The sequence below is a fragment of the Saccharothrix sabaoui genome (assembly GCF_051756985.1).
GTDB lineage: Bacteria > Actinomycetota > Actinomycetes > Mycobacteriales > Pseudonocardiaceae > Actinosynnema.
The window spans coordinates 114,258-195,787 of record NZ_JBPKJK010000002.1 but is presented as its reverse complement, the minus strand read 5'-3'; the positions used below and the strand labels follow the sequence as shown (position 1 = coordinate 195,787).

Sequence of the window (81,530 nt, the reverse complement as noted above, 5' to 3'; positions counted from 1 at the left end):
AACCCGTGCCTCAGCTCGTCAGAGCCGGTTCGGCGGTCGTACCGGCGGCGCTGCCGGGCGTCCCGACGTGCTCGCCGTACAGCCGCTGGCCGACCAGGCGTGCACCGTCGAACAGGAAGAACGCGGTGGTGCGCACCCGGAACGGCCGCCCGGTGGGCCCCTCGTCGCACGAGTCGCACGGGTCGCCCGGTCGGGTGCCCGCCAGCTCCAGCTCCGCGATGACCGCGTCGTCCGCGTGGTGCAGCTCCACGAGCGTGCTGCGCCGGTCGGGGCACGCCCGCCGGACCCGCGCGTAGTACCCGGCCAGCTCGTCGCGCCCCTCGAACACCTGGCCGGTCGCGACGACCTCGCACCGCGGGTGGTCGAAGGCGCCCACGGCGGCGTCGAACTCGTGTTCGTTCTCGCATTCGAGCAGTTCGAGCACGATCGCCTCGCGCAGCGCGCGCAGTGCCTTGGACGCGGTCACGGCCCCGTGACCCCCTCTCGAACCGGTAGGAAGCGACCAAACACCGCTTTCGCCCGACCAGTCAAGACGCAGGGGCGCCGCCCGACCGCGGCGCGGGCCCGCCTCGTCCGGTCGGACCGGCCGTCGCTGCGGCACACGTCGGCACGCCCGGCGGCCGATCGGACGCACGCGTCGCCCGACCGGCCCGGTGTTCACGGACGCATCTCGTACGCCCCGGACAACGCGGCCACCGCCTGCCACACCCGGTCGAACCGCCCGCCGTCCGCGACCGGCTTGCGCACCACGCCCAGCGCCCACTCCTGCTGGGCCGGGGTGGACGACGCCTTGCCGTGCAGGGCGACGGCGTAGGCGGAGAAGTCGCGCACCAGCACGTCGAACACCTGGTCCAGCAGGTCGTCGTCCACGCCCGCGGTCGCCGCCCGCTCCAGCACCAGCTGCCCGTACACGACGAGCGTGAACAGGTGGCCGAGGTTGAGCAGGAAGTCCAGGTCCCGCTGCTGGGCCTCGTCCGGCGCGGCGTCGGTGAGCAGGTCCCGCAGGGCCCGCGCCTGCTCGTGGAACAGCGCCGCGTTCGGCACCCGCGCGTGCTCGCGGTAGGGGGCCTCCCAGTCCTGGAACCGGACCTGCCCGAGGCCGCGGGCCGGGCCCTGGCGCCAGAAGAACGCGTCGTCGGCCGGGTCGTGCCGGGTCGGCACCGCGTCGTGCTCGACCGGGTTGAACAGGTAGTTGGGCATGAACTTCAGCACCAGGGCGAGGTTGACGTGGACCGTGCCCTCCAGCTTCGGCAGCGCGCGGATGTCGCGGGCCGCCATCGCGAAGTAGGTGTCCTTCTCGAAGCCCTTGGCCGCGATCACGTCCCACAGCAGGTCGATGACGCGTTCGCCCTCGCTGGTGACCTTCATCTTGGTGATGGGGTTGAACAGCAGGTAGCGGCGGTCCTCGGGGGAGGCACCGCGGAAGTAGTCGACCGCGCGGTCGGAGAACAGCTTCATCGCGGCCAGGCGGGCGTAGGCGTCGACGAAGTTCTGCCGCACGTGCGGGAAGTCGGTGACGCGCTTGCCGTAGAGCACCCGGTTGTGGGCGTGGGTGATCGCCTCGTGGAACGCGTGCTCGTCGATGCCGATGGACGCCGTGCACAGGTTGAACTTGCCGACGTTCACCGTGTTCAGGGCGGCGCTGAACGCGTCCGCGCCGGTGTGCAGCACGTCGTCCGCGCCCACCGGGTAGTCCTCCAGCCGGAACTCGCTGACGAACATCTGCGAGTCGACGACGTTCTTGACCAGGTGGAACGCCTCGTGCTGCGAGTCGACGGCGAAGAACACGTACCCGTCGGGGCCCTCGACGTCGGCGCGGCGGCCGAAGACCGAGACCATGCCCGCGACGTTGCCGTTGCCGATGTAGTACTTGCCGCCGTTGGCGACGAAGCCGTCGCCGGTCGGGGTGAGCACCATGTCGGTGGAGTAGACGTCCGCGCCGTGCTCCTTCTCGGACAGGCCGAACGCGAACACCGCGCCGTCGTCCAGCAGCTCGGCGGCCTTCGCGCGGGCGGCGGCGTTGTCGCTCATCCAGATCGGGCCGAGGCCGAGGACGGTGACCTGCCAGGCGTACCAGTACTGGAGGCCGTAGAAGCCGAGCACCTCGCTCAGGGCGGCGTTGCGGGCGGCGTCCCAGCGCTTGTCGGGGTGCCCGCCCGCCTCGGCGGCCGGCGTGCAGAAGGTCGCGAACAGCTTCTCGCGCGCGACGAAGTCGAGGAACTCGGAGTACCAGACCTTGGCCTGGTCGTCGGCGATCAGCCGGCGCTTGCCGCGCTCCTCGAACCAGTCGATGACCGCGCGCAGCAGGCGGCGGCTCTCGGGGTCCAGGTGGCCGGCGTCGTAGGTGTCGGGGTTGAACAGCACCGGGGGTTCTCCCTTCGTCGTCGCCGCACGTTACCAGTGGGTAACTTGACCGGCCGTCGCGTCGGGGGCCGGGGTCGCCGGACTCCGCGTGCGGTGTGTCGACCGTCACGCCGGAAGGGGTGTCGCCCGCGCTACGGCTCGGCCCGGCGCGGGGACCTCGCGATCCGCCGGTAGAGGGGGCGGAGGTCGTCGGTGAGCGATCTGCCGTCCACCACGAGCGGGTCGAGCTGGTCGAGCAGGGCGTCCGGCCGCGCGGTCCCCGGTTCGGCGGCCTCGGGCACCGCCTCCGCCGCCTTCCGGCGCACCCAGAACCCGGCGAACGCGTCGGCCTCCGGCTCGACCTCCACCTCCGGCGCGGGTGCGGCGGGAGGCGGCGGCTCCTCGTGCGGCAGGGGCGCGCGCAGCTCCCGCAGCCGGTCCAGCAGGTCCTCCCGCGACCGGCCGCGCCAGGCGAGGATCTCGAACGGGTCGGTGTCGAACGACTCGGCGAGCAGGTAGCAGGTCGCGGCGAGGTGCTTGCACGGCACCTCCCAGTCCGGGCACGTGCAGTCCATCGACATCTCGCGCAGCGTGCCCGGGAACAGCGTGAGCCCCAGGTCGGCGAACACCTCCTCGATCTCCGGCGGCATCTCGCCCGCCAGCAGCTTCGCCGCGAAGATCGCCCGGTCGGCCAGCGCGTGCTCGATGCGCGACCACTCCTCGTCGCTGAACTTCCGCACCCCGACCCGCGCCCGGTACGGCTCGCGCCGCGTCCCCGTGACCAGCGCCACGACCAGGCTCGTCGACAGCGACAGGCTCATCACCTGCCCGGTCCGCGCGTACCCGCGCCCGCGCGCCAGCCGCCCGCCCATGCCGAACGACTCCAGCACCTCCACGAACCGCCGCGACCACCACGTCCGCGCCACGTCACCGCGCCTGCTGCGCAGCGTCAGCCCGCCCTCGACGCGCACCGCCCGGCGCGCGCCCGGCCGTTCGCCGTGCCAGTCGTCCCGGTCGGCCCAGTCGTCCCGGTCGGTCCGGTCACCCACTGACGGCCTCCCCGGACAGCGCGAACAGCTCGCGCAGCTCGTTCGTGGACAACTCGGTCAACCAGTCCTCGCCCGCGCCGACCACGAGCTGCGACAGCCCCCGCTTCTCCTCGATCATCCGGTCGATGCGCTCCTCCAACGTCCCTACGGTGACGAACTTGCGCACCTGCACGTGGTTGCGCTGCCCGATCCGGAACGCCCGGTCGGTCGCCTGGTCCTCCACCGCCGGGTTCCACCACCGGTCGAGGTGCACGACGTGGTTGGCCGCCGTCAGGTTCAGGCCGATGCCGCCCGCCTTGAGCGACAGCACGAAGATCGACGGCCCGTCCCGCTCCTGGAACCGCCGCACCATCGCGTCCCGCCTGCCCTTCGGCGTGCCGCCGTGCAGGAACAGCACCTCGGTGTCGAACCGCGCGGCCAGGTGCGGCACGACCAGCGCGCCGAACCCGGTGAACTGGGTGAAGCACAGCGCCTTGTCGCCGTCGGCCAGCGCCTCCTCCAGGATCTCCTCCAGCCGCGCCACCTTGCCCGAGCGCCCGGCGACGCGCGACCCGTCGCCGAGCAGCTGCGCCGGGTGGTTGCACACCTGCTTGAGCCGCGACATCGTGGCCAGCACCAGGCCCTTGCGCTTGACGCCCTCCGCCTCCGCGATCCGGCCGAGCATGTCGTCCACCACGGCCCGGTACAGCGACGCCTGCTCGGCCGTCAACGTGCACAGCTGCTTGACCTCGATCTTGTCCGGCAGGTCGGTGATCACCCGCGGGTCGGTCTTGAGGCGGCGCAGCACGAACGGCCCGGTGACGCGCCGCAGCCGCACCGCCGCCTCCTCGTCGTGGTGGCGTTCGATCGGCACCGCGAAGCGGGCGCGGAAGGTGCTGACCGTGCCCAGCACGCCGGGGTTGACGAAGTCCATGATCGACCACAGCTCGGCCAGCCGGTTCTCCACCGGCGTGCCCGTCAGCGCCACCCGGTGCCGCGCGGGCAGCGACCGCACCACCCGCGACTGCCGCGTCGAGCTGTTCTTGACGTTCTGCGCCTCGTCGAGCACGACCCGGTCCCACTGGACCCCGGCGAGCCGGCCGGCGTCGCGCGACACCACCGCGTACGTCGTGATCACCAGGTCGCAGTCGACGTCGAGCATCCGGTCCGCGCCGTGGTAGACCCGGACCTCCAGGCCGGGCGTGAACCGCGCGGCCTCGCGCTGCCAGTTCCCGACCACCGACATCGGGCACACCAGCAGCGTCGGCGCCCGCGTGCCGTGCTGCCGGTTGTGCGCCTCCAGGGCCAGCAGCTGCACCGTCTTGCCGAGACCCATGTCGTCGGCCAGGCACGCGCCCAGCCCCAGCCGGTCGAGGAACGCGAGCCACGCCAGCCCGCGCCGCTGGTAGGGGCGCAGGTCGGCGACCAGCCCGCGCGGCTGCTCCACCGGCTCCAGCCGGTGCTCGACCCGGCCCGACAGCAGGTCGCCCAGCCAGCCCGTGGCGCCGACGCCGTTGAGCGGCAACGGCAGCTCGGCGTCGTCGGCGTTCATCAGCAGCACCTGCGCGGCCGTCATCCGCCCGCCGCCCCGCCCGAGGAACGCGAGCCCGGCGGCCAACCGCTCCCGGTCGACGTGCACCCACTGCCCGCGCACCCGCACCAGCGGCACCTTGGCGGCGGCCAGTGCGGTCAGCTCGGACTCGCTCAGCACCTCGTCCCCGAGCGCCAGCTCCCAGCGGTAGTCGACGAGGACCTTGAGCCCCAGCTCGCTCTCCTTGGCGACCACACCGGCCGTGCCGCGGCTCTCGGCCTCCAACCGCAGCCCGAGCCGGCGGGGCTGCCGCCACCACGAGGGCAGCAGCACCCCGAACCCGGCCTGCGCCAGCAGCGCGGCGTGGTCGAGGAACTCGTGGGCGCCCTCGACGTCCAGCTCCACCACGGCCGGCCGCTTGGCGCGCAGGGCGCGGTCGAGCGCCGGGTACAACCGGCTCGCCCGGCCCAGGTCGCCGAGCAGCACGTCCTCGGCGCGGTCCACCCACCGACGCAGCACGGCCGCCTTGCCCCGCCACACCTGTTCGGCGTGCACCAGCACGCTCGGTTCGTCCACGGCCTGGAGCAGGAACTCCAGCCGCCACCCGTCCTCCAGGTGACCGCCGTGGTCGGGCGAGCTGAGCCGGAAGCACGTCCGGACAGGACTCTCCCGCAGCCCGCGTGAGCGCCACCGGTCGAGCACCTCGCGCAGCCGGCCGACCTCCGCGTCCGAGCCCTCGACCCGGGGCGGACCGGTCAACGCGCGCACGAACGCCCCGATCGCGCCGTCCCGCCCGGCCGCGCCGCTCTGCCCGGCCACACCGTCCCGCCCGGCCCCGCCCTCGGGCAGGGAGGCGCGCACCTCCCGGTCGACGACCGAGTCGAGCACCGCGAGGACGACCTCGTCCCCGCCGCCCGCGGCCAGGAACGCCGGCGGCGCCTCCGCCACCAGCGCCGAGCACCGGGCCGAGTCCGCGCCGGACAGCGCGGCACGCCACCGGGCCGATCCCTTGTCGTCGATCGCGGGCAGCACCCGACCCCGCCGGACGAGGTCGCGCCCGAACCGCACCACGTCGTTCAGGAAGCGCGCGGACGCGCCCAGGCGGCAGTCGGCGAGGTCGTCGGCGACCTCGTCCTCCCACCGGACGACGGCGACCTCCCACTCCCGCCACCGCACCGCGCCCCGCCCGACGCCCTCGCGCACCAGCTCGGGCGAGGGCACCGGTCCGGACGCGAAGGACGGCAGCCGAACCGCCACCACCTCGCCCGCGCCGGGCCCGGGGCCGTGGCCGACCAGCGACCGCAGCTCCTCCGCGCCGACCGCGAAGGGGTGGGCGACCACCCGCCGCCCCAACCGCCCGTCGACCCGGACGGGCAACAGCGACCCCTCCGCCCACAGGACCACTCGCCCACCACCCACGCCCAAGGCGTGCAGCACGAACACGGCGCCACTCTAGGCACCACGTCCGACAGCCGGTCCGGCCCACCGCACCCCGGGCCCCGGGGTGCCGTGGATCGGCGGTGATCGTCGTCGGTCTCCTTCCCGTGTTCCGGCGTCGCGCCGACCACCCGGGCAGGGCCGGGCGGGCGACACGGGCGCCGCGATGTCGTTACCGGTGTTGCGGGGTCCTCGTGCGCGCCAGGGTGGTGACGCCCACCCCGGCCAGGCCGACCTGGAGGGCCAGCTCGATCCAGTCGACGCCGTCCGTCTCGGACACGCCCAGCACCGACGCCGCGAACGTGCCCAGCAGGGCTGCCGCTATGCCCACGAGCAGCGTCATCAACAGCGAGACCCTCTGCCTGCCCGGCACGACCAGTCGCCCCGCACCGCCGATGAGCACGCCGAAGACGAGCGCCGAGATGAGCCCGGTGATCTCCATGGGACGTCCTTTCCCCGATACTCGAAGTCCACCCCGAGCATCACCCCGCCCCCGCCCCGCGCGGATCGGGCGTGCCCCTGACCCGCCCCTGATCCCGACCCTGAACGCCGAACACCTCGGCGGCCGGTCCCGACAGCGCCCGCCCCGGGACGTCCGGGTCGCACCCGGCCTTCGCCAGCCGCGACCTGATCGACGTGGGCGTGCGTTCCAGCCGCCTGGCCAGGGCGCGGATCAGCTCCGCGGCACCGGTGCCGGGCTCCGCGCCCAGCCACGACGTGCGCAGCGCCTCCTCCAGCTCCTCCGTCCACGGCTGGTTGGCGTTGGCCGGCCTCCCGCGCGCCGACACCGGCGGCGGGGCGCCCAGCGTGCCCAGGGCGTCGAGGACCTGGCCCAGCAGCCTGCCGATCCTCGCCCCGGCGTCCGCGGGCAGGCGCAGGACGCCCTCGGCCACCAGCGCGCCCGCCGTGTCGGTGCCGGCCAGTTCCAGGGACAGCTCCGGGTCCGCGCTCGCCACCAGGCGGTAGGTGGTGGAGCCGATGCGGACCGAGTTCTCGTACGTGGTTGTCGTCATGCCGACGACGTTACGGACGGGGTCCGACAATTCCGGTGCGGTCGCAGAGGACGCAGGACGGATCGGGGGAGGATTCACCCGTTAGGTACGGCCTGAGGTGCTCGGCGATGGCCTTCGCCAGCATCGGCGGCACGGCGTTGCCGATCTGGCGGGCCACCTCGATCTTCGACCCGCACCACTCGAAGGAGTCCGGGAACGACTGGAGCCGCGCCGCCTCCAGGTGCGTGATCGGCCGGTCCACGCGGTGCCCGGCCGGCCCCGGCTCCCACTGCGGGTGCAGGTAGCGGCCCTTCTCCGGCTTGTAGAACTCGGTGCGGATGGTCAGCGACGGCTCGTCCCACCGCATCCGGCCCATCACGTCCGTCGTGCCGGTCTTCTTCTCCCGCCAGCACCGGGGCAGCAGCTCGTCCGGCAGGTCGAACCGGCCGCCGCCGGGCGGGACGTGCCGGTAGCGCTCGCGCGACAGCGGCGTGGGGTTGCGCCCGATGTGCAGCTCGGCGCTCTTGAACGACCCGGGCAGCCGGCGGCCGAAGAACTCCACCTGCGACGTCGGCAGCGACGTCGTCACGGGCCTCTCCGGCAGGCCGCGCAGCACGTCGCCCACGGTGTGCCAGCGCCCGCGCGGGTGGGTCGGCGCGGGCAGCGGGATGCGGCCGACCCGCGACCCGATCACGATGGCCCGCCGCCGCCGCTGGGGCACGCCGAAGTCCGCCGCCAGCAGCACGCCCGCGGACAGCTCGTAGTCCTCGGTCTCGGCCTGGAGCAGCGCGAACTCGGTCGAGGTGAGGAACCGGTCCACGTTCTCGATCACGAACACCGCGGGCTCGGCCCGCCGCACGAACCGCAGGTACTCGCGCCACAGCGAGTTGCGCGGGTCGTTCACGTCGCGCGACCCGAGGTTCGAGAAGCCCTGGCACGGCGGCCCGCCGACGACCACGTCCACCTCGGGGACCGCGTCGTCGGGGATGGACGCGATGTCGGACCACCGCATGTGGTCCTCGCCGAAGTTCGCCGCGTACGTCGCCGCCGCGTGCAGGTCCCACTCCACCGCCATGACCGGCGCGTAACCACCGGCCGCGGCGAACCCGGAGGTCATGCCGCCACAGCCGGCGAACAGGTCGATCATGGACAGCACGGACCTCACGGTAGCCGACCGCGCCGCCGCTCCAGAACCGCCGCCCGCACCCGGTCCGCCGCACCCACCGGGTCCTCGTGCTCCCACACCCGCACCGACAGCCAGCCCTCCTCGGCCAGCCGCCGGTCGGTGTTCGCGTCGCGCGCCCGGTTCGCCTCGATCTTGGCGCGCCAGAACTCGCCGTTGCGCTTGGGCCACGTGCCGTGCTCCGGGCAGCCGTGCCAGAAGCAGCCGTCGACGAACACGGCCACGCGGGCGGGCCCGAACACCACGTCCGCCTCCCGCCGCACGGCGCGCACCGGCCGCCGGTGCACCCGGTAGCGCAGGCCGAGGCGGTGCAGCTCGCGCCGCAGCGCCACCTCGATCCCCGTGTCGCGCGAGCGCTGCTTGCTCATCCGGGCGCGGACGTCGTCCGTCGTCTCCAGGTTCGGCACCGGGCCATGATGGCTCACCCGGGGTGCGGCACCTCCCGCAGCCTCCGCGCCGCGCGGCCCGCCGCGCGGGGTGAGCGGCAGCCGGTCCACCCACGCGTCCACCCCGAACACCAACTCCGCCAACGGGTGCGCGCGCACCTCACACCCCGTGCCCGCGCAGCACCGCGCGCTGCGGCACGCGGCCTCGACCTCGGTCACCCGCTCGACGGCCGCGCACTCGTGCGCCACCACGCGCTCCACGACGCCGGTCCGCGCGCGGAACCAGCCGTGGAAGCGCAGGCGCGGGTCAGTCGAGCGACAGGGTCGCGCGGTCGGCGGCCGAGCGGCCCGCGTCCCACCCGGCGGCGCTGCGCACGGGGGTCGTCTTCGCCACCGTGCGCGTGAACATCGCCCCGAAGTACTCGTCCACCTCCCTGCGCCGCGCGGCCAGCACGGGCAGCAGCCGGTCGTCCTCGGGCACCGCGTTGGCCGCCTTCAGCCGCTCGCCCACCCGGTGCGCGTAGGACAGCAGGAACGACTTGCGGTAGGCCGAGGACCGCGACTCGTCGCCCTTGCGCGCCCGGTCGCCCGCCGCGACCATCGCGCGCGTCGCCTGCACCAGCAGCGACGCCGACAGCAGCTCCACGATCTCCAGGTCCATCTCCTCGCCGACCAGCGCGACGAACCCCAGGTCGTACACCACGGCACGGCACCGGTTGGCCTCCGCGACGACGTGCACGACCTGCGCCTTGCCGTCGAAGTACTTGCGGTCGAGCCACAGCCGCCGCGACGTCGTGGTCCCCGCCTCCACCGGCATCCGCTCCAGGGCGTGCCGCGTCACCAGCTCCTGCGCCTTGGCCGACAGCGCCTCCGCCTCCTCGGGGAACGCCGTCGACTCCGCCTTCGCCAGCAGCCCGCGCACCCGGTTGAGCACCTTCGGGTCCACGCCGTGGTGGTCGAACGCCGCCATCGGCGTGCCCGGCCGCGGCACGATCACCGGCAGGGCGGGCAGCGCGAGCAGCACGCCGAGCGCGTCCACCGCCGCGGCCACCGCGTCGTCGCGCAGCTCGATGTGCCGCCGCGCCCACTGCTCCAGGTGCGGTTCGCCGGTGTCCCACCAGACCTCGGCGCCGATGCCCTCCACCTGCGCCCGCCAGCGCGGGTGCACGGCGGTGTGCCGCGCGGTGTCCGCCGCGATGGCGTCCACGAGGAACGACAGCGCGCGCTCGTCCGCGTCGCGCCGCACCGCCTCGTACACGTCGCCGGGCAGCCACCCGTGCTCCCACAGGTGGTCGAGGGCGCGGCGCAGCACACCGCCCACCGCGGCGTCCACGTCGGCGGCCGGCAGTCCGGAGGTGCGCGGCAGCCTGGCCCGGCGGTTCGCCGCGGCCCGCCACAACGCCTCGTGCAGGGAGTCCACGACCGCCGATTGTCCTCTTTCGGGTGCGCTGTCGACGAACCTGCTGCGTGCCGCTCCCCACACCCGGTCCCACGTGCCAGCCTCGCGCCGTGAGCCGGAACACGCAGCGCCCGAAGCGCCGATCGATCGTGGTGGTGAACCGTCCACTGGGGACGCCGCTGACCCCGGCCCAGCACCGAGTCGTCCTCCGCTGCCGCACCCTGCCGCAGCTGACCGACCCCCTCGAGGCCGAGCTGACCGTCAGCACCGCCGTGGCGGACGCCCGCCCGGACGAGGAGTTCTGGGCGGGCCTCATCGAGCACGCCGTGTCCTACCCGAGCCTCCGCAACCACGCCCTGCTGCGCGTCCTGGCCGCCACCCTCACCGGCCGCCCGCGCGACTGGGCCGCCGGCGCGGTCCTCCCGGCCACCCCGCCCCTGACCGCCGGGGGCGCCTGGATCTGCGACCGGTCGCTGGATGCGGGCTACCTGGCGCTGGTGTGCGACTACGCGTTCGCAGGGGACGAGCACGCGATGGTGTTCCTGATCGACGAGCTGTCGGGCGGTGTCGTGCGCAAGGCGTTCGTGACGCGGAACCACCTGGCCGCCCGGACCGACCTGGCCTCGAGGGGCGAGCTGACGGCGATCGGGACGGAGGCCGCGCACTGGCTCCTGGCCAGGTCCTACCACCGCCTCGACCGCGACACCCGGATGGCGGTCGACGTCGACGTGCAACGCACCAGACTGCTGGTCGACCGACGAATAGCGCTCGCTTTCAGGTGAGAATGCGGCGGATTGTGACGGTTCTCATCGCCCCGCTGGTCCGGTTGAATGTCGAGTTCGTTCGTTCAGGTCTTTATCGGGGTGTGTCCCGCGTCGTACGGTCGTGGTGGTCGGCAAGACACGCCACGGGGGTGCGTATGTCGCGATCGGGTGAGGCGCGGGACGGTCGCGACTGTGCCTACAACCTGCTGTCGGGCGAGGTCCGCGGCGGTGTCGTCCAAGCGGGTGAGGTGCACGGCGACATCGTGTTCCACACCGCACCGTCCACTCCGGTCCCGGTGCCGCGCCAATTGCTGGCCGCTCCGGCGCATTTCACCGATCGCCGTGACGAATTGACTCGATTGGGTGACTTCCTGGGGGAGAGCAGGAAGCGCGGGACGCGCATGCTCACGGTGCTCAGCGGTCCCGGTGGCATCGGCAAGACGGCGCTCGCGCTCCAGTGGGCGCACGAGGTGGGGGACCTGTTCGGCGACGGCCAGCTCTACGTGGACCTCGCCGGGTTCAGCGGCGCGCGGCCGGTCCTCCCGGAGGAGGCCCTGGGCCTGTTCCTGCGCGGTCTCGGCGTGTCGTCCCGCGAGGTGCCGGCGGACCTCGCCGAACAGGCCGCGCTGTACCGCTCGCTCACCGCGGACAAGAAGCTCCTCGTGCTGCTCGACAACGCCTACTCCGCGGCGCAGGTCAGGCCGCTCGCGCCGAACTCGCCCTCCAGCGCCGTCCTGGTGACCAGCCGCAGCCGGTTGACGGGCCTGGTCGCGGAGGGCGCGCGGCTGCTCGACGTCGGACCGCTGGCCGCGGCGTCGGCGCTGCGGTTGCTCGCCGAGGTCGTGGGCAGGCGCGTCGTCGACGAGCCCGACCCGGCCGAGGCCCTGGTGGACATGTGCGGCGGCCTGCCGATCGCGGTGCGGGTGGCCGCCGCGCGCCTCGCGACCAGGCCGCAGTGGTCCGTGCGGAAGGTGCTCGCCGAACTGGGCGACGAGCGCCGCCGGCTGTCGGTGCTGTCCGCGCCCGAGCTGTCCGTGCAGACGACGTTCGACCTCTCCTACCGGGCGCTCCGGTCGTCCGCGGCGGCCCTCTACCGCAGGCTCGCGCTGCACCCCGGTCGGGAGTTCGGCGCCCCGGTCGCCGCGTCGGTGCTGGACGGCGACGACGACCCGATGGCCTCCCTGGAGGAACTGGTGGACGGCAACCTCGTGGAACCGGTGGGGGAGGGCCGCTACCGGTACCACGACCTGCTGCGGCTGCACGCCCGGAACACGGCCGACGCCGAGGACGGCGCCGCCGCGCTGGAGCGGGTCGTGCGGCGGGTGGTCGAGTGGTACCTGGTGGGCGCCATGGCGGCCGACCGCGTCGTCACCCCGCACCGCAGGCGGCTGGAGTACGGGTTCACCACCGAGCCGCAGGACGTGCCGGGGTTCGCCGACCGGGAGTCCGCGCTGGCCTGGCTGGAGGAGGAACGGCCGAACCTGGTCGAGTGCGGTCGCGTCGCCTCGGAGAGGGGGTGGTGGGAACTCTCGTGGCAGCTCGCGGACGTCATGTGGCCGCTGCTGCTGCACAAGAAGCACTACCGGGACCGGCTGGAGATCGACGAACGGGGCGTCGAGGCCGGGCGGCGCTGGGGCAACGCGTTCGCGGAGTGGGAGATGCTCAAACGGCTCGGCATGGCGTGCACGACGCTGGGCCGCTACGACGAGGCGCGGGCGCACCTGGAGGCGTCCGCCGACCTCGCCCGGTCGATGGCGGACCCGTGGGCCACCGCCGCCGTGCGGGAGGCCTCCGCCCTGCTCGAGACCGAGCGCGGCAACCTCGCCGACGCGACCGCGCTGTTCGCCGGGCTGGCCGAGGACTACCGCGGGCTGTCCGCCGACCGGGCCCTCGGCCTCACGCTGGTCAACCTCGGCGCGGTGCTGTCCCGGCTCGGCAGGAGCGACGAGGCGACGGCCGCGCTCGACGAGGCCGAGGTCCTGCTGGGCGGACTGCCCGAGCCCGATCCCTACAACGCGGCGCGCGTCGTGGTGGCCCGGGCCGAGGCGCACCTGAGGGCGGACCGGCCGGCGCAGGCCGAACGTGCGGCACTCGACGCCGTGGAGGCGATGAACGCCCTCGGCTCGCCGAGGGGGGCGGCCGACGCGCACCGGTTGGCGGCGCAGGCGCTGGAGCGGTCGGGGAGGCCCGAGGAGGCCGCAGAGCACTGGGCACGGGCTCTGCGGCTCTACCGCGGCATCGGCTCCTCACGGGCGGCCGAGATCGCCCAGCGGCTCGACCGCCCCGACGGTGACCCCGAGCCACCCGCACGCGACGGTTGACCGCGCCGAGCGGTGCCGACCGCACCACACGGGCAGCCCTCGCCGCGACAGCGCGCGCAGGTCCAGGCGCGACACGTGCCAGGCGTAGAGCGACCGGGCGGCGGAGAGCACGGCCGCCTCGGCGTCGAGGCAGCGCGCCGCGACCCCGACCGGCCTCAACCCGACCACGTCGTCGAACTCGGTGCGCACGACCACCAGCGCGGGCGACACCGCGACGAGCAGGGCGGCGAACGGGTTGGCCTCCCGGAGCGACGCGGTCACCGCGCGCCCGTCCACCTCGGTCGCCGCGCACAGGACGACGTCGGCCAGGCCGTCCGACCCGGTCGACCAGCGCACGACGGGGTCGCTCACCGCATCCCTCCCAGCGGTGCCGGGACCGGGGGCACGGCGCGGTGGCGACCCGGTTCGGGGATGTCGAGCAGCCGGTACATGACCCGGCGCAGCTCGGCCGACGACCGGCCGGGCTGCGAGGTCAGCCGCTCGCGGACCGCCTCGCCCAGGGCCGCGGCCCGCGGTGCCGCCGCCTCGAACTGCTCGCGCACCGGGACCCCGGGCCGGAACCTCGGCGCGGTCCGGCGCAGCAGCTCGTGCGGCGACCCGCCGCTGGTCGCGCTCTGCACCGGCGGGGCCACCAGCACCACCGGCCGGTCGACGGCCGCCGCGTAGACGCCGACCGAGCCGTGGTCCGCGACGACCTGGTCCGAGGCGATGAGCGCGACCCGCCAGTCCACCTCCGGCCCCAGCACGACCAGGCCCGCCTCCCGGCACTCCGCGAGCCACGCGTCGACCTGGCGCCTGCCGTGGCCGAACCACGCGGCCGGGTGCACCAGCGCCATCACCCGAACCCCCCGCGGCGTCAGTTCCTCCAGCAGGCTGGGCAGCAGGTCCTCGAACCGCGCGAACAGCGAGTGCAGCCCCCACGTCGAACTGACCACGACGACCTCCTCCCCGGGCCGCACGCCCAGCGCGGCGCGGTACTCGTCCCGGCGCGGCAGGCTCGCCACCAGCCGGTCGTAGCACGGGTCCCCCGCCACCACCGCCACGTCGACCGCCTGCGGGCACTGCCGCCGCAGCACCTCCCGCTCGTCGTCGTGCGCGAGCACCACCGCGCTCGGCAGCACGCGGCCGTTGTGCACCAGGCGCTGCGCGTCCAAGCCGTAGACGACCTGCCCCTCGCCGGTGGCGAACGCCTTGCCGTAGCCCGCGCCGTGCGGCATCACCACCAACGGCGCGTGCACCTCGTGCAGCCCGCCGTAGGCCGCCGCGACGGCGAGGTCGAACCGCTCCCGGACCGCCATCTCCCACGGCAGCACCAGCCCGCCCTCGGCGTGCAGGAAGTCGGTGACCCCGTTGCCGAACGCGTCGGGCGCCTGCGTGAACACCACCTGCACCCTCGTGTCGCTCTCGATCAACTGCACGGCCTCCAACAGCCGCTGCCCGCTGGTGACCGTGTGCACCACCGCCAGCACCGACGAGCAGCCGGCGCGGCTCACCCACTGCGGCGCGTCGAGCCCTATCGGCACCCGCGGCCACTCCTGTCCTGTCATGCGCTCCCCCTCGCGTAGCAACCCTGGGGGAGAGGTTGACAGCCGGTTTTGCCGCGAACTTGCAGTTCGCTTGCACCCCGCCGATCGCCCCGGTCCGTGTCGCCGATTCGGACGAATAATGGTAGAAGTCCTACGGGAGATCTCAACCGTGAAGCACACTGGAGGCACAGGAACATCGGGCCAGCGAAAGGTGGCGCTGGTGGATCTCAAGATCATGGGCAAGACGCGATTACACATCGGCGGGAAAGATCACGACTTGGGGCCCGCCAAGCACCGCAGGATCCTCACAATGCTGCTCTACTACTTCCCCCGGTCCGTGCAGATCGACCGGATGGCGCAGGTCTTCTGGCCGGGGAGCACGCCTGAACAGGTGCGGAGCAGTCTCCAGCCGATCATCAGCAAGCTGCGGGCAATTCTGGCCAAATCCGGGACAGGTGCTTCCATATTGAAGGAGGGGCACGCGTACCGGCTTGTCGTCGAGCCGGCCGAGGCGGTGGACTACTATCGTTTCCGCAAATTGGCGGACCGAGGGCGAATGGCCGCACAGGCAGGTGACCACCGCGCCGCGAAGGAGTTGCTCCGCGAGGCGCTGGCGCTGTGGGACGGGCGCCCCCTGCAGGAAGTGGAAGGCGCCTGGGCCGATCGTTGCCGTGACCAGATGGAGACGTTCGACCGATTGCCCGCCTTCTACGCGCTGCTGGACTGCCAGCACCAGTTGGGCGAGCACCTGGAGGTCATGGCGGAGGCCGGGAGGCTGACCGCCACGCTCGCGCCCGACGAGGCGTTCGCCGGGTTGTACATGCGTTCCCTGGACGCGCTGGGCCGCTACTCGGCGGCGCTCGACTTCTACGCCGCGTTCTGCCGCAGGCTCTTCGAGCACATCGGTGCGGAACCGGGCCCGCAACTGCGCGACCTCTACCGCTCGATCCTGCGCAAGCAGGAGAGCACGGCGTCCGCGAGCGCCACACCGCCGCACCAGATCCCGCCCCCCGCGCGCAACTTCATCGGCCGCGAGGACCTGCTGGCCGAACTCGACGCGCTGCTCGACGGTGACGGCGGCGGTGGCCGCGTGGTCGCCCTCCACGGGATGCCGAGCGTCGGCAAGAGCCAACTGGCGCTCAAGTGGGCGGCGCGCCGCCTCGGCAGCTTCCCGGACGGCAACCTGTACGTCGAACTGCGGGGGTACAGCGCCGGCACGCCGGTCGCGGCCGACGACGTGCTCGCCTTCCTGCTCCGCTCGCTCGGCGCCGAGCGGATACCGGCCACCGGCGACGAGCGCAGGCTCGAACTGCGCCGGATCATCGGCGGTCGTCGGCTGCTGATCCTGCTCGACGACGCGCACGAGAGCACGCAGGTGCGACCGGTGCTCGCCGCGACACCGAACTGCGTCACGATCATCACCAGCCGCACGCGCCTGTTCGGACTGGGCGTCCTCGACCACGTCGACCTGAAGTCCGTGCCGCCGCTGTCCGCGTCCGAGTCGGTCTCGTTGCTGCGCAAGGAGATCGGCCGCACCCGCGCCGACGAGGACCCCTCGGCGGTGCGCGACCTGGCGGGCCTCGTCGGCGGCCTGCCCCTGGGACTGCGGATCATCGCGCAGCAGGTCGTCCACCGCCCCGGCACGTCGATCGCCGACCTGGCCGAGGAGTTCCGCGGCCACGACGGCCTGGGCGTCCTGGGCGACGTGCACGACAGCGACGACGAGAGCGCCACGCTGCCCGTCGCGTTCTCGTGGTCCTTCCGCTACCTTCCCGCCGACACCGCGCACGTCTTCCGCCTCCTGGGGCTGAACCCGACGACCGAGTTCGGCGTCGACGTGGTGAGCGCGCTGCTCGGGGAGCCCGCGGAGGTCGTGGCCGCCCACCTCGGCGTGCTGGTCCGGCACAACCTGCTCGACCACGGCACCGCGCCGCGGCGCTTCCGGCTGCACGACACCCTGCACGGCTTCGCGCTGCTCCTGGTGCGCAGGGACGAACCCACGCAGGTCCGCACGAGCGCGTTGAAGAGGATGCTGGACTGGTTCCTGGCGTCCTCGGGTGTCGCGGCTCACGAACTCGACCCGCAGACCTCACCGGTGCCCCCACTGGCCGGGATGTCCGCCACCGCGGTCTCGCTGAACGGTCAGGCCGAGGCGTTGAAGTGGTTGAGCGACGAGCGGGCGAACCTGGTCGCGGCCGTGTCCCTCGCCGTGCGGCACGGCTTCCACGACCACGCCTGGCGGATTTCCGCGAACTTCCACGAGGCGTACGACCGCTCCGGTTACTACGAGGACTTCCTCATCAGTCACCGGGTGGCGTTGAAAGCCGCGACCGCGCTGGGCGACCTCGAAGCGATCAGCGGCACCCACAGCAACCTCGGAATGGTCCTGTACCGCCTGGAGAGGTACGTCGAGGCGCGGGACCACTTCCACGCGGGTGTGGAGATCGCGGAGCGGATCGGCGCCCAGGAAATACAACTCATCTGCAACCACAACCTCGCGGGAATCCACCTCGCGCTGGGCGAGATCGCCTCGGCCATCGCGCTCTACCGGAGCACCCTCGAAGCGGTGCGGAAATCCGGGTACCGCGACGGCGAGGCGTACGCGCTCAACGAGTTGGCGAACGCCTACCGCAAAGCGGAGCAGGACGACCTGGCGTTGGGGCATTACTACGAGGCGCTGGAGATAAGGCGTTCCATAAGGCACCTGCGCGGCGTCGCGACCACGCTCACGAACCTCGGGACGCTGCACCTCAGCCGCGGGGAACTGGACCTGGCCCTGCTCCGCCTGGGCGAGGCGCTGGCGCTGCACCCCGTCGGGGGCGATCGGATCCGGACGGGGGAAGCGCTGGTCGCGATCACCGAGGTGGAGTACAACCTCGGCAGGCTGGACGAGGTCGTGGCCCACGCCGAGCAGGCGGTCGCGGTCTGCGACGCCATCGGCGCGCACGCGGGGCGCGGCCACGCCCTCCACCTGTGGGGCGACGCGCTGGCGGCCCTCGGCGGGGACGAGGACGAGGTCGAGGAGCTGTGGCGCCGGGCCGACGACGCCCTGCGCCAGAGCGGGAGCGTCGGTGCCCACGGTGTCGGTGCCCACGGCGTCGGCGAGCACCTGGCAGTGCGCGCCCGTGCCCGTGCGCCGATTCCGCTCCCGCGCTCGACCGACCCCCGTCCGGCCGCATCCCCATCACAGGAGGTGACAAGGCACGTGCCATGACTGGGTGTAGTTCACACTAAATAGTGAACTTCAAACCCTAAAGTGCATAATTAATTGACGCCGACTTGTTGTTGAGCAGTGCGGCTACGGGGTCCGTCCCTCTGATGGGGGACCCCTGCTTGAGGTCGCCCCAGTGGTCCGTGATCGAATGCGCCGTGCGCGAAATGACCAGCCGCCTTATGCGGAACGCTCGTGTTCTGATTGCCGGCGCCTTGACGAACCGCCACGTGCTCATGGTGGCCGGGGCGGTCTTGATGTGCTGGCCCGGCCGCATCGGCTGAAACCGCGGGAACCTCTGAGAGGGGAAGCAGTGGACATCCACTTACGCAAGACCCGAAGAACCTGCGTCGGAACGCCTGTGGCGCCGACGTGACCGGAGGGGCGGAGGCATTGCCTTCGCCCCCTGGGGGTGAAGTGCGGTTCACCGGATCGACATGCCGACAAAGCAATGAGGACCACCGGTGAACGGTGGCCCTCTTCGCTGTGCTGTGCGCCGCCAGGGACTCGAACCCCGAACCCGCTGATTAAGAGTCAGCTGCTCTGCCAGTTGAGCTAGCGGCGCTCGGACCTTGTTGCTCCGTCCGACGTGGAGAACATTAGCACAGCGTCTCTCCCGGCTCCCAATCGCCTGGTCAGAGCGGGTGTGCCCGCCTTCGTCCAGGGGGAACTTCGCCTTGGTAACGATCCAGTATCACGGGCAACACCGTCAACCCTCGGGGCGTCACCTTGTCAGGGGACACCGAAGTGCCCGCCTACGGGCAGTGCCGGTGTTCTGGGGACTTGAGCGGAGGACGTGTGATGGCTCGTAGCCGGGGGGCGCGCGGAGCGCTGGGGATCGTCGCGGTGGGGTTGGTCGCGATGTTGGTCACAAGTTGCTCGTCGGGGTCGGCGAGCACGGAGAGCGCCGGGGGCGGGACCTCGACCTCCGCGTCGACCTCGTCCGCGCCGCCGCCCAAGCCCGTGGCGCTGAGCACCGGGCCCGCGGACGCGGCGGTCGACGTGCCGCCCGGGCAGCCGGTCGTCGTCACGGCGACGGACGGCAAGCTGACCTCCGTCACGCTGACCAACCCGGAGGGCAAGGCGGTCGCCGGGCAGGTGAGCCCGGACGGTCTCCAGTGGACCAACACCGAACCGCTGGGCTACCAGAAGACCTACACCCTCTCGGTGACGGGCCAGGGCTCGGACGGCGCGCCGGTCACGAAGAACTCGACGTTCACCACCGTCAAGCCGCGCACGCTGACCTACCTGTCGGTCACGCCGCTCGACGGCGCGGTGGTCGGCATCGGCCAGCCGCTGGCGTTCTCCTTCGACGAGCCGATCGCCGACAAGGCGGCGGCCGAGGCGATGATCTCCATCACCACGGAGCCCAAGGTCGAGGGCGCCTTCTACTGGTTCGACGAGAAGACCGTCCACTGGCGCCCGCGGGACTACTGGACGCCCGGCACCAAGATCACCGTCAACGCGAAGGTCTACGGCAAGCACGTGGGCAACGGCGTGTACGGCGAGGAGGACCGGCTCGTCACGGCGACCATCGGCGACGCGGTGGTCCACGAGGCGGACGGCGCCGCGCACCAGGTCGTCACCAAGGTCAACGGCCAGGTCGTGCGCACCATGCCCACCTCGATGGGCGACGCGCAGAACCCGACGCCGACCGGCACGTACGTGCTGATGGAGAAGCACGCCGACATGACCATGGACTCCCGCACGTACGGCCTGTCGCTGGAGGCGGGCGGGTACGTGACGCCGGTGAAGTGGGCGTTCCGGATGTCCAACAGCGGCATCTTCTTCCACGGCGCGCCGTGGTCCGTCGGCGACCAGGGGCACCGCAACGTCAGCCACGGCTGCCTGAACCTGTCGCTGGAGAACGCCCGGTGGGTGTTCGAGAACTCCAAGCAGGGCGACGTCGTCGTGGTGACCAACAGCGGCGGGCCGGCGCTGCAGTCGTGGGACGGGTTCGGCGACTGGCAGATCCCGTGGGAGCAGTGGGTCAAGGGCAACCGCTAGCCCCCGGCGGGGAGCGCTAGAGCACCAGGTCGGTCACGCGGCCCGCCGCCACTTCCAGGCGGCGGGTCGTGCGCACCGCGGTGAGCATCCGCCGGTCGTGGGTGACCAGCAGCAGCGTGCCGGTGTAGGACTCCAGGGCCGCTTCGAGCTGCTCGATCGCGGGCAGGTCGAGGTGGTTCGTCGGCTCGTCCAGCACGAGCAGGTTCACGCCGCGCGCCTGGAGCAGGGCCAGCGCGGCCCGGGTGCGCTCACCGGGCGACAGGGACGCGGCGGGCCGCAGCACGTGCGCCGCCCGCAGCCCGAACTTCGCCAGCAGCGTGCGCACGTCGGCGGGCACGAGGTCGGGCACGGCCGCGCCGAACGCGTCCAGCAGCCCCTCGGGGCCCAGGAACAGCCCGCGCGCCTGGTCGACCTCGCCCACGACCACCCCGGAGCCCAGGGACGCCGACCCGGACGTCACCGGCACCCGCCCCAGCAGGGCACCGAGCAGGGTGGACTTGCCCGCGCCGTTCGCGCCGGTGATGGCGACCCGGTCGGCCCAGTCCACCTGGAGGTCGACGGGGCCGAGGGTGAAGTCGCCCCGGGTCACCACGGCCGACCGCAGCACCGCCACCACCGAGCCGGAGCGGGGCGCGGCGGCGATCTCCATCCGCAGCTCCCACTCCTTGCGGGGTTCCTCCACGACGTCCAGCCGCTCGATGAGCCGCTCGGTCTGCCGGGCCTTGGCGGCCTGCTTCTCGGTGGCCTCGGTGCGGAACTTGCGGCCGATCTTGTCGTTGTCGGGGGCCTTGCGGCGGGCGTTCTTGACGCCCTTCTCCATCCAGGACCGCTGCGTGCGGGCGCGGTCCTCCAGCCCGGAGCGGGTGTTCGCGTACTCCTCGTACTCCTCGCGGGCGTGCCGGCGGGCCACCTCGCGCTCCTCCAGGTACGCCTCGTACCCGCCGCCGTAGGTGCGCACCTGCTGCTGGGCCAGGTCCAGCTCCACGACCCGGGTGACGGTGCGCGCCAGGAACTCGCGGTCGTGCGACACCAGCACGGCACCCGCCCGCAGCCCGGTGACGAACGCCTCCAGCCGGGCCAGGCCGTCGAGGTCCAGGTCGTTCGTCGGCTCGTCGAGCAGGAACACGTCGTACCGGCTGAGCAGCAACGACGCCATGCCGGCGCGGGCCGCCTGGCCGCCGGAGAGCGCCGTCATCGGCTGGTCGAGCGACACGCCGAGCCGGAGCGACGCGGCGATCTCCTCGGCCCGCTCGTCGAGGTCCGCGCCGCCGAGGGCCAGCCACCGCTCCAGCGCCGCCGAGTAGGTGTCGTCGTGGTCCTCGCCCGCGGTGAGCAGCTCGGTGGCCCGGTCGAGGGCGACCTGCGCGTCGGCGACGCCGGTGCGGCGGGCCAGGAACGCGCGGACCGTCTCGCCGGGACGCCGTTCGGGCTCCTGCGGCAGGTGGCCGACGGTGGCCGTGGTGGGGGAGAGGCGGACCACGCCCTCCTCGGCGGGCAGCAGCCCGGCCAGGGTGCGCAGGAGGGTGGACTTCCCCGCGCCGTTCGCCCCGACGAGACCCACCACGTCGCCAGGGGCGACCACGAGGTCGAGACCGGAGAACAGCACGCGGTCGCCGTGCCCGGCGGCCAGGTCCTTCGCGACGAGCGTGGCGCTCACGACAACTCCTTGCACAAGGAAGACGCCCCCCGACGAGGCGTCGGGGGGCGTTCCGCTTGGGGTGAGTGACGGGACTTGAACCCGCGACACCTGGGATCACAACCCAGTGCTCTACCGACTGAGCTACACCCACCAAGGCCGGTCGACCCGGCGGGGAGAAGCATACAGTGCCCTCCCACCGAGTTCGAAATCGGCCCTACCCGAGACCGTCGGCGGCCAGGAGTTCGCTGGCCACGGCCTGTGCCTGCTCCGAGGTCGGGCCCGGCTGGGGCACGAACGCGGTGCGCCGGTAGTACGCCAGCTCCCGGATGGACTCCCGGACGTCGGCGAGCGCCCGGTGCGCGAGGCCCTTGCCCGGCTGCGCGTAGTAGATGCGCGGGTACCAGCGCCGGCACAGCTCCTTGATCGACGACACGTCGACCATCCGGTAGTGCAGGTGGGCGTCCAGCTCCGGCATGTCGCGGGCGATGAAACCGCGGTCGGTGGCGATCGAGTTGCCCGCCAGCGGCGCGGTGCGCGGGTCGGGGACCCACTCCTTGACGTAGGCGAGCACCAGGGCCTCGGCCTCGGCGAGCGACACGGTCGACCGCCGCACCTCCTCGGTCAGGCCCGACTTGGCGTGCATCTGCACCACGACGTCCGGCATCGAGTCGAGCGCGGTGTCGTCGGCGTGGATCACCACGTCGACCCCCTCGCCGAGCACGTTCAGCTCGGCGTCGGTCACCAGCGCCGCGATCTCGATCAGGGCGTCCTTGCCGAGGTCGAGGCCGGTCATCTCGCAGTCGATCCACACCAGTCGATCCATCACCCGCGCGAGCCTAGTCGCCCGGTGGGCGCGGGTCCGTGCCGCTCGGGGTGGAGGTCGCTACCGATCTCATCACGCCCGCACCGGGTCGACCTCGGGCTCGACCGGCCGCTGCCGCCGGCCCCGGACCTTCATCGACAGGAACGCGGCGGCGATGCTGAGCAGTCCGGCCACGTACCAGGCGGGCGCGTAGTTCCCGAAGTGGTCGCGGGTGAGGCCGGCGGCGGTGGCGGCGATCGCGGCGCCGATCTGGTGCGAGGCGAACACCCAGCCGAACACGACGGGCGCGGACAGGCCGAACACCTCGCGGCACAGGGCCACGGTCGGCGGCACGGTGGCCACCCAGTCGAGGCCGTAGAAGATGATGAACACGAGCATCGACGGGTGCACCGAGTCGTGGAACAGCTGCGGCAGCACGAGCAGCGACGCGCCGCGCAGGGCGTAGTACACGGCCAGCAGGACGCGGCTGTCGACGCGGTCGGTGAGCCAGCCGGACAGCACGGTGCCGGCGATGTCGAACACGCCGACGAGCGCGAGCAGGCCTGCGGCCGTCGTGGTGGGCATCCCGTGGTCGTGCGCGGCGGGGATGAAGTGGGTGCCGACCAGCCCGTTGGTGGTGGCGCCGCAGATGGCGAACCCGGCGGCGAGGAACCAGAACGGGCCGGTGCGCGCGGCGGAGGTCAGCGCGCCGATCGCGCGGCGGGCGGCCCCCGGCCCGGTCGCCGGGACGGGCACGACCTCGGTGCCGCCGTAGGGCGGGACGCCGACGTCGGCGGGGTGCTCGCGCAGGAACAGCAGCACCAGCGGCACGACCGCGAGGGCCGCCACCGACACCACCAGGGACGCCGAGCGCCAGCCCGACGTCTCCGACAGCGCGGCCACGACGGGCAGGAACACGAGCTGGCCCGTCGCGCCGCCCGCGGTGAGGACGCCGGTGACCAGCCCGCGGTGCTTGACGAACCAGCGGCCGGTGATGGTCGCGACGAACGCGAGCGCCATCGAGCCGGTGCCCAGGCCGACCAGCACGCCCCAGAACAGCACGAGCTGCCACGCGGTGGTCATGAACACGGTCAGGCCGCTGCCCACGGCGACGAGCGTCAGCGCGAACGCCACGACCCGGCGGACGCCGAAGCGCTCCATCAGGGCGGCGGCGAACGGCGCGGTGAGGCCGAAGAGCAGCAGGTTGACCGACACGGCGAGGCCGATGGTGCCGGTGGACCAGCCGAACTCCTCCTTGAGCGGTTCGATCAACGCGCCCGGCGTGGCGCGGAAGGCCGCCGCGCCGACGAGTGCGACGAACGCGACCCCCGCGACCACCCACGCCCAGTTCTGCTTGCTGCTGACACCACCAGGAAGGCTCACGCCGAGAAGGGTGCGTGACCGGGCCGCCCGAGGAAAGTGGCCTGATGGCCATCATGTGCAAGAATCGGGCCATGGAGCGCCGTCACCTGATCGCCGTGCTCGCCCTGGACCAGGTCGTCGGCTTCGACCTGGGCACGCCGACGCAGGTCTTCAACGCCGCCCGCGACGAGGACGGCCGGCGGTTCTACGACGTGCGGGTGTGCACGCCGGGCAGCGCCCCGGTGCGCAGCTCGGCCGGGTTCACGATCACCCCGGACCACGGCCTGGAGCTGCTCGCCGAGGCGGACACGGTGGTCGTCTCGGGCATCAGCCACGGCTCCTCGGTGCTGGCCGAGGGCGTGCTCGACCCCGGGGTGCGCGACGCCCTGCGCTCCGCCGCCGCACGGGGCGCGCGGGTGATGTCCATCTGCACGGGCGCGTTCGTGCTCGCCGCCGCCGGCCTGCTCGACGGCAGGCGGGCCACCACGCACTGGGCGCACGCGGACAACTTCCGCCGGCTGTTCCCGCACGTCGACCTCGACCCGGACGTGCTGTTCGTCGACGGGGGCGACGTGCTCACCTCGGCGGGCGTCGGCGCGGGCGTGGACCTGTGCCTGCACCTGATCCGCGGTGACCACGGCAGCGAGGTCGCGAACATGGCGGCCCGCCGCTGCGTCGTCCCGCCGTGGCGGCCGGGCGGCCAGTCCCAGTACATCGTGCGCCCGGTCCCGGAGGTCACCGACACCTCCACGGCGGCGGCCCGCGCGTGGGCGCTGGAGCACCTGGCGGAACCGCTCGACCTGCGCGCCCTGGCCGACCGGGCGCGGATGAGCGTGCGCACCTTCACCCGCCGGTTCCGCGAGGAGACCGGCGTGAGCCCCGGCAAGTGGATCACCCAGCAGCGCGTGGAGCGGGCCCGCCACCTGCTGGAGACCACGGACCTGGCGATCGACCAGGTGGCGCGGCACGCCGGGTTCGGCACGGGCGCGGCCCTGCGCCAGCAGATGAGCGCGACGCTGGGCGTGGCGCCGAGCGTGTACCGCACCACGTTCCGCTCGGCCGGCTAACGCCCACCGCCACCGGCCGTTCCGTCCACATCGGACGGGACGTGGCTCACCGCCGAGGCGCTCCCCGCTCCAGGAAGGGGCGCAGGAGGTCGGGCACGGCGGCGTCGGCCAGGGCCAGGCCGTCGACCTCCCCGATGTCGACCGCGTGGTACGCGCCGTCGCCCGCCGCCGTGGTGGCCGAGACGGTGAGGAGGTTCGCGCGGCGCTGGAAGAACGAGCGGGAGAAGCGCCAGCCGATGATGCCGGTGCGCTGGAGCGCGACGGTCTCGCGGATCGCGGAACCCTGGCGGACGACCAGGTGGCGGTCGGTGAGCGCGTGGCCGAGGGAGCGGTAGCGGTCCCAGCCCAGCAGCGCGGAGAACGGGACGAGCGCCAGCACCACCTGCCACGTCCAGGCGGGCGCGAACCAGGCCAGGGCGGCGGCGAGCACGAGCAGCGGCACGACGGCGCGCACGAGCCGCCTGCGCAGGGCGGCGAACGGGTGCCGGCGCAGCGGGGCCAGCGTCGGCGGCGGGTCCTGCCGCAGGACGGTCGCCGACACGCGATGAGCTTCGGCGACCGGGGCGGCGGGCAGCAGCAGGCTGCTCTCCCCCTTGCGCCCCAGGCCGGTGGTGACGGTCCGGGCGTGCGCGCCGCGACCGGCGCGCAGCAGCAGCGGTTCCACGAGCTCCACGCCGCGCAGCCGCTGCTCGGCCACGGACACCGAGCGCGTGGTGAGCAGCCCGCGCTGGACGCGCACGGTGTCGTCGGGCTCGCGGGTCAGCCGGTAGCCCCAGAACTGCACGACGTAGACGAGGACCGAGCCGAGGGTGGCGATCAGCGCCACGACCCCGGTGACGAGCGCGACGGTGAGCAGCACGGGCTGGTCGACCACCCAGTGCGCGGCGTCGGTCAGCGGGCCGAGGACCTCGACCTCCAGCTCCCGCGCGAAGTTCATCGCGAACCCGAACAGCGCGCCCGCCGCGACCAGCCCGGACAGCGTCAGCGGGGCGTAGCGCAGCCAGCGGTTGTCCCACGTGGACAGGACGACGCCGGGGCGCGCTTCCTCCTGCGGCGCCGCGCTTTCCGGGCGGGCGACGGTGAGCAGCAGCACGCGCAGCCGCTCGGCCTCGGCCGAGGACACCGCGTCCAGCGTCAGCCCGTCCTCGCCCGGCTGGTCGCGCTGCCCGGTGCCGACGCGGACGGCGGACAGCCCGAACAGCCGGTGGCCCAGCTTCGCGGTCAGGTCGACGGTGCGGATGCGGTCGCGCGGCACGGCGAGGCGCTTGCGCACGAACAGGCCGGTGCGCAGCTCCACCTGCTCGGCGGTGATGCGGTACCGGGTGGTGACCCAGCGCAGCAGGCCGAACAGCACGATCGCCACGACCAGGCCGACGCTGGTCAGGATGCGCCACGCCTCACCGGTGCCGAGCACCAGCAGGCCGACGAGCAGCGGCACGAGGCCCAGCAGCTCGTTGAGGGGCCGCACGATGAGCATCCGCACGTCGAGGCGGTGCCAGTCGACGACCGGCTCGACGTACTCGGGGGCGGCGGGCAGGTCGACGGGTGGCAGGCCGGTGGGGGACAGGCCGGTGGGTGGCAAGCCGGTGGGTGGCAAGCCGGCGGACGGGGCGGGTGGCGGACCCGGGGGCACGTCGGCGGTCACGTGGCGTCACCGGGCGTGGCCTGCGTCGTGGTGGTCAGCTCGTCGGCCAACCGGACCGCGTCGTCGCGGTCGAGGCCCTCGATGTGCACGGGACCGGCGGCCGACGCGGTGGTGACCGTGACCGTGGAGAGCCCCAGCAGCTGCTGGAGCGGCCCGCGCTTGGTGTCCACGGTCTGGATGCGGGACACCGGGGCGATGCGCCACTCCTGGTTGAGCCAGCCGGCCAGGGTGTAGACGGCGTCCGGGGTGGCCTCCCAGCGGTGCACCCGGTACCGCCAGCGCGGCATGACCAGGGTGTGCGCGGTGCCCAGGACCAGGGTCGCGACCGCGGCGGCGACCTGCCACGGCGACCGGGTGAACACCAGGGCGACCACCTGGGGGACCAGCAGCACCAGCCAGCCGATCAGCGCGTGGAGGGTCCAGAGGGTGATCGACTTGCGGCTCACCTGGTGCCGCGGCGCACGCAGGCGCAGGACTTCGCTGCTCACACCGTCCACTGTGCCTCAAGGCCGGGCCCGCGCGTGCGCGAACCCGGCCCTGAGGGGGTCACGGCTGTGCCGAGTAGGGCGGCTGGAAGACCTTCGAGGCATCCGCCGTCGAGGTGTCCACGGCGGCCGCGGTGGGCGCGCCGACGACGACCGCGAGGCCGGCGCAGAGTGCCAGCGCCGCCAGGAACTTGCGCAGGGAGGGCACGACCATCGTCGAACTCCGTTCGATAGGGCGCGGTGCGTCACGGGCGAGGGGGCGCGCCGCGGGACACCCGCCGGTGGTGGCGCGTCCGAACCTCATCGCACCACCGCCGCTTCGTCGGGGAACGCAGGGGGAAGCGTCCAAGCGGAGCATGGCACACCGGGTCAGCGCGGTCATCACCCACTTTCGTCGTTGTCCGCCGGGAATACCCGGGAATACCTTCGGGGTGACCACCGGGCGGCGGACGGCGCTTCGGCACGGCGCAGCTCGCGCGGGGACCGCCACCGGCCGCCCCCGTCGACGGGGGTGCTCACCCCAGCTCGCGCTTCAGGACCTTCCCGGTGGCGTTGCGGGGCAGCGCGTCGAGGAACACGACCTCGCGCGGCACGGAGAACCTGGCCAGGTTGTCGCGCACGTGCCCGCGCACCGCGTCGGCGTCGAGCGACCCGGGTTCCTCGGGCACCACGTACGCGGCCAGGCGCTGCCCGAACTCCTCGTCGGGCACGCCGACGACGGCGACCTCGCGCACCCCGGTGAGGGCGGCCAGCAGGTCCTCGACCTCGCGCGGGTACACGTTCTCGCCGCCGGAGACGATCATCTCGTCGTCGCGGCCCACCACGAACAGCAGGCCGTCGTCGTCGCGGTGGCCGAGGTCGCCGGTGGCCATGAGGCCGTCCCGCACCTCCTTGCCGCCGCCGTGGGTGTAGCCGTCGAACAGCATCCCGTTGGCCACGAAGATGCGGCCGGTGGTGCCCGGCGGCACGGCGGCGCCGTCCTCGTCGAGGATCGCCAGGCGGGTGCCGCGCGGCGGCAGGCCCGCCGTGCCGGGTCGGCGGGCCAGCTCGTCGGGGCGGGCGATGCTCACCCACGACACCTCGGTGGAGCCGTAGAGGTTGTAGAGCACGGGGCCCAGCTCGGCCAGGCAGCGGCGGGCCACCGGCGGCGGCAGCGCCGAGCCGCTGGAGGCGACGACCCGCAGCGACGGCACGTGCGGTCGCTCCGGCTGCTCCAGGACCCGTTGGAGCATCACGGGCACGACGAACAGCGCGTCGGCGTCGTGGTCGCGCACGTCGGCGAGGACGAGCGCGGGGTCGAACCTCCGGCGCAGCACGAGCGTCGCGCCCAGCACCAGGGCGATCTGGAACGCGGCGAGGCCCCAGGTGTGGAACAGCGGCGCGGGCACGGCGAACCGGTCGCCCGCCCTCAGCGGGATGCGCGAGAGCAGCGCGGCGGCCGGGGTGAGGCTCGCCGGCTCGGGCCGCCTGGCCCCCTTGGGCGCGCCGGTCGTGCCGGAGGTCAGCACGACCAGCCGGCCGCGCGGCGGGCGCGCGGGCAGGCGGGTGGCGGGGGAGGAGGCGATGAGCTGCTCCAGGGTCGTGCCCCCGGAGGTGCCCTCGACCCACGCCACGACCCGGCGCACCTCGCCCGGCGCGTCCGCCAGCAGGTCGTGGAACTCGGTGTCGGCGACGACGACCGCCGCGTCCTGCTCGCGCAGCACGGTGGCGACCTGGCCCGCGCTCAGGCCGGTGTTGAGCAGCACCACGTGCGCGCCGAGCTTCACCGACGCGGTCACGGTCTCCACGAACCCGCGGTGGTTGCGGCACAGCACCGCGACCTTGGAGCCCGCGCGCACGCCCAGGCCGCGCAGGCCGTGGGCGAGGCGGGTGGTGCGCTCGTCGACCTCGGCGAAGGTCAGCGCGCCCAGGTCGTCGACGACCGCGGGCCGGTCGGGGTGCCGGGCCGCGCCGTGGGCGTAGCCGAAGGCGATCGTCAGGTCCCACCGGAGGTAGGCGCGCAGCACGCCGAGCAGCCGGCGCGGCGCCACGGGCCGCACGACCCCGGCGCGCACCAGCGTGACCAGGGCGCGCAGGGCTCCCGCGACGCGGTTCACCGCACGGCCCGGTGGTCGGGGCGCGCGAGCGGGCGCCCGCCGGTGGGACCTGTCGTTCCGGTGACGGGGTAGGTGCTCACGGTTCCGATACTGACACTACCTACCCGCGAGTAGGAAGAGTGCGGCGGAAAATCGGAACGGGCGGGATCAGTTTTCGGGGGTGCCGGACGCGTTCACCACCGCGTCGCGCAGGGCGGCCCGCAGGCGGCCCACCTCCAGCGGCGTGAGGACGGCGGCCTCGCCCGGCGGCACGGTCACCACCACGTGGCCCTGGCTCACGAAGACCGTCATGTCACGGCGCCGGGACGCGATGTCGCGGCAGGTGATCTGCCACTCCTTGCTCATGCTCACGTTCCCTCTACCTCCCACTGTCCCGACACGGGTGCTCGGACCGCCCGGGCGCTCGCGGAGAGGAGACGCACGCGGGTCGGTGCCATGACGGTGAAACCGCCGGGCAGTTGTGCCGAGCTGGTCACAGCGTTGCACGGGGTGACCGATCCAGTCACCTGAGCGGGTGAAAAATGGCTGAACCGCAACGGATCGTGATAATTCGTCCGCCGCTGGACTAGAGGCAGGACCCCTGATCGGGGTGCCGGGCCGAGGCGATGAGCCGGTGCAGCAAGGTCCGCAGCACGTGCAGCTCGCCCGGGTCGAGGTCGGCGGTGAACCCCGCCTCGGCCTCGGCGTGCAGGCGCTCGACCTCGACCTGCACGGCCCGGCCGCGCTCGGTGAGCGAGGGCACCCGCACGCGCCGGTCGTTCGGGTCGGGCTTGCGCACGATCAGCCCCGCCCGCTCCAGGCGGTCCAGCTCGGCGGTCAGCGTCGTCTTGTCCACCGCGAGGGCGTGGCCGAGGGCGAGCTGGGTGCGCGGGAACTCGTCGTTGGACAGCGCGCTGAGCACCAGTTGCCCGCGCGCGGTGACGCCGTGCCGGGCCGCCGCCTCCTGCGCCACCGCACCCAGCTTCTGCGCCGCGCGGTGCAGGAGCCAGTTGAGGTCGGCCTGCCTGGCGCAGGCGGACTCGGTGACGGGTTCGGCCATGACCGGAATCATACGCCGCAGGTCAGACGTTCTCGCTTGAGAACATCTTGACTCGGAACTACTCAAGCCATATGTTCTCAACCAAGAACTTCTTGGGAGGAACCATGACCGAGCTGCTGCACATCGACACGAGCCTGCGCACGGGGGGATCGGTGTCCCGCGAGGTCACGGCGGCGTTCGCGCAGGCGTGGCTGGCCGCGAACCCGGACGGCGGCCACACCTACCGCGACCTGGCGGCCGACCCGCTGCCGCACATCGACGCCACGACGCTGGCCGCCCGCGCGGGGGCGGGGGACCGGACGCTGGAGGAGCGCGTGCGCGGCGAGCTGCTGGCGGCGGACACGCTGCTGATCGGCGCACCCATGTACAACTTCGGGGTGCCGTCGACGCTCAAGGCGTGGCTGGACTGGGTGATCGTGCCGGACCTGATCGTCGACCAGCGGACCGGCGAGGGGCCGTTGGTCGGCAAGAGGGTCGTCGTGGTCACCGCCCGCGGCGGCGCCTACTCGGCGGGCACGCCGCTGCACCGCTTCGACTTCCAGGAGCCCTACCTGCGGGCGGTGTTCGCGATGGTCGGGCTCGACCGGGACCTGGAGTTCGTGCACGCCGAGATGACCAAGGCGCACGACGCGCCGGAGTTCGCCGAGCACCGCGGCCACGCCGACGCCTCCCGCGAGGACGCCCACCGCGCGGTGCGCAAGCTCGCCGCCGCCTGACCCCGGCCGGCGGGAACCGCCCGGGGGTCGGTTCCCGCCACCGGTTCCGCATCACCCGGACGTGGGGGCTTTTCCGCGCTGTCATGCTGGGGGACATGCCGGAGCCGATCGCCGCGGCCGTGGTCCGCGCCGCCGAGCTCACCGCCCGCGGCCTGCCCCGGCAGGCGATCGACGTCCTCCGCCCCGTGCTGGCCGCGAACCCGCTGCACGCCGAGGCGTGGTGCCGGCTCGCCGCCGCGCACCTCGACGCGGGCGAACCCGACCCCGCGCTGACCGCCGCGAAGCGGGCCCTCGTGCTCGGCGGCGACCACGCGTGGGCGCAGCGCCTCGCCGCCCTGGCGCTGAGCGAACTCGGCAGGCACCCCGAGGCGACCGCGTCGGCCCGCGAGTGCGTGCGCCGCGAACCCGACGACTGGCGCTGCCGGGTCGTGCTCGCCGAGGTCCTGGCCGCCGACCCGGGCGGGCGGGCCGAGGCCGTCGAGGTCGCCCGGCGGGCCGCGCACCTCGCGCCCGGCGAGGCCCGCGCCCACCAGGTCCTCGGCGACGCGGCGCTGCGCGTGCGCGACTGGGGCACCGCCGAGCGCGCCTACCGCACCGCGCTGCGGCTCGACCCGCACGCCGACGACGTGCGCGCCAACCTCGCCACCGTGCGCCGCCGGCGCGGCGGCCGATCCGTCGAGACCCCCGGCGACGCGTTGAGCGCCGCGCACGCCCTCGTGTGGCCCGCGCTGTCGCGGCTGGCCGTGCTGCTGGTGGCGGGCGGCCTGCTGTTGCTGCTCGCGGGGATGCCCAGGCCGACGCCGGTGCTGGCCTGGTTCTCCGCCGCGCTGCCGCTCGGGGTCGTCGCGGTGGTGGGCGGGCTGCTGCTGCGGGCGCGCCGGGGCGTGCGGCGGGCACTGGCCCACCTGCCCCGGCACCGGCCGCGGGTCGCCGTCGTGGTGGTGCTGTTCGGCGCGGCGACCCTCGTGCTGGCCGGCTGGACGATCGCGCTGTTCCTGGGCGCCACCACGGTGCAGCCGCTGGTCATCGCCTGGCTGTGCGCGCTGCTCGGCGGGGCCGTCGTCGTCCTGGGCGGTGCCCGCCCGGACCGCTAGCCTGGGTGGCGTGACCCGGCGCGCCCTCCTCGCGGTCCTCGCGATGATCGCGGGCTTCGTCGTGTCCGGACCCGTGACCACCGCCCCGGCCGACCCGGTCGCCGTGTCGGCCGCGGTGGACGCCGCGCACCTGCCCGGCACCACCACCCGGTCGACCGCCGTGCACCCGGTGCAGCAGGTCGCGGGCCACCTCGGCCAGCCGCTGGACGGCGTCCAGCCGCCCGTGCACGCCACCCCCGCCCCGGTGCCGCGGGTGGACGTCGTCGACCCGACCCACCGCACCCCCGAGCGCGCCGGCCGCACCCCGCTCGGCGAACGAGCGCCGCCACCCACCTCCGGAACCTGAACCCCTCACCCGTTCACCTCGTCCGGAGGTCCCCCAGCCATGCCGCGCCCCAGCGCGCGGCGAGAACTCCTCGTCCGAGGGCTGCTGTCCCTCGGCGTGCTCGCCGCGTCCGCGTTCACCCTGCTCACCGTCCAACCGCGCCTCGGCCTCGACCTGCGCGGTGGAACTCAGATCGTTCTCGAAACCCCTCCCGAGGCCACGTCCGACGCCACCGACCGGGCCATGGAGGTGCTGCGCCGCCGCGTCGACGAACTCGGCGTCGCCGAACCCGTCCTCGCCCGCTCCGGCGACCACCGCATCGTCGTGGAGCTGCCCGGCGTGCAGGACCCGACCGAGGCCATCGAGGTCCTCGGCCGCACCGCCCAGCTGCGCGTGCAGCCCGTCACCGGGCCCGGCGACAAGCCGACGCCCGACGGCGACTCGGTCGCGCTCGGCGACGTCGTGATGACCGGCGAGGGCATCGAGGACGCCCGGGCCACCCCCAACCAGCAGGGCGTCGGCTACCTCGTCGGCGTCGACTTCCAGGGCGACGCCCCCGGCGCGTGGCAGCGGGTCACCGCCGACGCCGCGTGCGCCCGGCCCGGCGCGTACGAGCGGCGCGTCGCGTTCGTGCTCGACGACGAGGTGGTGTCCGCGCCGCAGGTCGACCCGTCCGTCGGCTGCGGCACCGGCATGATCGGCGGCAGCACGCAGATCACCGGCCGGTTCGCCCAAGCCGAGGCCGAGGAGCTGGCCCTGGTGATCCGCTCCGGCGCGCTGCCCGTGCCGGTCGAGGTCGTGGAGCAGCGCACCGTCGGCCCGACGCTCGGCGCGGACGCCATCGAGGCCAGCGCGCGTGCCGCCGTCATCGGCGTCGCCCTCACCGGCCTGTTCCTCGTGTTCACCTACCGGCTCGCCGGGCTCGTCGCGGTGCTCGCGCTCGTCGCCTACGCCGGCCTGTCCTACGCGGCGCTGCTCGCGATCGGCGCGACCCTCACCCTGCCGGGGCTCGCCGGGTTCGTGCTGGCGATCGGCATGGCGGTCGACGCGAACGTGCTGGTGTTCGAGCGGTCGCGGGAGGAGTACGCGCGCCGCAAACGCTTGCCCCGTTCGGTGGACCAGGGGTTCCGGGGCGCGCTGAGCGCCGTCGCCGACTCCAACACCACCACGCTGCTCGCCGCCGGCCTGCTGTTCTGGCTGGCCACCGGCCCGGTGAAGGGCTTCGGCGTCACGCTGTCCATCGGTGTCCTCGCGTCGCTGTTCAGCGCCCTGGTGCTGACCCGCGTGCTGCTCGGCCTCGTCGTGCCGCTGCTGGAGGAGCGGCCGTCCTGGTCCGGCCTGCACACCCTCGGCCGCGTCCGCACCTGGCTGACCACGCACGGCTTCGCCCTGTTCCGCCGCCCGGACCGCTGGCTGCTCACCGCCGGCGGCGTGCTGCTCGTCGCGGCGGCCGGCCTGCTCGCGCGCGGCCTCCAGCTGGGCGTCGAGTTCACCGGCGGCCGGGTGCTGGAGTTCACCGCGCCCGCGGCGGACGTCGGCCGGGTGCGCGCCGAGCTGTCCGCCGCCGGGTTCGGCGACGCCCAGGTCGTCACCTCCGGCACCGACGGCCTGTCCGTGCGCACGGGCCCGATCGACTCACCCGCCGCCGCCCGCGTGGGCGAGGCCGTCGACCGCGCCACCGGCGGGGCCGAGCAGCTCAGCAACGACCTCATCGGCCCCAGCCTCGGCTCCGAGCTGCGGCGCAACGCCCTGGTCGCGCTGGCCATCGCGGTCGCCGCGCAGCTCGCCTACCTGGCCGTGCGCTTCGACTGGCGGCTCGGCGTGGCCACCGTGGTCGCCCTGGTGACCGACGTCGTCGTCCTCGTGGGCGCCTTCGCCTGGCTGGGCAAGACCGCGGACGCCGTCTTCCTGGCCGCCCTGCTCACCGTCATCGGCTACTCGGTCAACGACTCGGTCGTGGTCTTCGACCGCGTCCGCGAACTCCGCACCCGCGGCGGCCCGTTCCGCGACGTGGTGAGCGACGCGGTGCTGCAAACCCTGCCCCGCACCGTGAACACGGGCATCGGCGTCCTGTTCGTCCTCGCCGCACTGCTCGTCCTGGGCGACGGCTCACTGGCCGACTTCGCCACGGCCCTGCTCATCGGCCTGGTGGCCGGCACCGCCTCCACCGTCCTCACCGCCGCGCCGGTGGCGATCCTCCTGAACCCCCGCGTCCCGGCCAGGACCAAGGCGTGATCCCCCGAGCCACCGCCCTGCCGAAGGGGGCGACCGTGTAGCAAGGTGTCCGCATGACGTCATTCGCCGCGTACCAGAACGAGATCTACCTCCAGGGCCTGGCGGGCACCGTGCCGCCGTTCACGACCGACCCCGAGGCGCTGGAGGCGTCCGCCCGGGAACGGCTCGGGCCCGGGCCGTTCTGGTACGTGGCGGGGGCGGCCGGGGGTGGGGGTACCGCTCGGGCCAACCGGGAGGCGTTCGACGACTGGCGGATCGTGCCGCGGATGTTGACGGACGCCACCGTGCGGCACCTCGGAACGACCGTCCTCGGCACCGAGATGCCCGCGCCGGTGATGTTGGCGCCGGTGGGGGTGCAGTCGATCCTGCACCCGGACGGCGAGTTGGCGACCGCGCGGGCCGCCGCCGGGCTGGGGGTGCCGTTCGTGCTGTCCACGGCGTCCTCGCACACGATCGAGGAGGTCGCGGAGGCGGCGCCCGACGCGGCGCGCTGGTTCCAGCTCTACTGGCCCAACGACCCGGACGTGGCCGTCAGCATCCTCGGCCGGGCGCGTGCCGCCGGGTACCGCGTCCTCGTCGTCACGCTCGACACGTGGACGCTCGCGTGGCGCCCGCACGACCTGGACCGGTCCTACCTGCCGTTCATCCGCGGCATCGGGACGGCGATCCCGTTCTCCGACCCGGCGTTCCGGGCGGGGCTCGCCGCGGCGCCCGAAGAGGACAAGCCGATGGCGATCCTGCGCTGGGTGCAGATGTTCACCGGCACGGACAAGTCGTGGGACCAGCTGTCCTTCCTGCGCGAGCACTGGGACGGCCCGATCGTCCTCAAGGGCATCCAGCACGTGGACGACGCGCGCAAGGCCGTCGACGCGGGGGTGGACGGCATCGTCGTGTCGAACCACGGCGGGCGGCAGGTGGACGGCGCGGTCGCCTCGCTGCACGTGCTGCCGGAGATCGCGGACGCCGTGGGCGAGCGGGTCGAGGTGCTGTTCGACTCCGGTGTCCGCTCCGGGGCCGACGTGGTGAAGGCGCTGGCCCTGGGGGCGAAGGCGGTGCTGGTCGGCCGGCCGTTCGCCTACGGCCTCGCGCACGGCGGCGAGGCCGGCGTGCGGCACGTGCTGCGCGGCCTGCTCGCCGACTTCGACCTCACGCTGGGCCTGTCCGGGCACCGCAGCCCGGCCGAGCTGAACCGCGAGGTGCTCCGGAAGCGGTGAGGGGAGGGGCGCGCGTCCGATCCGTTCAAGACGGCGGACCGCGCCCCCGCCTACCGTCGTCGGCATGATCGAAGCAGCACGCACCTTCCTCTGGCGGCACGCGCGCGTCCTCGAACAGCGCAGGTTCGCGTTCCTCTTCGACGGCGGCCCGGCCGAGCCGGTCGTGCACGCGGTCCTGTCGTACCGCAACGACGACGGCGGGTTCGGGCACGCCCTGGAGCCCGACGGCCGCGGCCCGTCCAGCCAGCCGCTGCACACCTTCACCGCGCTGTCGCTGCTGCACGAGGTCGGCGCGGCCGGCGAGCACGCCCGTGCCGCGTGCGACTTCCTCGCCGGGGTCACCGCCGCAGACGGCGGCGTGCCGAACAGCCTCGCCACCGCCGGCGACCACCCCAGGGCGCCGTGGTGGCAGGTCGGCGCGGACGGCGACCTGCTGATGACCGCGCTGCTGGCGGGCGTCCTGCACCGCGTGGGCGTCGAGCACCCGTGGCTCGACGGGGCCACCGACTTCTGCTGGTCACGCGTCGAGGGCCTGGACCGGTCGCACCCCTACGAGGCCGCCGCGTGCGCGCACTTCCTCGACGCCGTCCCGGACCGGTCGCGCGCGGAGGCCGCCTCGGAGCGGCTCGGGGCGCTCGTCCGCGAGCAGGGCCTGGTGGACCTCGGCGAGGGCCGGGCGCACGAGGGCTACGCCGCCGGCGAGACGCACAAGCCCCGCCAGTACGCGCCGACCCCGGACCACCTGGCCCGCCGCTGGTTCACCGACCGGGAGGTGGCCGAGGACCTCGACGCGCTCGTCGCGGCCCGGCAGGACGACGGCGGGTGGACGTTCGCGTGGCCGGCCTGGACCCCGATCACCACCTACGAGTGGCGTGCCGTCGTCACGATCGAGGCGCTGCTCACGCTGCGCGCCTACGGCCGGATCAGCTGACCCAGCGTCACGCCGGCCAGCTCGCGCACCTCCCGCGACAGGTGCGCCTGGTCGGCGTACCCGGCGCGCTGGGCGACCTCGGCGAACGCCACCCCGCGCCGCGCCGCCCGCACGGCCCGGTCGAACCGCAGCACCCGCTGGAGCACCTTCGGCCCGTACCCGAACGCCGCCAGGCACCGCCGGTGCAGCTGCCGCGTCGACAACCCCAGGTCGTCGGCCAGGCCGGCCGTCGTCGCGCCGCCCACGAGGGCCGCCACGACCGGGGCGACCAGGGGGTCGGCGGGGGACTCGCGGGCCCGGCGCACCGCCTCGGCCGCCAGCACCGCGCCGGGGTCGGCCGCCCGGGACAGCGCGTCCTCCAGCCGGTCGGTCGGGCCCCACAGCTCGGCCAGCGGCACCCGCCGGTCGCGCAGCACGTGCCCCGGCACGCCGAACACCGTGGGTCCCGCGCCCGGCCCGAACCGCACCCCGTGCAGCACGTGCGGCGCCGACGACGACATCACGTGCGCCACCGTGTCCGGTCCGGCGACGAACAGCTCGCCGGTGGACGAGAACATCACGTCCGTGCAGCCGTCCGGCACGACCCGGCCTACCTCGGGCACCGCCGACACCCGCTCCCACACGCAGGCGAGACCGGCGAACGGCCGTTCGACGTACACCCCGTCAACCTAACGCGGGGGTGGCGGGCCGTCGACGAGGACGACCGTCGACGAGGACGGCCCGCCACGCCGTCACGTGCCGAACCGGACCCAGTTGACGCTCACGAACGCGCTCGGCTGGCCGCTGGTGAACGTGACGTACACGTCCTGCGTACCGCCCACCCCGGCGATGTTGGCCGGGATCGTCCGCCAGCTCTGCCAGCCGCCGGTGTTGCCGACGGCGAAGCTGCCGATCGGCGCGGCGGTCGGGCTGCCCAGCCTGACCTCGACGAGCCCGCTCACGCCGCCCGCCGCGCCGGACGCCACGCGCGCCACGAACTGCGTGGCCGTGCGCGTCCCGAACCGCGTGCCGGAGAACCGCAGCGAGTCGCCGTTGCGCAGCTGCGCCACCGCCTGGCCGCCCTCGGCCGCCTCGACCGAGCCGCCGCTGCGGGAGGTCGCCGACTCGGCCTGCATGTCGGCGAACGCGTCCCACCCGCTGCCGCCCGGCGTGGTCGTGGTCGTCGTAGTGGTCGGCTGGGTGCCGCCGCCGGCCGACCACACGGCCACGTAGTCCACCACCATCGAGTGACCGGGGACGGTGGCCGCGGTGGGCGTGCCGAAGCCCGCGACGCCGTTCGGGAACGCGCCGCCCATCGCCAGGTTCAGCAGCAGGAAGTAGCCCGCGTGGCCGGTCATGTTGTTCCACGTCGTCGCGTCGAACTGGTTCTGGTTGACGCTGTGGAACTGCTGGCCGTCCACGTACCAGCGCAACGCCTTCGGGCTCACGCTCTCGTCCCACTCGAACCGGTACGTGTGGAACGCCGACTGGCACGAGGAGCCGGGGCACGCGCGGCTCGCGCCGAGGCCGTTCGTCTCGTTGCACGGCCCGCCCGGGTTGACGCCGCAGTGCAGCACGCCCCACACCGAGTTGATGCCGTTGACGTTCTCCATGATGTCGAACTCGCCGATGGCGGGCCAGTTCCAGTAGTTGCCGCGGTAGGGCTGGCCGAGCGCCCAGAACGCGGGCCAGTAGCCGAGCGCCGCGTCGCCGGTGACGTTCGGCATCTGGATGCGGCCCTCGATGGCGAGCTTGCCGCCGGCCGGCGGCTTGAAGTTCGCGCGCTGCGTCTCGACGCGCGCGGAGGTCCAGTTGCCGGCCCCGTCGCGCAGCGCCGTGATCCGCAGGTTGCCGGCGCCGTCGAGCTTGATGTTGTTGGTGGAGTTCGTGTAGTCCTGGATCTCCCCGGTGCCCCAGTTGCCCGGACCGCCCGGGTAGCCGTGGCCGAGGTCGAAGATCCAGTTCGAGGACGACGGCAGGGTGTTCGCGGCCCCGGTGAAGTCGTCGCTCCACTGGAGCGTCCAGCCGGGTGGGGTGGGCGGCACGGACGCGTCGGCCGACATCGTGGCGACGACGGCGAGCGGCACGGCCGTGATCACGGCGGCGGCGGTCGCGAGTGCGCGCCGTCGGCGGCTCATGCTGAGCACCATGCGCGGTGACCTCCTTGTCACTGTGTCCTGCTCGTGGGTGCTGCGCGCGACGGACCTTCATGAGAGCGCTCTCACAATGATCGTTCAAGGGGCTGATCGGCCGAACACGCGCGCATCCGCCGTGCCGGACCCCGAATCCCGGTCCCCCCGTTCCGGACCCGGGCGCCGGGCCGCGCGCCTACCATCCCGCTCGTGATCACCGAGCCGCCGCTGCCCGAGGACCTGAGGGCGTTGTTCGCCGACGACGCCGCCGGCCGGACCCTGTCCGTGCCGCTGCCGCCCGGCCGCGCCGTGCGCCCGGAGGACGGCGGCCGGCCCGCGTTCTGGCTCGGCGACGGCCCCGCGCCGGCCGGCCGGTGGGGCGCCCTGCGCGCCGGGCACGCCCGCTCCGGCCTGTGGCCGCTGCTCCTCGACGCCCTCGACGACGAGGACGAGGAGTACCGCCCGTGGGGCAACGGCGAGGTGGAGCCGGGCGCGATGTCGTCACCCGGCGCGCACGACCCGGCCGAGCTGCTCGCGACCTGGTGGGCCGAGCACGCGGCCGACGAGGACCCCGCCACCACCGCGCCCCACGACCGCTGGCCCGGCCGGGCGACCGCGCCCCGGGGCACCGCCGACCCGGGCCGCGTCGCCGACGACCTGGCCGAGGCGCTGCTCGCCGGCCACCCGTCGCTGCGCCTGGGCCTGGTCGCCGCGGACCGGGGCGCCGACGCGCTCGCCGTCGCCGGCTGGACCGGCCCGGCCAACCACGTCGGCGACACGGCGCAGGTCTCCGCCGTGCTGCGCGACTGGGAGGACCGGTTCGGCGCGCGCGTCGTCAGCGCCGGGTTCGACACCCTCCTGCTCGGCGTCGCCGCGCCGCCCACCACCCGGGAGGAGGCGCTGGCCGTCGCCGCCGAGCACTTCGCGCTCTGCCCGGACAACGTCCGGCAGGGCGGGGCCCCGAACACCCTCGCCGCCTACGCCGACCGCCTCGTCGGCGACCACTCGTGGGTGTTCTGGTGGGACTGAGCCCTCACTTGGCGTCCGCGTAGGTGTCCACCGGCACCGCCTTGAGCGGGAACTTGACCGGCGTGCCGGGGAAGACCAGGTCCGACGCCTCCTCGCCCGCCGCGACGACGTTCGCCGCCACCCGGTCCGCCTGCTCCGCCGGGCAGTGCACCAGCACCTCGTCGTGCTGGAAGAAGACGAGGTGCGCCTCCGGCGTGTCCTGGTGCAGCCGCCGGCGCAGCGCGCCCAGCAGCGCCGCCGTCCAGTCCGCCGCGCTGGCCTGGACCACGAAGTTGCGCGTGAAGCGGCCCCAGTCCCGGGCCGCCCGGCGGGAGCGGCGCAGCGAGTCCTCGTCGTCGTCCGCGCTGCCGGTGGTCTCGCGCCAGGCCGCCGACGGGGACGGGCTGGTCCGGCCCAGGCGGGAGCGGACGATCCGGCCCTGCTCGCCCGCCAGGGCCGCCGCCTCCACGTACCCGACGGCCTTCGGGAACCTGCGCCGGAGCACGGCCATCGCGGGCGCGCCGTCACCGCCCGTGCCGCCGTACATGGCGGACAGCATCGCGAGCTTCGCCCGGCCGCGGTCGCCGTCGAACGCCTCGGCGGCCAGCGTCGTGTAGAGGTCGTCGTCGGCGGACACGGCGGCGAAGTCGGCGTCCTCGGCCAGCGCCGCCAGCACGCGCGGCTCCAGCTGGGCCGCGTCGGCGGCGACCAGCTTCCACCCCGGGTCGGCGCGGACGGCGGTGCGCAGGACGCGCGGGATCTGGAGCGCCGCGCCGCCCCGGGTGGCCCACCGGCCGGACACCACGCCGCCCACCACGTAGTCGGGGCGGAAGCGGCCGTCGGCGACCCAGGTGTCCAACCAGGACCAGCCGTGCGCCACCCACAGCCGCGCCAGTTCCTTGTAGGCCAGCAGGGGTTCCACCGCCGGGTGGTCGACCTTCCGGAGCGTCCACGCGCGGGCGGACGGGACGTCGATGCCCTCGCGGGCGAACGCGCGCACGATGCCGGGCGGGTGGTCCGGGTTGACGGGCTTCCCGCCGAACGCGGCCGTGACGCGGTCCGCCAGCTCGGCCAGCACGCGGGGCCGCGCGCCCGGCGCGGGGCGGGGGCCGAGGGTGTCGGCGAGCAGCCGCAGGTGGACGTCCTCGCGCCACGGCAGGCCGTGGTGGGTCATCTCGGCGGCGGCGAGGGCGCTGGCGGACTCGGCGGCGAACAGCAGGCGCAGGCCGGGGTGCCCCAGCTCGGCGGCCCTGGCCCGCTGCGCCGCCCAGACCTCGACCACCGCGCCCAGCGGGTCCGCGTCGCCCGGCAGGGCCTCCCGCTCGGGCTCGAAGAGGGTGGGCTGGCTGGTGCGCTTGCGCGGCCCGTGGTCCTCCGGGACGGGCAGGCCGCGCAGCCGGGCGACGGCGGCGGCCAGCCCGCGCGGCTCGTGGTGGCGGTCCTGGTGGGCCAGCAGCAGGTGCTCGGTGTGCGCGAGGTCGTGGCAGCGCTCGACGCGGGCGCCGCGCGCCAGCAGCGCCGGGTACACCTCGGCGGTGGCGGGCCACACCCACCGGGGGCGGTGGCGCGCTTCGAGGTCGCGGACGGTGGCGGCCAGGTCGGTCGTGCGCACGACGGGGCCCGAGGGCGTGCCCGCGTCGGAGAGCGGGCGCACCTCGCCCGCGTTCTCCGCGTGGGACACCAGGGCCATGAGCACGTCCGGATTGTGCAGGGCGGGACCGACAGTCACCCGGCGGAGCGGCCGGTCACGGGCGGTCACCCGATCGTGCAGCACATCGCCGGGCACTATGTGCGGGTGGACCGCACCCTGTCGCCCGGCGAGCTGCTCGACCCGCGGCACGAGGTGGTGCCCTTCCTCGGGCGCGCCCGGGAGGTGGCGGCGCTCACGCGGTGGCGGGACGGCGGCGGCGCGCGGTCCGTGCTGCTGCTGCACGGGCCGGCGGGGGTGGGCAAGACCCGGCTGGCGGCGCGCGTCGACGGGGTCCGGGTGGTCGACGACGCGGACCTCGTGCCGTGGCGCGACCTGCACGACCTGCTGCTGGAGGGCCGGGACCGGGTGCTGCTGGCGGCCCGCACGACGGGCTGGTGGTGGTCGGCGGTGCGGCAGCGCGCGGCCGACCTGGGCTACGCCGCCGAGGAGCTGGCGCTGGACGGGGGACCGGGGCCGCACGACTTCGCCGCGGTGTGCGCGCACGTCGCGGACGCCCTCGGCCTGCCGCCCGCCGCCGACGTGCCCGCGTTACCGGGGGCGACGTTCCACGACCTGCACGTGGCGGCGGTCGCGGCGGTGCACGGCGCGGCCCCCGACGACGACCCGGCCGAGCTGGTGCGGCGGGTCATGAGCGCGGACCCGGTCCCGGCGCGCGGCCGGTTCGCCGAGGACGTGCTGGCCGTCGCGCTGCTGGACGACCGCATCGCGCCCGAGCCGACCGCCGACGCCCTGGGGACGCTGCTGCGCGCCGCCGACCGCTGGCCGCACGTGCTGCGGCGCGCCGACGAGCTGTTCACCGCGGACCCCGGCCTGGTGGCGGTCGCGCCGAGCGCCGCCCTGCGCGCCCTCGTGGAGCTGGGGTCGCCGACGTCGGCGCGGGCGGTCGCGCGGCACGTGTTCCACGACCCCCGCTTCCACCGCGACCCGCTGCCCGCCGTGCTGACGCGCGCCCTGGTGGACGACCTGGCCCCGGTCGTGGGGCCGCTGGAGCTGGCCGAGCTGCACGGCGCGCTGGCCGCGCGGGCCGCGCTCGCCGGGTTGCGCGAGGAGGCGCTGGAGGCGTCGCGGCACGAGGTGGAGCTGTACCGGCGCGCGGCGGAGGACGACCCGGAGCACCGGTCGTCGCTGGCCGACGCGCTGGGCGACCTGGGGTTGCGGCTCGTCGCGCTGGGCCGGGCCGGGGAGGCGCTGGCGGCGGCGGAGGAGGCGGTGCGGCTGCTGCGGGCCGTGGTGGCGGGGGACGCCGACTACGCGCCGCGCCTGGCGGCGGCCCTCGACCAGCTGGGGGTGCGGCACGCGGCCCTCGGGCACCGGGAGGAGGCGCTGGCGGCGGTGGCCGAGGCGGTGGCGCGGTGCGGCGAGCTGGTCGGGCTCAACCCGGCGCTGTTCGGGTCGGAGCTGGCGAAGGTCACGCACCACCACGCCGTGCGGCTGCTCGACGTGGGGCGGCGGGAGGAGGCCGTGCGGACCGCGCGGCTGGCCGTCGTGCGCTGGCGGGAGGCGGCGGAGGGCGATCCCCGGTTCGAGCCCGAGTCGGCGCGGGCGCTGCGCTCGATCGCGTCCCTGCTCGCGGTTGCCGCGGGGGCCGACGACGAGGTGGACGGCACGCCCGGCGGGTCGCTGTTCGGCGGGGCGGCGTTGGGCGGGGCGGGAGCGGATGGAGCGGCGGCCGGCGGGGCGGCGTTCGGTGGAGCGGCGGCCGGTGGAGCGGGAGCTGCTGGGGCGGCGGCCGGTGAGGTGGCGTTCGGCGGGGTGGCGGCCGGCGGCGACGGGGTGGCGGTCGACGGGGCGGGTGTCGTCGCGGCCGGCGGGGCGGGTACCGGGCTGGACGAGGCGTTGGCCGCGGTGGGGGAGTCGGTGGCGCTGCTGCGCAGGCTGGCCCGCGCCAACCCGGCCGACTTCGAGCCCGAGCTGGCGTCCGCGCTCGGCGAGGCCGCCGCGCTGCTGCGCCGCCGGGGCCGGTCCGCCGAGGCGCTGACCGCGTCCGAGGAGGCCGTCCTGGTGCGGCGGCACGTCGCGCGGCACGGCGAACCCGAGGCGGTGGCGCGGCTGGCGGCGGCCCTCGTCGAGCAGGTCGACCTGCTGGTCGGCCCGGAGCGGTCGGCGGTGGCGGAGGAGGCGGCTGAGCTGCCGCGGCCCCTGGCGGCGCGGTCGCCGGCGTGCCGGGTGGCGTTCGCGGTGGCGCGGGCGCGGGTGGCGCGGCTGCTGCTGGAGGCCGGCCGCGACCACGAGGCGCGGCGCGTCGTGGACGAGGTGGTCGCGCTCGACCCGCGGCTGCCGCGACCGGTGCTGGTGGCGCGGGGGCCGGGGCTCGCGTCCGCGCTGCACGCCCTGGCCGGGGCGCTCGCCGGACGCCGGGACGGCGAACGGGCGCGGCGGGTCGCGGAGCGGGCGGCCGGGGTGTGGCGCGACCTGCTGGGCCACCACCGCGCCGCGCCGGCCGCGTACGCGGCGGCCGTGCACCGGGCCGCCGAGCACGCCGGCGACGACGGCCCGGCCCGGGCGCGGATGGCGGTGCTGGTGCGGCACCTGGCGCACGCGCCCGAGGAGCTGGCCGCCGACATCGGGTACGCGGAGGCGTTGTCGCGCTACGCGCACCGGTGCGCCGAGGCGGGTGCCGAGGTCCACCGGGCGCTGCTGCCCGCGCACCGCGCGGTGGTGGTGCTGCGGGCGGCGGGCGCACCGGCGGAGGTGGTCCTGCGCGCGGTCGCGGTGGTGGACGACGTGGTCCGGGCGCACGCCGACCCGGAGGCGGCGCGCGCCCGGCTGCGCGACGAGGTGGAGCGGGTCAGCCCGTGGTGACCAGGGACCGCAGGAAGAACGCCACGTTCGCCGGGCGCTCGGCCAGCCGCCGCATGAAGTAGCCGTACCACTCGTCGCCGTAGGGCACGTACACGCGCATCCGGTTGCCCGCCGCGGCGATGCGGTGCTGCTCGTCGGGCCGGATGCCGTAGAGCATCTGGAACTCGTAGGTGTCGGCCGACCGGTGCGCGGCCAGGTCGTGCGCGATGGCGATGAGCCGCGGGTCGTGCGAGGCGACCATCGGGTAGCCCTCGCCCGCCATCAGCACCTTCAGGCAGCGCACGTACGACAGGTCGACGTCCGCCTTGTCCTGGAACGCCACCGACTCGGGCTCCTTGTAGGCGCCCTTGCACAGCCGCACGCGCGACCCGGCGTGCGCCAGGTCCCGGCAGTCCTGCTCGGTGCGCCGCAGGTACGCCTGGAGCACCGCGCCGACCCACGGGAAGTCGACGCGCAGCTCGCTCAGGATGCCGAGCGTGGAGTCCGTGGTGGTGTGGTCCTCCATGTCCAGGGTGACCGTGGTGCCCACCGCGCCCGCCGCCGCGCAGATGCGGCGGGCGTTCTCCAGGGCGATCTTCTCGCCGTCCGAGGGCAGGAACTGGCCCACCGCGGACAGCTTCACGGACACCTCGGCGCGGTCGGTGTGCCCGGCGGCCTCCAGGCGGCGCAGCAGGTCGAGGTACGCCTCGACGGTGGCCGCGGCCTGGTCGGCGTCGCGGGTGTCCTCGCCGAGGTGGTCGAGGGTCACGTAGCGGCCGTCGGCGAGCACCTCGCCGGTGGTGGCCACGGCGGCGTCCACGTCGTCGCCGGAGATGAAGCGCCTGACGACGGGCTTGGTCAGCGGCGTGCGCTCGACGAGGCCGCGGATCGACGAGGAGCCAGCGGCGGCGAGCAGTGCGGAGCGGAGCACGGCGTCACCCCTGGTGCGGGTAGCGGGACGACGTGGGGGCCACGAACGTCTCCTTGATGGAACGGGGGCTGACCCAGCGCAGCAGGTTGTGGATCGAGCCCGCCTTGTCGTTGGTGCCCGACGCCCGGCCGCCGCCGAAGGGCTGCTGGCCGACGACCGCGCCGGTCGGCTTGTCGTTGACGTAGAAGTTGCCCGCGGCGAACCGCAGGTCCTCCTGCGCCTTCACGACGGCCTGCCGGTCGCGGGCGATGACCGCGCCGGTCAGGGCGTAGGGGGCCGCGTTCTCCATCTGCTTCACGACGGTGTCGTAGTCGGCGTCGTCGTAGACGTGCACGGCCAGCACCGGGCCGAAGTACTCGGTGGTGAACACCTCGTGGCCGGGGTCGGTGCCGAGCAGCACGGTCGGCCGCACGAAGTAGCCCTCGGAGTCGTCGGCGGTGCCGCCGGCCGCGATCTCCAGCTTGTCGTCGTCACGGGCTGCGGTCAGCACGCCGGAGAGCTTGTCGAACGAGCGCTTGTCGATCACCGCGCCCATGAAGTTCGAGAAGTCGGTGACGTCGCCCGTCGTCAGCGACTCGACCTCGGAGATCAAGTCGTCCTTGACCCGGTTCCACACCGAGCGCGGCACGTAGGCGCGCGACGCGGCGGAGCACTTCTGGCCCTGGTACTCGAACGCGCCGCGGACCAGCGCGGTGCGCAGCACGTCGACGTCGGCCGAGGGGTGCGCGAGCACGAAGTCCTTGCCGCCGGTCTCGCCGACGACGCGCGGGTACGAGCGGTAGCCGGCGATGTTCGCGCCGACCTGGCCCCACAGGTGCTGGAACGTCTTCGTGGAGCCGGTGAAGTGGATGCCCGCGAGGTCCGGGTCGGCCAGCGCCACCTCGGACACGGCCAGGCCGTCGCCGGGCAGCAGGTTGATCACGCCCGGCGGCAGGCCGGCCTCTTCGAGCAGGCGCAGGGTGAGGTGCGCGGCGAAGCTCTGCGTGGGCGACGGCTTCCACAGCACCACGTTGCCCATCAGGGCCGGGGCGGTCGGCAGGTTGCCCGCGATGGCGGTGAAGTTGAACGGCGTGATCGCGTAGACGAAGCCCTCCAGCGGGCGGTGGTCCGTGCGGTTCCACACACCGGGCGAGGACTGCGGCTGCTCGGCCAGCAGCTGCCGGCCGAACGAGACGTTGAAGCGCCAGAAGTCGATCAGCTCGCAGGCGGCGTCGATCTCGGCCTGGATCGCGGTCTTGGACTGGCCGAGCATGGTGGCCGCGTTGAGGGTGGCGCGCCACGGGCCGGCCAGCAGCTCGGCGGCGCGCAGCAGGATCGCGGCGCGGTCGTCGTAGGACATCGCGCGCCACGCCGGGGCGGCCTCCTTGGCGGCGGCGATGGCGTCGCGGGTGTCCTGCCGGGTGGCCCCGTGCAGGGTGCCGAGGACGGCGCGGTGGTTGTGCGGCTGCACGACGTCGAAGCGCTCGCCGCCGCCGACGCGCTGCTCACCCCCGATCGTCAGCGTCAGGTCGAGGGGCTCCTTGGCCAGCTCGGCCAGCTTCGCCTGCAGCTGCGCGCGCTCGGGGGAGCCGGGCGCGTAGCTGAGGACGGGCTCGTTCACCGGTGCGGGCACCCTGGTCACGGCATCCACGAGCAGCTCCTTCGGACGAAAAACAGGGGGTACCCCACGGTAGGACCGCCGACACGGCCCCCCGTTGTCCAAGCATCTAGGCTTGGCCCTCCGCAGTTGTGGGATCGGACAAACGGGGTTGGCGGCGATGAGCCTGCGCCAGGTGTTGATCGCGGTGGGCGACCCGCTCGTCGAGGTGCAGGCCGCGCCGCGCGGGCTGGAGGGCGACGTCCTCGACGTGGTGATCCTCGACCCCGACGACACGCCCGACGTGCGGCCGGGGGACCTGGTGCTCGTCGTCGGCGCACGGGGGCGCGCGGCGCTGCCGCTGGTCAGGGCGGCCGGGGTCGGAGGAGCGGTGGCCGTGGCGGTCAAGGTCGACGCGCCCTCGCCGGTGCTGCGCCAGGCCGCCGCCGACGCCGGGGTGGCCCTGCTCGCGGTGCGCCCCGAGGTGCGGTGGGAACAGCTCGAAGCGCTGGTCAGGGGCGTCGTGCAGAACGCGAGGCTGACCGCGGACGCGGGTGCCGCGGAGGTGCTCGGCGACCTGTTCGGGCTCGCCCAGACCATCGCGTCGCTGACCGGCGGCATCGTGAGCATCGAGGACACCGCGAGCCGCGTGCTGGCCTACTCGCGGTCCTCCGACGAGGTCGACGAGCTGCGCCGGCTGTCGATCCTCGGCCGCCAGGGGCCCGAGCCGTACCTGACGATGCTCCGCGAGTGGGGCGTCTACCAGCGGTTGCGCTCCGGCGAGGAGGTCGTGCGCATCGACGAGCGCCCCGAGCTGGGCATCCGCCGCCGCATCGCGGTGGGCGTCCACGCCGGGCCCCAGCCGCTCGGCACGATCTGGGTGCAGGAGGGCGACACGCCGCTGACCGAGCAGTCCGAGCGGGCGCTGCTCGGCGCGGCCCGCGTCACCGCCCTGCACCTCGTGCAGCAGCGGGAACCCGCAGCCGCGTTCCGGGAGAACCTGCTGGCCTCGCTGCTCGACGGCCGGATGGACGCCGGGTCGATCGCCGAGCAGATCGGCGCCGACCCCGGCAAGCCCGCCGCCGTGGTGGTGTTCGCGCTGCGCGGGCAGGAGCACGCCGACCGCACCCAGCACGAGCTGCGCCGCGCCGAGATGACGAGCCTGATCTCCGTGCACGCCGCCGCCTACCGCCGCACGGCCCTGGTGAGCAGGCAGAACGGCCGCACCTACGCCCTGCTGCCGGACCTGCCGCCGAAGGCCCCGCTGCTGGCGCTGACCCGGGAGGTGGTGACCGCCGCGCGCCGGCACATGGGGCTGGTGGTGCAGGCCGCCGTCGGCTGCACGGTGCCCGCCGTCGACGAGGTCATGGTCTCCCGGGAGGAGGCCGACCGGGTGCTGGACGCCATGGCGCGCGACCTCGACGCCGACGTGGCGACCCTGGCCGACGTGCGCTCGCGGGTGCTGGTCGGCGAGACCCTGGCGCTGCTCGCCGAGCACCCGCGCGTCCGCGACCCGCGCCTGGACCTGCTCGACCCCGACCTGGCCAGGTCCCTGCTGGTCTACCTCGACGAGTTCGGCGACGTGAAGGCCGCGGCGGCCCGGCTGCACGTCCACCCGAACACGCTGCGCTACCGGATCAGGCGGGCCGCGGAGGTCGGCGGGTTCGACCTGGGCGACCCGCTGCTCCGGCTGTTCGCGCAGCTGCAACTCAGGCTGACCTGAGGCGGGTGCCCTCCGCGCCGTACCCTCCGGGAGTGAGCACCCAAGCCCGCGGCAGCGACTTCGCTGAATTGTCCAGGTTGGTCAAGCAGCAGGGTCTGCTGGACCGGCGCATCGGTTTCTACGTCCTGTACCTGGTCGCCGCGGTCGGCGCACTGGCGCTGTCCGTGGCGGCCATGGTGCTGATCGGTGACTCGTGGTGGCAGCTCGTCGTCGCCGCCGTCCTCGCCGTCGTCTTCACCCAGATCGCGTTCCTGGGGCACGACGCGGGCCACCGGCAGGTCTTCGCCGACGGCCGCGCGAACCACACCACCGGCCTGCTGCTGGGCAACCTGCTCGTCGGCGTGGGCTTCGGCTGGTGGATGGGCAAGCACAGCCGCCACCACGCCAACCCCAACCACGAGGACGAGGACCCCGACGTCGACATCGCCGTCCTCGCGTTCAGCGCCGAGCAGGCCGCGCGCAAGCGCGGGTTCTTCCGCTGGGTCGTCAAGCGCCAGGCGTGGCTGTTCTTCCCCCTGCTCCTGCTGGAGGGCTTCAGCCTGCACATCATCAGCACCGCCGCCGCCGCGCGCCGCGAGGTCAAGGGCTGGCGGCTGGAGCTGGTGCTGCTGGCCGCGCACGTCGTCGGCTACCTGTCGCTGGTGTTCCTGACCATGTCGCCCGGCAAGGCCCTGGCGTTCATCGCGATCCACCAGGGCCTCTTCGGCGTCTACATGGGCATCTCGTTCGCGCCGAACCACAAGGGCATGCCGGTGCTCCAGGCCGGCCACCAGCTGGACTTCCTGCGCAAGCAGGTGCTGACCTCCCGCAACGTCACGGGCGGCTGGTTCACCGACTTCCTGCTGGGCGGCCTGAACTACCAGATCGAGCACCACCTGTTCCCGAGCATGCCGCGCCCGAGCCTGCGCCACGCGCAGGCCCTGGTCCGCGAGTTCTGCGAGCGGCACTCGGTGTCCTACGCCGAGTGCGGCCTGTTCAGGTCCTACGGGTACGTGCTGAGCTACCTGCACGAGGCGGGAGCTGAACTGCGCGGTACGGGAAAGCTCGCTCCAGCAGGGTCCAGGTAGTGCTGGTCGCCAGGTAGACCCCGGCGGCAGCACGGCGGCGACCAGCACCGTGCCGAACGGCAGGAGCCGCAGCAGCCCGGCGAAGGGCGGCTGCGGCCCTCCCGACCTCGCGGCCACCGCGGCTCCACCCCGTCGTCGCCGTACTTCTCGGACAACGCCCGGCCCTCGGGCGCGAGGGCGGCGCGGGCCTTCTCGCCGCGCACGGCGGCGCGGCTCAGCGGGTGGGTCGGCAGCCGGACGGCCGGCCGAGTCCCGGTGCCCTGGGACGGGGACGCCCGGCGGCGTCGGGGTCGCGCAGCCGCAGGAACGCGGCGCGCAGCGACTTCTCGCGGATCGACAGCGACCGCACCCACGCGGACGCGGCGCGCACCACCGGTGCGGCGGTGAGCAGCAGCACGACCAGGGCCACCGCCGTCACGGCGGCGACCAGCCCGGTCGGCGAGCGGACGAGGGTGAGGGCGTAGAGCGCGGGCAGGTACAGCGCCGACAGCAGCCGCAACCGGTCCACGTCCACCTCCCCCCGTTCACACCACACCGACGAGCGCGGGCCGCGCGGGGTGGTCGTAGCGCACCGTCACGTCGGCGCGCGGCTCGTACCCGGCGTACGCGGGCAGCGTCCACCGCCACTCGTCCGGCACCTGCCGCTCCAGCGCGCCCGCCGACAGCCACAGGTGCACGGCCAGCTCCGCGGGCAGCCACTTGTCCAGCAGCATCGTGCCGTCGAGCAGCAGCACGCCGCCCGCGCCGAGCGTCACGTAGTCGGCGCGGCTGGCCCGGTCGGTCTCCGCGTTCCACAGCGACGGCAGCACCCGCCCCGACCCGCCGGGTTCCAGCGGGTCGAGCACCTCGCGGGTCAGGCCGCCCACGTCGAGCCACGAGTCGCGGAACGAGTCCGGGTCGTGCCGGCCGAACTCCAGGCGCACGGACGCGGGCCGCAGGAAGTCGCCGGCGGACACCCGCAGCACGGGCCTGCCGAGCGCGCGCAGCGGCTCGACCAGCGCGTCCGCCAGCTCACCCGGCCTGGTGGGCGCGGCCCCGTCGACGAGCACCCGGGACCAGGTGCCGCGCGGCAGCGCGTCGACGCGGGCGACCAGCTCGTCCACCAGGCCGCCCGGGGACAGGGGCGTGACCTTCAGCGGTCCCACCCCCCGGGCAGCGCGGGCACCGGCCAGGCCGGGTCGGGGGCCCAGTCGCCCCACGCCGGGTCCCACCACGTCGTGCCGGCCGTCAGCATGGCCGTCACCTCCTCGGCGGTGCGGCCGATGCCCTCGGCCTCCGCCGCGTCGTACTTGCCCTCGGCCGCGTACCGCTCGAACTCGTCGCGGTCCAGCTCGCACCAGTCCCCGTCGACCGGCAGCCAGAAGTCCAGCGCGTGGTCGAGCGTGTCGAAGCCCCGCGCGGTGCGGCGGAACGGGGCCTGGAGGTTGAGGTAGAACCCGGCGAACCGGCGTTCCGCGCCCTGCCAGTACAGGTCGACCGAGTAGGCGTCGCCGGGCCGGTGCAGCTGGAGCTTGCCGTGGCCGCGCCAGTGCGTGCGGCCGAGCGCCCGCCAGTGGTGCGGCCACGGGTGCGGCGGGTAGCCGATCTCGGTGTCCGGCACCGTGAAGACCACGAGCAGGTCCGGTCCGTCGAGCACGACGCGCGTCGGCGTCACCGACCACGGCCTGCCGTGCAGCACCTCGCGGCGCAGCGCCACGTCCCCCGGTGCGAAGTACCCCATGCCGTCCAGCGTAGGACGCCGCTACACCGCGATCACGGGCAGCACGGGGCGCTCCGACGGCCCCGCGGCGTACGCCTCCCACGCCGAGGCGAGGCGCGCGACGGCGTCGTCCAGCACGGCGGGTCCCGCGGTGAACGCGATCCGCAGCCGGTCGCGGCTGCCGCCCGACGGGTCCAGGGAGCCGCCCGGCAGCACGGCCACCCCGTGCCGCAGCGCGACCTGCGCGTAGGAGGCCGCGTCGCCGCCGGGCAGCCGCACCCACAGCGTCTGGCCGCCCGGGGCCGGGTCGAACGCCCAGTCGGGCAGCGCCCGGCGCAGCCCGGCCGCGAGGTGGTCGTGCCGCTCCCGCAGCAGCGCCACCCGGCGGTCGCGCACCGCGTCGAACCCGGCCAGCAGCTCGACCGCCGCGAGCTGGTCGAGCACCGAGCCGCCCAGGTCGTGCACGGCGCGGAACCGGGCCAGGCGCTCCACCAGCGCGGGTCGCGCGCGCACCCAGCCGGTGCGCAGCCCGCCCCACACCACCTTGCTCAGCGAGCCGACCGCGATCACCTCCGGCGCGTGCGCGGCGGTGGGTCCCACCGGCTCGGTGAAGGCCAGTTCGGCGAGCACGTCGTCCACGACGAGCGGCACCCCGGCGTCCACCGCGGCGCGCACCAGCCGCCGCCGCTCCAGCGCGGGCATCGTCGTGCCGAGCGGGTTCTGCACGGCGGGCATCACGTAGGCGAGCGCGGGCCGGTGCCGCGAGACCGCCGCCGCGAACGCCGCGCCGTCGCCGGCGGGGGAGTGCCGGACGACCGCGGCGGCCTCCCGGAACAGGTCGAGCGCGCCGGGGTACGTCGGGGCCTCCACCAGCACCTCGTCACCCGGCGCGAGCAGGGCCCGGACCAGCAGCGCCAGCGCCTGCTGCGCGCCCGTGGTGACCAGGACGTGCGCCGGCGTCGTCGGCACGCCCAGCGCGGTGTACCGGGCGGCCAGGGCGGCGCGCAGCTCCGGTTGGCCGAGGGGGTGGTAGCCCAGGTCGGGGCCGCCGAGCCGGTCGAGCGCGCCGCGGTGGGCCTCGACGTACTCCGGCGGGGCCCACAGCGGGCCGGCGCAGGCCAGCTGGAGGACGCCGTCCGGGGGTTCGAGCAGGTTGACGAACATCGGGTTGGCGGTCCCGTCGCGGGCCGCGTCCGCCGCCGGGTGCCCGCCGGGCGCCACCCACGTGCCGCTGCCGCGCCGCCGGACCAGCCTGCCCTCGTCGCGCAGCAGGTCGTAGGCGGCGACCACGGTGGTGCGGCCGACCGCGAGCCCGGCCGCCAGCGCCCGGTCCGGCGGCAGCGGCGTGCCCGCGGGCAACCGGCCCTCGTCGACCAGCTCGCGCAGGCGGCAGGCCAGCAGCAGGTGGAGCGGACCCCGGCCCGCCGACCACCGGCCGAGCCGCCCCGCCAGGTCCTCGACCGCGATTGGCTTCATCAGCAGACCAATCTAGTGGAATTGGCGCTGCCGACCGGCCCCGCCGGTCGGCACGATCGGGTCATGCGACCGGAGACCCGCCTCGTGCACGCCACCGCCCCCCGACCGACCGCCGGCACGCCGCTCGCCGTGCCGCTCCACCAGACCTCGGGGTTCTCGTTCGACGACCTGGACGCCTTCGCCGACGGCATGAGCGGGCCGGACGGCGCGTTCGCCTACACCCGGCTGGGCAACCCGACGGTCCGCGGGCTGGAGGACGCCGTCGCGGACCTGGAGGGCGGCGCGGCGGCGCTGGCCGCGGCCTCCGGCATGGGCGCCATCACGACCGTGCTGCACGCCACCCTGCGCGCCGGCGACCACGTGGTGGCGCAGCGCGACCTGTACGGCGGCACGCACGCCCTGCTGCGCGACCTCGCCGAGCGGTGGGACGTCTCGGTCACCCGCGTGTCCGGGCACGACCCCGACGAGGTGCGCGCCGCGCTCGGCCCGCGGACCCGGCTGGTGTACCTGGAGACGATCGCCAACCCCACCGGCCACGTCAGCGACCTGGCCGCGGTGAGCCGGGTCGCGCGCGGGGCGGGCGTCGCCGTCGTGGTGGACAACACCTTCGCCACGCCCCTGCTGTGCCGGCCGATCGGGCTGGGCGCGGACGTGGTGGTCCACTCGACCACGAAGTACCTGGCGGGCCACAGCGACGTCGTCGGCGGGGTCGCGGTGTTCGCCGACGCCGCCCGCCACCGCGAGGTCTGGGCGCGCGCGGTGGAGGTCGGCGCGACCGCCGACCCGTTCGCGGCCTGGCTGACCCTCCGCGGCCTGCGCACCCTGGCGCTGCGGGTGCGCGCGCACTGCGCCAACGCGGAGGTGCTCGCCCACCGGCTCGCCGCGCACCCGGCCGTGGCGGCGGTGCGCTGGCCGGGGCTGCCCGACCACCCCAGCCACGGCGTCGCGACCCGGCTGCTGTCCGGGTACGGGGCCGCGTTCTCCTTCGACCTGGCCGGCGGGCGGGCGGCGGCCGAGCGGTTCGCCCGCGCGCTGCGGCTGGTGCGGCTCGCCCCGTCGCTCGGCGGCCCCGAGACGCTGGTGCTGCACCCGGCGAGCACCTCGCACCGCGGGCTCACCGGGGACGAGCTGCGCGCGGTGGGCATCACCGACGGCACGATCAGGCTCTCCGCGGGCATCGAGCACGTCGACGACCTGTGGTCGGACCTGGCGGGCGCCCTCCGCGAGGGCTAGCCGGCCAGCGCCCGGCGCAGCCGCCCGATCGCCACCTCGCGGCGCGGGTCGGTGTGCGGCAGCAGGCGCACCAGCCGTTCGAGCACCTCGACGTCCTCCGCCACCAGGCCGAGCGCCCACAGCGCCTCCACGTCGCCCCGGTCCAGCACGCCGCGCCGCACGGCCGCCGCCAGGTCCTCGCGCTCCTCGCGCGCCACCGGGGCCTCGGACCGGGGCAGCAGCTCGCCCCGGTACGCGGCGGCGGCCGGCGCCACGTCGCCGTTCCGCAGCGCCTCGCGCACCGCGAGGAAGTCGCCGCGCACGTCCGCGCACAGCCGGTACGGCCTGGTCAGCAGCACGCCGCCGAGCCGGTCGCGGAGCCGGTGCAGCTCGGCGCGCACCGTCGTCGGGTTGCCGCGCTCGCCGTACAGCCGCAGCGCCAGCTGGTCCGCCGACAGCCCCTTCGGGTGCAGCGCCAGCGCCAGCAGCAGCTCCGCGTGCCGCAGCGACAGCGGCAGCTCGCGCCCGTCGAGCGAGGCCGAGACCGACCCCAGGAACCGCAGCGACAGCACGGGTCTCCGCTCGGTCCGGTGCGGCACGCGCAGCAGGTAACCCTCCTCCAGCGGCTCCAGCCGCGCCTCGCGCCCGTCGGCCAGCAGCACCCGGTCGCCGGACACGTCCACCCGCGTGCCCACGGCCTCGCCGGACGCCGAGGCGAGCACCCGGCCGCTGGGGCTGAGCAGCGCGCCGGGTTCGCCGCGCAGGGCGACGAGGTGGCGCATCCCGGCGGCGCGCAGCCGTTCGTCCCGCGCCGCCTGCCGGGTGCTCAGCCGGCCCTCCGCCAGCCGCGCCGCCGCCGACACCAGCGCCACCACCGCCGGGTGCACGCTGCTCAACGGCCCGCTCACGTCGACCGCGCCGATCGTGCGGCCGGTGTCCGGGTCGCGCACGGGGCTCGCCGCGCACGTCCACCCGTGGTAGGTCCGCACCAGGTGCTCGGCCGAGTGCACGGTCACCGGCCGGTCGACCGCCAGCGCCGTGCCCATCGCGTTGGTGCCGATCGCGGACTCGCTCCAGCAGGCGCCCTCGGCCAGCCCCACCCGCTCGGCCAGCCCCCGCACCGACGCCTTGCCCTCGCACCACAGGACGGTGCCGTCCGCGTCGGTGACGATCATGACGTGCTCGGCCTCGTCGGCGATGCTGACCAGCGTCTCGCGCAGCACCGGCAGGGCCGCCGCGATCGGGTGCGCGCCGCGCCGGTCGGCGACCTCGCCCCGGTCGAGCACCACCGGGGCCTCGTGCCGCTCCGGGTCGACCCGCGCGGCCAGCGAGCGCCGCCACGACTCGACGATCAGCTCCCGCGCCCCCGCCGCCGCGTCCCCGCTCAGCGCCAGCTCGCGCAGGCGCGCGAGTCGTCGCGGGTCCGGTCCCATGGGCTCCTCCTCGATCCAGGATGACTGTCCATCGACATCCCGGGCAAGCAGATCGCTGCTCCGTCCGGGTGCAACGCGACTGCAACGTGGGAGCCCGCACGCTGCACCGCACCACGACAGCGACGACGCGGGAGGCGAGACATGGCGAGGTACGCGGCGCCCGGCGAGAAGGGCAGCGCCGTGTCGTACCGGGACCGGTACGACCACTTCATCGGCGGCGAGTACGTGCCGCCCGCCAAGGGCGGTTACTTCGAGAACCGCACCCCCGTCACCGGCGAGGTGTTCACCGAGGTCGCGCGGGGCACCGCCGAGGACGTCGACCGGGCCCTGGACGCCGCGCACGGCGCCGCGCGGGCGTGGGGCCGCACGTCGGCCGCCGAGCGCGCCGACGTGCTCAACGACGTCGCCGACCGGATCGAGGACCACCTCGAAGCCCTCGCCGTGGCCGAGACGTGGGAGAACGGCAAGCCGATCCGGGAGACCCTGGCCGCCGACCTGCCGCTGGCGGTGGACCACTTCCGCTACTTCGCGGGCGTCGTCCGGGCGCAGGAGGGCGGCATCTCGCAGATCAGCGAGGACCTGGTGGCCTACCACTTCCCGGAGCCGCTGGGCGTGGTCGGCCAGATCATCCCGTGGAACTTCCCGCTGCTCATGGCCGCCTGGAAGCTCGCGCCCGCGCTGGCCGCCGGCAACGCCGTGGTGCTCAAGCCCGCCGAGCAGACCCCGGCGTCGATCCACGTGCTGATGGGCCTCATCGCGGAGCTGCTGCCGCCCGGCGTGGTCAACGTCGTCAACGGCTTCGGCACGGAGGCGGGCAAGCCCCTCGCGTCCAGCCGCCGCGTCGCCAAGGTCGCGTTCACCGGCGAGACGTCCACCGGCCGGCTGATCATGGGGTACGCGAGCGAGAACCTGGTCCCGGTGACGCTGGAGCTGGGCGGCAAGTCGCCCAACATCTTCTTCGACGACGTGGCCGCGCACCGCGACGCGTTCTACGACAAGGCGTTGGAGGGCTTCACCATGTTCGCCCTCAACCAGGGCGAGGTGTGCACGTGCCCGTCGCGGGCGCTCGTGCAGAGCGGCATCTACGACGAGTTCCTGGCCGACGCCACCGAGCGCACCAAGGCCGTCCGGCAGGGGCACCCGCTCGACACCGGGACCATGATCGGCGCGCAGGCCAGCCGCGAGCAGCTCGACAAGGTCCTGTCCTACGTGGAGATCGGCAAGCGGGAGGGCGCGCGCCTGGTGTGCGGCGGCGAGCCCGCGGACCTGGGCGGCGAGCTGTCCGGCGGCTACTACGTCACGCCCGCGATCTTCGAGGGCGACAACAAGATGCGGGTCTTCCAGGAGGAGATCTTCGGCCCGGTCGTCGCGGTGACCCGCTTCGACGACTTCGACGACGCGGTGAAGACCGCCAACGACACGCCCTACGGCCTGGGCGCGGGCGTGTGGTCGCGCGACGGCAACGTCGCCTACCGCGCGGGCCGGGAGATCCAGGCCGGCCGGGTGTGGGTGAACAACTACCACGCCTACCCGGCGCACGCGGCGTTCGGCGGCTACAAGCAGTCCGGCATCGGCCGCGAGAACCACCGCGTGATGCTCGACCACTACCAGCAGACCAAGAACCTGCTGGTCAGCTACTCGCCCGACGCGCAGGGCTTCTTCTAGACGACGCGCGGGGCCTCCTCCGGACCCGGTGCGGGGAGCCGCCCCTCGGCTCCCCGCACCGCCTCGTCAGCGCTTCCAGGGCACCTGCGGGGAGCGGTAGTAGTTCACGCCCTGCACGTCCCACCGGTCGGCCTGCGCGGCCAGCCGGACCCTGAACGCCTCCCAGTCGTGCGTCGACCACGGGGACCAGCCCAGCTCGGCGATCGCGGGCAGGCGCGGGAACGCCATGAACTCGACGTCCGCCGAGTTCGTCAGCGTCTCGCTCCACAGCGGTGCCTCCACGCCGAGCACCGACCCGGCGGGCAGCCCCTCGACGTACGCGCCGGGGTTCCAGTCGTAGGCGTCCTGCACGTCGGTGTACCCGGCCCAGGACAGGCCGAGCGGCGTGTCCGCGTCGTACTTCATGTCCAGGTACGCCTTGCTCGCGGGCGACAGCACGACCCGGTTGCCCCGCGCCGCCGCCTCCACCACGTCCGGCGCGGTGGTCCTGGTGCCCCAGAACTGCGGCACCGCGGTGGCGGGCGGACCGGCCTTGACGAACTCGTGCCAGCCGACCGCGGTCTTGCCGTGCTTGGCCACCAGCGGCAGCACCCGGTCCATGAACAGGTCGTAGTCCGGGTCGGTGGTGGCGTGCGCCTCGTCGCCGCCGATGTGGACGTACCGCCCCGGCGTCAGCGCGGCCACCTCGCGCAGCACGTCGTCGACGAACCGGTAGGTGATGTCCTTGTCGATGCACAGCGAGCTGAAGCCGACCTCGATGCCGGTGTAGAGCGGCGGGGCGACGCCGTCGCAGTTCAGCTCCGGGTAGGAGGACAGCGCGGCGTTGGTGTGGCCCGGCAGGTCGATCTCCGGGATCACCGTGATGTGCCGGGCCGCGGCGTAGGCGACCAGGTCCTCGTACTGCTCCTGCGTGTAGAACCCGCCGGGGCCGCCGCCGACCTCCGTGCTGCCGCCGTGCGCGGTGAGGTTGGGCCAGCTCTTGATCTCCAGCCGCCAGCCCTGGTCGTCGGTCAGGTGCAGGTGCAGCCGGTTGACCTTGTAGAGCGCGAGCTGGTCGACGTACCGCTTGACCTCGTCGGGCGAGAAGAAGTGCCGGGCCACGTCGAGCATCGCGCCCCGGTGGGCGTAGCGCGGGTGGTCGAGCACCCGGCCGCCGGGCGCGGTGAACGGCCCGCGCTGCCGCGTCTTCGCCTCGACCTTCGCGGGCAGGACCTGGCGGAACGTCTGCACGCCCGCGAACAGGCCGGCGGCCGTGCGCGCGCGGACGACGACGCCGAGCCGCGTCACGTCGAGCTGGTAGCCCTCGTCGCCGACCTCCGGGGGCGCGCCGGTGAGCAGCAGCGAGATGCCGCGGGCGGACGCGCCGGGCACGACGGGCAGCCGGTAGCCGGTGGACGGCCGCAGCACGCCCGCGAGGAACTCGCCGACCTGCCGGGCCCCCGCCGAACCGGGGTGGGTGTGGATGCGGGTGTCCGCGCCGAGGGTGAAGGTCACCCCGGGGCGCGGGGTGGCACTGACGGGGGCGGGCACGATGTGTCGCAACGAGGTCTCCGGGGCTGCGTGGGCGGGCGCCGCCGCGCCCGTGCCGCCCACCGCGCCCGCGGCCAGCAGCGCGGCGAGCGCGAGGCCGAGCCCGCGTCGTCGTCCCGGGAGCGGTCCCCGGAGCCGCGGCTCCCGGTGCGTCGTTCTCCTGGTCACCCGAGTTCTCCTGGTCACCTGACGACCTCCTGGCCGGTGTGGATCACGGGCGGCGGCCCAGTCACCGTTCCAGCCCCCGCCAGGAGGTGTCAAGGTCCAGACCAATTCAGGAGAGCTTCGGCTTGCCGACACCCCGCCACACGGCGGCGAAGCGGTCCTCCACCCGCCGGGCCAGGCCCTCCTCCAGGCCGTGCAGCAGGCCGAAGGTGAACCCGTTCCCGCCGTCGAGCTGCGCCTTCGCGCCCAGCTCGCGCAGCACCGGCCGCGCCACCACGCTGTCCTGGTGCTCGCCCAGCAGCGTCTGCACGTCCTTGACCTGCTTGCGGTACTTCTTCGCCTTCCTGCCGAACGCCGGTTCGGCCACCTCGACGGAGTACCGCAGCCGCTTGGCCGCCTTGCGCGCCTCGTGCAGGCCCGTGTCGTCGGTCGCCTCCGCGACCCGCCGGGCCAGCCGCCGGTGGGTCTTCGCGACCAGCTCCGGCAGCACCTTCCCGGCCTTCCGGCGGCCCAGCGGCGTCACCGGCGGGTCGGCCAGCAGCGCGTCCACCGAGTCCAGCAGCGCGAAGTACCGCCCGCTGTCCAGCGCGGCCACGGCCGACTCGTGCGCGGCGACCTCCAGCGGCGCGAAGTGCCGGGTCAGCTGCGCCTTCACGGGGCCCAGCACGAGCGACGGGTCCAGCTCCGCCACCGCGCCCTCGAAGCGGGCGCGCAGCACCTCCAGGTCGCGCGCCTCGCCGAGCACGCCCGCCAGCCACTTCAGCTCGTCGGTCAGCGCCCGCGTCCGGTCGCGGTCGACGACCACCCCGAACGACTGCAACGCGCTGCGCATCCGCCGGGTCGCCACCCGCATCTGGTGCACGGCGTCGTCCTCGCCGCGCCGCACCCGCGGGTCCTGGTGCTGGAGCGCCTCCGCCTGCTCCCGCACGTAGGCGAGCACCACGTCGGCCGCGGTCGTGCCCGGCACGCGCGCCGGGGCGGTGGGCGCGAGCCGGCCCGCCAGCAGCCGGGTCAGCTTCGCCGACGACGTGGACCGCCTGATCCCGACGTCCGACAGCCGCGCCTCCACCCGGTCCAGCAGCGCCACGTCGCCGCGCTCGCCCAGCTCCACCTCGATCTCGCGCCACGAGTCGACGGGCGAGTCGTCCGCCGCGGCCTGCGCCGACACCAGGTCCTCGACCACCTCGGCGAGCAGCGCGCCCTTGGCGTCCACGAGCTGCCAGCGGTGCCGCGTGGTCCGGATGCGGGCCACCGGGGCCAGCTCGTTGCCGCGGGCGTGCACCTGCACCAGCGAGCCGAGCTGCTTCGGCGGGTGCTTGGCCGCGCGGCCCGGCGGGAGCCGCACTTCCTCGCGGGTGTCCTCGCCGGCCGGCAGCTTGAGGTGCCAGCCCGCGTCGTCACCGCCCGTGCGGCGGCGCAGCGTCAGGCCCGCGCGCGCCAACCGCAGGTCCTCCGTGTCGTAGTAGACCGCCTCCAGCCGCAGCTCCTCGGGACCGGCCGCCGCGGCGACACCGGGCAGGTCCGCCAGGTCCGGCAGCGCGGTGCCGTCGGGGGCCTCGTACTTGCGTTCCGTCTCTCGCACCGAACTCGCCATGCCCCAGGCATACACCGTTCGGCCGCTGTTCAGTCATCATCACGGTGCGTCACCGGGCATTGACCGAAACGGTGGGACTCGACGGCCCGTCCGCGTGGTTTTCCCGCTCCGTCCCTGGACAGGGGCTCGCGGTGCGGTTGGCTGGCGGTGTGGCCACCGAGAAGGAACGGCTCGACGAGATCGAGCCGACTGTCGCCGACCTCGTCGCGAACACCAAGATGGTGATCGACGAGGTGAACCGCCTGAGCGTGCGCCTGCACGTGCTCGAACGCAGGCTGTCCGGCACCGGCTCGGGCCCGGACGAGGACCTCGACGCGATCGCCGGGATCACCGGGACCGTGGAGGCGCTGCGCGCCGCGTGGGACGCCGAGCAGGAGCTGCTGGCCGACTCGGTCCGCGCCGACCTGCGCGCCGAGGTGGCCGAGTACGAGTCGCTCAAGGAGCAGCGCGACGCCGGACTGGCCCGGCTGGCCGCGGGCCGCATGCCGCGCTTCGAGCGCGACGCCCTCCAGCACGAGGTGCAGAACCTGGAGTGGCGGGTCAACGCGCAGGAGTTCAGCGCGTCCGCCGCCGCCCAGCGGCTGGCCGCCGACGAGCTGGCCGCCGAGGAGCCGTGGCGCGCCGAGGCCGTGCTGTCCGGCGAGAAGGCCCGGCAGGAGATCGTCGACGTCGCCCGCCGCAGGCTGGAGCGCTCCCTGGCGACCGACGCCCGGCTGCCCCTGTGGTTCCGCGTCGGCCTGGGCGAGATCACCGCCCCCGACCCGGCGCAGTGGGTGGAGGCCGCCGTGGCGCTGGTCGCCTACCGGCTGGAGTACGCCGTCACCGACCCGATCTCACCGCTGGGCGAGGTCCCGTCGGCCTCCTCCGGCTTCGCCGCCTGGGTCCGCCGCGCCGAGGCGTACACCGACATCAAGGACCAGCTGGAGAGCCTCCGCGACTGACGCGGGTCACCAGGTCTTGAGCCGGGTCAGCAGGTCTTGAGCATCGAGGCGAGCGCGTCGCGCTCCGCCTCGTCCACGCTCAACGCGTACAGCGTCTTCACCGACACCACGGCCCGCGCGTAGGTGCACCAGTACGCCTCCACCGGCGGCTTCCACTTGGCCGCGTCCTGGTCGCCCTTCGAGCGGTTGCTGCTCGCCGTCACCGCGATCAGCTGCAACCCGCCCATGTCGTTGGCGAACTTCTGGCGCTGCTCGTCGGTCCACCCGTCCGCGCCCGACCGCCACGCCTCCGCCAGCGCCACGGTGTGGTCGATGTCGAGCTTGCCCGCGTCGTCCACCACGACCCCGTCGTACGGGCTGGTCCACGTCCCCGCCGTGGCCTTGCACGCCGAGTCGGTCCGCACCTCCGTGCCCTGCCGCTGGAGCACGACCTCCCGCGTGTCGCACGAGTCGCCCTGGCTGCTCCAGTGCGGGAACCGCTCCCGGCTGTAGCCGGTCATCTTCCCCTCGGGCGCCACGGTCAGCGCGGCCAGCTGCGCGGCCGGGTCGTCGCCGGGCGAGGCCGGCCCCGACGGGACGGGCGCGGTCGGCGACGGTGGCGCCGTCCCGTCCTCCCGGGTCAGGTAGTAGCCGATCACGACGAGGAGGACCAGCACCACCGCGCCGGTCACAGTGGTCGACCGCTTGCCGCTCATGCACCCATGATCAGTGATGAGCGGCCCCACGGGAACACCCACCCCGGGATCGCCCTTCGGCGCGTCTCAGCACGCGCCCGCCACCACGCCCCCCGTCGGGGCCGGCCGATGAGGGCCGGGTCGTCAGGGGCGGGTCGTCAGGGGCGGCTCGTCAGGTAGCCGCCCATCGTCGTGAAGTACTCCGTCGCGCCCAGCTCGCGGCCGTCCTCGGTGCGCACCTTCTTCACCAGCAGCGCGCGGTTCTTCCCGCGGCGCGCCAGGGCACCGGCCACGATCGCCACGCCGTCGCCCTCGCGGTAGAAGATCCGGCCGGGCGTGCCGCCGTAGCACTCCGCCGACACCTCGGCCTCGACGATCTCCAGCCGCTCGCCCTTGTGGAAGCAGAACGCGCTCGGGTACGGCGCGCACTGGGCGCGCACGAGCCGGTCCAGCTCGTCGGCCTCCCACGTGAAGTCGATGCGCAGGTCCTCCTCGGCGCGCTTGTGGAAGAAGCTCGCCTTCGAGCGGTCCTGCTTCCGGAAGTCGGTGCGGCCCGAGGCGATCTCGGCCAGGCCGTCCACGGTGATCGGGCCGAACAGCTCCAGCGTCTTGCGGAACAGGTCCGCCGTCGTGTCGCGCGGGCCGACCGGCACCGACCGCTGGAGCACGATGTCCCCGGCGTCCAGCGTCTCGTCCATCACGTGCGCGGTGACGCCGACCTCCTTCTCGTCGTTGATCAGGGCCCAGATCAGCGGCGAGAAGCCCGCGTAGGCGGGCAGCAGCGAGTCGTGCACGTTCAGCGTGCCGTGCTTGGGCAGGGTGAAGACGCGCGGCGGGATCCACGTGCGCCAGTTCGTGGCGACGATGACGTCCGGCGCGATCTCCGTGAGCCGCTGGAGCAGCTCGTCGTCGTCCGGGCGGTTGCGGATGATCGTCTCCACGCCGTGCTCGGCGGCGAGGTCGGCGACGGAGTCGCTCCAGATGCGCTCGTAGGCGTGGTCGCTCTTGGGGTGGGTGACCACCGCGACCACCTCGTGCTCGGAGTCCAGCAGCGCCTGGAGCGTCCGGTGGCCCCAGGTCTGGTAGCCGAACATGACGACCCGCATGGGTTTCTCCTTAGTATCGCCTAAGTTATCCAACCCTAACCTAACTAGGTGTGGTCTAGCCTCAGCGGGTGATCCTGGACCTGAAGTTCGTGCGCGGGCGGGTCGTGACCATGGACCCGGTCCGCCCCGCCGCGTCCGTGATCGGCGTGTGGGCGGGCCGGGTCGTCGGGCTGGACGACGAGGTCGCCCACCTGCCCGCCCGGCGCGTGGTCGACCTGGACGGCGCGGTCGTGCTGCCCGGGTTCGTCGACGCGCACACCCACCTGGCGTGGGCCGGCCGGGCGTCGCGCACCCTCGACATCTCCGCGTGCCGGACCGTCGCCCAGGTCGTCGACCTGCTGCGCGTCGCCCCCCGGTCGTCGGACTGGCTGGAGGTCGCGGGCTACGACCACCGCGCGCTCGACCGCCCGCTCACCGCGCGCGACCTCGACCGGGTCGGGCCGCGCGTCTACGTCCAGGACCTGTCCGGGCACGCGTGCGTCGTCGGCTCCGACGTCCTGGCCGTGCTGCCGGGCCACGTGCTGCGCGACGCCCAGCGCGACGCCGACGGCACGCTCACCGGGTTCCTCGCCGAGGGCGCGCAGAGCGCCGTGCGCGCGCTGCGGCTGCCCTACTCGCTCGACGACATCGCCGCCGACGTCGAGCTCGGCGCGCGCCAGTGCGCCCGCGAGGGCGTCGTGCTCGCCGCCGAGGCGGGTGTCGGCGGCGGCCTGATCGGCAGCAGCCCGCTGGAGGTCGAGGCGTACCAGCGGGCCGCGCTGCCGATCCGCGTCCAGCTCATGGTGTCCGCGGACCGCCTCGAACCGGTCGCCGCGCACGCCGACGACGGTGTGCGCCGCGCCGTGCCGCTCGGCCTGCGCACCGGGTTCGGCGGCGACCGGCTGTCCCTCGGCCCGCTCAAGCTGTGGACCGACGGCGGCATGATGGCCCGCACCGCCGCGCTGACCCGGCCGTACGAGGGCATGGACACCGCGGGGCAGCTCCAGGACGACCCCGAGCTGATGCGCGCCGCGATCCTCGACGGCCACGCCGCCGGGTGGCAGCTCGCCGTGCACGCCATCGGCGACCGGGCCGTCGACTTCGCCCTCGACGCCCTCGCCGACGCCCAGGCCGCCCGGCCCCGCCCCGACGCGCGCCACCGCATCGAGCACTGCGGCCTGGTGCGCCCCGAGCAGCTCGACCGCATCGCCGAGCTGGACGTGGTCCCGGTGGTCCAGCCGACGTTCCTGCACGCCTACGGCGACGACTACTCGCGCATCATGGGCCCCGAGCGCGCCCCCTGGATGTACCGCGGCCGCGCCTTCCTCGACCGCGGCATCACCGTCGCGGGCAGCTCCGACCGCCCGGTCGCCGACGGCGCGCCGCTGCGGGCCATCCAGTTCATGGTCGAGCGACTCTCCGCCTCCGGCCTCCCGGTCGGCCCGGACGAGGCCGTCACCGCGCGCGAGGCCGTCGCCGCCTACACCACGGGCGCCGCGTACGCGTGCCGCGCGGAGGACCGCCTGGGCACGATCGCGCCGGGCAAGTTCGCCGACCTGGTGGTGCTCGACGCCGACCCGCTGACGTGCGACCCCGCCGGGATCGCCGGCATCGCGGTCCTCGCCACCGTCGTGGGCGGCGCCTTCCCGCACGACCCGGCCGGCTTCGCGCGCTGACCGGCGCCCGGCCGGTCCGGGCGCTCATCGGCTCAGGCGCTCATCCGCCAGTGCACGACGTACCCGGCCGCCTCGGCCGCGATCAGCGCGTCCAGCTTCGCCAGGTTCGTCCGCCGCGACATCCGGAACGCCCGCCCCCGCCGCGCGTCCAGCACCAGCGGCGTCGCGCCGGGCAGCACGTCGGCCATCGTCTGCTGCATCACGCGCAGCGCCACGTTCGCAGCCTCCTGCGTCAGCGGCGGCTCCTTCACGTACACCGTCACCGCCGCCCGCGACCCGTCCGGCGCGAGCAGCCCCAGGTGCGGCCGGACCCGCAGCGACAGCTCGCCCGCCTGCCACCGGGCGGCGCCCGCGGGCACGCCCGTCGCCCGCGTCGACCGCAGCCACGGCACGAACCCCTCCCGCACCTCCTCGAACGCCCGCGCCTGCCCGGACCGGCCGTGCTCCCGCGCCGCCTCGACCGCCCTGTCCAGCTCCGCGGCCGGGTCGGGCGAGTTGGCCGCGCGGCGCATCGCGTCGCGCACGGGGTTGTAGAACCCGGCCACCCACTGCTCCGAGGACAGGTAGGTGCGCCGCTGGTCGGACACGATGTTGATCCGGCCACGCTGGCCGCTCATGGCGTACTCGGTGAAGGACAGTGCGGTCACGCTGATCGGCTCCACGACAGGCTCCCCTCGCGCGCAGGTCGAACTCGTGTTCGATCCTACCGAGGGGGTCCGACAAAAACGGCGTGCGAACGGGCTACCCGGGCACCCTCGTGATCAGCTGTCCCGGCTCCGGGGCCGCCGCACGCCCGGTGAGGCTCGACTACTCCGAACGGGTGACAAGCCTGCTCGTTGCACCCCGGCGGCGACGACCCCGCGCGGCCCACGCCCTAAGCTCCCCGCCGGGGAAGGGAGCCGAGCGTGACCGAGCGACCGGACATCGACCTGACCAGGCCCAGCGCCGCCCGCGTGTACGACTACTACCTCGGCGGGGCGCACAACTTCGCGGTCGACCGCGAGATGGCCGAGCAGGCCATCCGGATGTGGCCCGAGCTGCCGCTGATCATGCAGGCGAACCGGGCGTTCCTGCGGCGCGCGGTGCAGCACTGCGCCGCGCGCGGCGTGGACCAGTTCCTCGACCTGGGCTCCGGCATCCCCACCGTGGGCAACGTGCACGAGGTCGCCCGCGACGCCGACCCCGCCGCCCGGGTCGTCTACGTCGACAACGACCCGATCGCGGTCACCTACAGCCGCACGATCCTCGGCGACGACCGGCAGACCGGCGTCGTCCAGGCGGACCTGCGGCGGCCGGACGACGTGCTGTCCTCCCCGCAGGTGCGCGACCTGCTCGACCTGAGCCGCCCGGTGGCCGTGATGATGGTCGCCGTGCTGCACTTCGTGCCCGAGGACCCGGCCGGGGTGGTCGCCGCCTACCGCGACGCCGTGGCGCCGGGCAGCCTGCTCGTCCTCTCGCACGCCACCCGCGACGGTCAGGACGACCAGGCCGACGAGCACTCCGACCTGTACCGCAACCGCACCGCCACGCCGATGACCATGCGCACGAAGGCCGAGGTCGAGGCGTTGTTCAGCGGGTTCGACCTGGTCGAGCCGGGCGTGGTGCACCTGCCGCTGTGGCGGCCGGTGTCGCTGGAGGACGTCGACGAGCACCCGGAGCGCGTCGCCGGCCTGGCCGCCGTGGGCGTCAAGCGCTGAACGGCCGCCCGGTCCCCGGGTCCCACCTTCGAGTGATCGAACGGCCGCCGCACCTGCTGATGTTGTAGTTTCGTGACCTGGCAGGTGCGGCTGCCACCGAGGCTCCTCCTGACCCGGTCGGAGCGGGTGCCTCCAGAGCGCGTCCGACGGCGACGCGCCCGCATCCCCACCCACTCCCGCGATCCAGTGTGCCCGGACGGCGGTGGTGCCGACCGGGCGGCGGCCGGAGGACCCTCGTGCTGACAAGCTCCGATCTCCGCAAGCGCTGCCGGTGCACCGGCGAGACGCCGAACGAGATCCGCAGACAGCGGGGCGGCGGTCACGCCGGACCGCTCGTGCCCGTCGCCGGCCCCGGCCAGCAGCGCTTCGAGGCCGGGGTCCTCCAGGCGGTGGTCCGCGCCATGGCCCGGATGCGCCGGCGCGGCCACCCGCTGCGCCCGACGGCCCTGGTCGACCGGGTGCGGCTGGACTCCCCGGTGGTCGGCCTGCGCGTGCACGACACCGCCCTCGACCACCTGCTGGCCGAGGTCCTCCCGGTGCTCTCCGGCGACCGGCTCCGCGGCGTGCCCGGCCTGCGCGCCCACCCCGGCCGCGACCACCTCGACCTGCGCGCGCCCGACGGCGAGGTGCGCCTGCTCGGCGTGACGCGGAAGCGCTGGCGGCAGGCCGTCGAGGCGGGCCTGCCCGCCGGACCCCCGCCCGTCGAACCCGTCCACCGCACGTCCTCGCCCACCGCCGTGATGAGCGGCGTCCTGCGCAGGCTCCCGCTGTGGCGCGGCGCGGCCTGGCTGGACGGCGTGGTCGTCGGCGACGCGCTGGAGCTGTACTGGCGCAACGGCCCCCCGGCCGACGCGGTGGCCGCGATCCTCACCCGCTCCACGTGCGCCGTCCCCGACACGGCCGCCGTGCCCTACGCGTTCCGCAACACCGTGCGCGGCGTGGCCCTGACCCCGGCCCCCACCCCGACCGCCACCGAACCCGAGGACCCGAAGTGGGCGTGGAACCACTGGCTCGCCACCACCGCGCCCGGCGCCGCCCTGCACGAACGGGCCGTCCGCCCCCGGCGCCCCGCGACCGACCTGCCGGACGTGTGGGACCAGCCCGAGATGCGCGCCGCCCTGGCCCTGCGCCGCATCGACACCGTCTACCGCCTGCTCCTGCGCCACGGCGTCCAGCGCCACCACCTGGCCACCCTGACCGGCCAGTCGCCGCACGAGGTGGACGCCGTCCTGGCGGGCGGCAGGGTCGAGTCCTACGACGCCCTGACCGACATCGCCGAGGCCCTCGGCGTGCCCCCGGGCTACATGGGCCTGGCGCACGACGAACGACCCGCCCACGACACGCCGTGCGACTGCGAAGCCCTCGACGAACGCGCCAAGCGCGACCGCTTCCTGGCGCACGCGGCCCTGGTGACCGTCGGCGCGGTCCCCGGCACCTGGGGCTGCCGGTCGGAGACCTGCGCCACCCGCGCCACCCCGTGACGGGGAGCGGTGTGGTGTGGGCCGATCCTGACCGGGGACCGGCCACACCGTCACGTACGGCGCCGAAGCGCCCCCGGCAGGATTCGAACCTGCGACCTCGGGATTAGAAGTCCCTCGCTCTCTCCACTGAGCTACGGAGGCTTGAGGGGCTGGTGACCACGCGGTGTAGCAGCGTAGCCGCCCCACCGGACACATCGTCCGGAAGACGTCCGGCGTTTCCGTTCGGGCGCCTGAAGGGTGATCAAGATGGCAGGAAAGTGACTCAGATCACGGTTTGGCGGCCGTGGAGGCGCGCTGGACGAGGGAAACGCCGAGTCTCGTCGGCTCGTCCGGTCTCCCGCCGTCGAGGAGCTTGAGCGCCAGTTCACCCGCTCGGCGGCCCTTGTCGGCCAGGGGTTGACGCACCGTGGTCAACGGCGGCTCGGCGTGCTCGGCGGCCGGGACGTCGTCGAAACCGATCACCGACACGTCGTCGGGCACGCGCAGGCCCAGGTCGCGCACCGCTTGGAGGACGCCGAACGCCAGCTCGTCCGACATGCACAGCACGGCGGTCGGCCGGTCCGGCGCGGACAGCAGTTCGCGCGCGCCCACCCGGCCCAGCTCGCGGCTGCTGCGGGCGCACTCCCAGACCGGCGCGCCGACCCCGACCACGTCGAGGTAGCCGGCGAGCCGGTCGGTGGTGACGCGGAACGGTGAGGACGCCGCGCGCTCCGGCGCGACGGGGCCGTTGCGGCCGTCCGGGTGCAGGGCGAAGGTCACCACGCCGACGTTCCGGTGCCCGAGCGACCGCAGGCACGTCGCGGCCAGCCGCGCGCCGCCGGCGTCGTCGACCTCGACGCGCGCCGTGCCGTCGAGAACGGGCTGGTCGATGACCACCATCGGCAGGCCGCGGGCCCGCACGGCGTCGAACGCGGGCGCGTCGGAGGGCAGCGAGTAGGCGACCACGACGTCGGCCTGGGCGCGGGCCACGGTCTCCGGGCGGGGTCCACCGCGCTCCCGGCCGGGCATTAACACCAACGTGTGGTCGTGGACGTCGACGGTCGAGGCGAGGCCGTCGAGCACGATCGACAGGGCCGGGTCGGAGAACGAGGCGGACAGCCCCTGCCCGAGCATGAACCCGACGGCGGCGCTGTGCCGGGTCGCGAGGCTGCGCGCCACCGGGTCGGGCCCGCCGTAGCCGAGGGACGCCGCGGCCTCCAGGATGCGCTCGCGCAGCGCGGCGGACAGCTGGTCCGGCCGGTTGTAGGCGTTGGACACCGTGGCGCGCGACACGCCGACCACGCCGGCCACCGTGTCGAGCGTCGGCTTCCGGGGGCGGTCCACGCGGTGAGCGTAGCCAGGTAACCGGTTGGAAGTTCTGAAGCGCTTCAGACACACTGGTCCGCATGCCCACGCCACGCCTCGCCGTCTTCGCGGTGTTCCTGTTCAACGGGGCGCTGTTCCTGTCCTGGGCGGCCCGCATGCCCGCTCTTGCCACGCAGGTCGGCGCCACCGAGGCGACCCTCGGCCTGGCCCTGCTGGGCGCGAGCGCCGGCCTGGCGCTGACCGCGCCGTTCGCCGCGCGCGCCTGCGCCCGGGTCGGCGCGCGCACCCTGGTCGTCGTCGGCGCGGTGGTGACCGTGGTCGCCGTGCCCTGCCTCACGCTGACCCGGTCGCCCCTCCAGCTTGGCCTGGTCCTGTTCGTCCTCGGGTCGTGCGGCGCGCTGCTCGACGTCGGCATGAACGTCGCCGCGGTCGCCGTCACGCGCACCCTCCGCCGGCCGCTCATGCCCCAGTTCCACGCGGGCTTCAGCGTCGGCGGCCTGATCGGCTCGCTGGGCGCCGCGGCGGCGGCGAGCGCCGGCTGGGGACTCGTCCGCCACCTGCTCACCGCGGCCGTCGTCGGCGCGCTCGTGATGGCCTGGATCGTCAGGGCCGTCCCCGGCGCGACCGGTGACGCGACCGACGCCCGGGCGGACGAGCGGCCCGTGCTCAAGCGCCCGCTGCTGTGGCTGCTCGCCGCCGTGACGCTGTGCTCGGCCATCGCCGAGGGCGCGGCGTCGGACTGGTCGGCGCTGTTCTTCGTCACGGAACGCGGGCTGGACGAGGCCACCGCCGCCGCGGGGTACGCGGGCTTCTCGGTCGCCATGGCCGCCGCGCGCCTGCTCGGCGAACCGGCCCAGCGCCTCCTCGGGCCGCACCGGCTGCTCGCGGCGGGCGCGGTCGTGGCCTCGGGCGGGTTCGCGCTGGCCGTGCTGGTGCCGGTGGCGGCGGCCGGCTTCGTCGGCTTCGGTCTCGCCGGGCTGGGCCTGGCCTTCTCGTTCCCGGTGGTCATGGACCTGGCGGGCGACGCGGGCAAGCGCGCCGACGGCACGGGCGGCGAGCGGGAGATCGGCCTGGTGACGACGGTCGCCTACACGGGCTTCCTGGCCGGTCCGCCGCTCGTCGGCGGCATCGCGCACGCGAGCGACCTGTCGGTGTCGCTGGGGTTCGTGGCGGTCGTGATCGCCCTGATCGTGCCGATGGTGTGGCTGGCCCGCCGCTCCCGCGACCGCGAGGTCACGCGAGCGGGAGTCGGCTCAACCCGGCCTTGAGCAGCGGCTGCATGGCGGCGATCATCTGCTCGTCGACCCCGCCGGGCTGGGCCATCGCCACCAGCACGCTGCGGTTGGTGTTCACCGCCAACGTCGCCGTGCACGCCATCTCCTGGCCGCTCAGCTCGCAGTACACCCAGGCGGAGTGCCCCTCGACGACGACCTCGCGCCCCCGTTCCTGCCGCTCCCGCACCTGCTCGTACCTCTGGTAGAGCGCGGCGACGACGGTGCGGCCGGCGGGCGTGCCGTCGTCCAGGACGTACTGGCACGACTCCTGGATCACGTCGTCCTTGCGCGCCGGCTCCTTCTTGAACGGCCCGATGGGCTTCAGGTCGTCGGCGGTGAGCAGCGAGCACGGCTCGACGCCGACGACGGTGCGCGGCCGGGCGATCCTCGGCGCGGCGTCCCCGGCGGGGGCGCTGGTCGCGGGGGACGACGAGGGCGTGACGTCGGCCGCCGGCAGCGCGTCGCCGTTGACGGTGTAGCTGCACCCGGCCGTGAGGAGCAGGGCGAGGGCCATCGCGGGCACCGAGCGGGAGCTGGTCACGTCGGGCAACGGTAGTGGGTGTGATCTGCGCACGTCCGGCGGTTGGTGGCACGCCGCCCGGGCCGCCTAGGCTCGTGCCGTGACCACTGAAGCGCCCACCCGAACCCAGCGCACGGGCCTGGTCCCCCTGCTCGCCATCGGCGCCACGACGGCCGCGCTGGTCGCGGCGGGCCTGCTGGCGGTCACCGGCGACGACCGGCCGGGTCTGATCGTCGTGCGCGTGCTCACCGAGTCGGCGGCGGTCGTGACGATCGGTTCGCTGCTGCTCGCGGCGTTCCTCGTGCCGCCGCAGCGCAGCGGCACGCTCGCCGCCGACGGCTACGCGGCCCTGCGCACGGCGGCCTGGGCGGCCCTGGCGTGGACGGCGGGCGCGGTGGCGTCGGTGCCGTACACGGTGGCCGACGCGCTCGGCCAGCCCGTGTCGGTGCTGCTGGAACCGGCCGTGCTGTTCCAGGTCGCGGGCCTGGTGGAGCAGGCGAAGGCGTGGATGATCACCGCCGTGCTGGTGGCGCTGCTCGCCCTCGGCTGCCGCCTGGTGCTGTCGTGGGGCTGGACGACGGCGCTGTTCTTCCTGTCGGTGTTCGCGCTGGTCCCGGTCGCGGTGACGGGGCACTCGTCGGGCGGCGGCTCGCACGACGTGGCCACGAACAGCCTGCTGTACCACCTGATCGCGGCGGCGCTGTGGGTTGGCGGGCTGGTCGCGCTGCTCGCGCACGGCCGCCGCGGCGGCGACCACCTGGGGCTGGCCACGTCCCGGTTCTCGAAGCTCGCCCTGGTGTGCTGGGTCGTGATGGCCGTCTCCGGCGTGGTCAACGCCTACGTGCGGCTGCCGCTGGACCAGCTGTTCGGCAGCGACTACGGCCTGCTGGTGCTGGGCAAGACGGCGGCGCTGGTGGTGCTCGGCGTGGTCGGCTACCTCCAGCGCGAGAAGGGCGTGAAGCAGGTCGTCGCCACCGGCTCCGGGCGCGCGCTGCTGAGGCTGGCGGGCGTCGAGGTGCTGCTGATGTTCCTCACGCTCGGCCTGGCCGCGGCGCTGAGCCGCACGCCCCCGCCGGTCGAGGGCCGGGTGCTGCCCAGCTCGGTGGAGCTGAAGATCGGCTACGACCTGTTCGGCGCGCCCACCGCGTCCCGCCTGCTGTTCGACTGGCGGTTCGACCTGGTCTTCGGCACGCTCTTCCTGGCGCTGGCGGTGGTCTACCTGCTGGGCGTGCGGAAGCTGCGCAGGCGCGGTGACGCGTGGCCGGTGGGCCGCACGGTCGCCTGGGTCGCGGGCTGCCTGACCGTGGTGTTCGCCACGTCGTCGGGCCTGGGCCGGTACGCGCCCGCCATGTTCAGCATCCACATGGAAGCGCACATGCTGCTGTCCATGCTGGCGCCGATCCTGCTGGTGCTGGGCGGCCCGGTGACGCTGGCGCTGCGCGCGCTGCCTGCCGCGGGCAAGGACAACCCGCCGGGGGCGCGCGAGTGGCTGCTGGCGTTCACGCACTCGCCGGTGGCGAAGGTGCTGACCAACCCGTTCGTGGCGTTGGCGCTGTTCGTGGGCTCGTTCTACGGCCTGTACTTCTCGGGCCTGTTCGACGCGGCGCTGGACTACCACTGGGCGCACCTGGCGATGAACGCCCACTTCATCCTGGTCGGCTACGTCTTCTACTGGCCGGTGATCGGCATCGACCCGTCGCCGAACCGGCTGCCCCCGCTGGGCCGGCTGGGGCTGCTGTTCGCCTCGATCCCGTTCCACGCGTTCTTCGGCATCGTGCTGATGAGCTCGCAGACGGTGATCGGCGAGGACTTCTACCGCTCGCTGGCCCTGCCGTGGGTGTCCTCGCAGCTGGAGGACCAGCGGCTGGGCGGCGGCATCGCGTGGGCGGCGGGCGAGCTGCCGCTGATCGTGGTGATGGTGGCGCTGCTCGTGCAGTGGGCCCGGTCGGACGGCCGCGAGGCCCGCCGGTCGGACCGGCGGGCGGACGCGGACGGTGACGCGGACCTCGCCGCGTACAACGCGATGCTGCGCAAGATGTCCGGGAAGGACGACTAGAGGGGCCTCCGGAAGCCCTTCACGGTCACCGCCCAGCCCGCCGCGGCCAGGGCGGCGGTGGTGACGAGCGCGCCCACCACCCCGGTCACCGGGTGCGCGAGGGCCAGCGCGCGGGCCGCGTCGACCGCGCCGGTCAGCGGGTTGACGCCCGCGACCGCCTGCAACCAGCCCGGCAGGCCGCTGATCGGCACGTACGCGCTGGACGCGAACATCAGCGGGAACATCGCCAGGAAGCCGACGGTCTGCATCAGCTCGGCGTTGCGCAGCCACGCGGCGATGGCCAGGAAGACCCAGCCCAGGCCCCAGCCGACGGCCAGCGACAGCGCCAGCGCGCCGAGGACGCCCGGCGCGCCGCCCGCGGGGGAGAAGCCGAAGACCAGCACCGCGAACAGCGTCATCAGCACCAGTTGCGCGGCCGTGCGGACGAGGTCGGACAGGCTGCGCGCGACGAGCACGGAACCGGGGTTGATCGGCAGCGACCGGAACCGGGCCAGCACGCCGTTCTTCATGTCCGTGACGAGGCCCACCCCGGCCTGGAGCGCGGACTGCATGGCCGTGTTGACCAGGATCGCGGGCATCAGGAAGTCGATGTAGGGCACGCCCGGCGGGAAGCCCGGCGTGGCCGCGATGCTCGCGAAGATCTGGCTGAACAGGGTGAGCATGATCAGCGGTTGCAGGACGCTGAACACGATCATCCGCGGGTCGCCGACGAGGGCGCGCAGCGATCGCCGCGTCAGCACGAGCACCTGCGTGCCGAAGCCGGTGCCGCGCCAGCGGGTGTCCGGTGCGGCGAGGGGGGCGGTCATGTCGGGGTGCTCCTGTTCAGGCCGCGTGCTGCGCGAGGGTGAGGTAGACGTCGTCGAGGGTCGGTTCGCCCAGCGCCAGCTCGGTGGCCTCCAGGCCGACCTCGTCCAGGGCGCGGACCACGGTGGCGATCTCGCGCGACGACGTGACGGGCGCGGTCAGCGTGTCCCGGGCGGGCACGGGCTGGAGCCCGGCGCGTTCGAGGGCCAGCGCGGCCCGCGGCACGTCACCGGCGTCGCCGAGGGTGACCGTGACGGTGCGCCGGCCGACCTGGGCCTTCAGCTCGGCGCTGGTGCCGGAGGCGACGACCCGGCCCCGCGCGAGCACGGTGATCGAGTCGGCGAGCCGGTCGGCCTCGTCCAGGTACTGGGTGGTCAGCAGCACGGTCGTGCCGTCGGTGACCAGGCCCTCGACGATCTCCCACAGGCCCAGGCGGGCGGCCGGGTCGAGGCCGGTGCGGTTCGTCGAGGAAGATCACCTCTGGGTGGCCGACGAGGCTCGCGGCCAGGTCGAGGCGCCGCCGCATACCGCCGGAGTAGGTGCGCGCCGGGCGCTTCGCCGCGTCCCCGAGGCCGAACAGCTCCAGCAGCTCGGCGCCGCGCGCCTTCGCCTCCCGGGTGCGCGCGCCGAGCAGCCGGGCGATCAGCACGAGATTGTCCAGGCCGGTCAGCTGCTCGTCCACGGCGGCGAACTGGCCGGTCAGGCCGATGCGCCTGCGCACCTGGTGGCCCTGCCCGACCACGTCGAACCCGGCCACGCGCGCCCGGCCGGAGTCCGGCGGCAGCAGCGTCGTGAGCACGTTGACCAGGGTGGTCTTGCCCGCGCCGTTGTGGCCGAGCAGGCCGAGCACGGTGCCCCTCGGCACGGCGACGCTCACCCCGTCGAGCGCCTTCTGCGCCCCGAACGCCTTGCCGACGTCGGTGGCCTCGATCATCAGGTCGTCCACTGGTCTCCCCTCAGTACGCCGTGCAGGAACACCTCGACCAGCTGGTCGACCTCGGCGGTGGAGTCGCCGAACCCCCGGCCCTGCATGCGGTTGGTGAACACGAGCCCGAGCAGCAGGCGCGCGGCGAGGTCCGCGTCGACGCGGAGCCGGGCGGCGTCCGGGCCGAACAGCGAGGCGACGCGGCCGGAGATGCGCTGCATCTCGACCGGCGGCCCTTTGTGCTCGCCCTCCTCGGCGTGCGGGTCGTAGCCCGACTCGCGCAGCACGCTGCCGAGCGACCACATCCGGTCCAGGTAGCCGGAGACGGCGCCGATCGCCCCGGCCAGGCGTTCGGCGAGGGTGTCGGCCGCCCCCGCCCGGTCGATCAGCTCCAGCTCGGCGTCGACCGCGAGCACGGACCGCACGCACGCGCGGACGAGTTCCCGCTTGTCCTTGAAAGCCCGGAAGACGGTGCCCTCCGCGATGCCGGCGGCCTGGGCGATCTGGCTGGTCGTGACGTTGGCGCCGTGCACGAACAGCAGCGGGACGGTGGCCCGCACGATCGCCTCGCGGCGGTCCTCCGGGCTCATCGCGGGTGCTCGCCTGCGGCGTCGGGTGGTGTCCTCGGACATGCCACGAGCGTATGAGTGAGTCCTCACTCATGTCAACGAGTGAGCGCTCACTCATGAGTTGCCCACAACCTCGCGAGTTGTCCACAGTTCGCGATCCCGCCCTGTCGCCACCCCCGCCACCGGCGGCAACCTGGACCCCGAGCGACCACCACCGAGGAGGGGCCATGGCCTACAACGAGACGCGCGTCACCATCTGCGGCACCGTGGCGAGCACCGTCACCCGCACCAAGGTCGGCACCGGCTGCAGCAAGACGGTGTTCCGGCTGTTCACCACCGAACGCCGCTGGCAGGGCGAGGAGCGGGCCTGGGTCGACGGCGACCAGATGTTCCTGTCGGTCACCTGCTGGCGGGCGCTGGCCGACAACGTGCACGCCTCGCTGACCAGGGGCGACCCGGTGGTGGTCAGCGGCCGGATGACCATCAAGGAACTGGAGTACGAGGGCGCGCTGCGCCAGGTGCTCGACGTCGAGGCCGGCGCGGTCGGCCCCAACCTCGCCCTGTGCACGGCCGTCGTCACCCGGACCCGGCGGACACCCGAAGTCGTCGAGGCACGGGCCGCGCCGGAGCCGGAACGGGTGCCGGCGGCGGCGGTCGAGCAGCTCGTGCTGCCCAGCGCCCGCACGTCGCCCGAGGTGGAGACCGTCCGCGAGGGTGAACCGGCGCTGGTTCGGGCGGGTGAGGACGCGCGTCCGAAGGAGGTCGCCGAGGTGCCATTCTGAACCAATCGGGCCACGAAGCCTTCCCACGACCCGATCGCGGCGGAGAATGCCCGGGCAGTCGTCGCCGTTGCGAGCGTGGAGGGGGGAGGTCGTGGGGTCGGCGCCACGGGCGGACCCGCACGCAGGCATCGGGGGTTGACACCGCTACGAGTTCGCGCATCCGGCAGGACGTGCTGGTCGCAGGGTTGTGCCTGTGCGGCCGGAAGGCCGTGTGACAGGTGTGGGTGACCCACGTTCGCGCTAACTCTGCGTTGTCGCCCCGTCCGTTGCCGGCGTCCGAGGTTCGGGCCCGATCGGCACCGCTCTACGATCGCGGGCATGGCCGAGTTCATCTACACCATGAAGAAGGTGCGCAAGGCGCACGGGGACAAGGTCATCCTCGATGACGTCACGATCATGTTCTACCCCGGTGCGAAGATCGGCTTGGTCGGCCCGAACGGCGCCGGCAAGTCGAGCGTGCTGAAGATCATGGCCGGCCTGGACACACCGGGCAACGGCGAGGCCTACCTGTCGCCGGGGTACTCGGTGGGCATCCTCCAGCAGGAGCCGCCGCTCAACGAGGAGAAGAGCGTCCTGGGCAACGTCCAGGAGGGCCTGGGCGAGATCAAGGTCAAGCTCGACCGCTACAACGAGATCGCCGAGAAGATGGCCGTCGACTACTCCGACGAGCTGATGGAGGAGATGGGGCAGCTCCAGGAGGAGCTGGACCACGCGGACGCGTGGGACCTCGACTCCCAGCTGGAGCAGGCGATGGACGCCCTGCGCTGCCCGCCGCCCGACGCCGACGTGAAGGTGCTGTCGGGTGGTGAGCGCCGCCGGGTGGCGCTGTGCAAGCTGCTGCTGAGCAAGCCCGACCTGCTGCTGCTCGACGAGCCCACCAACCACCTGGACGCGGAGAGCGTCCTGTGGCTGGAGCAGCACCTCGCGCAGTACCAGGGCGCCGTCCTGGCGGTCACCCACGACCGGTACTTCCTCGACAACCTGTCCCAGTGGATCCTGGAGCTCGAACGAGGTCGGGCCCACGTCTACGAGGGCAACTACTCCACCTACCTGGAGAAGAAGGCCGAGCGCCTGGCGGTCCAGGGCAAGAAGGACCAGAAGCTCCAGAAGCGGCTCAAGGACGAGCTGGACTGGGTCCGGTCGGGCGCCAAGGCCCGCCAGGCCAAGTCCAAGGCTCGCCTCGGCCGCTACGAGGAGATGGCCGCGGAGGCGGAGAAGACCCGCAAGCTCGACTTCGAGGAGATCCAGATCCCGCCGGGCCCGCGTCTGGGCAGCGTCGTGGTCGAGGTCGACAACCTCAAGAAGGGCTTCGGCGACCGGGTGCTGATCGACGGCCTGTCGTTCAGCCTCCCGCGCAACGGCATCGTCGGCGTGATCGGTCCGAACGGCGTGGGCAAGACGACGCTGTTCAAGACCATCGTGGGGCTGGAGCAGCCCGACTCCGGCGAGGTCAAGGTCGGCGAGACGGTGAAGCTCTCCTACGTCGACCAGAACCGCGGCGGTCTCGACCCGAAGAAGAACGTGTGGGAGGTGGTCTCGGACGGTCTCGACTACATCCACGTCGGCAGCGTCGAGATGCCTTCGCGGGCGTACGTCAGCGCGTTCGGCTTCAAGGGCCCTGACCAGCAGAAGCCGGCGGGCGTGCTCTCCGGTGGCGAGCGCAACCGGCTCAACCTGGCGCTGACCCTCAAGCAGGGCGGCAACCTGATCCTGCTCGACGAGCCGACGAACGACCTGGACGTCGAGACCCTGGGGTCGCTGGAGAACGCGCTGGAGCAGTTCCCCGGCTGCGCCGTGGTCATCTCGCACGACCGGTGGTTCCTCGACCGCGTCGCCACGCACATCCTCGCGTGGGAGGGCACGGACGAGAACCCGTCGAGCTGGTACTGGTTCGAGGGCAACTTCGAGGGCTACGAGAAGAACAAGGTCGAGCGCCTCGGCGCGGAGGCGGCCAGGCCGCACCGCGTGACCTACCGCAAGCTCACACGGGACTGAGAGCCGGGTCGACATCGTGGCGGCGAGGGGCGAGGCGCGGGCGGACGTCGAGGTGAGCACGCTGGTCGTGCCCGCCTGGCAACTGCGTTGGCGGGCACCGGAGCTCGCTCTGGTGCTGGGCGAACGCGCCGTCGCCCTCGCCTCCACCCGGCGCGACGAGGTCGACCGGTTGCGCGCGGAGGCCCTCGTGGTCTTCGCGAGCAACCGCATGGGCCGCGGCGTGAAGACCGCCGACCGGGCGCTCGACGCCCTGAAGGCGGCCGAGGTCGCGGCCCAGCACGAGACGGCTTGGCGGCTGCGGGTCGAGCTGGCCGACAGCGCCAGGTCGGTCGGCGCGCCGCTGACCGGTTTCGCGGCCGTGCGCCCCGTCCTGGAGGCGGACGGCGTGCCGCCGGCCCTGCGCGCCGGCGCGCTGGTGCAGGCCGCCGAGTGCCTGGTCTCGGTCGGCCGGGGCCCGGCACTCGCCCAGGCCCTGGACGAGGCGGACCGCCTCTACCAGGCCGACCCGGCGCTCGACCACGACACGACCCTGCTGCACCGCGGCCTGCTCCGGGCCGCTGGGGCGGGCCAGTACCGACGCTGGGGCGACCTGGCGGCGGCCGTCGACGCGTGCCGCGAGGGCCTGTCCCACCTCGACCGGCTCCAGGACCCCGAGTCCGACAACGGCCAGGTGCGGGGCAGGCTCAGCGTGGAGCTGGTCTGCGCCCTGCTCGACTCGGGCAAGCCGGGCGAGGCGTCCGAGGTCGGCACCCCGCTGCTGGAACGCCCGGTGCGCGCCCCGTCGGCGGCCACCACGGGTTGGCTGCGGCTGGCCCTGGCGACCAGGGTCCACCTGCCCGCGGGCCGGGTCGACCAGGCCCGCGACCTGCTCCGCGACGCGGCCGACAGCGCCGAACGCCACCAGCTCGACACGCTGCTCGCGGAGAGCCTGCTCGCGCTGGCCCACGTCCACGAGGTCGCGGGCAACCTGCCCGAGGCCCTGGTCGACCTGCGGTCCGCGCACGCCGCCGAACGCCGGCGCGCCCGGGCCGTCTACGCCGTGCGGGCCAGGCTCGCCGCCGAGTTCTCGGGCGTCCACCGCCACCCGGTCGGCGGGCTGCACGACGACCTGACCGCCCTCCTCAGCGCCGGCAGCACCGCGGTCGCGCCCCCCACGCCCCCGGCGGACCCCGCCCTGACCCCGGAGGCCAGGCAGCAGCTGCGCCAGTGGCGGCCGGTCCAGGTGCACCGCAACGAGGGAATGCGCGCGAAGCGCTCCCGCCGTGCCGCGGAAGACATGACGGTGGACGGCATCTCCGCCGCGAGGGCCCACGCCGCGGACCGCTGGCGCCTGGTCCAGCCGTTCGGCACGGACGAGCCCGACGACGCTCAGCTCCCGACCGATCCGCCCCCCGCCACCCCCACCGCCGCCACCCCGACCTCCACCGCGCAGACCCTCACCGCCCCGACCTCCACCGCGCAGACCCCCACGGGACAGACCTCCACGGGACAGACCTCCACGGGGCAGTCGCCGGTCGAGCAGTCGGCCGCAGCGCTCCCACCGGCCGCGCCGGTCCCGCCGGCCCCACCGCCGACTTCGAGTCCGGCCTCGGGTCCGCCCGCCGCAGGTCTGCCTGCCGCAGGTCCACCCACCGCAGGTCGCCGACGAGCGCCGGACCCACCCCCGCAGACGACGCAGGGCCGCCCCGAACACGCCAGAAGCGGCCAAGCGAGGCCCACCGCACCAACCGCCCTCTCCCAACCCCCCACCCCTCCAGGCGGCTTGGCACAAGGCCCCACCACTCCCAGCGGCACCCGGTTCCCGGGCACCGCCCTGCCCGGAACGCCCCTGCCCGGAACGCCCCTGCCCGGAACGCTCCCGGCCCCGGCCCGGCACACCTCCGCGACACCCGGTGTGCCCGTGAACCCGGGCGCTCCGGTCTTCCCCGCTCCGCCGACCGGTGCCGAGTCGCCCCGGTTCCCGGACGCGCCTGAAGTGCCGCCCAGCCTCAACTCCTCCGCACCCGCACCCGCACCCGCACCCGCACCGGCGACCGGCCCGACGCCTGCGCCCACGACCACCGGCCCTGTCGCGCCCCCGCCCCCCGCTGCCGGTGAGGGCGTCGCCCAGGCTGCGGCGGAGCCGTACCCGACCGCGTTGAACACGCACGCGGCCCAGCACCGGGCCCCGGGCCAGGCCATCCCGCCGCAGCCGGTGGTGGGGGAGCGGCCCGTCGACCAGGCGGGACCGTCCATGTCCGGCGGTCTCGGCTTCGGCACGGGGATCGGTCGCCCGCACGTCGGACCGGACTCGGTGGTCGAGGCGACCGTGTTGATCCCGCGCATCCCGGCCGAGTCCCCGCATCCCGCGCAAGCCGAGCCCATGCAAGCCGAGCCCATGCAAGCCGAGGCCGGGCAAGCCGAGGCCGGGCAGGAGGGCCCCGCGCAGCCGGAGGGCGTGCGGACCGGGGAAGCGGACGCCGTGGAGGCGGAGCCGGTCCGGTCGGGGTCCGGTGATCCCCTCGCGGCGGAAGGGGCCGGCGAGGGGGAGCGCAGCGTGCCCGCCGCCGGGTTGATCGCCGCTGCCGGTGCCGTGCGCAGTGGCCGGCGGAGGGCTGCCCGGGAGACCACCGAGGAGGAGAGCGAGCAGGACGGTGGGGAGTCGAGCGTGCTCGACAACCTCAAGGCCGCCGGGTTGCTCGACCCGCAGCGCGCCGGTGGCCGCCGGCGTGCTCCCGAGGCTGAGGCTGAGACCGGGGCGGCTGAAGCTCTGGCCGGAGGGGAAAACCCCGCCCAGGCTGATGATGAGCCTGCGGCTGCCGAGGTCGGGAGCCCGGCTGTCGAGGGCGAGACCGTGAAGTGGAAGGTCGAGGCCCCCGCCCGGCTGCGGGCGGAGGAGCCGGGCGACGACGTCGACATGTTCGACTCGCCGACGATGGTCCAGCCCGCCATCCGGGATGACGTTCCGCCTGTCGGACTCGGTGCCGCATTTGTGAAGGGTCCGGTCATCCCCACCGCGCGGGTGCCCGAACCGCCTGATTTCCCGGTGCCGGCGGCGGACGGGTTCCCATTCCCGCCGCTCACCGCCGACCCGTCTCGGGATGGCGCCGCGGCGACGCCCGCCCCTGGGACCTCCGAACCATTCACGGCGAGTGGTGGAAATCACTCCGCCGCGCCGCGGGATTCGTGGCACGACGCGGTGGAGACCGCCGACGTGGTGCCCGACGAGCAGGTCCGGGCGGAGGCCGGGGTGGACACCGCGACGGACGCCTGGGTGGATGCCGTGGTGGAGGTGGAGCAGCGAGGT

General features: G+C 74.3%; 65 protein-coding genes, 3 tRNA genes and 1 pseudogene (1 of these 69 only partly in view). 26 read left to right on the top strand and 43 right to left on the bottom strand.

Annotated elements, in window-relative coordinates:
• Nucleotides 1-10 precede the first annotated feature (10 nt).
• The 9 genes from ACR807_RS01660 to ACR807_RS01620 all read right to left on the bottom strand — a co-directional run bounded on the left by ACR807_RS01660 (nt 11) and on the right by ACR807_RS01620 (nt 10,320).
• Nucleotides 11-466 (bottom strand): nuclear transport factor 2 family protein, encoded by a 456-nt coding sequence (locus tag ACR807_RS01660; RefSeq protein ID WP_438919353.1) that lies wholly within the window; start codon nt 464-466, stop codon nt 11-13.
• Nucleotides 467-657: 191 nt separating this feature from the next.
• Nucleotides 658-2,364, bottom strand: a complete 1,707-nt coding sequence (locus ACR807_RS01655) for an acyl-CoA dehydrogenase family protein (RefSeq protein ID WP_438919352.1) — start codon at nt 2,362-2,364, stop codon at nt 658-660.
• Nucleotides 2,365-2,495: 131 nt separating this feature from the next.
• Nucleotides 2,496-3,392, bottom strand: a complete 897-nt coding sequence (locus tag ACR807_RS01650; protein WP_438919351.1) for an SWIM zinc finger family protein — start codon at nt 3,390-3,392, stop codon at nt 2,496-2,498.
• The gene (locus ACR807_RS01645) at nt 3,385-6,345 is read right to left on the bottom strand and encodes a DEAD/DEAH box helicase (protein ID WP_438919350.1); all 2,961 of its coding nucleotides are present in this window, start codon (nt 6,343-6,345) and stop codon (nt 3,385-3,387) included. Before ACR807_RS01645 ends, ACR807_RS01650 begins: the two co-directional genes overlap by 8 nt.
• Nucleotides 6,346-6,511: 166 nt before the next feature.
• A complete protein-coding gene (locus ACR807_RS01640) occupies nt 6,512-6,781 on the bottom strand; it encodes a GlsB/YeaQ/YmgE family stress response membrane protein (RefSeq protein WP_438919349.1) in 270 nt (89 codons plus the stop codon).
• A 40-nt stretch (nt 6,782-6,821) separates the two neighbouring features.
• Nucleotides 6,822-7,352, bottom strand: coding sequence for a hypothetical protein (locus ACR807_RS01635; RefSeq protein ID WP_438919348.1), 531 nt, complete (start codon nt 7,350-7,352; stop codon nt 6,822-6,824).
• A 10-nt stretch (nt 7,353-7,362) separates the two neighbouring features.
• The gene (locus ACR807_RS01630) at nt 7,363-8,478 is read right to left on the bottom strand and encodes a DNA cytosine methyltransferase (protein WP_438919359.1); all 1,116 of its coding nucleotides are present in this window, start codon (nt 8,476-8,478) and stop codon (nt 7,363-7,365) included.
• A 14-nt stretch (nt 8,479-8,492) separates the two neighbouring features.
• A complete protein-coding gene (locus ACR807_RS01625) occupies nt 8,493-9,161 on the bottom strand; it encodes a very short patch repair endonuclease (RefSeq protein ID WP_438919347.1) in 669 nt (222 codons plus the stop codon).
• 46 nt (nt 9,162-9,207) lie between these two features.
• Nucleotides 9,208-10,320 (bottom strand): DUF2786 domain-containing protein, encoded by a 1,113-nt coding sequence (locus ACR807_RS01620; protein WP_438919346.1) that lies wholly within the window; start codon nt 10,318-10,320, stop codon nt 9,208-9,210.
• Between the two features lie 89 nt (nt 10,321-10,409).
• Here ACR807_RS01620 and ACR807_RS01615 point away from each other — a divergent pair, with 89 nt between their 5' ends.
• A complete protein-coding gene (locus tag ACR807_RS01615; RefSeq protein WP_438919345.1) occupies nt 10,410-11,081 on the top strand; it encodes a hypothetical protein in 672 nt (223 codons plus the stop codon).
• A 383-nt stretch (nt 11,082-11,464) separates the two neighbouring features.
• Complete coding sequence (locus ACR807_RS01610; RefSeq protein WP_498371965.1) at nt 11,465-13,384, top strand: regulator protein; 1,920 nt, start codon at nt 11,465-11,467, stop codon at nt 13,382-13,384.
• On the opposite strand, the gene ACR807_RS01605 is transcribed toward ACR807_RS01610, so the two are convergent.
• Both ACR807_RS01605 and ACR807_RS01600 read right to left on the bottom strand, forming a co-directional pair.
• The gene (locus ACR807_RS01605) at nt 13,310-13,735 is read right to left on the bottom strand and encodes a hypothetical protein (RefSeq protein WP_438919343.1); all 426 of its coding nucleotides are present in this window, start codon (nt 13,733-13,735) and stop codon (nt 13,310-13,312) included. The genes ACR807_RS01610 and ACR807_RS01605 overlap by 75 nt on opposite strands.
• The gene (locus tag ACR807_RS01600; protein WP_438919342.1) at nt 13,732-14,931 is read right to left on the bottom strand and encodes a CDP-glycerol glycerophosphotransferase family protein; all 1,200 of its coding nucleotides are present in this window, start codon (nt 14,929-14,931) and stop codon (nt 13,732-13,734) included. Before ACR807_RS01600 ends, ACR807_RS01605 begins: the two co-directional genes overlap by 4 nt.
• Before the next feature lie 199 nt (nt 14,932-15,130).
• Between ACR807_RS01600 and ACR807_RS01595 the strand changes: the two genes are divergently transcribed.
• Nucleotides 15,131-18,124, top strand: coding sequence for an AfsR/SARP family transcriptional regulator (locus tag ACR807_RS01595; protein WP_438919341.1), 2,994 nt, complete (start codon nt 15,131-15,133; stop codon nt 18,122-18,124).
• Between the two features lie 489 nt (nt 18,125-18,613).
• Here the strand turns inward: ACR807_RS01595 and ACR807_RS01590 are convergent.
• A tRNA-Lys gene (locus ACR807_RS01590) sits at nt 18,614-18,686 on the bottom strand.
• Nucleotides 18,687-18,982: 296 nt separating this feature from the next.
• Here ACR807_RS01590 and ACR807_RS01585 point away from each other — a divergent pair.
• Complete coding sequence (locus tag ACR807_RS01585; protein WP_438919340.1) at nt 18,983-20,128, top strand: L,D-transpeptidase; 1,146 nt, start codon at nt 18,983-18,985, stop codon at nt 20,126-20,128.
• A 16-nt stretch (nt 20,129-20,144) separates the two neighbouring features.
• Here the strand turns inward: ACR807_RS01585 and ACR807_RS01580 are convergent, their stop codons facing one another.
• From ACR807_RS01580 to ACR807_RS01565, 4 genes are all read right to left on the bottom strand, one after another.
• Nucleotides 20,145-21,785 carry an ABC-F family ATP-binding cassette domain-containing protein gene (locus ACR807_RS01580; RefSeq protein WP_438919339.1) on the bottom strand — a complete coding sequence of 547 codons (1,641 nt, stop codon included), beginning with the start codon at nt 21,783-21,785 and terminating at the stop codon, nt 20,145-20,147.
• A gap of 57 nt (nt 21,786-21,842) precedes the next feature.
• A tRNA-His gene (locus ACR807_RS01575) sits at nt 21,843-21,918 on the bottom strand.
• A gap of 63 nt (nt 21,919-21,981) precedes the next feature.
• Nucleotides 21,982-22,593 (bottom strand): oligoribonuclease, encoded by a 612-nt coding sequence (gene orn, locus ACR807_RS01570; protein WP_438919338.1) that lies wholly within the window; start codon nt 22,591-22,593, stop codon nt 21,982-21,984.
• Nucleotides 22,594-22,662: 69 nt separating this feature from the next.
• Nucleotides 22,663-23,952: an MFS transporter gene (locus tag ACR807_RS01565; protein ID WP_438919337.1), complete on the bottom strand. Its 1,290-nt coding sequence runs from the start codon at nt 23,950-23,952 to the stop codon at nt 22,663-22,665.
• 71 nt (nt 23,953-24,023) lie between these two features.
• Here ACR807_RS01565 and ACR807_RS01560 point away from each other — a divergent pair, with 71 nt between their 5' ends.
• Nucleotides 24,024-24,998: a GlxA family transcriptional regulator gene (locus ACR807_RS01560; protein WP_438919336.1), complete on the top strand. Its 975-nt coding sequence runs from the start codon at nt 24,024-24,026 to the stop codon at nt 24,996-24,998.
• Nucleotides 24,999-25,044: 46 nt separating this feature from the next.
• On the opposite strand, the gene ACR807_RS01555 is transcribed toward ACR807_RS01560, so the two are convergent.
• The 6 genes from ACR807_RS01555 to ACR807_RS01530 all read right to left on the bottom strand — a co-directional run bounded on the left by ACR807_RS01555 (nt 25,045) and on the right by ACR807_RS01530 (nt 30,263).
• Nucleotides 25,045-26,580 (bottom strand): PH domain-containing protein, encoded by a 1,536-nt coding sequence (locus tag ACR807_RS01555; protein ID WP_438919335.1) that lies wholly within the window; start codon nt 26,578-26,580, stop codon nt 25,045-25,047.
• A gap of 59 nt (nt 26,581-26,639) precedes the next feature.
• On the bottom strand, nt 26,640-27,131 hold the full coding sequence (locus tag ACR807_RS01550) for a PH domain-containing protein (protein WP_438919334.1): 492 nt from the start codon (nt 27,129-27,131) through the stop codon (nt 26,640-26,642).
• A 58-nt stretch (nt 27,132-27,189) separates the two neighbouring features.
• Nucleotides 27,190-27,342: a hypothetical protein gene (locus ACR807_RS01545; RefSeq protein WP_438919333.1), complete on the bottom strand. Its 153-nt coding sequence runs from the start codon at nt 27,340-27,342 to the stop codon at nt 27,190-27,192.
• A gap of 301 nt (nt 27,343-27,643) precedes the next feature.
• On the bottom strand, nt 27,644-29,224 hold the full coding sequence (locus tag ACR807_RS01540) for an AMP-binding protein (protein WP_438919332.1): 1,581 nt from the start codon (nt 29,222-29,224) through the stop codon (nt 27,644-27,646).
• A 147-nt stretch (nt 29,225-29,371) separates the two neighbouring features.
• Nucleotides 29,372-29,569 carry a hypothetical protein gene (locus tag ACR807_RS01535; RefSeq protein WP_438919331.1) on the bottom strand — a complete coding sequence of 66 codons (198 nt, stop codon included), beginning with the start codon at nt 29,567-29,569 and terminating at the stop codon, nt 29,372-29,374.
• Nucleotides 29,570-29,789: 220 nt separating this feature from the next.
• A complete protein-coding gene (locus ACR807_RS01530) occupies nt 29,790-30,263 on the bottom strand; it encodes a MarR family winged helix-turn-helix transcriptional regulator (protein WP_438919330.1) in 474 nt (157 codons plus the stop codon).
• Nucleotides 30,264-30,367: 104 nt separating this feature from the next.
• Here ACR807_RS01530 and ACR807_RS01525 point away from each other — a divergent pair, with 104 nt between their 5' ends.
• The 6 genes from ACR807_RS01525 (at nt 30,368) to ACR807_RS01500 (ending at nt 36,778) form a co-directional block, all read left to right on the top strand.
• Nucleotides 30,368-30,979, top strand: a complete 612-nt coding sequence (locus ACR807_RS01525) for an FMN-dependent NADH-azoreductase (protein ID WP_438919329.1) — start codon at nt 30,368-30,370, stop codon at nt 30,977-30,979.
• Nucleotides 30,980-31,074: 95 nt separating this feature from the next.
• Nucleotides 31,075-32,073, top strand: a complete 999-nt coding sequence (locus ACR807_RS01520; RefSeq protein ID WP_438919328.1) for a tetratricopeptide repeat protein — start codon at nt 31,075-31,077, stop codon at nt 32,071-32,073.
• A gap of 10 nt (nt 32,074-32,083) precedes the next feature.
• Nucleotides 32,084-32,419: a hypothetical protein gene (locus ACR807_RS01515; protein ID WP_438919327.1), complete on the top strand. Its 336-nt coding sequence runs from the start codon at nt 32,084-32,086 to the stop codon at nt 32,417-32,419.
• 39 nt (nt 32,420-32,458) lie between these two features.
• Complete coding sequence (gene secD / locus ACR807_RS01510; protein WP_438919326.1) at nt 32,459-34,633, top strand: protein translocase subunit SecD; 2,175 nt, start codon at nt 32,459-32,461, stop codon at nt 34,631-34,633.
• A gap of 53 nt (nt 34,634-34,686) precedes the next feature.
• Nucleotides 34,687-35,847 (top strand): lactate 2-monooxygenase, encoded by a 1,161-nt coding sequence (locus ACR807_RS01505; protein WP_438919325.1) that lies wholly within the window; start codon nt 34,687-34,689, stop codon nt 35,845-35,847.
• A 64-nt stretch (nt 35,848-35,911) separates the two neighbouring features.
• Nucleotides 35,912-36,778, top strand: coding sequence for a hypothetical protein (locus ACR807_RS01500; RefSeq protein WP_438919324.1), 867 nt, complete (start codon nt 35,912-35,914; stop codon nt 36,776-36,778).
• Here ACR807_RS01500 and ACR807_RS01495 read toward each other — a convergent pair.
• Together ACR807_RS01495 and ACR807_RS01490 are read right to left on the bottom strand one after the other, a co-directional pair.
• The gene (locus ACR807_RS01495) at nt 36,760-37,437 is read right to left on the bottom strand and encodes a helix-turn-helix transcriptional regulator (protein ID WP_438919323.1); all 678 of its coding nucleotides are present in this window, start codon (nt 37,435-37,437) and stop codon (nt 36,760-36,762) included. The two genes, ACR807_RS01500 and ACR807_RS01495, sit on opposite strands and share 19 nt — an antisense overlap.
• Before the next feature lie 72 nt (nt 37,438-37,509).
• On the bottom strand, nt 37,510-38,895 hold the full coding sequence (locus ACR807_RS01490) for a carbohydrate-binding protein (RefSeq protein ID WP_438919322.1): 1,386 nt from the start codon (nt 38,893-38,895) through the stop codon (nt 37,510-37,512).
• A gap of 204 nt (nt 38,896-39,099) precedes the next feature.
• On the opposite strand from ACR807_RS01490, the gene ACR807_RS01485 reads away from it, so the two are divergent.
• On the top strand, nt 39,100-39,918 hold the full coding sequence (locus ACR807_RS01485) for a DUF4253 domain-containing protein (protein ID WP_438919321.1): 819 nt from the start codon (nt 39,100-39,102) through the stop codon (nt 39,916-39,918).
• A 4-nt stretch (nt 39,919-39,922) separates the two neighbouring features.
• Here the strand turns inward: ACR807_RS01485 and ACR807_RS01480 are convergent, their stop codons facing one another.
• Nucleotides 39,923-41,587 (bottom strand): bifunctional 3'-5' exonuclease/DNA polymerase, encoded by a 1,665-nt coding sequence (locus ACR807_RS01480; protein ID WP_438919358.1) that lies wholly within the window; start codon nt 41,585-41,587, stop codon nt 39,923-39,925.
• Nucleotides 41,588-41,692: 105 nt separating this feature from the next.
• Here ACR807_RS01480 and ACR807_RS01475 point away from each other — a divergent pair, with 105 nt between their 5' ends.
• Nucleotides 41,693-44,410 carry a tetratricopeptide repeat protein gene (locus ACR807_RS01475; RefSeq protein ID WP_438919320.1) on the top strand — a complete coding sequence of 906 codons (2,718 nt, stop codon included), beginning with the start codon at nt 41,693-41,695 and terminating at the stop codon, nt 44,408-44,410.
• Here ACR807_RS01475 and ACR807_RS01470 read toward each other — a convergent pair.
• The gene (locus ACR807_RS01470) at nt 44,397-45,320 is read right to left on the bottom strand and encodes a proline dehydrogenase family protein (protein WP_438919319.1); all 924 of its coding nucleotides are present in this window, start codon (nt 45,318-45,320) and stop codon (nt 44,397-44,399) included. The two genes, ACR807_RS01475 and ACR807_RS01470, sit on opposite strands and share 14 nt — an antisense overlap.
• 4 nt (nt 45,321-45,324) lie before the next feature.
• Nucleotides 45,325-46,950, bottom strand: a complete 1,626-nt coding sequence (pruA, locus tag ACR807_RS01465) for an L-glutamate gamma-semialdehyde dehydrogenase (protein ID WP_438919318.1) — start codon at nt 46,948-46,950, stop codon at nt 45,325-45,327.
• Between the two features lie 127 nt (nt 46,951-47,077).
• Here pruA and ACR807_RS01460 point away from each other — a divergent pair, with 127 nt between their 5' ends.
• Both ACR807_RS01460 and ACR807_RS01455 read left to right on the top strand, forming a co-directional pair.
• A complete protein-coding gene (locus ACR807_RS01460; protein WP_438919317.1) occupies nt 47,078-48,619 on the top strand; it encodes a PucR family transcriptional regulator in 1,542 nt (513 codons plus the stop codon).
• A gap of 32 nt (nt 48,620-48,651) precedes the next feature.
• On the top strand, nt 48,652-49,686 hold the full coding sequence (locus tag ACR807_RS01455) for a fatty acid desaturase family protein (RefSeq protein WP_438919316.1): 1,035 nt from the start codon (nt 48,652-48,654) through the stop codon (nt 49,684-49,686).
• Nucleotides 49,687-49,900: 214 nt separating this feature from the next.
• On the opposite strand, the gene ACR807_RS01450 is transcribed toward ACR807_RS01455, so the two are convergent.
• The 4 genes from ACR807_RS01450 to ACR807_RS01435 are packed head-to-tail and all read right to left on the bottom strand — an operon-like array spanning nt 49,901 to nt 52,861.
• Nucleotides 49,901-50,194 carry a DUF6412 domain-containing protein gene (locus ACR807_RS01450; RefSeq protein WP_438919315.1) on the bottom strand — a complete coding sequence of 98 codons (294 nt, stop codon included), beginning with the start codon at nt 50,192-50,194 and terminating at the stop codon, nt 49,901-49,903.
• 16 nt (nt 50,195-50,210) lie between these two features.
• Nucleotides 50,211-50,822: a nucleoside/nucleotide kinase family protein gene (locus ACR807_RS01445; protein WP_438919357.1), complete on the bottom strand. Its 612-nt coding sequence runs from the start codon at nt 50,820-50,822 to the stop codon at nt 50,211-50,213.
• Complete coding sequence (locus tag ACR807_RS01440; RefSeq protein ID WP_438919314.1) at nt 50,819-51,406, bottom strand: DUF402 domain-containing protein; 588 nt, start codon at nt 51,404-51,406, stop codon at nt 50,819-50,821. The genes ACR807_RS01445 and ACR807_RS01440 overlap by 4 nt, the downstream gene beginning before the upstream one ends.
• A 21-nt stretch (nt 51,407-51,427) precedes the next feature.
• Nucleotides 51,428-52,861 (bottom strand): aminotransferase-like domain-containing protein, encoded by a 1,434-nt coding sequence (locus tag ACR807_RS01435; RefSeq protein WP_438919313.1) that lies wholly within the window; start codon nt 52,859-52,861, stop codon nt 51,428-51,430.
• Nucleotides 52,862-52,924: 63 nt separating this feature from the next.
• Here ACR807_RS01435 and ACR807_RS01430 point away from each other — a divergent pair, with 63 nt between their 5' ends.
• On the top strand, nt 52,925-54,094 hold the full coding sequence (locus ACR807_RS01430) for a trans-sulfuration enzyme family protein (RefSeq protein ID WP_438919312.1): 1,170 nt from the start codon (nt 52,925-52,927) through the stop codon (nt 54,092-54,094).
• Here the strand turns inward: ACR807_RS01430 and ACR807_RS01425 are convergent.
• Nucleotides 54,091-55,506, bottom strand: a complete 1,416-nt coding sequence (locus ACR807_RS01425) for a GAF domain-containing protein (RefSeq protein WP_438919311.1) — start codon at nt 55,504-55,506, stop codon at nt 54,091-54,093. The two genes, ACR807_RS01430 and ACR807_RS01425, sit on opposite strands and share 4 nt — an antisense overlap.
• A 141-nt stretch (nt 55,507-55,647) precedes the next feature.
• Here ACR807_RS01425 and exaC point away from each other — a divergent pair, with 141 nt between their 5' ends.
• Nucleotides 55,648-57,171, top strand: a complete 1,524-nt coding sequence (gene exaC, locus ACR807_RS01420) for an acetaldehyde dehydrogenase ExaC (RefSeq protein WP_438919310.1) — start codon at nt 55,648-55,650, stop codon at nt 57,169-57,171.
• 66 nt (nt 57,172-57,237) lie between these two features.
• Here exaC and ACR807_RS01415 read toward each other — a convergent pair whose 3' ends face one another.
• Both ACR807_RS01415 and ACR807_RS01410 read right to left on the bottom strand, forming a co-directional pair.
• Entirely contained in the window at nt 57,238-58,869 is a 1,632-nt protein-coding gene (locus tag ACR807_RS01415; RefSeq protein WP_438919309.1) for a beta-N-acetylhexosaminidase, read from the bottom strand.
• 106 nt (nt 58,870-58,975) lie between these two features.
• A complete protein-coding gene (locus ACR807_RS01410; RefSeq protein ID WP_438919308.1) occupies nt 58,976-60,448 on the bottom strand; it encodes a CYTH and CHAD domain-containing protein in 1,473 nt (490 codons plus the stop codon).
• 161 nt (nt 60,449-60,609) lie between these two features.
• On the opposite strand from ACR807_RS01410, the gene ACR807_RS01405 reads away from it, so the two are divergent.
• Nucleotides 60,610-61,401 (top strand): hypothetical protein, encoded by a 792-nt coding sequence (locus ACR807_RS01405; protein ID WP_438919307.1) that lies wholly within the window; start codon nt 60,610-60,612, stop codon nt 61,399-61,401.
• A gap of 26 nt (nt 61,402-61,427) precedes the next feature.
• Here ACR807_RS01405 and ACR807_RS01400 read toward each other — a convergent pair whose 3' ends face one another.
• Both ACR807_RS01400 and ACR807_RS01395 read right to left on the bottom strand, forming a co-directional pair.
• Nucleotides 61,428-62,096 carry an HNH endonuclease family protein gene (locus ACR807_RS01400; RefSeq protein WP_438919306.1) on the bottom strand — a complete coding sequence of 223 codons (669 nt, stop codon included), beginning with the start codon at nt 62,094-62,096 and terminating at the stop codon, nt 61,428-61,430.
• A gap of 137 nt (nt 62,097-62,233) precedes the next feature.
• Nucleotides 62,234-63,181 carry a methionyl-tRNA formyltransferase gene (locus tag ACR807_RS01395; protein WP_438919305.1) on the bottom strand — a complete coding sequence of 316 codons (948 nt, stop codon included), beginning with the start codon at nt 63,179-63,181 and terminating at the stop codon, nt 62,234-62,236.
• Between the two features lie 68 nt (nt 63,182-63,249).
• Between ACR807_RS01395 and ACR807_RS01390 the strand changes: the two genes are divergently transcribed.
• Nucleotides 63,250-64,836, top strand: coding sequence for an amidohydrolase (locus tag ACR807_RS01390; RefSeq protein ID WP_438919304.1), 1,587 nt, complete (start codon nt 63,250-63,252; stop codon nt 64,834-64,836).
• 32 nt (nt 64,837-64,868) lie between these two features.
• Here ACR807_RS01390 and ACR807_RS01385 read toward each other — a convergent pair whose 3' ends face one another.
• Complete coding sequence (locus ACR807_RS01385; protein WP_438919303.1) at nt 64,869-65,498, bottom strand: hypothetical protein; 630 nt, start codon at nt 65,496-65,498, stop codon at nt 64,869-64,871.
• Between the two features lie 243 nt (nt 65,499-65,741).
• Between ACR807_RS01385 and ACR807_RS01380 the strand changes: the two genes are divergently transcribed.
• Nucleotides 65,742-66,533: an SAM-dependent methyltransferase gene (locus ACR807_RS01380; protein ID WP_438919302.1), complete on the top strand. Its 792-nt coding sequence runs from the start codon at nt 65,742-65,744 to the stop codon at nt 66,531-66,533.
• Nucleotides 66,534-66,769: 236 nt separating this feature from the next.
• Nucleotides 66,770-68,014: a hypothetical protein gene (locus tag ACR807_RS01375; RefSeq protein WP_438919301.1), complete on the top strand. Its 1,245-nt coding sequence runs from the start codon at nt 66,770-66,772 to the stop codon at nt 68,012-68,014.
• Between the two features lie 68 nt (nt 68,015-68,082).
• Here the strand turns inward: ACR807_RS01375 and ACR807_RS01370 are convergent.
• Both ACR807_RS01370 and ACR807_RS01365 read right to left on the bottom strand, forming a co-directional pair.
• Nucleotides 68,083-68,155, bottom strand: a tRNA-Arg gene (locus ACR807_RS01370).
• A gap of 126 nt (nt 68,156-68,281) precedes the next feature.
• A complete protein-coding gene (locus ACR807_RS01365; RefSeq protein ID WP_438919300.1) occupies nt 68,282-69,337 on the bottom strand; it encodes a LacI family DNA-binding transcriptional regulator in 1,056 nt (351 codons plus the stop codon).
• A 62-nt stretch (nt 69,338-69,399) separates the two neighbouring features.
• Here ACR807_RS01365 and ACR807_RS01360 point away from each other — a divergent pair, with 62 nt between their 5' ends.
• Nucleotides 69,400-70,587 carry an MFS transporter gene (locus ACR807_RS01360; RefSeq protein ID WP_438919299.1) on the top strand — a complete coding sequence of 396 codons (1,188 nt, stop codon included), beginning with the start codon at nt 69,400-69,402 and terminating at the stop codon, nt 70,585-70,587.
• On the opposite strand, the gene ACR807_RS01355 is transcribed toward ACR807_RS01360, so the two are convergent.
• Nucleotides 70,553-71,134, bottom strand: a complete 582-nt coding sequence (locus ACR807_RS01355; protein ID WP_438919298.1) for a DUF3558 family protein — start codon at nt 71,132-71,134, stop codon at nt 70,553-70,555. The genes ACR807_RS01360 and ACR807_RS01355 overlap by 35 nt on opposite strands.
• A gap of 79 nt (nt 71,135-71,213) precedes the next feature.
• On the opposite strand from ACR807_RS01355, the gene ACR807_RS01350 reads away from it, so the two are divergent.
• Nucleotides 71,214-73,169 (top strand): bifunctional copper resistance protein CopD/cytochrome c oxidase assembly protein, encoded by a 1,956-nt coding sequence (locus ACR807_RS01350; RefSeq protein WP_438919297.1) that lies wholly within the window; start codon nt 71,214-71,216, stop codon nt 73,167-73,169.
• On the opposite strand, the gene ACR807_RS01345 is transcribed toward ACR807_RS01350, so the two are convergent.
• The 3 genes and pseudogenes from ACR807_RS01345 to ACR807_RS01335 form a co-directional block, all read right to left on the bottom strand.
• Nucleotides 73,166-73,975, bottom strand: coding sequence for an ABC transporter permease (locus ACR807_RS01345; RefSeq protein ID WP_438919296.1), 810 nt, complete (start codon nt 73,973-73,975; stop codon nt 73,166-73,168). The two genes, ACR807_RS01350 and ACR807_RS01345, sit on opposite strands and share 4 nt — an antisense overlap.
• 16 nt (nt 73,976-73,991) lie before the next feature.
• A pseudogene (locus tag ACR807_RS01340) lies at nt 73,992-74,919 on the bottom strand (ATP-binding cassette domain-containing protein).
• A complete protein-coding gene (locus tag ACR807_RS01335; protein ID WP_438919295.1) occupies nt 74,907-75,530 on the bottom strand; it encodes a TetR/AcrR family transcriptional regulator in 624 nt (207 codons plus the stop codon). The pseudogene ACR807_RS01340 and the gene ACR807_RS01335 overlap by 13 nt, the downstream one beginning before the upstream one ends.
• 164 nt (nt 75,531-75,694) lie before the next feature.
• Here ACR807_RS01335 and ACR807_RS01330 point away from each other — a divergent pair, with 164 nt between their 5' ends.
• The 3 genes from ACR807_RS01330 to ACR807_RS01320 form a co-directional block, all read left to right on the top strand.
• Nucleotides 75,695-76,249 carry a single-stranded DNA-binding protein gene (locus ACR807_RS01330; protein ID WP_438919294.1) on the top strand — a complete coding sequence of 185 codons (555 nt, stop codon included), beginning with the start codon at nt 75,695-75,697 and terminating at the stop codon, nt 76,247-76,249.
• Nucleotides 76,250-76,567: 318 nt separating this feature from the next.
• A complete protein-coding gene (ettA, locus tag ACR807_RS01325; RefSeq protein ID WP_438919293.1) occupies nt 76,568-78,244 on the top strand; it encodes an energy-dependent translational throttle protein EttA in 1,677 nt (558 codons plus the stop codon).
• Between the two features lie 16 nt (nt 78,245-78,260).
• On the top strand, nt 78,261-81,530 hold the 5' portion of the coding sequence (locus tag ACR807_RS01320) for a hypothetical protein (RefSeq protein ID WP_438919292.1). The gene runs 768 nt beyond the window's last position; 3,270 of the gene's 4,038 nt are visible here — the first part of the coding sequence; it begins with the start codon at nt 78,261-78,263; the stop codon falls past the right edge of the window.

Coding starts and splice junctions, on each gene's coding strand:
- ACR807_RS01640 (WP_438919349.1), bottom strand. CDS start 6,781: ATGGAGATCACCGGGCTCATCTCGGCGCTCGTCTTCGGCGTGCTCATC.
- ACR807_RS01345 (WP_438919296.1), bottom strand. CDS start 73,975: ATGACCGCCCCCCTCGCCGCACCGGACACCCGCTGGCGCGGCACCGGC.
- ACR807_RS01585 (WP_438919340.1), top strand. CDS start 18,983: ATGTTGGTCACAAGTTGCTCGTCGGGGTCGGCGAGCACGGAGAGCGCC.
- ACR807_RS01630 (WP_438919359.1), bottom strand. CDS start 8,478: ATGATCGACCTGTTCGCCGGCTGTGGCGGCATGACCTCCGGGTTCGCC.
- ACR807_RS01635 (WP_438919348.1), bottom strand. CDS start 7,352: ATGACGACAACCACGTACGAGAACTCGGTCCGCATCGGCTCCACCACC.
- ACR807_RS01500 (WP_438919324.1), top strand. CDS start 35,912: ATGATCGAAGCAGCACGCACCTTCCTCTGGCGGCACGCGCGCGTCCTC.
- ACR807_RS01425 (WP_438919311.1), bottom strand. CDS start 55,506: ATGGGACCGGACCCGCGACGACTCGCGCGCCTGCGCGAGCTGGCGCTG.
- ACR807_RS01400 (WP_438919306.1), bottom strand. CDS start 62,096: ATGAGCGGCAAGCGGTCGACCACTGTGACCGGCGCGGTGGTGCTGGTC.
- ACR807_RS01560 (WP_438919336.1), top strand. CDS start 24,024: ATGGAGCGCCGTCACCTGATCGCCGTGCTCGCCCTGGACCAGGTCGTC.
- ACR807_RS01440 (WP_438919314.1), bottom strand. CDS start 51,406: ATGGGGTACTTCGCACCGGGGGACGTGGCGCTGCGCCGCGAGGTGCTG.
- ACR807_RS01545 (WP_438919333.1), bottom strand. CDS start 27,342: ATGGTCGTGCCCTCCCTGCGCAAGTTCCTGGCGGCGCTGGCACTCTGC.
- ACR807_RS01525 (WP_438919329.1), top strand. CDS start 30,368: ATGACCGAGCTGCTGCACATCGACACGAGCCTGCGCACGGGGGGATCG.
- ACR807_RS01600 (WP_438919342.1), bottom strand. CDS start 14,931: ATGACAGGACAGGAGTGGCCGCGGGTGCCGATAGGGCTCGACGCGCCG.
- ACR807_RS01395 (WP_438919305.1), bottom strand. CDS start 63,181: ATGCGGGTCGTCATGTTCGGCTACCAGACCTGGGGCCACCGGACGCTC.
- ACR807_RS01535 (WP_438919331.1), bottom strand. CDS start 29,569: ATGAGCAAGGAGTGGCAGATCACCTGCCGCGACATCGCGTCCCGGCGC.
- secD (WP_438919326.1), top strand. CDS start 32,459: ATGCCGCGCCCCAGCGCGCGGCGAGAACTCCTCGTCCGAGGGCTGCTG.
- ACR807_RS01610 (WP_498371965.1), top strand. CDS start 11,465: ATGCTCACGGTGCTCAGCGGTCCCGGTGGCATCGGCAAGACGGCGCTC.
- ettA (WP_438919293.1), top strand. CDS start 76,568: ATGGCCGAGTTCATCTACACCATGAAGAAGGTGCGCAAGGCGCACGGG.
- ACR807_RS01520 (WP_438919328.1), top strand. CDS start 31,075: ATGCCGGAGCCGATCGCCGCGGCCGTGGTCCGCGCCGCCGAGCTCACC.
- ACR807_RS01505 (WP_438919325.1), top strand. CDS start 34,687: ATGACGTCATTCGCCGCGTACCAGAACGAGATCTACCTCCAGGGCCTG.
- ACR807_RS01530 (WP_438919330.1), bottom strand. CDS start 30,263: ATGGCCGAACCCGTCACCGAGTCCGCCTGCGCCAGGCAGGCCGACCTC.
- ACR807_RS01460 (WP_438919317.1), top strand. CDS start 47,078: ATGAGCCTGCGCCAGGTGTTGATCGCGGTGGGCGACCCGCTCGTCGAG.
- ACR807_RS01480 (WP_438919358.1), bottom strand. CDS start 41,587: ATGGCCCTGGTGTCCCACGCGGAGAACGCGGGCGAGGTGCGCCCGCTC.
- ACR807_RS01335 (WP_438919295.1), bottom strand. CDS start 75,530: ATGTCCGAGGACACCACCCGACGCCGCAGGCGAGCACCCGCGATGAGC.
- exaC (WP_438919310.1), top strand. CDS start 55,648: ATGGCGAGGTACGCGGCGCCCGGCGAGAAGGGCAGCGCCGTGTCGTAC.
- ACR807_RS01330 (WP_438919294.1), top strand. CDS start 75,695: ATGGCCTACAACGAGACGCGCGTCACCATCTGCGGCACCGTGGCGAGC.
- ACR807_RS01360 (WP_438919299.1), top strand. CDS start 69,400: ATGCCCACGCCACGCCTCGCCGTCTTCGCGGTGTTCCTGTTCAACGGG.
- ACR807_RS01430 (WP_438919312.1), top strand. CDS start 52,925: ATGCGACCGGAGACCCGCCTCGTGCACGCCACCGCCCCCCGACCGACC.
- ACR807_RS01435 (WP_438919313.1), bottom strand. CDS start 52,861: ATGAAGCCAATCGCGGTCGAGGACCTGGCGGGGCGGCTCGGCCGGTGG.
- ACR807_RS01490 (WP_438919322.1), bottom strand. CDS start 38,895: ATGAGCCGCCGACGGCGCGCACTCGCGACCGCCGCCGCCGTGATCACG.